General features: G+C 71.3%; 100 protein-coding genes, 2 tRNA genes and 1 riboswitch (2 of these 103 only partly in view). Of the genes, 47 read left to right on the top strand and 55 right to left on the bottom strand.

Annotated elements, in window-relative coordinates:
• Nucleotides 1-439, bottom strand: partial view of a peptidoglycan recognition protein family protein gene (locus G9272_RS18770; RefSeq protein WP_253267853.1) — the 5' portion only. Its footprint begins 1,358 nt before the window's first position; the window shows 439 of its 1,797 coding nt (coding positions 1-439); the start codon lies at nt 437-439; its stop codon lies off the left edge, out of view.
• 139 nt (nt 440-578) lie between these two features.
• Here G9272_RS18770 and G9272_RS18775 point away from each other — a divergent pair, with 139 nt between their 5' ends.
• The 4 genes from G9272_RS18775 (at nt 579) to G9272_RS18790 (ending at nt 6,771) form a co-directional block, all read left to right on the top strand.
• Complete coding sequence (locus G9272_RS18775) at nt 579-1,337, top strand: TIGR03089 family protein (protein ID WP_171397652.1); 759 nt, start codon at nt 579-581, stop codon at nt 1,335-1,337.
• A gap of 455 nt (nt 1,338-1,792) precedes the next feature.
• Nucleotides 1,793-3,022: an LCP family protein gene (locus tag G9272_RS18780; protein ID WP_437184282.1), complete on the top strand. Its 1,230-nt coding sequence runs from the start codon at nt 1,793-1,795 to the stop codon at nt 3,020-3,022.
• A 242-nt stretch (nt 3,023-3,264) separates the two neighbouring features.
• Nucleotides 3,265-5,043, top strand: coding sequence for an LCP family protein (locus tag G9272_RS18785; protein ID WP_171397653.1), 1,779 nt, complete (start codon nt 3,265-3,267; stop codon nt 5,041-5,043).
• 81 nt (nt 5,044-5,124) lie between these two features.
• Nucleotides 5,125-6,771 (top strand): LCP family protein, encoded by a 1,647-nt coding sequence (locus tag G9272_RS18790; protein WP_437184283.1) that lies wholly within the window; start codon nt 5,125-5,127, stop codon nt 6,769-6,771.
• 85 nt (nt 6,772-6,856) lie between these two features.
• Here G9272_RS18790 and G9272_RS18795 read toward each other — a convergent pair whose 3' ends face one another.
• Nucleotides 6,857-7,900, bottom strand: a complete 1,044-nt coding sequence (locus tag G9272_RS18795; RefSeq protein ID WP_171397654.1) for a glycosyltransferase family 2 protein — start codon at nt 7,898-7,900, stop codon at nt 6,857-6,859.
• Nucleotides 7,901-8,032: 132 nt separating this feature from the next.
• On the opposite strand from G9272_RS18795, the gene G9272_RS18800 reads away from it, so the two are divergent.
• On the top strand, nt 8,033-9,493 hold the full coding sequence (locus G9272_RS18800) for an LCP family protein (RefSeq protein ID WP_437184284.1): 1,461 nt from the start codon (nt 8,033-8,035) through the stop codon (nt 9,491-9,493).
• Nucleotides 9,494-9,623: 130 nt separating this feature from the next.
• The gene (locus G9272_RS18805) at nt 9,624-9,986 is read left to right on the top strand and encodes a four-helix bundle copper-binding protein (protein WP_020128538.1); all 363 of its coding nucleotides are present in this window, start codon (nt 9,624-9,626) and stop codon (nt 9,984-9,986) included.
• A 79-nt stretch (nt 9,987-10,065) separates the two neighbouring features.
• Here G9272_RS18805 and G9272_RS18810 read toward each other — a convergent pair whose 3' ends face one another.
• Nucleotides 10,066-11,346, bottom strand: coding sequence for an LCP family protein (locus tag G9272_RS18810; protein ID WP_171397656.1), 1,281 nt, complete (start codon nt 11,344-11,346; stop codon nt 10,066-10,068).
• 120 nt (nt 11,347-11,466) lie between these two features.
• On the opposite strand from G9272_RS18810, the gene G9272_RS18815 reads away from it, so the two are divergent.
• Nucleotides 11,467-12,027, top strand: a complete 561-nt coding sequence (locus G9272_RS18815; RefSeq protein ID WP_171397657.1) for an acyl-CoA thioesterase — start codon at nt 11,467-11,469, stop codon at nt 12,025-12,027.
• 151 nt (nt 12,028-12,178) lie between these two features.
• On the opposite strand, the gene G9272_RS18820 is transcribed toward G9272_RS18815, so the two are convergent.
• On the bottom strand, nt 12,179-13,336 hold the full coding sequence (locus tag G9272_RS18820; RefSeq protein WP_301272137.1) for an acyl-CoA dehydrogenase family protein: 1,158 nt from the start codon (nt 13,334-13,336) through the stop codon (nt 12,179-12,181).
• A 200-nt stretch (nt 13,337-13,536) separates the two neighbouring features.
• Between G9272_RS18820 and G9272_RS18825 the strand changes: the two genes are divergently transcribed.
• A complete protein-coding gene (locus G9272_RS18825; RefSeq protein ID WP_171397659.1) occupies nt 13,537-14,880 on the top strand; it encodes a UDP-glucose dehydrogenase family protein in 1,344 nt (447 codons plus the stop codon).
• Between the two features lie 139 nt (nt 14,881-15,019).
• Here G9272_RS18825 and G9272_RS18830 read toward each other — a convergent pair whose 3' ends face one another.
• Nucleotides 15,020-15,547 carry a CGNR zinc finger domain-containing protein gene (locus tag G9272_RS18830; RefSeq protein WP_171397660.1) on the bottom strand — a complete coding sequence of 176 codons (528 nt, stop codon included), beginning with the start codon at nt 15,545-15,547 and terminating at the stop codon, nt 15,020-15,022.
• Nucleotides 15,548-15,640: 93 nt separating this feature from the next.
• Here G9272_RS18830 and G9272_RS18835 point away from each other — a divergent pair, with 93 nt between their 5' ends.
• Both G9272_RS18835 and G9272_RS18840 read left to right on the top strand, forming a co-directional pair.
• On the top strand, nt 15,641-16,000 hold the full coding sequence (locus G9272_RS18835; protein WP_171397661.1) for a VOC family protein: 360 nt from the start codon (nt 15,641-15,643) through the stop codon (nt 15,998-16,000).
• Between the two features lie 68 nt (nt 16,001-16,068).
• Complete coding sequence (locus G9272_RS18840) at nt 16,069-16,467, top strand: VOC family protein (RefSeq protein WP_171397662.1); 399 nt, start codon at nt 16,069-16,071, stop codon at nt 16,465-16,467.
• Nucleotides 16,468-16,484: 17 nt separating this feature from the next.
• Here the strand turns inward: G9272_RS18840 and G9272_RS18845 are convergent, their stop codons facing one another.
• Both G9272_RS18845 and G9272_RS18850 read right to left on the bottom strand, forming a co-directional pair.
• Nucleotides 16,485-17,654, bottom strand: coding sequence for a dipeptidase (locus G9272_RS18845; RefSeq protein ID WP_171397663.1), 1,170 nt, complete (start codon nt 17,652-17,654; stop codon nt 16,485-16,487).
• A gap of 96 nt (nt 17,655-17,750) precedes the next feature.
• Complete coding sequence (locus G9272_RS18850; protein WP_171397664.1) at nt 17,751-18,110, bottom strand: MerR family transcriptional regulator; 360 nt, start codon at nt 18,108-18,110, stop codon at nt 17,751-17,753.
• Nucleotides 18,111-18,172: 62 nt separating this feature from the next.
• On the opposite strand from G9272_RS18850, the gene G9272_RS18855 reads away from it, so the two are divergent.
• On the top strand, nt 18,173-19,312 hold the full coding sequence (locus G9272_RS18855; RefSeq protein ID WP_171397665.1) for an alkene reductase: 1,140 nt from the start codon (nt 18,173-18,175) through the stop codon (nt 19,310-19,312).
• Here G9272_RS18855 and G9272_RS18860 read toward each other — a convergent pair.
• The 3 genes from G9272_RS18860 to G9272_RS18870 are packed head-to-tail and all read right to left on the bottom strand — an operon-like array spanning nt 19,261 to nt 22,135.
• A complete protein-coding gene (locus tag G9272_RS18860) occupies nt 19,261-20,439 on the bottom strand; it encodes a dipeptidase (RefSeq protein WP_171397666.1) in 1,179 nt (392 codons plus the stop codon). The genes G9272_RS18855 and G9272_RS18860 overlap by 52 nt on opposite strands.
• A 5-nt stretch (nt 20,440-20,444) precedes the next feature.
• The gene (gene purE, locus G9272_RS18865) at nt 20,445-20,966 is read right to left on the bottom strand and encodes a 5-(carboxyamino)imidazole ribonucleotide mutase (RefSeq protein ID WP_171397667.1); all 522 of its coding nucleotides are present in this window, start codon (nt 20,964-20,966) and stop codon (nt 20,445-20,447) included.
• Nucleotides 20,963-22,135 (bottom strand): 5-(carboxyamino)imidazole ribonucleotide synthase, encoded by a 1,173-nt coding sequence (locus G9272_RS18870; RefSeq protein ID WP_171397668.1) that lies wholly within the window; start codon nt 22,133-22,135, stop codon nt 20,963-20,965. Before G9272_RS18870 ends, purE begins: the two co-directional genes overlap by 4 nt.
• A gap of 198 nt (nt 22,136-22,333) precedes the next feature.
• On the opposite strand from G9272_RS18870, the gene G9272_RS18875 reads away from it, so the two are divergent.
• A complete protein-coding gene (locus tag G9272_RS18875) occupies nt 22,334-22,849 on the top strand; it encodes a GtrA family protein (RefSeq protein ID WP_171397669.1) in 516 nt (171 codons plus the stop codon).
• A 51-nt stretch (nt 22,850-22,900) separates the two neighbouring features.
• Here G9272_RS18875 and G9272_RS18880 read toward each other — a convergent pair whose 3' ends face one another.
• Both G9272_RS18880 and G9272_RS18885 read right to left on the bottom strand, forming a co-directional pair.
• Nucleotides 22,901-24,175, bottom strand: coding sequence for a HAMP domain-containing histidine kinase (locus G9272_RS18880; RefSeq protein ID WP_171397670.1), 1,275 nt, complete (start codon nt 24,173-24,175; stop codon nt 22,901-22,903).
• 153 nt (nt 24,176-24,328) lie between these two features.
• Nucleotides 24,329-25,006, bottom strand: coding sequence for a response regulator transcription factor (locus tag G9272_RS18885; protein ID WP_020128522.1), 678 nt, complete (start codon nt 25,004-25,006; stop codon nt 24,329-24,331).
• A gap of 526 nt (nt 25,007-25,532) precedes the next feature.
• Here G9272_RS18885 and G9272_RS18890 point away from each other — a divergent pair.
• Entirely contained in the window at nt 25,533-27,038 is a 1,506-nt protein-coding gene (locus tag G9272_RS18890) for a peptide MFS transporter (RefSeq protein ID WP_171397671.1), read from the top strand.
• A gap of 82 nt (nt 27,039-27,120) precedes the next feature.
• Here G9272_RS18890 and G9272_RS18895 read toward each other — a convergent pair whose 3' ends face one another.
• From G9272_RS18895 to G9272_RS18920, 6 genes are all read right to left on the bottom strand, one after another.
• The gene (locus G9272_RS18895) at nt 27,121-28,392 is read right to left on the bottom strand and encodes a hypothetical protein (protein ID WP_171402059.1); all 1,272 of its coding nucleotides are present in this window, start codon (nt 28,390-28,392) and stop codon (nt 27,121-27,123) included.
• 68 nt (nt 28,393-28,460) lie between these two features.
• Complete coding sequence (locus G9272_RS18900) at nt 28,461-29,558, bottom strand: hypothetical protein (protein WP_171397672.1); 1,098 nt, start codon at nt 29,556-29,558, stop codon at nt 28,461-28,463.
• On the bottom strand, nt 29,555-30,385 hold the full coding sequence (locus G9272_RS18905; RefSeq protein WP_171397673.1) for a COG1470 family protein: 831 nt from the start codon (nt 30,383-30,385) through the stop codon (nt 29,555-29,557). Before G9272_RS18905 ends, G9272_RS18900 begins: the two co-directional genes overlap by 4 nt.
• Nucleotides 30,386-30,417: 32 nt before the next feature.
• Complete coding sequence (locus G9272_RS18910; protein ID WP_171397674.1) at nt 30,418-31,125, bottom strand: LPXTG cell wall anchor domain-containing protein; 708 nt, start codon at nt 31,123-31,125, stop codon at nt 30,418-30,420.
• A 787-nt stretch (nt 31,126-31,912) separates the two neighbouring features.
• Nucleotides 31,913-32,461 carry an ATP-binding protein gene (locus G9272_RS18915; RefSeq protein ID WP_171397675.1) on the bottom strand — a complete coding sequence of 183 codons (549 nt, stop codon included), beginning with the start codon at nt 32,459-32,461 and terminating at the stop codon, nt 31,913-31,915.
• 202 nt (nt 32,462-32,663) lie between these two features.
• The gene (locus G9272_RS18920; protein ID WP_171397676.1) at nt 32,664-33,059 is read right to left on the bottom strand and encodes an STAS domain-containing protein; all 396 of its coding nucleotides are present in this window, start codon (nt 33,057-33,059) and stop codon (nt 32,664-32,666) included.
• Between the two features lie 239 nt (nt 33,060-33,298).
• Here G9272_RS18920 and G9272_RS18925 point away from each other — a divergent pair, with 239 nt between their 5' ends.
• The 3 genes from G9272_RS18925 to G9272_RS18935 all read left to right on the top strand — a co-directional run bounded on the left by G9272_RS18925 (nt 33,299) and on the right by G9272_RS18935 (nt 37,188).
• Nucleotides 33,299-34,234 carry an RNA polymerase sigma factor SigF gene (locus tag G9272_RS18925; protein WP_171397677.1) on the top strand — a complete coding sequence of 312 codons (936 nt, stop codon included), beginning with the start codon at nt 33,299-33,301 and terminating at the stop codon, nt 34,232-34,234.
• 196 nt (nt 34,235-34,430) lie between these two features.
• On the top strand, nt 34,431-35,969 hold the full coding sequence (locus G9272_RS18930; protein ID WP_171397678.1) for an RICIN domain-containing protein: 1,539 nt from the start codon (nt 34,431-34,433) through the stop codon (nt 35,967-35,969).
• Between the two features lie 205 nt (nt 35,970-36,174).
• Nucleotides 36,175-37,188 (top strand): DMT family transporter, encoded by a 1,014-nt coding sequence (locus G9272_RS18935; RefSeq protein WP_171397679.1) that lies wholly within the window; start codon nt 36,175-36,177, stop codon nt 37,186-37,188.
• Here the strand turns inward: G9272_RS18935 and hutI are convergent.
• The 4 genes from hutI to hutU form a co-directional block, all read right to left on the bottom strand.
• Entirely contained in the window at nt 37,128-38,324 is a 1,197-nt protein-coding gene (hutI, locus tag G9272_RS18940) for an imidazolonepropionase (protein WP_171397680.1), read from the bottom strand. The genes G9272_RS18935 and hutI overlap by 61 nt on opposite strands.
• Nucleotides 38,325-38,362: 38 nt before the next feature.
• Nucleotides 38,363-39,712: a formimidoylglutamate deiminase gene (locus G9272_RS18945; RefSeq protein ID WP_171397681.1), complete on the bottom strand. Its 1,350-nt coding sequence runs from the start codon at nt 39,710-39,712 to the stop codon at nt 38,363-38,365.
• Nucleotides 39,709-40,911: an allantoate amidohydrolase gene (locus G9272_RS18950; protein ID WP_171402060.1), complete on the bottom strand. Its 1,203-nt coding sequence runs from the start codon at nt 40,909-40,911 to the stop codon at nt 39,709-39,711. The genes G9272_RS18945 and G9272_RS18950 overlap by 4 nt, the downstream gene beginning before the upstream one ends.
• A gap of 143 nt (nt 40,912-41,054) precedes the next feature.
• Nucleotides 41,055-42,719 carry a urocanate hydratase gene (hutU, locus tag G9272_RS18955; RefSeq protein WP_171397682.1) on the bottom strand — a complete coding sequence of 555 codons (1,665 nt, stop codon included), beginning with the start codon at nt 42,717-42,719 and terminating at the stop codon, nt 41,055-41,057.
• Nucleotides 42,720-43,138: 419 nt separating this feature from the next.
• On the opposite strand from hutU, the gene G9272_RS18960 reads away from it, so the two are divergent.
• Genes G9272_RS18960 through G9272_RS18975 form a run of 4 tightly spaced genes read left to right on the top strand, consistent with a single transcriptional unit; the run spans nt 43,139 to nt 45,476 of the window.
• Complete coding sequence (locus tag G9272_RS18960) at nt 43,139-43,594, top strand: hypothetical protein (RefSeq protein ID WP_171397683.1); 456 nt, start codon at nt 43,139-43,141, stop codon at nt 43,592-43,594.
• A complete protein-coding gene (locus G9272_RS18965) occupies nt 43,591-44,508 on the top strand; it encodes a transcriptional regulator (RefSeq protein ID WP_171397684.1) in 918 nt (305 codons plus the stop codon). Before G9272_RS18960 ends, G9272_RS18965 begins: the two co-directional genes overlap by 4 nt.
• A gap of 34 nt (nt 44,509-44,542) precedes the next feature.
• Entirely contained in the window at nt 44,543-45,079 is a 537-nt protein-coding gene (locus tag G9272_RS18970) for a roadblock/LC7 domain-containing protein (RefSeq protein WP_171397685.1), read from the top strand.
• 22 nt (nt 45,080-45,101) lie between these two features.
• Nucleotides 45,102-45,476 (top strand): hypothetical protein, encoded by a 375-nt coding sequence (locus G9272_RS18975; protein WP_020128504.1) that lies wholly within the window; start codon nt 45,102-45,104, stop codon nt 45,474-45,476.
• A 43-nt stretch (nt 45,477-45,519) separates the two neighbouring features.
• Here G9272_RS18975 and G9272_RS18980 read toward each other — a convergent pair whose 3' ends face one another.
• The 3 genes from G9272_RS18980 to G9272_RS18990 form a co-directional block, all read right to left on the bottom strand.
• On the bottom strand, nt 45,520-46,104 hold the full coding sequence (locus tag G9272_RS18980; protein ID WP_171397686.1) for a hypothetical protein: 585 nt from the start codon (nt 46,102-46,104) through the stop codon (nt 45,520-45,522).
• Nucleotides 46,105-46,215: 111 nt separating this feature from the next.
• Nucleotides 46,216-47,097 carry a MurR/RpiR family transcriptional regulator gene (locus G9272_RS18985; protein WP_171402061.1) on the bottom strand — a complete coding sequence of 294 codons (882 nt, stop codon included), beginning with the start codon at nt 47,095-47,097 and terminating at the stop codon, nt 46,216-46,218.
• A 41-nt stretch (nt 47,098-47,138) separates the two neighbouring features.
• Nucleotides 47,139-48,647 (bottom strand): aromatic amino acid ammonia-lyase, encoded by a 1,509-nt coding sequence (locus G9272_RS18990; protein WP_171397687.1) that lies wholly within the window; start codon nt 48,645-48,647, stop codon nt 47,139-47,141.
• Between the two features lie 142 nt (nt 48,648-48,789).
• Between G9272_RS18990 and G9272_RS18995 the strand changes: the two genes are divergently transcribed.
• The 5 genes from G9272_RS18995 (at nt 48,790) to G9272_RS19015 (ending at nt 52,640) form a co-directional block, all read left to right on the top strand.
• Nucleotides 48,790-49,842: an ABC transporter ATP-binding protein gene (locus G9272_RS18995; RefSeq protein ID WP_171397688.1), complete on the top strand. Its 1,053-nt coding sequence runs from the start codon at nt 48,790-48,792 to the stop codon at nt 49,840-49,842.
• Complete coding sequence (locus tag G9272_RS19000; RefSeq protein ID WP_171397689.1) at nt 49,839-50,480, top strand: ABC transporter permease; 642 nt, start codon at nt 49,839-49,841, stop codon at nt 50,478-50,480. The genes G9272_RS18995 and G9272_RS19000 overlap by 4 nt, the downstream gene beginning before the upstream one ends.
• Entirely contained in the window at nt 50,480-51,151 is a 672-nt protein-coding gene (locus G9272_RS19005; protein WP_171397690.1) for an ABC transporter permease, read from the top strand. The genes G9272_RS19000 and G9272_RS19005 overlap by 1 nt, the downstream gene beginning before the upstream one ends.
• Nucleotides 51,152-51,164: 13 nt before the next feature.
• Nucleotides 51,165-52,100, top strand: a complete 936-nt coding sequence (locus G9272_RS19010) for an ABC transporter substrate-binding protein (protein WP_171397691.1) — start codon at nt 51,165-51,167, stop codon at nt 52,098-52,100.
• Nucleotides 52,101-52,214: 114 nt separating this feature from the next.
• Nucleotides 52,215-52,640 carry a hypothetical protein gene (locus G9272_RS19015; RefSeq protein ID WP_171402062.1) on the top strand — a complete coding sequence of 142 codons (426 nt, stop codon included), beginning with the start codon at nt 52,215-52,217 and terminating at the stop codon, nt 52,638-52,640.
• Nucleotides 52,641-52,673: 33 nt separating this feature from the next.
• Here G9272_RS19015 and G9272_RS19020 read toward each other — a convergent pair whose 3' ends face one another.
• On the bottom strand, nt 52,674-53,477 hold the full coding sequence (locus G9272_RS19020) for an SDR family oxidoreductase (protein ID WP_171397692.1): 804 nt from the start codon (nt 53,475-53,477) through the stop codon (nt 52,674-52,676).
• Between the two features lie 146 nt (nt 53,478-53,623).
• Here G9272_RS19020 and G9272_RS19025 point away from each other — a divergent pair, with 146 nt between their 5' ends.
• Complete coding sequence (locus G9272_RS19025; protein WP_171397693.1) at nt 53,624-54,454, top strand: helix-turn-helix transcriptional regulator; 831 nt, start codon at nt 53,624-53,626, stop codon at nt 54,452-54,454.
• A gap of 418 nt (nt 54,455-54,872) precedes the next feature.
• On the opposite strand, the gene G9272_RS19030 is transcribed toward G9272_RS19025, so the two are convergent.
• A complete protein-coding gene (locus G9272_RS19030) occupies nt 54,873-56,261 on the bottom strand; it encodes a cystathionine beta-synthase (protein WP_171397694.1) in 1,389 nt (462 codons plus the stop codon).
• Nucleotides 56,262-56,422: 161 nt separating this feature from the next.
• Here G9272_RS19030 and G9272_RS19035 point away from each other — a divergent pair, with 161 nt between their 5' ends.
• From G9272_RS19035 to G9272_RS19045, 3 genes are all read left to right on the top strand, one after another.
• A complete protein-coding gene (locus tag G9272_RS19035) occupies nt 56,423-57,460 on the top strand; it encodes an SGNH/GDSL hydrolase family protein (RefSeq protein WP_171397695.1) in 1,038 nt (345 codons plus the stop codon).
• Nucleotides 57,461-57,682: 222 nt separating this feature from the next.
• The gene (locus G9272_RS19040; RefSeq protein WP_171397696.1) at nt 57,683-58,903 is read left to right on the top strand and encodes an acetyl-CoA C-acetyltransferase; all 1,221 of its coding nucleotides are present in this window, start codon (nt 57,683-57,685) and stop codon (nt 58,901-58,903) included.
• Nucleotides 58,904-59,200: 297 nt separating this feature from the next.
• Nucleotides 59,201-60,010: a hypothetical protein gene (locus G9272_RS19045; RefSeq protein ID WP_171397697.1), complete on the top strand. Its 810-nt coding sequence runs from the start codon at nt 59,201-59,203 to the stop codon at nt 60,008-60,010.
• A gap of 3 nt (nt 60,011-60,013) precedes the next feature.
• Here G9272_RS19045 and G9272_RS19050 read toward each other — a convergent pair whose 3' ends face one another.
• Nucleotides 60,014-60,295 (bottom strand): hypothetical protein, encoded by a 282-nt coding sequence (locus G9272_RS19050; protein WP_171402063.1) that lies wholly within the window; start codon nt 60,293-60,295, stop codon nt 60,014-60,016.
• 134 nt (nt 60,296-60,429) lie between these two features.
• On the opposite strand from G9272_RS19050, the gene G9272_RS19055 reads away from it, so the two are divergent.
• The gene (locus G9272_RS19055) at nt 60,430-60,657 is read left to right on the top strand and encodes a DUF4287 domain-containing protein (RefSeq protein ID WP_171397698.1); all 228 of its coding nucleotides are present in this window, start codon (nt 60,430-60,432) and stop codon (nt 60,655-60,657) included.
• 111 nt (nt 60,658-60,768) lie between these two features.
• Here the strand turns inward: G9272_RS19055 and G9272_RS19060 are convergent, their stop codons facing one another.
• The 3 genes from G9272_RS19060 to G9272_RS19070 form a co-directional block, all read right to left on the bottom strand.
• The gene (locus G9272_RS19060; RefSeq protein WP_171397699.1) at nt 60,769-61,662 is read right to left on the bottom strand and encodes a Bax inhibitor-1/YccA family protein; all 894 of its coding nucleotides are present in this window, start codon (nt 61,660-61,662) and stop codon (nt 60,769-60,771) included.
• A 252-nt stretch (nt 61,663-61,914) separates the two neighbouring features.
• The gene (locus G9272_RS19065) at nt 61,915-63,090 is read right to left on the bottom strand and encodes a 4-hydroxybenzoate 3-monooxygenase (RefSeq protein WP_171397700.1); all 1,176 of its coding nucleotides are present in this window, start codon (nt 63,088-63,090) and stop codon (nt 61,915-61,917) included.
• Nucleotides 63,091-63,257: 167 nt separating this feature from the next.
• A tRNA-Leu gene (locus G9272_RS19070) sits at nt 63,258-63,341 on the bottom strand.
• Between the two features lie 391 nt (nt 63,342-63,732).
• On the opposite strand from G9272_RS19070, the gene G9272_RS19075 reads away from it, so the two are divergent.
• Nucleotides 63,733-64,503 carry an ABC transporter ATP-binding protein gene (locus G9272_RS19075; protein WP_171397701.1) on the top strand — a complete coding sequence of 257 codons (771 nt, stop codon included), beginning with the start codon at nt 63,733-63,735 and terminating at the stop codon, nt 64,501-64,503.
• A gap of 51 nt (nt 64,504-64,554) precedes the next feature.
• The gene (locus G9272_RS19080; RefSeq protein WP_171397702.1) at nt 64,555-67,083 is read left to right on the top strand and encodes an ABC transporter permease; all 2,529 of its coding nucleotides are present in this window, start codon (nt 64,555-64,557) and stop codon (nt 67,081-67,083) included.
• 66 nt (nt 67,084-67,149) lie between these two features.
• Here the strand turns inward: G9272_RS19080 and G9272_RS19085 are convergent, their stop codons facing one another.
• The 13 genes from G9272_RS19085 to G9272_RS19145 all read right to left on the bottom strand — a co-directional run bounded on the left by G9272_RS19085 (nt 67,150) and on the right by G9272_RS19145 (nt 82,827).
• Nucleotides 67,150-68,439 carry an SAM-dependent methyltransferase gene (locus G9272_RS19085; RefSeq protein ID WP_171397703.1) on the bottom strand — a complete coding sequence of 430 codons (1,290 nt, stop codon included), beginning with the start codon at nt 68,437-68,439 and terminating at the stop codon, nt 67,150-67,152.
• Nucleotides 68,440-68,760: 321 nt separating this feature from the next.
• Nucleotides 68,761-70,155: an NAD(P)/FAD-dependent oxidoreductase gene (locus G9272_RS19090; protein WP_171397704.1), complete on the bottom strand. Its 1,395-nt coding sequence runs from the start codon at nt 70,153-70,155 to the stop codon at nt 68,761-68,763.
• Nucleotides 70,156-70,608: 453 nt separating this feature from the next.
• A complete protein-coding gene (locus G9272_RS19095) occupies nt 70,609-71,550 on the bottom strand; it encodes a Ppx/GppA phosphatase family protein (protein ID WP_171397705.1) in 942 nt (313 codons plus the stop codon).
• A complete protein-coding gene (locus tag G9272_RS19100) occupies nt 71,547-72,092 on the bottom strand; it encodes a DUF501 domain-containing protein (protein WP_171397706.1) in 546 nt (181 codons plus the stop codon). Before G9272_RS19100 ends, G9272_RS19095 begins: the two co-directional genes overlap by 4 nt.
• A 22-nt stretch (nt 72,093-72,114) precedes the next feature.
• Nucleotides 72,115-72,591, bottom strand: coding sequence for an FtsB family cell division protein (locus G9272_RS19105; protein ID WP_171397707.1), 477 nt, complete (start codon nt 72,589-72,591; stop codon nt 72,115-72,117).
• 160 nt (nt 72,592-72,751) lie between these two features.
• Nucleotides 72,752-74,038 carry a phosphopyruvate hydratase gene (eno, locus tag G9272_RS19110; RefSeq protein WP_171397708.1) on the bottom strand — a complete coding sequence of 429 codons (1,287 nt, stop codon included), beginning with the start codon at nt 74,036-74,038 and terminating at the stop codon, nt 72,752-72,754.
• 374 nt (nt 74,039-74,412) lie between these two features.
• Entirely contained in the window at nt 74,413-75,129 is a 717-nt protein-coding gene (locus G9272_RS19115; RefSeq protein WP_171397709.1) for a transglycosylase family protein, read from the bottom strand.
• A gap of 3 nt (nt 75,130-75,132) precedes the next feature.
• A riboswitch (cyclic di-AMP (ydaO/yuaA leader) is annotated at nt 75,133-75,318 on the bottom strand.
• Between the two features lie 205 nt (nt 75,319-75,523).
• Nucleotides 75,524-76,537, bottom strand: a complete 1,014-nt coding sequence (locus G9272_RS19120) for a transglycosylase family protein (protein ID WP_171397710.1) — start codon at nt 76,535-76,537, stop codon at nt 75,524-75,526.
• 205 nt (nt 76,538-76,742) lie between these two features.
• Nucleotides 76,743-78,038: a cytochrome P450 family protein gene (locus G9272_RS19125; protein WP_171397711.1), complete on the bottom strand. Its 1,296-nt coding sequence runs from the start codon at nt 78,036-78,038 to the stop codon at nt 76,743-76,745.
• Complete coding sequence (locus tag G9272_RS19130) at nt 78,035-79,708, bottom strand: hypothetical protein (protein WP_171397712.1); 1,674 nt, start codon at nt 79,706-79,708, stop codon at nt 78,035-78,037. Before G9272_RS19130 ends, G9272_RS19125 begins: the two co-directional genes overlap by 4 nt.
• A 367-nt stretch (nt 79,709-80,075) precedes the next feature.
• Nucleotides 80,076-81,071 carry a nucleoside triphosphate pyrophosphohydrolase gene (locus tag G9272_RS19135; RefSeq protein ID WP_171397713.1) on the bottom strand — a complete coding sequence of 332 codons (996 nt, stop codon included), beginning with the start codon at nt 81,069-81,071 and terminating at the stop codon, nt 80,076-80,078.
• 79 nt (nt 81,072-81,150) lie between these two features.
• Nucleotides 81,151-81,795: a SurA N-terminal domain-containing protein gene (locus G9272_RS19140; RefSeq protein ID WP_171397714.1), complete on the bottom strand. Its 645-nt coding sequence runs from the start codon at nt 81,793-81,795 to the stop codon at nt 81,151-81,153.
• Nucleotides 81,796-81,996: 201 nt separating this feature from the next.
• A complete protein-coding gene (locus tag G9272_RS19145; protein WP_171397715.1) occupies nt 81,997-82,827 on the bottom strand; it encodes a glycoside hydrolase domain-containing protein in 831 nt (276 codons plus the stop codon).
• A 265-nt stretch (nt 82,828-83,092) separates the two neighbouring features.
• Between G9272_RS19145 and G9272_RS19150 the strand changes: the two genes are divergently transcribed.
• Nucleotides 83,093-83,497, top strand: coding sequence for a hypothetical protein (locus G9272_RS19150; RefSeq protein ID WP_171397716.1), 405 nt, complete (start codon nt 83,093-83,095; stop codon nt 83,495-83,497).
• Between the two features lie 78 nt (nt 83,498-83,575).
• Here G9272_RS19150 and G9272_RS19155 read toward each other — a convergent pair whose 3' ends face one another.
• Both G9272_RS19155 and G9272_RS19160 read right to left on the bottom strand, forming a co-directional pair.
• Entirely contained in the window at nt 83,576-84,322 is a 747-nt protein-coding gene (locus tag G9272_RS19155; protein WP_171397717.1) for an N-acetyltransferase, read from the bottom strand.
• A gap of 173 nt (nt 84,323-84,495) precedes the next feature.
• Complete coding sequence (locus G9272_RS19160) at nt 84,496-85,242, bottom strand: HNH endonuclease family protein (protein ID WP_171397718.1); 747 nt, start codon at nt 85,240-85,242, stop codon at nt 84,496-84,498.
• A 189-nt stretch (nt 85,243-85,431) separates the two neighbouring features.
• On the opposite strand from G9272_RS19160, the gene G9272_RS19165 reads away from it, so the two are divergent.
• Complete coding sequence (locus G9272_RS19165) at nt 85,432-85,617, top strand: antitoxin (RefSeq protein WP_171397719.1); 186 nt, start codon at nt 85,432-85,434, stop codon at nt 85,615-85,617.
• Nucleotides 85,618-85,796: 179 nt separating this feature from the next.
• Here G9272_RS19165 and G9272_RS19170 read toward each other — a convergent pair whose 3' ends face one another.
• Nucleotides 85,797-86,711 carry an SCO6745 family protein gene (locus G9272_RS19170; RefSeq protein ID WP_171397720.1) on the bottom strand — a complete coding sequence of 305 codons (915 nt, stop codon included), beginning with the start codon at nt 86,709-86,711 and terminating at the stop codon, nt 85,797-85,799.
• A gap of 108 nt (nt 86,712-86,819) precedes the next feature.
• On the opposite strand from G9272_RS19170, the gene G9272_RS19175 reads away from it, so the two are divergent.
• Nucleotides 86,820-87,383, top strand: a complete 564-nt coding sequence (locus tag G9272_RS19175; RefSeq protein ID WP_171397721.1) for a TetR/AcrR family transcriptional regulator — start codon at nt 86,820-86,822, stop codon at nt 87,381-87,383.
• An 85-nt stretch (nt 87,384-87,468) separates the two neighbouring features.
• Here G9272_RS19175 and mfd read toward each other — a convergent pair whose 3' ends face one another.
• The 3 genes from mfd to G9272_RS19190 all read right to left on the bottom strand — a co-directional run bounded on the left by mfd (nt 87,469) and on the right by G9272_RS19190 (nt 94,759).
• A complete protein-coding gene (gene mfd / locus G9272_RS19180; protein WP_171397722.1) occupies nt 87,469-91,026 on the bottom strand; it encodes a transcription-repair coupling factor in 3,558 nt (1,185 codons plus the stop codon).
• A gap of 368 nt (nt 91,027-91,394) precedes the next feature.
• On the bottom strand, nt 91,395-93,974 hold the full coding sequence (locus G9272_RS19185) for an ABC transporter permease (protein WP_171397723.1): 2,580 nt from the start codon (nt 93,972-93,974) through the stop codon (nt 91,395-91,397).
• Nucleotides 93,971-94,759, bottom strand: coding sequence for an ABC transporter ATP-binding protein (locus G9272_RS19190; protein WP_171397724.1), 789 nt, complete (start codon nt 94,757-94,759; stop codon nt 93,971-93,973). The genes G9272_RS19185 and G9272_RS19190 overlap by 4 nt, the downstream gene beginning before the upstream one ends.
• A 424-nt stretch (nt 94,760-95,183) precedes the next feature.
• Here G9272_RS19190 and G9272_RS19195 point away from each other — a divergent pair, with 424 nt between their 5' ends.
• From G9272_RS19195 to G9272_RS19205, 3 genes are all read left to right on the top strand, one after another.
• Nucleotides 95,184-96,749 carry an MFS transporter gene (locus G9272_RS19195; RefSeq protein WP_171397725.1) on the top strand — a complete coding sequence of 522 codons (1,566 nt, stop codon included), beginning with the start codon at nt 95,184-95,186 and terminating at the stop codon, nt 96,747-96,749.
• Nucleotides 96,750-97,056: 307 nt separating this feature from the next.
• The gene (locus G9272_RS19200; protein ID WP_171397726.1) at nt 97,057-97,485 is read left to right on the top strand and encodes a DUF485 domain-containing protein; all 429 of its coding nucleotides are present in this window, start codon (nt 97,057-97,059) and stop codon (nt 97,483-97,485) included.
• Nucleotides 97,482-99,092, top strand: coding sequence for a sodium/solute symporter (locus G9272_RS19205; protein WP_171397727.1), 1,611 nt, complete (start codon nt 97,482-97,484; stop codon nt 99,090-99,092). Before G9272_RS19200 ends, G9272_RS19205 begins: the two co-directional genes overlap by 4 nt.
• Before the next feature lie 115 nt (nt 99,093-99,207).
• On the opposite strand, the gene G9272_RS19210 is transcribed toward G9272_RS19205, so the two are convergent.
• Nucleotides 99,208-99,798, bottom strand: coding sequence for a TetR/AcrR family transcriptional regulator (locus G9272_RS19210; protein WP_171397728.1), 591 nt, complete (start codon nt 99,796-99,798; stop codon nt 99,208-99,210).
• A 188-nt stretch (nt 99,799-99,986) separates the two neighbouring features.
• Between G9272_RS19210 and G9272_RS19215 the strand changes: the two genes are divergently transcribed.
• Together G9272_RS19215 and G9272_RS19220 are read left to right on the top strand one after the other, a co-directional pair.
• Nucleotides 99,987-101,006: an aldo/keto reductase gene (locus G9272_RS19215; RefSeq protein WP_171397729.1), complete on the top strand. Its 1,020-nt coding sequence runs from the start codon at nt 99,987-99,989 to the stop codon at nt 101,004-101,006.
• A gap of 43 nt (nt 101,007-101,049) precedes the next feature.
• Entirely contained in the window at nt 101,050-101,925 is an 876-nt protein-coding gene (locus tag G9272_RS19220) for an LLM class flavin-dependent oxidoreductase (protein ID WP_171397730.1), read from the top strand.
• Between the two features lie 103 nt (nt 101,926-102,028).
• Here the strand turns inward: G9272_RS19220 and G9272_RS19225 are convergent, their stop codons facing one another.
• Both G9272_RS19225 and G9272_RS19230 read right to left on the bottom strand, forming a co-directional pair.
• Nucleotides 102,029-102,913 (bottom strand): cellulose-binding protein, encoded by an 885-nt coding sequence (locus tag G9272_RS19225; protein ID WP_171397731.1) that lies wholly within the window; start codon nt 102,911-102,913, stop codon nt 102,029-102,031.
• A 245-nt stretch (nt 102,914-103,158) separates the two neighbouring features.
• Entirely contained in the window at nt 103,159-105,714 is a 2,556-nt protein-coding gene (locus G9272_RS19230) for an SUKH-4 family immunity protein (RefSeq protein ID WP_253268216.1), read from the bottom strand.
• A gap of 106 nt (nt 105,715-105,820) precedes the next feature.
• On the opposite strand from G9272_RS19230, the gene G9272_RS45320 reads away from it, so the two are divergent.
• Entirely contained in the window at nt 105,821-106,015 is a 195-nt protein-coding gene (locus G9272_RS45320) for a hypothetical protein (RefSeq protein WP_253267855.1), read from the top strand.
• Nucleotides 106,016-106,088: 73 nt separating this feature from the next.
• Here the strand turns inward: G9272_RS45320 and G9272_RS19235 are convergent, their stop codons facing one another.
• Nucleotides 106,089-107,087 (bottom strand): SMI1/KNR4 family protein, encoded by a 999-nt coding sequence (locus G9272_RS19235; RefSeq protein ID WP_171397732.1) that lies wholly within the window; start codon nt 107,085-107,087, stop codon nt 106,089-106,091.
• 307 nt (nt 107,088-107,394) lie between these two features.
• Here G9272_RS19235 and G9272_RS19240 point away from each other — a divergent pair, with 307 nt between their 5' ends.
• Nucleotides 107,395-107,982, top strand: a complete 588-nt coding sequence (locus tag G9272_RS19240) for a YwqJ-related putative deaminase (protein ID WP_171397733.1) — start codon at nt 107,395-107,397, stop codon at nt 107,980-107,982.
• A gap of 98 nt (nt 107,983-108,080) precedes the next feature.
• The gene (locus tag G9272_RS19245; protein WP_171397734.1) at nt 108,081-108,575 is read left to right on the top strand and encodes an SUKH-3 domain-containing protein; all 495 of its coding nucleotides are present in this window, start codon (nt 108,081-108,083) and stop codon (nt 108,573-108,575) included.
• 24 nt (nt 108,576-108,599) lie between these two features.
• Here the strand turns inward: G9272_RS19245 and G9272_RS19250 are convergent, their stop codons facing one another.
• Nucleotides 108,600-109,886 (bottom strand): sensor histidine kinase, encoded by a 1,287-nt coding sequence (locus G9272_RS19250; RefSeq protein WP_171397735.1) that lies wholly within the window; start codon nt 109,884-109,886, stop codon nt 108,600-108,602.
• Between the two features lie 330 nt (nt 109,887-110,216).
• On the opposite strand from G9272_RS19250, the gene G9272_RS19255 reads away from it, so the two are divergent.
• The 4 genes from G9272_RS19255 to G9272_RS19270 all read left to right on the top strand — a co-directional run.
• Nucleotides 110,217-110,288, top strand: a tRNA-Gln gene (locus G9272_RS19255).
• A 115-nt stretch (nt 110,289-110,403) separates the two neighbouring features.
• Nucleotides 110,404-111,852, top strand: coding sequence for a bifunctional UDP-N-acetylglucosamine diphosphorylase/glucosamine-1-phosphate N-acetyltransferase GlmU (gene glmU, locus G9272_RS19260; protein WP_171397736.1), 1,449 nt, complete (start codon nt 110,404-110,406; stop codon nt 111,850-111,852).
• 134 nt (nt 111,853-111,986) lie between these two features.
• Nucleotides 111,987-112,961, top strand: a complete 975-nt coding sequence (locus G9272_RS19265; protein ID WP_020128448.1) for a ribose-phosphate diphosphokinase — start codon at nt 111,987-111,989, stop codon at nt 112,959-112,961.
• 177 nt (nt 112,962-113,138) lie between these two features.
• Nucleotides 113,139-113,619 carry the 5' portion of a 50S ribosomal protein L25/general stress protein Ctc gene (locus G9272_RS19270; protein ID WP_054244131.1) on the top strand. 107 nt of this gene lie beyond the right edge of the window, so only the first 481 of its 588 coding nucleotides appear in the window; it begins with the start codon at nt 113,139-113,141; the stop codon falls past the right edge of the window.

Raw genomic sequence — 113,619 nt, forward strand, 5'->3', positions numbered from 1 at the left:
TGCCGGACGTACGGGTACGGACCTGGACGCGGCCGTGGAGTTCGGCGGCCGGGTCGTCCCAGACGACACCCAGGAGGGAGAACTGGCGTACGTCCCGGCGGGGCAGGCCCTGGTCGGTGCCGGCGCCGCCGAGGGCCCGGTCGCGGGCGAGAGCGGTGAGGGGCAGTGACTGGGTACTGCCCGGGAGGTCGGGAAGATCGGGAACATCGGGTAGGTCCGGCAGGTCGGGAAGAGCTGGGTGAGCTGGTGGGTGGGCTGGGTGGTCGGGGAGGGACGAGGTGACGGGGGTGTCGGGGCTCGTGGCCCTTTCCGTCCCGGTGGGCGCCGCCTCCGTGGCCGACGCCGGTCGCGCCGTCGCCGCGTTGGCGGGCGGCGTCAGCGGGAGGGCGAGTGCCGCCGCACAGGTGACACCGATCGAGGTAGCAAGCAATCCGCGCATGCCAACGATCCTGGACATATCCATACATTTCTGTCCATCGGGGAATTGACGGGCCGTCGGGCGCGTTCGGCCGAACCGGTGGCTCCGTGAGGGCCCGGCAACCGGTACGGCACCGAGGGCGGCGCGTACGCTTGCGCGGGTGACTGCCACCGATCGCACCCCGGCCGACCTGCTGCGTTCCGCGCTGGCCGCGGACCCCGCGCGCCCCTTGGTGACCTTCTACGACGACGCCACGGGCGAGCGGGTCGAATTGTCCGTGGCCACCTTCGCCAACTGGGTGGCCAAAACCGCCAACCTCCTCCAGGACGGACTGTCCGCCGAGCCCGGTGACCGGGTCGCGCTGCTGCTGCCCGCGCACTGGCAGACGGCGGTGTGGCTGCTGGCGTGTTCGTCGGTGGGCGTCGTCGCCGACGTGGCCGGGGATCCGGCGCGGGCGGACTTCGTCGTCGCCGGTCCCGGATCGTTCGAGGCGGGGCTGGCGTGCCGGGGCGAGCGGTACGCGCTGTCGCTGGCGCCGCTCGGGCGGCGGTTCGTGCCGGGCCCGCCGGAGGGGTACGACGACTATGCCGTGAACGTCCCGACCTTCGGGGATCGTTTCGTGCCGTACGTTCCCGTCGACCCCGAGGAGCCCGCGCTGATCGTGGCCGGGGCCGAGTACACCGGGGCCGAGGTCGTGGAGCGGGCGCGGGCGGAGGCGTCGGGGCTGGGGCTGACGGGGCCCGGCTCCCGGCTGCTGTCGGGGCTGGCGTACGACACGTGGGAGGGGCTCAGCGCCGGGCTGTACGCGCCGCTGGCGAGCGGGGGGTCCGTGGTGCTGTGCCGGAACCTGGCGGAGGCCGGCGAGGAGGCTGTGGCCAAGCGGGTCGAGAGTGAGCGGGTGACGGCGACTGCGCGGTAGCCCTCCGGGCGGGCGGGAGGGTCGGTGCCCGGCGTTCGTGTCGGCGTCGCTGGGGGCTGCCGCCCCCAGACCCCCGCTTCGGCCCTGAAGGGGCCTCGTCCTCAAACGCCGGACGGGCTGGATTTACGCACCCTTGCCCACAAGCCACCGCACGGGCCGCTCTACGTACCCCCGCCCACAGGGCGCCGGACGGGCTGGATTTACGCACCCCCGCCCCCAAGCCACCCCACCGGCCGGATTCCCGCACCCCCGCCCACAGGGCGCCGGACGGGCTGGATTTACGCACCCCCGCCCCCAAGCCACCCCACCGGCCGGATTCCCGCACCCCCAGCCGCCTCACCCGTTCGGCCCACCCCCGTCCCCCCTCGCGGCCTGCTTCGCGGCATCGTCGTAAGGGCAGCTCTACACGCTCGTACGGCCGAAGTGGGCCCGGAGGCGGGAGGGGTGGATCGGACGTGAGGGAAGCGGCGGGTTCCGGTGGGCCTCTCGGGCCGGGAGTGGGGGCGTCCGCCGACGGGCGGGGGCTCGTACGGCGGCGTCGGCGGCGGTGGGTGCGGTACGGGGTGGGGGCGGTGGGGGTGGTCGTCCTGGGGGTCGGGATCGCGGGGTGGGTCGCCTACGCGAAGCTGGACGGGAACATCACGCCCGACGACGCGGCCGCGGCCGAGCTCGCGCGGTATGCGAGGGAGCGGCCGACCTCGTTGGTGAAGGACGCGCAGAACATCCTGCTCATAGGGTCCGATTCACGGTCGGGGGACGGGAACCGGAAGTACGGGCGGGACTCCGGGACCGAGCGGTCGGACACGACGATCCTGCTGCATCTGGCGGCCGGTCGGCGCAGCGCCACCGCCGTCTCCGTCCCGCGCGATCTGATGGTGGACGTACCGGGCTGTCTGCGGCCGGACGGGAAGCGGACCGAACCGATCTTCGCGATGTTCAACTACGCGTTCCAGAGCGGGGGTTCGGCCTGCACGATCCGGACGGTGGAGAAGCTGACGGGCGTGCGGATCGATCATCACGTGGTCGTCGACTTCAGCGGGTTCAAGGACATGGTCGACGCCGTGGACGGCGTCGAGGTGTGTCTGAAGGAGCCGATCGACGACAAGGCCGCCAAGCTGCGGCTGCCCGCCGGGAAGGTCACCCTCGACGGGGAGCAGGCGCTCGGGTACGTGCGGGCCCGCAAGTCCCTCGGGAACGGCAGTGACACCGACCGGATGGACCGGCAGCAGCGGTTTCTCGGGGCGCTCGTCAACAAGGTGCAGAGCAATGACGTCCTGCTGAACCCGGTGAAGCTGTATCCGCTGCTGGACTCGGCCACGTCCTCGCTCACCACCGACCCGGATCTGGCGAGTCTGCGCGGACTGTACGAACTCGTGCGTGGCCTGCGGGACATTCCCACCGAACATGTGCAATTCCTGACCGTTCCACGGGAGTCGTACGTCTACAACGCCAATCGCGACCAACTAGTGGAGCCGGAGGCGGAGAAACTCTTCGAACGACTGCGGACGGACGCGCCGGTGGTGGTTTCTCAGGAAATTCCCACGAACTCCGCCCCCGCGGAGTCGGGCGACTACGGTCCGTTCGGATTCCGGGCGCCGGGACCTGCGGCTTCCGGGGCGGTTTCGCCCACTCCGCCCGCTCCCACGTTTCGCGGGAACACCGCCGCCGAGGACGGCTGCGGGTAAAGCGCTTGCCAAGCCGACCCCTTCCGACGAACACAAGTTCAAAGAAATAGGACGGATTGCCCACTTGTAGGGGCGTGGAATTTGTCACGGCCGTCGCTCGCCGCCGAACCGGGCGGATAGTGTGAGCGATCCGGTGCCCCCGGCCACGAGGTCCTTCCTGGGGTCGCGCACCGAGTGACCGAGACCCGAGCGCCTTGAGGGGGAAAGGCGCCGCGTGGCCCCGACGGAGGATTCAGACAACCGTGGACGCGCAAGGCCGTGGGCGGGCGGACAACATCGACCCCGCAGACCAGTGGGTGCTCAATCCGAACACCGGCGAATACGAACTGCGACTGACTCCTTCCGCACCGCAATCGTCGGTGCCCGGGCCTCGTAGATCCGACTCCGGCAAGACCGGCGGCGGAGGCGCGGCGCGCGGCCGTACGGCGGCGCCGGGCGGGGGTTCGGCGTCGTCGTCGCCCGAGGAGACGCCGGACCCGGAGGTGCCTTCGCCGCGCCGCCGCCGGGGCGCACCGCCGGAGGAACCGGCGGCGAACCGGCGTGGCCGCCGGCCGGTGAAGAAGAAGTCGAAGGCGAAGAAGATCCTGCTGTGGACCGGCGGGATCATGGCTTTCGTCCTGGTGGGTACGGCCGGTGCGGCCTATCTCTATCTCGAGCACCTCAACGACAACATCACGTCCGTCTCCGACGACGGCGCGAGCACCGGTGGCTTCAGCAAGGACAAGGCCATCAACCTGCTGGTGATCGGCACCGACAAGCGCACCGGTTCGGGCAACGAGGGCTACGGCGACTCCGGCAGCGTGGGTCACGCGGACACCACGATCCTGCTGCACGTCTCCAAGGACCGGACGAACGCGACCGCGCTCAGCATCCCGCGCGACCTGATCGTGGACGTCCCGGACTGCGAGACCAAGCAGGAGGACGGCTCCACCAAGGTCATCAAGGGCTCGGACGGCGTCCGCTTCAACACCAGCCTCGGGCAGGACGATCGCACGCCGAGCTGCACCGTGCGCACGGTCACCGAACTGACCGGGATCCAGGCGGACAATTTCATGGTGGCCGACTTCAACGCGGTCAAGACGCTGACCACGGCGGTCGGCGGCGTCGAGGTGTGCCTGGCGAAGGACATCGACGACGAGGACTCGCATCTGAAGCTGTCGAAGGGCACCCACACCATCGAGGGCGAGCAGGCACTGGCCTTCGTGCGCACCCGGCACTCCGTCGGCTTCGGCGGCGACCTGAGCCGGATCGAGCTCCAGCAGCAGTTCCTCAGCGCGCTGATGCGCAAGCTGAAGTCGAACGACACGCTCACCAGCCCGACCAAGATGATCAAGCTGGCGGAGGCGGGCACGAAGGCGCTGACCGTCGACTCCCAGCTGGACACCATCGACAAGCTGAAGGACCTGGGTCTGGAGCTGGGCAAGCTCAACGTGAAGAACCTGACCTTCACCACCGTGCCGGTGGTCGACAACCCGGCCGAGAAGGTCGCGGCCACGGTCGTCGTGAACGCCTCGACGGCGCCCACCGTCTTCCAGATGATCAAGGACGACGTCTCCTTCACCGAGGTGAAGGAGCAGGCGGCGGCGTCGAAGAACGCGGCTGCCGCGGCCGCGGCGGCCCGCCTCAAGGGCACCCAGTCCGCCGCCTCCGCGGTGCGGGTGCAGGTCATGAACGGCGGCGCTCCGGCCGGCAGCGCACAGGAAACTCTTAACTGGCTACAGAATGATGAGGGCGTGACGAAGTCCGAGAACGCGGGCAACGCGCCCGCGGAACTGAGCAAGACGACGCTCGAGTACGCGCCCGACCAGGCCGACCAGGCACGCAAGCTCGCCGCCATCATGGGGCTGCCCGGTACCGCTCTGAAGCCGGGCAAGAGCGTCGAGAACTCCCAGGGTCTGCCGACGATGACGCTGACGCTGGGCAAGGACTTCAAGGGCGCGGGCGTCTCGCTCACAGCTCCGACCACCGTGCCGGACACGGTCCAGAAGTCCACGGCGGACAAGGTCGAGTGCGCCAAGTAGGTAACCCTTCGGGCCCGTCGTGCGTCTGACTTGACGCGGGACGGGCCCGTGTCAGGCGCATGGCGGGGAGGGGCAGGGGAATTGGCGGGGAGCAGTGGGGTGCGGAGGGAGGTTCCCGCGGTCGAGGACACGGTGTCCCCGGCGGCGCGGGAACAACAGGACGAGACCGCGTCCGAGGGGGACGGCGGAGCGGGTGGCGGTGCGGGTGGCGGGCGCGGCGCGGGCCGGAACGCGGATCGCAGACGCCGACGTCGACGCGCGTTGCGCTGGTCGGCGACGGTGCTCGCGCTGGTCATACTCGGCGGCGCGGGGGCCGGATACCTCTACTACGAACACCTGAACGCGAACATCAAGAGCGACGACCTGAACATCGGTGACGCGAAGGACCGGGCGGCCAAGACGGAGGCCAACTCGGCCGGGCAGACGGCACTGAACATCCTGCTGATCGGTTCGGACGCCCGTGACACGGCGGAGAACCAGAAGCTCGGCGGCGCCAAGGACACCTTCGACGGTCCCCCGCTCGCGGACGTCCAGATGCTGCTGCACATATCGGCGGACCGCAGCAACATGTCGGTGGTGAGCATGCCGCGCGACACGCTGCTGGACATCCCCAAGTGCACGGACCCCGACGACGGGACCACCTACGGGGCGCTGACCGACGAGATGACGAACGTGTCGCTCGGTCGCGGCGGCCCGGGCTGCACGGTGGCCACCTGGGAGAAACTCACCGACATCCACATCGACCACTTCATGATGATCGACTTCTCCGGTGTGGTGTCGATGGCGGACGCGATCGGCGGCGTCCCGGTCTGCGTGGACGCCAATGTCTACTCGCACACCAGCACCGGCAAGGGCTCCGGTCTGAAGCTGGAGGAGGGCACGCACGCCGTCAAGGGCAAGCAGGCCCTCCAGTGGCTGCGTACCCGCTACGGCTTCGAGGACGACACCGACCTGGCCCGTGCCAAGGCGCAGCACATGTACATGAACTCGATGGTCCGCGAGCTGCGGGCGAACGCCAAGCTGACCAACCCCAACAAGCTGCGCAAGCTCGCCGAGGCGGCCACGAAGGCGATCACCGTCGACGACGGCCTCGACACCATCACGAAGATGTACGACCTGGCGGGCGAGCTGAAGAAGGTGCCCACCGAGCGCATCACGATGACGACGATGCCGAACCGCTACCAGGGCAGCCGGGTGGTGCCCACGGACGACGCCAAGCAGCTGTTCCGTCTGGTGCGCGAGGACATCGCCCTGGACGGCAAGGACGCCAAGAAGGCCACCGCCAGCCCGACGCCGACGGTCACCGACCCGGCCGCCGCGATCGGCGAGATCGCGGTGCAGGTGCACAACGGGACGTCCACGAGCGCGCTGGGGCCGGTCAGCGGGCGCGCCAAGGCGGTGACCCAGGTGCTGACGGGCAAGGGATTCACCGAGGCCGTCGCGGACACCTCGGCGGCCACGGCCGTGGGGGCCACGGTGGTCCGCTACCCGAGCGCCGACCTGGAGGGCGACGCCGAGGTGGTCGCCAAGGCCCTCGGCATCCCGACGGGTCAGGTGAAGAAGTCCACCGAGGTCTCCGGGGTCACGGTCGTCGTGGGCGCGGACTGGCGGTCGGGGACGGCGTACAAGGCGCCGGTGAAGGACGACACGACGCCCGACACGGCCGGGGCGATCAACGCGTCGGACACCAGTCAGTGCATGCACGTGGACCCGAACTACACCTGGTAGCCCGGGTCCTGTGGCGTCCTGAGGGCGCGCTCCGGAAGTGCTTCGTGAGCGCGCCCCTTCGGCTGCCGGTGAGGCGGTGCGGTGCTCAGTGCGCGTCGGTGAGGACGGCGGGGCGCCGCGAGGCGATGACCTTCCTGGCCAGCGCCTTGGGACTGGTCAGGAAGCCGAAGCCCCACGACATGTGCATGGTGGCGAGGGCCACGGGGATCTGGAGCCGTGCCTTCAGCGGCAGCCCCTTGCCGGCCGGCAGCGACCCGGCGACGATCGCCGCGAGGTAGCCGCCGGGGATCACGAAGCCCAGCGGGGTGAGTGCGGCGCCCACGACGATGCCGGCGGCTATCGCGCACACCGCGGTGGGCGGGGCGAGGTAGCGCAGGTTGATGGAGCCCTCGTGGTAGCGGGCGACGACGTGCCGCCAACGGCCGTAGTCCTTGTACTGCTTGGCGAGCGCCTTGACGCTGGGCCGCGGCCGGTACGACACCTTGAGCTCGGGCGAGAACCAGATGAGCCCGCCGGCCTCCCTGATCCGGAAGTTCAGCTCCCAGTCCTGGGCGCGGATGAACTCCTCGTTGTAGCCGCCCTGTTGCTCCAGCGCCGCGCGCCGGAAGACGCCGAGATACACGGTCTCGGCGGGGCCGGCCTGCCCTCCCGTGTGGAAGGCGGCGTTGCCGACCCCGATCTTCGAGGTCATGGCCGCGGCCACCGCGTGCTCCCAGTCGTTCTCGCCCTCGGCGTGCATGATCCCGCCGACGTTCTGCGCACCGGTCTCCTCCAGGAGCCGTACGGCGGTGGCGATGTAGTTCGGGGAGAGCATGCCGTGCCCGTCGACGCGGACGACGATCGGATGGCGGGAGGCCTTGATCGCGGCGTTGAGCGCGGCGGGCGTACGCCCTGAGGGGTTGGGGACGGTGTGCACGCGCTTGTTGCCGGAGGCTGTCTCGGCGACGAGCTCGGCCGCGATCTCTTCCGTACGGTCCGTGGACGGACCGATGGCGATCACGACCTCCATCTCGCCGGCGTACTCCTGCGCGAGGATCGCTTGGACGGCTCCGCGCAGATGCCGCTCCTCGTTGAGGACGGGCATGATGACGGACACTGCGGGGAGCTGCACGTCGGGCTTGGCGTTCATAGGGGGCTCACGTTACCGCGAACGGGGGACACGGCCCGCCCCGCCGGGTGCGCTGCGCCGGTCGGCAGATCGTATGGCCCTACCGTTCCAACGGCCACCACCGCCCACGGCCGCCGCCCGGAGGTGCCCCGTATGCCCCCCACACCGTCCCGGTCCCCGCGTCGCCCCCACCCGGCACGCCGTCCACCACGTCGTCCCGCCCGGCGCGGGCGCCCCCGCTGGGCCATGCGGGCGACGACCACGCTCTCGGTGGTGCTGCTCGCCGCCGCCGGGATCGGTCACTCGGTGGTCGCCGGCCTCGACGCGGAGATCACCCGGGTCGACCCCTTCAAGGACATGAAGAACCGTCCGCGGGCCGGCCACGGCATGAACGTCCTGCTGGTCGGCACCGACGGCCGCGACGACATCACGGAGGCGGAGCGCCGCCGCTACCGCCTGGGCGGGGCCCCCTGTCACTGCACCGACACGATCATGATCGTGCACATCTCGGACGACCGTGAGCGGGCCAGCGTCGTCAGTCTCCCGCGCGACTCCTACGCCGAGACGCCGCCGCACACCGACCAGGTCACCGGCAAGGAGCACAGCGGCCACCCGATCAGGATCAACTCGGCCTACGCGGAGGGCGGGCCGCAGCTCACCGTCCGCACGGTCGAGAACATGACCCACGTGAAGATCGACCACTACCTGGAGGTCGACTTCACCAGCTTCATGAAGACCGTGGACGTGCTGGGCGGCGTGAAGATCTGCACGGCGGAGCCCCTGAAGGACGCGTACACGGGCCTGGACCTGGCGCCGGGCGCGCACACGCTCAAGGGCGGCCAGGCCCTCCAGTACGTCCGCTCCCGGCACACGGACGCCTCGTCCGACCTGGGCAGGATGAAACACCAGCAGCGCTTCCTGGCGGCCCTGGTGGACCGGGCCACCTCCTCCGGGGTACTGCTGAACCCGCTGAGGTTCCGGGACGTGACGCGGGCGGTGCTCGGCTCGGTACGGGCCGACCGGGGCTTCGGCACGGACGAGCTCCTCGACCTCGGCCGGGCGATGCGCACCTTCTCCCCTTCCTCCTCCGAGTTCACGACGGTCCCCATCGGCCGGATGAACTACGTCGTGAAGGGCCTCGGCTCGACGCTGAAGTGGGACCCGGTGAAGGCGCAGCGCCTCTTCCGCGCCCTGCGCGAGGACGAGCCCCTCGCCACCGCGGGAGCCCGGCCGCGCGGCGACGGAACACGCGTGGACGTGGCCCCGCAGCAGATCCACGTCCAGGTCGAGAACGGCACCCGTACGGCGGGACTCGGCAAGCGGGTGGACGCGGCGCTGGCGGCGACGGGCTTCCGTACGACCCGGCAGCCGGTCAGCGCGGCCGACCCCTCGACCCGGCGCACGGTCGTCGCCTACGACCCCCGCTGGGACCGCTCCGCGAAGTCTCTCGCGACGGCCCTGCCGGGCAGCGAACTGCGGGCCGTGAAGGGCCTCGGGTCCACGCTGAAGGTCATCGCGGGGACCGACTTCCGCAAGGTCCGGAAGGTGCGGGCGGCCCAGGTGGAGCAGGGCGAGTCGGGAGTGGTGCGCGGGGACGAAGTGGGCTGTTCCTAGGCGGATGTGCGTTTCTGGTGCGAAACGTACGGAACGGAGCCGTCCGCCCGATGGCGCGGGGCACGTGGGAGGCGTACGACGGAAGGGCACGCACGGGGCCCGCCGGGCCCCCTCACCCCCAGGAGGAGCCATGACCCAGCCCGGAACCATGACCGCCATGAGCAAGGAGATGCAGGACTGCGTCGAGGCGTGCATGTCCTGCCACAGCATGTGCGAGGAGACCATGAGCTCCTGCATGCAGATGGGCGGCCAGGCCCAGATGCAGATCATGCGCGCGCTCATGGACTGTTCCGAGACGACCCGCATGTGCGCCGACATGATGATGCGGCGCTCGCCCATGTCGGCCGAGATGTGCGCCATGTGCGCCAAGGCGTGCGACATGTGCGCCGAGGCGTGTATGGCCATGCCGGACGATCCGCAGATGATGCGGTGTGCGGAGTCCTGTCGCCGCTGCGCCGAGATGTGCCGCACGATGGCGGGCGCCACCATGTGACCGTCGCCCGAACGCACTCAGGGGCACCCGGTGCGGGTGCCCCTGAGTGATATTCGCCCTGCGTCGCCCTGCGGCCGGCTCAGTTGCCCGAGACGGTGACCTTCTCGTCGTTCTTCAGCTGGCTGACCAGCGTCTTCACCTTCGCCTTGTCCCAGACGAGGTTGCCGCCGGTGGAACCGGAGATGGGCATGTTCATCGACTTGCCGTCGCCGCTGTTGACGCCCTTCATCGCGAAGAACATCGACCCCAGGTCGTACAGGCCCATGTCCTTGTCGACGATCAGGGTGTCCAGGCCCGCGCTCATGGTCGGGTAGAGCTTGAAGGGGTTGAGGACCGTGCCCGGGGTGGCCACCTGGTTGGCCAGGGCCGCGAGGAACTTCTGCTGGTTCTTCGTACGGTCCAGGTCGGAGCCCGCGAGCGCGTACCGGGTGCGGACGAACGCGAGGGCCTCCTCGCCGTTCAGGGTCTGCTTGCCCTTCTTGAAGTCGGCGCCCGACTTGGTGTCCTTGATGTCCTGCGGGATGTCGATCTCGACGCCGCCGACCGAGTCCACGATGTTCGCGAAGCCCGCGAAGCCGATCTCCACGTAGTGGTCGATGCGCAGACCGGTGTTGAACTCGACCGTGCGCACCAGCAGCTCCGGCCCGTCCTCGGCGTAGGCGGCGTTCAGCTTCACGTGCCGGCCGGTGCCCTTGTAGGTCTTGCCGGACTCGGAGCCGACGAACGTCGGGATCTCCACGTCGGAGTCGCGCGGGAGCGAGATCAGCGTGTCGCCGTTGGAGCCGGTGTGCAGGATCATCATCGAGTCCGTGCGCTTGCCCTCGGCGGACCCGGTGTGCAGTTCCTTCTTCTCCTCGGCGGACATGCCCTCACGGCTGTCGGATCCGACGATCAGGTAGTTCGTGCCCTCGCCCGCCTCGGGCCGGTCGATGACCTTCGACAGGTCGACCTCGCGGTTCAGCTTGCCGTCGGCCCAGAAGTAGGTGCCCACCGACGTCACGACCAGCACGGTCAGGACGGTGATCGCCGTCCACTTGATGCGGCGGCGCCAGTTCGGCGCGGGACGCGGGGCGCGGGTGCCGAGGCCCCCCGGACCGCCGGAGTCGCCGCCGCCCCCGTAGACCTCGCCCGAGCTGTAGCCGCTGTCGTAGCCGGTGTTCTGGGCGTTCGTGTAGTCGCCGTGTCCCTGGCCGTTGACGTACGACGGCTGCTGCGGGACGCCGGCGCCCTGCGGCGGCGCGGCCGGGCCGCGGCGGACCTGCCGCATGACACGCGGGCTCTCGGGCTGCGCGTTCGCGCTGCCGCCGCCGTACCGGTTGCCGCGGTCGCTGTCGGACCATCCCTCGGGCCAATCGTTCATGCGGACCAGTGTGCAGGGCAGTGCTGTGTGCCTTACAAGGGCCGTCGGAGAATCAGGGCCCCGCTGTTGCCAAGCTGACACAAAATCCCGGGTTGTCCCCGTCGGCATAAGGTGGAGGACATGACAGACCAGGTCACCGCGGCGGACTCGGGCAGCACCCCGGACATCCCGGGCAAGCCCACATCCGCCTCCCGCACCACCCTCAGCCACATCATGAGCCACAACGACACCAACCTGCTGGGCACGGTGCACGGCGGCGTGATCATGAAACTCGTGGACGACGCGGCGGGCGCGGTGGCCGGACGGCACTCCGGCGGGCCCGCCGTCACCGCGTCCATGGACGAGATGGCGTTCCTGGAGCCGGTCCGCGTCGGCGACCTCGTCCATGTGAAGGCGCAGGTCAACTGGACCGGCCGGACGTCGATGGAGGTGGGCGTCCGGGTCCTGGCCGAACGCTGGAACGAGTCCGCGCCGCCGACCCAGGTCGGCTCGGCCTATCTGGTCTTCGCCGCCGTCGACGCCGACGGCAAACCGCGTGTGGTCCCCCCGGTCCTCCCGGAGACGGAACGCGACAAGAGGCGGTACCAGGAGGCCCAGATCCGCCGCACCCACCGGCTGGCCCGGCGCCGGGCGATCAGGGAACTGCGCGAGCGCCGCGTCGCGGAGGGGCTCGAGGACTGAACAGACGCTTCACCCGACCGCCCCGGCATGATCAGCGTCACGGTGAGAAACCGCACGCCGACATCGTCTCCGTGTCTGTGGAGAAGGGCTGAAAGCAGCGAAGGGTGCCCGGTTCCCCCCGGGCACCCTTCGGCCGTCGGCTCGGAGACCGTTACGGCAGGTTCCTCGCCATCACGATGCGCTGGACCTGGTTCGTGCCCTCGTAGATCTGCGTGATCTTCGCGTCGCGCATCATCCGCTCCACCGGGTAGTCCCGGGTGTATCCGTAGCCGCCGAGGAGCTGGACCGCGTCCGTGGTGACCTCCATCGCCACGTCCGAGGCGAAGCACTTCGCGGCCGCGCCCTGGAAGGTGAGGTCGGCGTCCAGTCGCTCGGACTTGGCCGCCGCCGCGTACGTCAGCTGACGGGCGGCCTCGATCTTCATGGCCATGTCGGCGAGCATGAACTGGATGCCCTGGAAGTCGGCGATCGCCTTGCCGAACTGCTTGCGCTCCTGGACGTAGCCCTTGGCGTAGTCGAAGGCGCCCTGGGCGACGCCCAGCGCCTGCGCGGCGATCGTGATGCGGGTGTGGTCCAGGGTCTTCATCGCGGTCAGGAAGCCCGTGCCCTCCTCGCCGATCATGCGGTCGGCCGGGATACGGACGTTGTCGAAGTAGACCTCGCGGGTCGGGGAGCCCTTGATGCCCAGCTTCTTCTCCGGGGCGCCGAAGGAGACGCCCTCGTCCGACTTCTCCACCACGAAGGCGCTGATGCCCTTCGAGCGCTTCGTCGGGTCCGTCACGGCCATCACCGTGTAGTACTCGGAGACGCCCGCGTTGGTGATCCAGCGCTTCACGCCGTTCAGGATCCAGTGGTCGCCGTCGCGGACCGCCTTCGTCTTCATGCCGGCCGCGTCCGAGCCCGCGTCCGGCTCGGAGAGGGCGTACGAGAACATCGCGTCGCCCTTGGCGAGCGGCGTCAGGTACTTCTTCTTCAGGTCCTCGGAGCCCGAGAGGATCACCGGCAGGGAGCCGAGTTTGTTCACCGCGGGGATCAGCGAGGAGGACACACAGGCCCGCGCGACCTCCTCGATCACGATCACCGTGGCGAGGGCGTCCGCACCCGCGCCGCCGTACGACTCGGGGACGTGCACCGCGTGCAGGTCGCTCGCCACCAGCGCGTCCAGCGCCTCCTGCGGGAAGCGGGCCTCCTCGTCCACCGCGGCGGCGTACGGCGCGATCTTCGCCTCGGACAGCGAGCGGATGGCGTCGCGGAGCATGTCGTGCTCCTCTGACGGGCGGTACAGGTCGAAGTCAGCCGATCCGGCCAAGGTGTCTCACGCTCCAAAAACGCTACGGTCACCGACGCTAATTACCGTTAAGTAACTCAAATTTTAGGGGCCCTCCCACCCGAGTGATACGTGAGCTTGGCGACAGGGGGCGCCTTCTCCTGACAACTGCCCGGTGAAGGGAGCCGACACGCCCCGACTATGCTCGGGCGCGCAGCGACGACATCCCACCTGGAGCATTCATGGCCCTCAAGATCACCGTGATCGGCACCGGCTATCTCGGCGCCACGCACGCCGCGGCCATGGCCGAGCTGGGTTTCGAGGTGCTCGCTCTCGATGTCGTGCGCGAAAAGATCGAGATGCTGGAACGCGGCGAGACCCCCATGTACGAGCCGGGGCTCGAGGAACTGCTGCGCCGGCACGTCCCCGGGTTCGAGGGGTCCAGCGGGCGGCTGCGCTTCACCCAGGACTGGGCCGAGGTGGGGGCCTTCGGTGACGTGCACTTCGTGTGCGTCAACACCCCGCAGAAGCACGGTGAGTACGCGTGCGACATGTCGTACGTCGAGTCCGCCATAGGCTCCCTCGCGCCTCATCTGGCGCGGCCCGCGCTCGTCGTCGGCAAGTCCACCGTGCCGGTGGGTTCCGCCGACCGGCTGGCCCGGACGATCGCCGAGCTGGCGCCCGCCGGTGCGGACGCCGAGCTCGCCTGGAACCCCGAGTTCCTGCGCGAGGGGCTCGCGGTCCAGGACACCCTGCACCCGGACCGCATCGTCGTCGGCGTGCGCAGCGAGCGGGCCGAGGCGCTGCTGCGGCAGGTGTACGAGACGCCGATCGGCGAGGGGTCGCCGTTCGTCGTCACCGACTTCCCCACCGCCGAGCTGGTGAAGACCTCCGCGAACTCCTTCCTCGCCACCAAGATCTCCTTCATCAACGCCATGGCGGAGGTGTGCGAGGCCGCCGACGGCGATGTCGCCAAGCTGGCCGAGGCCATCGGCTACGACGACCGGATCGGGAAGAAGTTCCTGCGGGCGGGGATCGGGTTCGGCGGCGGCTGTCTGCCCAAGGACATCCGGGCGTTCATGGCCCGTGCCGGTGAGCTCGGGGCCGACCAGGCGCTGACCTTCCTGCGCGAGATCGACTCCATCAACATGCGTCAGCGCGGGCAGATGGTCGAGCTGGCACGGCAGGCGCTGGGCGGCGGGTCCTTCCTGGGCAAGCGGATCGCCGTGCTCGGCGCCACCTTCAAGCCCGACTCCGACGACGTACGGGACTCGCCCGCCCTGAATGTCGCCGGGCAGATCCATCTCCAGGGCGGTCAGGTCACGGTGTACGACCCGAAGGGCATGGCCAACGCCCGCCGGGTCTTTCCGACGCTCGGGTACGCGGACTCGGCCCTGGAGGCCGTCCGGGGCGCCGACGCCGTACTGCACCTCACCGAGTGGCAGGAGTTCCGCGAGCTCGACCCGGCGCAGCTCGGGGAGGTCGCGACGACCCGGCTGATCCTCGACGGACGCAACGCGCTCGACCCGGTCCTGTGGCGCAAGGCCGGATGGACCTACCGGGCGATGGGCCGCCCGACCGCGTAGGCGCGGGAACAAGCACGGGCACAGCCACACGCAAGGCGCAGGCCTACCCACAGAGCGACGCCGGTTCGGCCGAGGCTCAGTCGGCCGAACCGGCGTCTTGTTGCATTCTGCACCACCGGCCCGTGCTCCGGCCGGTGAACTACTTCGCCCGGTACCGGCGCATCTTCGCGCGCGCCCCGCACACCTGCATCGAGCACCACCGCCCCCGGCCCGCCGGACTGCGGTCGTAGTACGCCCAGTGGCAGGTGACGGCCTCGCAGGCCTTCAGCCGGGTCCAGGTGCCCGCGATCAGCGCATCCGCCACCGCGGCGGCCGTACGGGAGAGCAGCGAGGCCGCTCCGGCGGCGGCCAGGCGGGCGGAGCCGTCGTGCTCGTCGATCGTCACCAGCAGGGGCGCCGACGCCAGCAGCTCGCCCAGCGGGGTCACCTCGCGGTGCGGCGGATGGCCCGCGTGGGCCAGCAGGGCGGCGCGCAGGGACTCGCGCAGCTCACGGGCCCGCGCCAGCTCGCCGGCCGCGTCCCCGGCGCCGTCGGTGTTCTCCGGCAGCCCGAAGCGCGCCCGGCCCTCCGCGGTGTCCAGCGCGTCCGCGCCCGACTCGAGGTCCAGCGTGTTCACCAGGGACTCGACCAGGGCCAGGCTCCCGGGCGCCGCCGATCGGTCATTCATGCTTGCGACGTTACCGCCAATGCGGGAGCATGCAGTAACCGTTACTGGTTACCCGGCCTTAGAGGTAACCATCCCGGACCACTGGAGGAAGTCATGGCTCTCGCCAAGCTGGGCGTCGTCGTTCTGGACTGTCCCGACCCGGGCGCGCTGGCCGGTTTCTACGCCGAGGTGCTGGGCGGCACCGTCGAGGGCGAGGGGGACTGGGTCGACGTGAAGGTGCCCGGCGGTCGGTCGCTGGCCTTCCAGGCCGCCCCCGGGTTCGTACCGCCCGCGTGGCCCGCGCCCGACCACTCGCAGCAGTTCCATCTGGACCTGACCGTCGACGACCTGGACGCCGCCGAGCGGGGCGTGCTGGCGCTGGGCGCGAAGCCGCTGGACGCGGAGGACCACTCACGCGGCTGGCGTGTCTACGCGGATCCGGCTGGGCACCCGTTCTGCCTGTGCAGCTGCTGAAGCCCGCACAACTGTCGAAGCCGCACGCCCGTCGAAGCCCCGTACCGCGCTCGAGCCAGGAGGATTCCATGCCGCCCGTCGCCCGCTTCCGTTCCGTCGTCCTCGACTGTCCCGACCCGCGCGCGCTCGCCGACTTCTACGCGGCGGTCCTGGGCGGTACGCCCGAGGCCGAGGACGGCGAGGACGACTGGTTCGTCCTGCACGTCCCCGGCGGTCCCCGGATCGCGTTCCAACAGGTGGAGGGGTACACCCCGCCGGAGTGGCCGCGCGCCGACCGCAATCCGCAGCAGTTCCACCTCGATCTCGACGGCGGCGCCACCTGGGCGGAGATCGACGCGGCCCACGAGCGGGTGCTGGCGCTGGGCGCGCGGCCGCTGGATCTGGAGGACCGTGAGAAGAAGGACTTCCAGGTGTACGCCGATCCGGCGGGACATCCGTTCTGCCTGTGCCGGGTCGAGCACGCGTAGCGGCCCTGCCCTGCGGCCTATCTGTCCAGCTCCGCGATCCTCGCCGTCGACGGCTCCCTGCGGTCCTGGGCCGCTCGGGCCGTGAAGTCGGCGGTGCGCAGGACGCGCTGCACGTTGCCCCAGGTCAGCAGGGTGATGTCGGCCTCCGGCCAGCCCCGGCGGAGCAGCTCGGCGATCAGATGCGGATAGCCGGAGGCGTCGGCGAGGCCCTGCGGGTGGGCGGCGCCGGAGTCGTAGAGGCCGGACAGGCCGACGCAGGCCGGGCCGGCGATCGCGCGGACGTGGTCGAGGTGGTCGGCCACGTCCCGCAGGCCGGGGCCGGTCTGCTCGGCGGTCAGCGGCACCAGGCAGAGTCCCTTGGCCTCGCCCAGCCCGGCGAGCAGTTCGTCGGACAGGTTGGCGGGATGGGGGCGCAGCGCGGCGGCGGCGGAGCGGGTGCACAGGACCGGCGTCCTGGAGAGGGTGAGCACGCGGCCGACGGTGAGGTCGGAGGCGCCGGAGAGGTCGGCGAGCACGCCGAGCCGGTTCATCTCGCGCAGGACCTCCTCGCCGAACCGGGTCAGCCCCGCGTCGCCCGCCCAGGAGGTGCCGGCGAGGGTGAGGACGCGCAGCCCGAGGGAGTGCAGCACGCGCAGGACGCCCAGGGAGTCGTCGAGCGCGGCGGCCGCGGCCGGGCCCAGGACGATGGCGACGCGGCCGCAGTTGCGGGCGTCGATGACCTGCCCGGCGCTGCGGGCGAGCCGCAGCCCTTCGGGGTGGGCGGCGATCACCGACCGGACGAGGTCCAGCTGCTCCAGGGTGGCCCCGACGGCCCGGTCGGCGACGAGGCCCTCGGGCAGGTGCAGCGACCACAGCAGCGCGCCGACATTGCCGCGGCGCAGCCGGGGCACGTCCGTGTCGACGGCGCTCTCGCCGAGCTGGAGGTCGTAGCAGGGCAGGTGACGCAGGGCCGAGGGCAGTCCGCTGTAGCCGTCGGCGACGGGGTGCGTGGCGAGGAGGGCCCGGGCGCGCTCCAGCGGGGTGCTCTCGGGCTCCTGGGCGGCCTGGACTGCTTGGGCGGCCTCGGCGGCCTCGGCGGCTTCCTCGGCCGTGAGCGGCGCGTACGGGCTGAACGGGGCCGTCTGCGCCTCGTCGTCGAGCTCACCGACCTCGGGAAGGGTGTGCGGCTCGTCATGGAGGTCGGCCATGGCGGTCTCCGTACGTCGATCAGCAGTACGGTCACCGTCGCACGGCGGACGGCCGACTTCCTGGTGGACGAGGCGTTCGGGGGACGGACGCGCCGGTCAGGTGCCCTCAGCCACCTGGATCACGTCGTCCAGGGTGTCCCGGGACCGGACCAGATCCGCGATCGTACGGTCGATGCGGTCGCGTTCGGCGGTGAGGTCGGCCACCAGCCTGGGGGTGGCGACGGCGGAGGGGCCCCCGTCGGAGTCCCGCATGCACGGCAGCAGCTGGGCGATCTTGGTGCTGTGGAGCCCGGCCGCGAACAGCTCCTGGATGAGCACGACCCGGTCGACGGCCCGCTCCGGGTAGTCCCGGTGCCCGCCGGGGGTGCGGTCGGCGGTCAGCAGCCCCTGGGCCTCGTAGTAGCGCAGGGAGCGCTCGCTGACGTTCGTACGCCGCGCCAGTTCACCGATCCGCATGACTGCCCCCGGTCCCGGAAGGACTTGAACCTGACATCAGTGTCAACTTCTACGGTACCGCCATGACACCGACCAAGGACACCCCGTTCCGGCTGGGAGGGCTCGCTCTCCCCCACCGTCTCGTCATGGCTCCCCTGACCCGCAACCGCGCCGCCGCCGACGGCACGCCGGGCGACCTCATGGTCGAGTACTACGCCCAGCGTGCCTCCGCCGGCCTGATCATCGCCGAGGCCGCGACGCCCAACGCGGTCGGGCAGACGTATCCGAACATCACCGCGATCCACCGGCCCGAGCACGTGGCCGGATGGCGGCGGGTGACCGACGCCGTGCGGGACGCGGGCGGCCGGATGTTCCTCCAGCTCCAGCACGGCGGGCGGGTGAGTCATCCGGCGACCAGCGGGCTGACGCCCGTCGCCCCCTCCCCCGTCCCGTTGCCGGAGACGATCTTCACGCCGGAGGGTCACCGGCCTGCCGTCACGCCCCGGGAGATGAGCCCGGACGACATCGGCGCCACCGTCGCCGACTTCGCCGCGGCCGCCCGCAACGCGCTCGACGCCGGTTTCGAGGGCGTGGAGGTGCACGCCGCCAACGGCCATCTGCTGCACCAGTTCCTGGCCGGCAACACCAATCGCCGCACCGACGCCTACGGCGGCTCGGTCGCCGGGCGGATCCGGTTCACGGCGGAGGTGGTGGAGGCGGTCGCCGCGGAGATCGGCGCGGAGCGGGTGGGCGTACGGATCTCGCCCGGCGTCACCTTCAACGGCATCGAGGAGGGCGACGACGAGACGGCGGAGCTCTACCCGGCGCTCGTCGAGCGGCTGAAGGGCCTCGGGCTCGCGTATCTGCACGTGGTGTACGCCGACCCGGACGCGCCGCTGTTCCGCCGGATCCGGGCCGAGTGGCCGGGGACGCTCGTCGCCAACCCGGTGCTGCCGGAACTCACCACGGACGCCGTGTCCCGCGCGGTCGACCGGCTGCTCGCCGCCGGAGCCGAGCTGATCGCCCTGGGGCGACCGTTCCTGGCCAACCCCGACCTGGTCGACCGGCTGCGCCGGGGGGCGCCGCTGAACCCCCTGCGGGACCGGTACCTGATGTACGTGGGCGGGGCGGTCGGCTACACCGACTACCCCGCCCTGCCCGACGGGCCCGCTCAGCCGTCCAGCGACTCGATCGTCGCGTGGGACGGCGACCGGGTCGCCTGAAGGCCACGGGCCACGTCCTCCGCCGCACCGAGTACGCGTACCGCGTTCTGCCAGGTCAGCTTGGCGAGGTCCGGCCGGGACCAGCCGCGGTCGAGGAGCTCCGCGATCAGGTTGGGGTAGCCGGAGACGTCGTCGAGGCCGTCGGGGGTGAAGGCGGTGCCGTCGTAGTCGCCGCCGATGCCGAGGTGGTCGATGCCGGCGACCTCGCGCATGTGGTCGAGGTGGTCGGCGACCGTGGCGACGGTGGCGATCGGGCGGGGGTTCGTCTCCTCGAAGGCCCGGTGGACCTTCATCGCCTCGGCCGTGGTGGCGAGGTGGTGGAAACCGTTCGCGCGCATGTTGTCGTCGGCGGCGGCCGTCCAGTCGACCGCCGCCTGGAGGACGAACTTCGGCACGAAGGTCACCATCGCCATGCCGCCGTTGGCGGGGAGGCGTTCGAGGACGTCGTCCGGGATGTTGCGGGGGTGGTCGCACACCGCTCGCGCGGAGGAGTGCGAGAAGATCACCGGCGCGGTCGTCGCGTCGAGCGCGTCCCGCATCGTCGTCGCCGCCACGTGCGAGAGGTCGACCAGCATGCCCTCGCGGTTCATCTCGCGCACGACCTCGCGGCCGAAGGCGGACAGGCCGCCGGCCTTGGGTGCGTCGGTCGCGGAGTCCGCCCAGTCCACGTTGTCGTTGTGGGTGAGCGTCATGTAGCGCACGCCGAGCGCGTACAGGCCGCGCAGGGTGCCGAGCGAGTTGGCGATGGAGTGGCCGCCCTCCGCCCCCATGAGCGAGGCGATACGGCCCTCCGCGCGCGCCGTCTCCATGTCCGCGGCCGTCAGCGCGGCGCGCAGGTCCCGCGGGTGACGGGCGATGAGCCGCCGCACGCAGTCGATCTGCTCCAGCGTCGCCGGGACCGCGTCGGGCAGGTCCGCGCGCACGTACACCGACCAGTACTGCGCACCGACCCCGCCCTCGCGCAGCCGGGGGATGTCGGTGTGCAGGTGGGCGTGCTGGTCGCCGGCGATGTCGCGGGCGTCGAGGTCGTAGCGGACCTGCTCGCGCAGCGCCCAGGGCAGGTCGTTGTGGCCGTCGACGACGGGGAACTCGCGCAGGAGCTCGCGGGCCGCGTCCAGTGAGGTCATCTCCGTCACTTTCCGAAACCGAAGCCGTTCGAACCCTCGACCTTGGCGCGCAGCCGCTTGCCCTTCTCGGTGGCCTGGTCGTTCAGCTCCTGCTGGAAGTCCCGCATGCGGGCGAGCAGCTCCTCGTCGTGGGTGGCGAGGATGCGGGCGGCCAGCAGACCGGCGTTGCGGGCGCCAGCCACCGAGACCGTGGCGACCGGGACACCGGCCGGCATCTGCACGATCGACAGCAGGCTGTCCATGCCGTCCAGGTACTTCAGGGGCACGGGTACGCCGATCACCGGCAGCGGGGTCACGGAGGCGAGCATGCCGGGGAGGTGGGCGGCGCCGCCGGCGCCCGCGATGATCACCTTGAGTCCGCGCCCGTCCGCCTGCTCGCCGTACGCGACCATCTCGCGCGGCATGCGGTGCGCGGAGACGACGTCGACCTCGTACGCGATCTCGAACTCGTCGAGGGCCTGCGCGGCGGCCTCCATGACGGGCCAGTCGCTGTCCGACCCCATGACGATGCCTACAACAGGGCTCATTCGGTGATCGTGCCTCTCAGGTAACCGGCTGCGTGACGCGCGCGTTCGAGGACGTCGTCCAGGTCGTCGCCGTAGGTGTTGACGTGGCCGACCTTGCGGCCGGGCTTCACGTCCTTGCCGTACATGTGGATCTTCAGCTGGGGGTCGCGCGCCATGCAGTGCAGGTACGCCGAGTACATGTCCGGGTAGTCGCCGCCGAGGACGTTGACCATGACCGTCCACTTGGCGCGCGGACGCGGGTCGCCGAGGGGGAGATCGAGGACGGCGCGGACGTGGTTGGCGAACTGCGAGGTGATCGCGCCGTCCATCGACCAGTGGCCCGAGTTGTGCGGGCGCATCGCGAGTTCGTTGACCAGGACCCCGGGAGACCCGTCGGCGTGACGGATCTCGAAGAGTTCGACCGCGAGGTGGCCGACCACGTCCAGTTCCTTGGCGATCCGCAGGGCCATCTCCTCGGCCCGCAGCGCGAGGGAACCGTCCAGGCCGGGCGCGGGGGCGATCACCGTGTCGCAGACGCCGCCCACCTGCTGCGACTCGACGACCGGGTACGCGACGGCCTGGCCGTGCGGGGAGCGGACGACGTCGGCGGCGAGCTCGCGGACGTAGTCGACCTTCTCCTCCGCCAGGACGGGGACGCCGGCCCGGAAGGGGTCGGCCGCCTCCTCGACCGAGTCGACGACCCACACGCCCTTGCCGTCGTAGCCGCCTCGGACGGTCTTGAGGACCACCGGGAAGCCGTCGCCCTCGGCGCCTTCGGCCAGGCCCTCCGCGGCGAACGCGGCGACGTCCGCCGGGTCGGTCACGATCCTGTGCCGGGGGCACGGAACGCCGATCGCGTCGAGTCGCGCGCGCATCACCCCCTTGTCCTGGGCGTGCACCAGCGCGTCGGGGCCCGGGCGGACGGGGATGCCGTCCGCCTCCAGCGCCCTGAGGTGCTCGGTGGGTACGTGTTCGTGATCGAAGGTGATCACATCGCACCCGCGCGCGAACTCGCGGAGCGTGTCGAGATCGCGATAGTCGCCGATGACGACATCGCTCACGACCTGCGCCGCGGAATCCAGTGGGGTGTCACTGAGGAGCTTGAATCTGATGCCGAGCGGGATGCCCGCCTCGTGTGTCATACGAGCGAGCTGGCCCCCGCCGACCATGCCGACTACCGGGAACGTCACGACCCCAGGGTATCGGCCACGCCACCGCGGCCGAATTCCGTGCCTCTTACCGGGACCTTTCCCGTCTCATACCGACCGTTTCCCCGCTTCTTCCCCGCTGGTCACGGACCCGTGAGCCGGACCACAGGAAACCGACAAGAGTGGTGGTTAGCATGGCTGGGTTGACGAAACCGAACCCGGACGGGGGCCTGTACGACCATGGCGCATGGTTCCTCGGGGCTGAGGAGGGTCGTCCGCGAGCTCGCCAAGTTCGGGGCCGTGGGCGGCGCGGGGCTGCTGGTCAACCTCGGAGTCTTCAACCTTGTCCGGCATCTCACCGACCTCCAGGTGGTGCGGGCCAGTGTCATAGCGACGGTCGTGGCGATCGCCTTCAACTACGTGGGGTTCCGCTACTTCACCTACCGTGACCGCGACAAGAGCGGGCGGACGAAGGAAATGACGCTGTTCCTGCTGTTCAGCGCGGTGGGACTGGTGATCGAGAACGGCCTGCTGTTCGCGGCGACGTACGGGTTCGGCTGGGACAGCCCGATCCAGAGCAACGTGTTCAAGTTCGTCGGCATCGGGATCGCGACGCTGTTCCGGTTCTGGTCGTACCGGACGTGGGTGTTCCGGACGCTGCCGGCGAAGGAGGCCGTGGCCGGCGCCGAATCGTTCCTGACGGTGACCGAGCAGTCCCGGGGGCCCGAGCCGAGGGCCGGGCAGCGGGTCGGCTGACCGCCGCACCCCACCCACCGTCCTTCCCGGCCGCCCTACCGCCCGGCCGCCCTACCTGACCGTCGGCTCGCCGTCCTCAGCGGTCCGCTTCTGCGGGGGCGTGCTGGACAGGAACAGCCCGAAGATCGGGGGCTGGGCCTGGAGCATCTCCAGGCGGCCGCCGTCGGCCTCCGCCAGGTCGCGGGCCACCGCCAGACCGATGCCCGTGGAGTTGCGGCCGCTGATGGCCCGCTCGAAGATGCGGGCGCCCAGATCGGCGGGGACGCCGGGGCCCTCGTCGGTGACCTCGACCACGGACTGGTTGCCGGTGACACGGGTGCGCAGCGCCACCGTGCCGCCGCCGTGCATGAGGGAGTTCTCGATCAGGGCGGCCAGTACCTGGGCGACCGCGCCGGGCGTGCCCACCGCCCGCAGGTTGCGCTTGCCGGAGCTGACGATGGCCCGGCCCACGCCGCGGTAGGCGGGGCGCCACTCGGCGAGCTGCTGCTGGATGACCTCGTCGAGGTCGAAGGTGACCGCCGAGCCGGTGCGGGGGTCCCGGGCGTTGGTCAGGAGGCGTTCGACCACGTCCGTCAGGCGCTCCACCTGCGTCAGGGCGATCGTCGCCTCCTCCTTCACGGTGTCCGGGTCGTCGGTGAGGGTGATCTCCTCCAGGCGCATGGAGAGGGCCGTCAGCGGCGTGCGCAGCTGGTGGGAGGCGTCCGCCGCGAGACGGCGCTCGGCGGTCAGCATGCGGGCGATGCGCTCGGCGGAGGCGTCGAGGACGTCGGCGACCCGGTCGAGCTCGGGGACGGCGTACCGCTTGTGCCGGGGCCGCGGGTCGCCCGAGCCCAGCCGCTCCGCCGTCTCCGCGAGGTCGGTCAGGGGGGAGGCGAGTCGGTTGGCCTGGCGGATGGCCAGCAGCACCGCCGCGATGACCGCGAGCAGCGCCACCAGGCCGATGATCAGCAGCGTGCGGCCGACCTCCCGGGTGACCGTGGAGCGCGGCTCCTGGACCAGGACGGTCTCGCCCTCCTCGCCCCGGGCCGTCGCCTTGATCACATCGCCCTGGGGCTTGGTGCCGACCTGGATGACCGTCCGGCCGGGGATCCGGATCTCGGCGTAGCGGTCCTGCGTGACCTGGTCGCGCAGTATCTCGGCGGTGACGTTCTCCGAGCCCACCAGCCGGCTGTCCACGATGCTGGCCAGCCGCAGCGCCTCGGAGTCCACCCGTTCCTGGGCGCTGTTGCTGATCGTGCGGGTCTCGACGATGACGAGGGACACCCCGAAAACGGCGATGACGACGAGCACGACGGCAAGCGTGGACTGAATGAGACGGCGACGCACGGAGCCCTCCGGACGGTGACTTCACAAGACCGGTGCGGGCAACCGACTCAGGGGCGCGGGGAACTGCGCGAGAAGCCCCCACGGCCCGCACCCGACGACGCGACGCGCGTCATCGGCCAACCCCCGCGGCTGAGGGTGCCCCCTCGGGGGAGCTCAGCTCTTCTCGAAGCGGAACCCGACGCCCCGCACCGTGGCGATGTAACGGGGATTCGCCGCGTCGTCGCCGAGCTTCTTGCGCAGCCAGGAGATGTGCATGTCGAGGGTCTTGGTCGACGACCACCAGGTCGTGTCCCAGACCTCGCGCATCAGCTGGTCGCGGGTGACGACCCGGCCCGCGTCCCGGACGAGGACCCGCAGCAGGTCGAACTCCTTGGCCGTGAGCTGGAGTTCCTCCTCGCCCATCCAGGCGCGGTGCGACTCGACGTCGATGCGGACGCCGTGCGTGGCGGGCGGCTGCTGGGGCTCGGACGCGCCGCGCCGCAGCAGGGCCCGGACCCGGGCCAGCAGCTCGGCCAGCCGGAAGGGCTTGGTGACGTAGTCGTCGGCGCCGGCGTCCAGACCGACGACGGTGTCCACCTCGTCGGCGCGCGCGGTCAGGATGAGGATCGGGATGGCGTGGCCCTCCGAGCGCAGTCGGCGGGCCACCTCCAGACCGTCCATGCCGGGCAGCCCGAGGTCGAGCACGACCAGGTCGACGCCGCCCTGCATTCCGGCGTCGAGCGCGGTGGGGCCGTCCTCACGCACCTCGACCTCGTAACCTTCCCGGCGCAGGGCGCGGGCCAGCGGCTCCGAGATGGACGCGTCGTCCTCGGCGAGCAGTACACGGGTCATGAGCTGATGGTAGTCCGCGCCGGGCGGCGGCCGAAGTGTGATCGCCCAGCTGTTTCTTACTCACGGACATGCCGGACACTCGACGTGCCGAGCGGCCGGCCGTCCCCCCGTCGATCTTGGTACGGACCTACGGTCGGGGGATGGCATCCTGGTGCAGACCTTCAAAACCTCGCCCACGGTTCCTTGATCACCTGTGATCCGTGTCTCAAGTCCTTCCATATCAGGCGTTGTGCTGCCGTATGGTGAAGTAACGCCTGTAGCACGCATGGACCTTCGGCGGTCGGCTCGACGTCGAGGGTCTCCTTTGTGTGCGGGCCGGTCCCCGCCGGCCTCCAAAGGAATGACCTGTGGCCGGGCCCCCGACTCGAGGGGCGTGGATCCCGGTGGTCGCCGTCCACCGCTCCGAGACCCGGAGCGGACTCCCCCGGGGCGTGGGGGTGGACGCCGCGGTCCGCCGGTGCCGGCCGCCCCCCACCGGGCGCGCAAGGCTCCACTGCGGCGCGCGTCCCGAGCAGCAAGGAACGACATGGCGTCCAGCCTGACGAAGGACTCGGTCCGCCCGGGCACACCCGGCTCCGGGAAGACCTTCTTCGGCCACCCCCGCGGACTGGCCACTCTCTTCATGACCGAGATGTGGGAGCGTTTCTCCTACTACGGCATGAAGGCCCTGCTCCCGCTGTACCTCGTGGCTCCGACGGGCCTGCACCTCGACAACGCGACCGCGATCACCATCGCTTCGGTGTACGTGTCCCTGGTGTACCTGCTCGCCCTCCCCGGCGGCTGGTTCGCGGACCGCGTCCTCGGCCCCCGCAAGACGGTCGCCCTCGCCGGCCTGATCATCATGCTGGGCCACCTGACTCTCGCGGTGCCCGTGGCCGGCGTCTTCTACGTCGGCCTCGCCCTCGTGGCGCTCGGCTCGGGGCTGCTGAAGGCCAACATCTCCACGATGGTCGGCCACCTCTACGACGGCCCGAACGACCCCCGCCGCGACGGTGGCTTCACCGTCTTCTACGTCGGTATCAACACCGGCGCCTTCGCCGCGCCGCTGATCATCGGCACCGTCGGCGAGAAGGTCAACTGGCACCTCGGCTTCGCGCTGGCCGCGCTCGGCATGGCGCTGGGCCTGGCCCAGTTCCTGCTCGGCACCCGCCACCTGAGCTCGCGCAGCGACATCGTGCCGACCCCGATGTCCGCCGCCGAGAAGACGTCCACCCTGCGCAAGGGCCTGTTCTGGCTGGCCGCCGCCGCGGTCTTCTACGGCGCCGTCGGCCTCTCCGGCCACTTCACGCTCAACTGGGCCATGATCCCGCTCACCGTCATCGGGCTGATCGTCCCGATCTGGGTCATCGCCCGCATAAGGCGGGACAAGGCGCTGGACTCCACCGAGCAGTCGCGGGTGTCGGCGTACGTCTGGTTCTTCGTTGCCGCCGCCGTGTTCTGGATGATCTACGACCAGGGTGCCACCACGCTGTCGATCTTCGCCGACTCCTCGGCCGACAACAGCGTGTTCGGCTGGGAGTTCCCGGTCTCCTGGTACCAGTCGGTCAATCCGGTCATGATCATGGCAGCGGCCCCGGTCTTCGCCTGGCTGTGGCTGTGGCTGAACCGGCGCGGCAAGGAGCCGAGCACGGTCGTGAAGTTCGCCTCCGGTCTCGTCCTGGTCGGCGCGTCGTTCTTCGTCTTCCTCATCCCGCTGTCGATCGCCGACGGCGGCCACAAGGCCGCGGCGCTGTGGATCGTCGCGATCTACTTCATCCAGACGATCGGTGAGCTGACCCTCTCCCCGGTCGGCCTGTCGGTCACCACGAAGATGGCTCCCGCGAAGTACGCCTCGCAGATGATGGGTGTCTGGTTCCTCGCGGTCACCGCGGGCGACTCGTTCACCGCCCTGCTCTCCAACCCGGCTGTCGGCGGGGTCAACCTGGACAAGATGGGCTTCGTGGCGTTGGAAGCCGTCCTCGCCGTGCTCGCCGGCGTCGCGGTGTGGATGTACCGCGGCAAGGTCAAGCGACTGATGGGCGACGTCCACTGACGTCCGCTCCCGCGCTTGCCGGAGGGCCGCCGTACCCGCGTGGGTACGGCGGCCCTCCGTCGTTTTCTCGTCCTTGCGCCGCTCAGCTCGCCCTTCTCCTGGGCATGAACGTGAACACCGCGCCGCCCAGCAGGATCGCCGTACCCGCGACCAGGCCCAGGGCCTTCAGGGTGCCGTGGTCGCCGGAGCCCGTCTCCGCGAGGCCGCCACCGCTCGACGTGGACCCGCCCGAGGACGACGAGGAGCCGCTGCCGCCGGACGCGCCGCTCGCCTGTTCCGCGGTGTTCAGCGTGAGGGAGACGGCCGTGCTGTCCGGAGTGCAGGTGGTGGTCGTGCCCATGGCCTCGATCGTGAGGGCGCCCGGGGAGAGCGTGGACTCACCGGTCGCGCCGGGCTTGTAGACGCCCGTGAGGTCCGGGATCTCGATCGGGTCGTTCTGCGGGATCGGCGCGGAGTTCAGCGGGCCCTCCACCTTCACCGAGCCCTCGTCCGCGCCGCCCAGCACGATCTGCATGGTCGGCTTCACCTTGCCGGCCGGGATGTCGATCGGGCTGTCCATGACCGACTTCTTGAACTGCACGGTGAGGTCGTAACTCCCGCCGTTCTTCGTGGCGTTGATCTGGATCGGCGAGGTCGCCTTCTTCTCGCCGATCGGCGACTGGCAGGTGTAGGGGATGTCGACGACCTTGCCGGTGAAGTCGGTCCGGCCGCTGTCACCGCCGGACTCGGACGCCGACGGGGAGGTACTGGGCGTGCCGGACGCGCTCGACGAGGGTGACTGGCTCTGGCTCTGCGAGGGGTCGGGGGACGTACTCGGCGAGGCCGACCCCGAACCCGAGCCCGAACTCCCCTCCCCCGCCGTCACGGTGATGGTCGCCGCCGGCTGGACGGCCTCCGTCGGCGCGCACTTGGTGTCCGTGGACAACGCGTTGACGACGTACGCGTCCGGGGTCAGCGTCACCTGTCCGGCCGCCGTCAGCTTCAGCGTGCCCTTCATGTCGGACAGCGTCATCGCGCCGCCCTTGGGGATCGCCGGGTTCTCGCGCGGCCCCTGCATCGCGATGTCGGCGGTCTGCGCGCCGGCCGCCTTGAGGGTGCCGGACGGCTGGACCGAGTTCGCGGGCAGGTCGATGATGTCGGGGTTCTTCGACGCGGCCTGGGTGAACTTCCAGACGACGTCGACGGTGTCGCCGACCTTCGCCGTCGCCGGTGCGGTGATCTCGACCTTGGTGGTGCCGTTGACGTCGGGCAGACCGATGCCCGAGGGCGGAACGCACTTGGTGGCGTAGGCCACCTCGGCGGCCTGGGCCTGCCCGGCGCTCACGCCCAGCAGGACGGCCGCCCCGGTGAACAGGACGGCGGCGCCCGCCGCTGCCGCTCGTTTCCGCGCGGGCGCACGGTCAGGTGATACGGCTCTCTCACTCACGTGGATCCCTTCCTGCCGGGAGTCGTGGGAGTCGTGGGACTCGTCGGATGGTCTTCGTGCGGTGCGGAGAGCCGGCCCGCCGGGCCCGGACCGGTGTCCGGGGTGAACCACGGCAGGTTCGCGTTCGGGGTGGGGGGCGCGGGCCTCGGGGGCGCGATCGCCGTCCTGCGCCTGCGTCCGTGCCCGGGGGCGGGCGAGGGCCGTCGGGTGGCATGGCGCGGGCGTACCCGGTCCACCACCGCCATCCCGATGCGGAAGACCGCCGCCGGCACCACCAGGCAGAGCAGGATCCAGAACAGGGTCACGCCCCAGGGGCGGCCCACCCCCCACGGCTGTTCGGCGAGGACCTTCCCGCCGTACTTCAGGGAGACGGTGTAGTCGCCGTGGGCGCCGGCGGTGAGTTCGACGGGCAGTTCGACGCGGGCCTTCTCGCCGGGGCCGAGCGTGCCGTGCCACTGCCGCTCGTCCCACTGCGGGGCGAACACCCCGTGGGCGGTGCCGACCTGGAAGACAGGGTTCTCGACGGCCGCGGTGCCCACGTTGCCGACGGTGAAGGCCAGGGTGCGGGAGGGCGGCGCCCCGAACCAGGTCAACAGGGAGCCGGAGCCGTCGAGCCGGGTGTCGGTGAGCACGGACAGGCGGCCGCCGGCCGTGTTCGCGGGAAGCGGTTCGACCGGGTGCCCGGCCACCTGGAACACCGCGTCGGCCTGCGCCTTCGCTCCGGTCGCGGTGACCACGTGCACCACGCAGGGGCACGGCACCGGCGGCTCGGTCACCGGCAGCGCCCGGCTGAAGTGGCCGTCGGCGTCGGTGGTGACGGCGCGCCCGTCGGCGTTGGCACAGGAGTTGGTGCCGCCGATCACGCCCCGGGCCGGTGTCGCCTGCCCGCAGACCAGCAGCATCAGCAGCGTGCGCGACCGCCAGCCGGTGCCGCTGACGGTGATCGAACCACCCGTCCCCGCCTGCGAGGTGGAGAGCGTGACGGCCGGTTTGCCCTCCGCGGCGGCGGCCGGGCCGGCCGAGGGCAGCGAGAGCGGGAGCAGCATCAGCAGCAGGGCCGGCACCAGCGCCGTGATCCGGGGTTTGCCTCTCATGTCAGTGCTCCCCTCGCCGCGGCCCGGGTCGTGGCCGTTCGGCATGAGCGTCGCCGTACGGCCACGGCGGCCGCCGCGACCGACAGCGCGCCGGCCGCCGTGCCCGCCGCCGCGCCCCACGGCACGAACCGCGCCGACGCCCGCCCGGTGGCCCGCGCCGCCCCCGGCGCGGTCACCGTCAAGCGGACGGTGACGGCGTCCAGGGCCGGGCGGTCGGGCCACGGTTCGTCGAGCGTGAGGCGCCGGCCCGGGGGCAGCCGGACGGGCAGGGTGCGCGGGGCGCGGTCCAGGACGGCGCCGAGGACACCGTCCGCGTGTACGGCGAGCCGCGGGACGAGGGCCGTGGTGCCGCGGTTGACCAGCTCGTACGTGATCCGGTCGCCGCGCACGGCCACATTTTCGACGGTCAGCGCGCCCAGCTCCGGGCCGCCGACCCGGATCAGCAGCCGGACGGCGGACTCCCGGCCGGTGGAGTCCCGTACGAGGAGTTCGCCCGCGCGGTCGCCGGGCGGCGCGGCCGCCGGGACCGTCACCGTGAAGGGCACCTCGGCGCGGGTGCGGGCGGGGATGCCGAGGGCCCGTTCGGCGAAGGCGACCCGGAGCCCGTCGCCGGTGGCGCGCAGCCGTACGGTGAGCGGCTGCGTGCCCCGGTTGGTCACGGAGAGCGTGTCCTGGAGCACCGCCCCGGGCGTGCCCTCCGCGTAGAAGGACGGCCGTCCCCCACCGGAGGGCGCGACCGACCAGCCGCCGGGGGTGGCCGGGGTGGCCGCGAGCAGCAGCGGCAGCGACAGGGTCAGCAACAGGGCACGGGCGGCGACGTACGGCATCGGCGGCTCCAGCACTCGTACGAGGGGGACGGTCAGCGGTGGACGCGTGCCGTCCGGCTTCGCCGGGTCAGCCACAGGGTGCCGGCCGCGCCCGCGAGCAGGACCGTGCCGCCGAGGGTGCCGAGGGCGATGGCGGAGTCCTCGGGGCCGGTCTGCGGGAGGCCGCCGCCGGATCCGCCGTCACTCGTGGTGCCGCCGGAGCCGCCGCCGCTCGTGCCGCTCCCGCCGTCCGGCGCGGTGACGTCGAGGGTCAGGGAGGGCCCGGGCTTGTTGCTGGGCGTGCAGGTGGTGGTCGTGCCCATCGCCTTGATGGTGAGCACCCCGGCCGTGAAGGTGACCTTGCCGGTCTTCTTCGGGGTGTATGTGCCGCTCAGGTCGTTGATCTTGATGGGGGTGTTCTCGGGTATCGCGGCCTGGTTGGCGGGGCCGGTGACGTTCAGGGTGCCGCCGTCGGCGCCGCCCAGCTTGATCGTGGCGCTCGGATTCATGGCGCCCGCGCCGAGTTCGATGGGGCTGGAGGAGACGCCCTTCTGCCAGGACATGGTGATCTTGTAGCCGCTGCCGCTCTTGACGCCCTTGATGTCGATGGGCGATACGGCGCTCTTGACGCCGATGGGCGTATCGCAGGTGTAGTTGACGTTCACGACCTGGGCCACGGCCGCGGGGGCGGCCATCCACACCGCCGAGCCGGCCAGGGCCGCGGCAGTCGCGAGCGCGGCGGTTCGCTTCCGGTTCGACACGGTCCCGTCCCCTCACTCCCACCGCCCCGCCCTTACTGACGAGGCATCAGATTGAGCCGTCAAGGTACGCCCGGGGCGATGAGGAGGGAAGAGAACGTACGCGCCGGAGTTGTGGCGATCCGGCGCGCGGTTTCGGGGGGTATCGAGGACGTCCGGGACTCCACGACGCCGCGGCACCCCGGACACGACGACCGTCCCGTCCGGACGCCGACGCCGCATCGGAACGACCGATCCCGCTCACCGCGCCCTCCCCGGACCGGAACCGGGACCGGAACCTGGCCGGCGGGAAGCGGGACCGGGGCCCGGTCGGCCGGGCGTGGCCCCAGGGGCTCTGGTCGGCCGGAAGCCGGCCCCGGGGGGGCCGGTCGGCCGGGCACAGGCCCCGGGGGCTCTGGTCGACCGAAAGCCGGCCCCGGGGGGGCCGGTCGGCCGGGCACAGGCCCCGGGGGCTCTGGTCGACCGAAAGCCGGCCCCGGGGGGGGCCGGTCGGCCAGACGCAGGCCCGGGGGTCTGCTTGACCGAAAGCCGGCCCCGGGGGCCGGTCGGCCAGGCATAGACCCAGGGGCGCCGGTCGGCCGGAAATCGGCCCGGGAGGCCGGTCGGCCAGGCATAGGCCCCGGGGCGCCGGTCGGCCAGGCATAGGCCCCGGGGCGCCGGTCGGCCAGGCATAGGCCCCGGGGCGCCGGTCGGCGGGAAGAAGGCCCGGGAGACCGGTCGGCCGGAAGTCGGCCCCGGGGGTGGAAGGTTCAGTGGGCCCGGGGTGGAAGGTTCCCGGGCCCTGGGACGGTCAGGCCGGGGCGCCCAGTTCCGCCCAGACCGTCTTGCCCGCGACGTCCGGGGTCCGTACGACGCCCCAGTCCAGGCAGAGACGCTGGACGATGAACATGCCGTGGCCACCGGGGCGGCCCGCGCGGTGCGGGGTGCGGGGGGCCGGCTGGCCCGCGCCGCGGTCCGAGACCTCGACGCGGATCACCTTGTTGTCGCAGCTGAGGACCATCCCGTCCGGCCCCTCCGCGTGCAGGCACGCGTTGGTGACCAGCTCGGAGACGACGAGCAGCACGTCCTCCGCGGCGGCCCGTTGGTCGGCGGTGGCCGCGGGCAGCCAGGCCCACGCGTAGAGCGCCTGGCGGGCGAAGTCGCGGGCGAGCGGGACGACCCCACTGGCGCCGTCGAAGCTCAGCCGACGTACCTGGCGGCCGCCCGGCGACCCGGACGCCACGGTCGCCGCGCCCCCCTGGGACGCCTCGGCTCCCGGTGCGCCCCCGTCGGACGCCCCAGGAGCGCCGCTGGGCTCCGGGCCGCGGTCGCCCGGCGAACAAGGCCGGGTGGTGCTCATCAGCGCTTCACCTCACCGATTCCCCGATTCACCGGTTCACAATTCACAAGTCGGATCACTTCAGGTCTGTACGTAGGCGGACGGCGTTCGTGTCGGCATTGCCGCCGACATGTTCGGGTTCAGGATGTCTCCTGCCCGAGAGAACCGCCGGAACACCCCTCGTTCACGTCCGTTCGCACCCGTTTCCGGCGGACGGCGAAGCTCAGCCGCCCTCGTCGTGCTCGTCGTGCCCGTCGCTCAGGGCCGCGTCGACCGTGGCGTGCACGGTGAACACCGCGTCCGCGCCGGTGATCTCGAAGACCCGCGCCACCACGGGCAGCATGCCCGCCAGATGGACCCCGCCACCGGCCGCTTCCGCCTTCAGGCGGGCGCCGAGCAGCACGTTGAGCCCGGTGGAGTCGCAGAACTCCAAACGGGTGCAGTCCACCACAAGGCGACTGAGCCCCTTGGAGAGGCAGTCCTCGAGTGGCTCACGCAACAGATCGGCGGTGTGGTGATCCAACTCACCCGCCGGGGTCACCACGGCGCTGGAGCCCTCTTGCCGCACCTCGACCAGAAGCCGGCCAGACTGTGCGCTGCCGACCGTCCCGCGGTCCATGCCGTCTCTTCTCCTGGGGTCGTTGACTGCTTCCTGACGCCCTCGCACCCTACGCCTTCGACCCGCACCTCAACACCCGAACAATCACACACAAACGGACATACTCGGACAAAATGCACTTGCGGCGGGGCAAGTAAAGCGGGTAGGGCTAGTACAAGCACGTAACCGACACGGCCGGCTTTGGAGGCGCCGCACACCGCAGTGCGCTCACTGGCTTCGGCAGCCATACGCCGAGAACGATGGAGGACATCATGTCACCCCGGCTCGACGCACCGCCTACCCGCGGAGCGACGTCGACACCCCCTCCGGAACAAGAACATCTGGAACCCATCGCGCAGGACGCGGCACCGGACGTCGACCCCACCGACGTCCTCGCCGGACTTCCGGAGATCCCCCCGTACGACGAGGTCGGAGCCGTCGACGCACGGGCCCTGTCCAAGACCCTGTTCGCACGGCTCGAATCCCTCGAAGAGGGCACGTACGAGTACTCGTACGTCCGCAACACCCTCGTCGAACTGAACCTCGCCCTGGTCAAGTTCGCCGCCTCCCGGTTCCGCTCCCGCAGTGAGCCGATGGAGGACATCATCCAGGTCGGCACCATCGGCCTGATCAAGGCGATCGACCGCTTCGAGCTCTCTCGCGGCGTCGAGTTCCCGACCTTCGCGATGCCAACCATCATCGGCGAGATCAAGCGCTTCTTCCGCGACACGTCCTGGTCGGTGCGCGTCCCGCGCCGGCTCCAGGAGCTCCGGCTCGACCTGGCCAAGGCGGGCGACGAACTGGCCCAGAAGCTCGACCGGGCGCCCACCGTCGTGGAGCTGGCCGAGCGTCTCGGCATCTCCAACGAGGAGGTCGTCGAGGGCATGGCCGCGTCCAACGCGTACACGGCCTCGTCGCTGGACGCACAGCCGGAGGATGACGACTCGGAAGGCGCCCTCGCCGACCGCATCGGCTACGAGGACCACGGACTCGAAGGCATCGAGTACGTGGAGTCGCTGAAGCCGCTGATCGCGGAACTCCCGTCCCGCGACCGGCAGATACTCTCCCTCCGCTTCGTCGCCGGTCTGACCCAGTCGGAGATCGGCGAGGAACTCGGCATCTCGCAGATGCACGTGTCGCGGCTGCTGTCGCGGACCCTGGTGCGGCTGCGGAAGGGGCTGACGGTCGAGGAGTGACCCGTCCCGTCCGTGTCCGGGTGCTCTCCCGGGCACGGACGCCGGTGTCACCCCGGCCCCTCGCCTCCGGCCCCCTTTCGTTACCCCCGAAAACCTCCCCACGGCACCCCGTGGGCCACTAGGGTCACCTCCACCACAGACTGACCGGTACGTCAGCAACCGGGCGCGCTGCGCATCCGGCGAGGAGGCGACCCCCATGGCCCGTGCCGACGTGGACGGCGACGGTAACGGTGACGGTGACGGCGGCGACGTGAGCGCCGACGCTTCGGACGCGTACCTCACCGACCGGCTCCGCGCCGCCCCCGCCGCCGCGTACCCGGCGCTGCGCGCACTCCGCGCCCGCCACCACCCCGCCGTCCTGGCCTACGCCCGCCGCTGCACGACCGGCGAACCGGCGGCGCGGCGCCTCGCGGCCGAGGCGTTCACCCTCGCCGCCCGGGAGACGGCCCGCGGCAACGACCCCGGCGGGGCCTGGCGCCACCGACTCCTGCTGCTGTCCGGGCAGGTGGCCACCGACTGGGCCCTCGACGACCGGGCCGGCGGCCTGGACGCGGGACTGCTGCTCGTCCTCCACACGGCGGCCCCCGGCGGCCCGGTGCCGCCCCTGCTCGCCGCGTTCCGTTCCCTGCCCTCCCGCACACAGGGCCTCGTCTGGTACGGCGTCGTGGAACGCGAGCCCGCCGAACGGACGGCCACGCTGCTCGGCCTGACCCCCGAGGACGTCACGTACGGCACGGGCCCCTCCCTCCAGCTCCTGGCCCAGGCCTGCCTCCGGCACCGGCTCGCCGCCTCCGACGACCCGCGCTGCGGGGACTTCCGCCGGCTGATCGAGCAGTCCGTACGGCCGGACGCCCCGCGGCACAGCCCCGACCTCGAAGCCCACATGGCGCACTGCCCGCACTGCGCGACCGCCTACGAGGAGCAGTGCGCGCTGCGCGACGATCCTCGCGCGGCGCTGGCGGAGGGGCTGCTGGTGTGGGGCGGGTCGGCGTACGTGAGGGACGACCGGCAGCCGTCCGGCGGCCGGGGGCCGACGCCCGCGAGACGACCGTCGCGGCGGGTGGCGCTGGCCTCGGCCGCGTTGGGGGTGGCTGTGGTGCCGTTGGCGGTGGCTCTGCTGCTGACCTCGGGGGACTCGGGGGACTCGCAGGATTCGGCGGGAGCCGTCGTCACCGGGCCGTCGACGGTCCCGCCGGTGACCGTGACGGCGACGGTCGCCGCGCCGCCCGCCTCCTCACCTGCCGCCCCCTCGCCGTCCCCGACGCCGAGTTCGTCCCCCTCCCGCACCGGCGCCCCGCCGAAGCCGACGCCCACGCCGTCACCGACCCGCGCGCCCGGTGGGACGTTCGCCCAGGTCGTGAACGTGGCCAACGGGCTGTGCCTGGAGGTGGCGGGCGACTTCGACAACGGCACGGACGTGGTGACGGTCCCGTGTTCCGCCTCGCCCAGCCAGCGGTGGCGGGTGGACACGGCGCGCGGGGTGCTCCAGTCGTACGCCGACCAGGACTTCTGTCTGGACAGCAGGGGGTCCGTGGAGAAGGGCGTGGGGGTGTGGGAGTGCGCCTCGGTGGACGGCGATCACGGGGCGAACCTGCGGTTCACCGTGGACGGCGACGGGACCGTCCGCCCGGCGATCGCGATCCTGACGGCGCTGACGGCGGACGCGGGCGGCGGGGTGTCGCTGGAGCCGCTGGACGAGGCCGGGGACCAGCTGTGGCGGGCCGGGGCGGCCTGAACGCAGGACGCGGTGCCCGGCCTTCGAGTGTGTCCGGCGTCGGGTGTCGGGTTCGGGCGCCGTGTGTCGGGCGGCGGGTGTCGGGCGGCGGGTGTCCTCATGTTGAAAACCCCCTGGCCGGATTCCCGTCGGTGACTACTCTGGCTCAGCCCTCTGACCAGCAGAGCCGCTGGGCCAGCCACGTCATCTGCTCATGAGGAGCCCCATGCCCGACTCCCCTGCCTCCGCCGCCGCCCCACCCGCCTCGTCCGCCGGTCCCTCCGCGCTCGGGCGGCTCGCCGATCTTCCCGTTCTGCTCGTCGCCGTCGTCTGGGGCTCCAGTTACCTCGCCGCCAAGGGCGTCACCACGGCGGACACCGTGCCGGCCGTGCTGGTGCTGCGGTTCGCCGTGGTGCTGCCGGTGCTGGTGATCGTGGGGTGGCGGCGGCTGCGCGCGCTGAGCGGGCCGCAGTGGCGCGGGGCCGGGGTGCTGGGGCTGATCCTGGCCGGGATCTTCCTGCTGGAGACCTACGGCGTGGTGCACACCTCCGCCACCAACGCCGGGCTGATCATCAGCCTGACCATGGTGTTCACGCCGCTCGCGGAGAGCCGGGTGCGCGGGGTGCGGCTGCCGGGGGCGTTCATGGCGGCCGCGGGGCTCTCGGTGCTCGGCGTGGCGCTGCTGACCCAGGGCGCCGGGTTCACCGCTCCGTCCGGGGGCGATCTGCTGATGCTGGGGGCCGCCGTCGCCCGTACCGTGCACGTGCTGGCCATGGCGCGCATGGACTCGGTGCGCGGCGCCGACGCCCTGTCGCTGACGACGGTCCAACTGGGCTCCGCGGTGGCCGTGTTCGCGGTGCTGGTGGCGCTGCCGGGGGCGGGCGCCTCGCCGTGGGCGGCCGCCGCGGACTTCGACGGCGGCGACTGGCTGGGGCTGGTCTACCTCTCCGTGTTCTGCACGCTGTTCGCGTTCTTCGTCCAGATGTGGGCCGTCCGCCGTACCTCGCCGTCCCGGGTCAGCCTGCTGCTGGGCACCGAGCCGGTGTGGGCGGCGGCGGTGGGCATCGCGCTGGCCGGGGACCGGCCGGGGTGGCTCGGCTTCGTGGGCGCGGTGCTCGTGCTCCTCGGCACCGCGTGGGGCCGGTCGGTGGCGGACCGGGACAAGGGGCCGGAGTCGGCTCAGACGACCCGTACGCCGCGCCGCCACACCCCCGAGACGAGCGGCACGCCGGGCCGGTAGGCCAGGTGGACGTGGCTCGGGGCGTCCAGCAGGGTCAGGTCGGCGTAGGCGCCGGGGGTCACGCGTCCCACGTCCGTGCGGCGCAGGGCCGCGGCGCCGCCCGCGGTCGCCGACCACACCGCCTCGTCCGGTGTCATCCGCATGTCCCGCACCGCGAGCGCGATGCAGAACGGCACGGACGAGGTGAAGGACGAGCCGGGGTTGCAGTCCGTGGAGAGGGCGACGGTGACGCCCGCGTCCAGCAGCCGGCGGGCGTTCGGCCACTCGGCGCGGGTGGAGAACTCGGCGCCGGGCAGCAGCGTGGCGACCGTGTCGCCGCTCGCGAGGGCGTCCACGTCCGCGTCCGTGAGGTGGGTGCAGTGGTCGGCGCTGGCCGCGTCCAGCTCGACCGCCAGCTGCACGCCGGGGCCGTAGGAGAGCTGGTTGGCGTGGATGCGGGGGTGCAGTCCCTTCGCCCTGCCCGCCGTGAGGATCGCGCGGGCCTGGTCGCCGTCGAAGGCGCCCTTCTCGCAGAAGACGTCGATCCAGCGGGCGTGCGGGGCGCAGGCGTCGAGCATCTCGCCGGTGACCAGGGCCACGTAACCGGCCGGGTCGTCGGCGTAGTCGGGAGAGACGATGTGCGCGCCGAGGTAGGTGACCTCGTCGGTGTGGGCGGCGGCGAGGCGCAGGGCGCGGGCCTCGTCGGCGACCGTCAGGCCGTAGCCCGACTTGGTCTCGAAGGTCGTGGTGCCCTGACGGAGGGCCTCGGAGAGGAAACGGGTGAGGTTCGCCTCCAGTTCCTCGTCGGTGGCCGCCCGGGTGGCCGCCACCGTCGTGCGGATGCCGCCCGCCGTGTAACCGCGGCCCGACATCCGGGCGTTGAACTCCTCGGTGCGGTCGCCCGCGAAGACCAGGTGGGAGTGGGAGTCGACGAAGCCCGGGAGGACCGCCCGGCCGCCGGCGTCGACCCGGTTGTCAGTGGCGGGTGCTTTGCTTGATTCACCGGTCCACACGACGCGGTCGCCCTCGATGACGACGGCCGCGTCCCGGACCAGACCGAGCGGGGAAGTGTCGCCGAGGGAGGGGTCGTTGGTGACCAGCGTGGCGATGTTGGTGATGACGGTGGTCGTGCCGGTCGTACCGGTGCTGCTGCTCATCGTCGTGTCCTCGTGGGGGCGGGAGCCGGTGGTGGTCGCTAGGCGTGCAGGGCTGCCACGGCCCGCGCGAGGGCCTGCGGCACGTCCGGTACGAGCGTGTGCGCCCCGTCGCGTACGACGTGACGCCCGGCCACGACCGTATGCCGTACGTCCGCCGCGGTCGCCGCGAATACGGCCGTCTCGGCGCCGAGCCTGGGCACCGGGCCCGCCGTCCTGACCGAGTCGAGCGCGATCGTCGTGAAGTCGGCGGCCGCGCCGGTCTCCAGGGTGCCCGCGTCCGGGTTGCCGAGGGCCGCGTGGCCGTCGGCGGAGGCGGCGCGCAGCAGGGCGGCCGCCGTCCAGTGACCCCGGGTGCGGGTGCGCAGCCGCTCGTTCAGCTCCATCGCGCGGGCCTCTTCGAGCAGGTCGATGACGGCGTGGCTGTCGGAGCCGAGGGAGAGCGGTGAGCCCGCGGCCTGGAGGGCGACGGCCGGGCCGATGCCGTCGGCGAGGTCCCGTTCGGTCGTCGGGCACATGCAGGTGCCGGTGGCGGAGCGACCGAGGAGGGCGATGTCCTCGTCGGTGAGGTGGGTGTTGTGGACGCCGGTGGTGCGCGGTCCGAGGACGCCGTGCTCGGCGAGGAGCTGGGTGGGCGTGCGGCCGTGGGCCGCGCGGCAGGCGTCGTTCTCGGCGGTCTGCTCGGACAGGTGCACATGCAGCGGTGCCCGGCGTTCCCCGGCCCAGCGCGCCACGGTCGCCAGTTGCCCGGCGGGCACGGCCCGTACGGAGTGGATCGCCGCCCCGATCCTCGCGTGATCCCGTTCCTTGAGAAGTGAACAGCGTTCGGCCCAGGCGTCCGCGTCGCCGTCGGAGAAGCGGAGCTGGTGGGCGTTGGGGGGCTGTCCGAAGCCGGCGGACAGATAGGCGGTGTCGAGGAGGGTGATCCGGACACCGGCTTCGGCGGCGGCCTCGATCAGGGCCTCGCCCATGGCGTTGGGGTCGGCGTAGGGGGTGCCGCCGGGGGCGTGGTGCAGGTAGTGGAACTCGCCGACGGCCGTGATGCCGGCCAGCGCCATCTCGGCGTACACGGCGCGGGCCAGCTGGTGATAGGTCTCCGGGGTGAGCCGGTCGGCGACCGAGTACATGACCTCGCGCCAGGTCCAGAAGGTGCCGGAGCCTACCTGGACGGTGCCGCGCAGGGCACGGTGGAAGGCGTGGCTGTGGGCGTTCGCCAGGCCGGGGAGGGTGAGGCCGCGCAGGATCTCGGCGCCGGGCGGCGGGGTGTCGACGCCCGTCCGGACGGCGGTGATGCGGCCGTCCGTCACCTCCAGGGCCACGCCCGGCTCGACGTTCGTGTCGAGCCAGGCGTGCTCCAGCCAGTACGTCCGTGTCCGCTGCGTGGGGGTCACCGGCAGGCCAGTCCTTCCAGTACGTCGGCGAGGGCGTGCACCCCGGCCACGCAGTCGTCCTCGGCGGCGAACTCGGCCGGGGAGTGCGAGACGCCCGTGGGGTTGCGCACGAACAGCATGGCGGTCGGGATGGTCCCGGAGAGGATTCCGGCGTCGTGTCCGGCGCCGGTGCCCAGGACGGGGACCTTGAGGTCCGTGTCGCTGCCGAGGATGCGGGCGAGTTCGTCGCGCAGGGCGTGGTCGAACTCGACGACGGGCGTGAACGACTCGCGGACGACGTCCAGGTCGATGCCGTGGCCCTCGGCGTACTCGCGGGCGGCCTTCTCCACACCGCCGACCACGGTGTCGAGGCTGGCCTGGTCGGCGGCGCGGGAGTCGAGCCAGCCGCGCACCAGGGAGGGGATGGCGTTGACGCCGTTCGGCTCGACGGAGATCTTGCCGAACGTGGCGACGGCGCCCGCGAGCCGGGCCTCGCGGCGGGCGGCCAGCACGGTCTCGGCGTACGGCAGCATCGGGTCGCGCCGGTCCACGAGGCGGGTGGTGCCCGCGTGGTTGGCCTCGCCCCGGAAGTCGAACCGCCAGCGTCCGTGCGGCCAGATGGCGCTGGCCAGGCCGACCTGGTCCCCGCTCAGGTCGAGGGCGCGCCCCTGCTCCACGTGCAGCTCCACGAAGGCGCCGATCCGGGCGAGCCGCTCCGGGTCCGCGCCGATGGCGTCGGGATCGTGTCCTGCGGCCTCCATGGCCTGCGGGAGGGTGATCCCGTCGCCGTCGGTGAGCCGGTGGGCCTGCTCCACGGTGAGCCGGCCCGCGGTGAGCCGGGAGCCGACACAGGCGAGTCCGAAGCGGGCGCCCTCCTCGTCGCCGAAGTTGACGAGAGCGAGCGGCCTGGTGAACGTGACGTCCCGCGCGCGGAGTTCGTCGAGGGCGGCGAAGGAGGAGACCACGCCCAGGGGTCCGTCGAAGGCGCCGCCGTCCGGCACCGAGTCGAGATGCGACCCGGTGACGACGGCGTCGCCGGCCGCCGGGTCCCCGAGCCATGCCCACTGGTTGCCGTTGCGGTCGACCTCGTACGTCAGGCCCCGTACCTCGGCCTGTTCCCTGAACCAGGCCCGGCAGTCGGTGTCGGCGGCGGTCCAGGCGTAGCGGCGGTAGCCGCCGGACTCGGAGTGCCGACCGATGGGCGCCAGCTCACGCCACATCTCCTGGAAGGACGCACGAGCCGCCACCGGCTGTGGGCAGTCGTTCCGCAGGGCGGAACGGGTGGGCACGGCCGAACCCGCGGTCGGCGACGAGGGCTCGGCCCCCGCCGGACCGTTGCCGCCCCGCTCGTCTCCCGGAAGGGTCACGCGTCGTCACCTTCGCGCATGGGCACCCGCACGCCCCGCTCGTCCGCGACCGACTCCGCGATGTCGTACCCGGCGTCCACGTGCCGGATGACGCCCATGCCGGGGTCGTTCGTGAGGACGCGGCGGATCTTCTCGCCGGCCAGCTTGGTGCCGTCGGCCACGGAGACCTGGCCGGCGTGGATGGAGCGGCCCATGCCGACGCCGCCGCCGTGGTGGATCGACACCCAGGACGCCCCGGACGCCACGTTGACCATGGCGTTCAGCAGGGGCCAGTCGGCGATCGCGTCGGAGCCGTCGAGCATCGCCTCGGTCTCGCGGTACGGGGAGGCCACGGAGCCGCAGTCGAGGTGGTCGCGGCCGATGGCCAGCGGGGCCGCCAGCTCGCCCGACGCCACCATGTCGTTGAAACGCTCGCCGGCCTTGTCGCGCTCGCCGTAGCCGAGCCAGCAGATACGGGCGGGCAGGCCCTGGAAGTGGACGCGCTCACCGGCCAGCTTGATCCAGCGGGCCAGCGACTCGTTCTCCGGGAAGAGCTCGAGCATCGCCCTGTCGGTCTTGGCGATGTCGGCCGGGTCGCCGGAGAGCGCCGCCCAGCGGAAGGGGCCCTTGCCCTCGCAGAACAGCGGGCGGATATAGGCGGGGACGAAGCCGGGGAAGGCGAACGCCCGGTCGTATCCAGCGAGTTGGGCCTCGCCGCGGATGGAGTTGCCGTAGTCGAAGACCTCGGCGCCGGCGTCCATGAAGCCGACCATCGCCTCGACGTGCTTCGCCATCGACTCGCGGGCCCGGGTGGTGAAACCGGCCGGGTCCTTCTCGGCGGCGTCGGCCATGTCCTCGAAGGCGATCCCGGTCGGCAGGTAGGCCAGCGGGTCGTGGGCGGAGGTCTGGTCGGTGACGATGTCGATGGGGGCGCCCATCGCGAGCAGCTGCGGGACGAGCTCGGCGGCGTTGCCGAGGACACCGATGGAGAGCGGCTTGCGCTGGTCACGGGCCTCGACGGCCAGCTGGAGCGCGTGGCCCAGGTTGTCGGCCCTGACGTCCAGGTAGCGGTGCTCGATGCGGCGCTCGATGGCGCGCGGGTCGCAGTCGATACAGATCGCCACGCCGTCGTTCATCGTGACGGCGAGCGGCTGGGCGCCGCCCATGCCGCCGAGGCCGGCGGTGAGGGTGATCGTGCCGGCGAGGGTGCCGGAGAACTTCTTCGCGGCGACGGCGGCGAAGGTCTCGTAGGTGCCCTGGAGGATGCCCTGGGTGCCGATGTAGATCCAGGAACCGGCGGTCATCTGGCCGTACATGGTCAGGCCCAGCTGCTCCAGCCGGCGGAACTCCTCCCAGTTGGCCCAGTCGCCGACGAGGTTGGAGTTGGCGATGAGGACGCGCGGGGCCCACTCGTGGGTCTGCATGACGCCGACCGGGCGGCCGGACTGCACGAGCATGGTCTCGTCCTGCTTGAGGGTCCTGAGCGTGCGGACCATCGCGTCGAAGGAGCGCCAGTCGCGGGCCGCCTTGCCCGTGCCGCCGTAGACGACGAGCTTGTCGGGGTGTTCGGCGACCTCGGGGTCGAGGTTGTTCTGGAGCATCCGCAGGGCGGCTTCCTGCTGCCATCCCAGGGCGCTCAGTTCCGTACCGCGTGGCGCTCGTACGGGGCGGGGTCCTGACATGGTCTGCCTCCTTGCGGATGGGTGATCCCGGCGGTTGTTGCTGTTGTTATTCACATCCTGACTTGATGAATAGAACTAGTCAATACATCGGGGCCACCACATCGGGGCCACAGCATCGGCGCCGCGGCATCGGCACCACGAAATGCCGAGGCAGCCGGCACAGGTGAGGGGCGCGCGTCTTCGCGCTCACCACCCCGCAGGGACATGCGCGCCGTTGACGTGCACCGGTGGGCCGGTGTTGAACGGTGGAGAAGGGGCGCATGGGGCGTCGATTCGGCCCGAAACGGGGTCAGTCGACCCACGTTAGCCGCCCCGCCGCATGTTCCGCTGGAAAATGCCAGAAGACTCACCCCTCGGTGCCTACGTTGCGTAGCTTCTTCATCACTCAGCCGAACCGAAGGCGGGAGGGGAGCCCAACGGTGCCCGGAATCGACGAGTGTCTACTGGAGGCCATGCGGCTGCCCGGTGCCCGGGGCGCCGCGCTGGTCGACTGGACGAGCGGGCTGGCCCTGGGCGCGGTCGGGGAGTTCCCCGGCGGCGACCACGAGGCGGCGGCCGCCGAGGCGGCCGAGGTGGCCCGGCTCACGGCGGAGCAGCGGACGTTCGCACCCGACGGCTACGGCCGTCACGACAGTCCTGACGGCCACGACGGCCACGACGGCCACGACGGCCAAGCAGGCGGGGGCGGGGTGGCCGATCCGCCGGTCGAGGACCTGATCATCAGCAACCGGGACAGCTACCACGTGCTCCGTTTCGTACCGACGTCCTTCGACAGCAGCGTGTTCCTGCACGTGTGGCTGGCCCGGCCGGACGGCAACCTCGCGCTGGCCCGGATCCGGCTGGGCGAGATGGCCGGACGGCTGGTGCTGGGGTGACCGCGGTGAGAACGACCCCGCAGGGGACGACCCCGCCGCCCCGGCTGCCCGTGCGGGAGAAGTCGGCGGCCCGGGAGCGCGGCAGCGGACTGTCGCCGATGCTGACTCGGCTCGCGGCCGAACGGGCGACCGGTGTCCTGGAGCGCGAGCGCGGCTCGCTCTACCTCGCCGAGGGCCGTGTGGTGCACGCCGAGAGCCCCCTCGCCCCGGGCCTCGACGTGCTCCTCCTGGCCCACGGCACCCTCGCTCCCGCCGTCTGGCAGGACGCGGTGGACCGGGCCGACGAGGAGTACGGCGTGGCCCGGCTGCTGCTCGACGCCGGCCGCGTCCCGCGCGGCGCGCTGGAGCTGTGCCACCTGGAGGCGGTCTATGACGCGGCGTACTTCGCGCTCACCCCCAGCAGCACTCCCGGCCGTTTCCGGTACGGCGCCGGGCACTGGCTGGGCACGCTCCGGCCGGTCCCGGTCGAAGCGGTCGAGCGCGAGACGCTGCGCCGGCGGGAGCTGCTGCACCGTCTGTGGCCGGACCCGTTGACCGACGGGGCGCCGCTGCGGCGGGCCGAGACCGTCGCGGCGCCCGCGCCGACCGCCCGGCAGAGCGCGGTGCTGGCCTCGGTGGACGGCGTGCGCACCGCGTCGGACATAGCCCGGGAGCTGGGCCGGCAGGCCTTCCACACCCTGGTGGACGTCCGGCGTCTGGCGGCGGCGGGCCTGCTGACCGCCCTCTTCCCGCCGCCCCGGCCGCACCGCCCGCCGCCGGCCGCGCTCCCGATCCGCCCCGGGCCGGCCGCAGATCCCGCCGTGAGTCCCGTCGCCCCCGACCCCGACCCGCCACCGGGCATCACCCTGCCCCGTGTCAACGACCCCGACATCACCTTGCTGAAGAGGCTCAGGGATGCGCTGGAGGCCCTTTGAACGGCAGCGACCGCGCGCCGAGAGGAGCGAGCTGATGGTGTCCGAGCCCGAGATACTCGACGAACTCCGGCGACTGCGGGCCCGGGTGCCCCAGCTGACCGGCGCCCTGACGGCCGGCGTGGACGGTCTCGTCCTCGCCCACGACACACCCGGTGTGGAGCCGGAGGTGGTGGCCGCGCTGACCGCCGCCGCCCTCGGCGTCGCGGTGCGGATGGCGGACACGACCGGCCAGGGCGACTTCCGCGAGCTGCTCGTGCGCGGGGTCTACGGCTATGTCGCGACCTACGCGGCCGGTGAGAGTGCCGTACTGACCCTGCTCGCGCAGGACCGCGTCAACGTCGGCCGGCTGCATCTGGAGGGCCGCCGGGCCGGGGCGCGCATCGGGGAGCTCGTCGACGCGTGGGAGGCGAAGGCGCGGGAGGCGAAGGCCGCCGCCACGACACCGGCCAGGGCTCCGGCGAAGACCCCCGCGAAGGCGCCCGTGCGGACGCCCGCCAAGCCACCCATCGTACGGACCAGATCGGCGCGCGGATCGGCGACCACCAACGCGCGCACCACCACGGAAAGTTGAGAAGGAACCGAGGAGCACAGTCATGGCCAACACCGAAACCACACTGAAAGAGTGTCTCGCCTCGATCGAGGGCGCGACCGGAGTGGCGCTCGTCGACTACACCAGCGGCATGGCGCTGGGCACGATGGGCGGCAGCAAGACCTTCGACCTGAACGTCGCCGCCGCCGGGAACACCGACGTGGTGCGCGCCAAGATGCGCACCATGGAGCACCTCGGGCTCAAGGGCCAGATCGAGGACATCCTGATCACGCTGAACGACCAGTACCACCTGATCCGGCTGATCAGCGGCCGCGGCGGCAACGGGCTCTTCATGTACTTGGTCCTGGACGCCAAGCGGGCCAACCTGGCGATGGCCCGCCACCAGTTGAAGAAGATCGAGGAGGACCTCGAGGTATAGCCGGAGCGGCTGGTCCGGCCGGACCGGCCGGACCGGTCCGTGGCTAGACCAGCGCCGCGGTGCGGCGGCGGGACCCGCCCGGGGCCGCGTCGCCGGCCGCGATGCCGGTGCTGCGGTACGCCTTGACGGCCTTGCCCGCCGGGCGTCCGCCGCGCCGGTCCAGCCAGTCGACGCGCACCCACAGCAGTGCCTCGTCGGCCCGCTCGCGCCGTCCGAGCCAGGCGGCCTTGAGCCGCAGTCCCGTCCCCCAGCCGGCGAGCAGCAGGCCGGCGGCCGCGGGCACCACGAAGGAGCTGCCGAGCGCGGCCACGAAGGCGAGCAGCAGCCACCAGCGGTGCCCGCGCCGCCAGGTGCGCACGGTCACCGCCCGGTCCTGGAGCACGTCGTGCTTGCCGGCCCGGGCGGCGCCGTGGCCGAGTCCGGTGATCCGCCTGCGGCCGCGCCACGCCACCACGGCGACGGCGACGATGAACAACGCGGCCCCTGCCAGCACCCCGATCCGCCGTCCGGTGAGGCCGGGCACCAGCACCCCGACCCCCGCCGCGAACACCCCGCACCACCACAACGGCGCGGCTCCGGCCCGTACGACGACGGCCACCCGAGCCAGCCCCTGCCCTCCGCGCGCCACGTCCGCCTCCTGGTCTCTCCGGCACAGTCTCGTGACCGTTCAGACTAGTGAGCGAACGTGAGACGAGTCTGAGAGAACGCCCCGAAAATCGTGCCCTCCGGAAGCGGCGGTCTACTCCACGAAGAGCCCCCGGGCCGCCGCCCGCGCGTCGAACTCCTCCAGCCGGGCCTGCGCGTCGGGCAGGTCGTCGCACATCGCCTCCAGCAGCACCCGCCCGAGCAGCATCGGCGCGCACGCCGTGTCGAAGGCGAGGCCGGTGCCGACGGCGGCCGGCAGCAGCAGGTCGGAGACCTTGGCGACCGGCGCGAACGCGGAGTCGGCGACGGTCACCACGCTCAGCCCCGCCTCCCGGGCGTAGGCGAGGGTGTCGACGACCTCGCGCGGATGCCGGGGCAGCGCGAAGCAGAGCAGGGCCGAGGCGCCTGCCCGGACGGCGGCGTCGATCCGGTCGTGGATCATCGTGCCGCCCTCGTTCAGCAGCCGTACGTCCGGATGGACCTTGGCGGCGAAGTAGGCGAACCCGTACGCCTGGGAGGCGGCGGCCCGCAGTCCGAGCACGGGAAGCGGGCGTGAGGCGGCCAGCAGCCGGCCCGCCCGCTGCACCGGCCGGGGATCGGCGAGCAGTTCGGCGAGGTGCTTCAGGTTCTCGATCTCGGCCTCGACGGCCTGCTGGTACTCGTTGTACGAGGCCGGTCCTGCCGTCTGTTCGGCGGGGGCGACCTCGCGCAGGTGCTTGCGCAGGGCGGGGTAGCCGTCGAAGCCGAGCGCGACCGCGAAGCGGGTCACCGACGGCTGGCTGACGCCCGCGAGTTCGGCCAGCTCCACGCTGGACAGGAACGGCACGTCGGCGGCGCGCCGCACCATGCTGTGCGCGATGCGCCGCTGGGTCGGTGTCAGCCGGTGCCCCTCGAAGAGCGCCTGTAGCCGAGCGGCGGGACTGTCCGGCACACCGGCACCCGGTACCCCCGGCGCCGATCCCCCCGCACCCGGCATCCCTGGACCCGGCAGTCCCTCACCGATCTCCGTCTCCGCGCTCATGCCCCGCTCCCCCTCCAGATGTCCGTGAACCGGTCCAGCAGTCCGGCCGCCGCCCGCACGTCGTCCGTGAGCGGCCGGTCGGCCTGTTCCGCGTCGAGCACCGCCTCGGCCAGCTCCAGCGCCCGGCCCGCCGGAAGTCCCGGTTCGGGCCGCAGCTCGCGCTGGCGCAGCGCCCGTACGGCGGCGACGAGTTCGCAGCCGACGACGAGACGGTACGCGGCACAGGCGCGCAGTGTCTGCCGGGCGGCGAGCGAGGCGAAGCTGGCCTGTTCCTCGACGCCCCGGGAGAGTACAGCGTGGCCGAGCGAGGCGGGCGCCGAGAAGGCCCGCAGGTCACCCAGGGCGGCCGCGGCGGCGTACTCGAGGATCATCACGCCGGAGGAGGCGGGCTCGGGGTCGGCGAGGAAGGGGCGCAGCCGGGTGTAGGCCGGTTCGTTCAGGGTCGACAGGCGGGAGGTGGACAGCCGGGCCACCTGGGTCAGCGCCAGCCTGAAGTGGTCCAGGGCGAGGGCGAGCTGGGCCTGGTAGAAGCCGCCGTGGTGGTAGGCGGTCATGTCCTCGGGGGAGATGAGCGGGTTCTCGGCGGCCGCGTTGATCTCGATGCCGACCACGTCCTCCAGGGCGTCGGCGGCGTCGTGCGCGGGGCCGTGGATCTGGGGCAGGCAGCGGAAGCCGTAGGGGTCCTGGATCCTGCCGAGGGGTGGCGTGGGCCGGTCCTGCGCGCCGATCAGCTCCCGCATCCGGCGGGCGACCTCGGTGGACCCGCGGTGCGGGCGGGCGGCGTGCACGGGGGCGGCGTACGCCTCGTGCGAGCCGTCCACGGCGAGCAGCGAGAGCGCGGCGACGACCTGGGTGGCCTCCAGGAGTCCGCGCAGTTCGTGCAGGGCGAGGGCGGACTGGCCGAGGGTGAGGGCGTTGCTGCTGATGAGCGCGAGCGCGTCGTTGTTGTCGAGCTGCTGCGGTTCGGGGATCCCGGTGCCGCGCCACGGATGCTCCCCCACCAGCGCGAGCCCGACCTGTGCCAGCGCCGCCAGGTCGCCGGTCCCCACCGAGCCGAACTCGTTGACGACCGGATACGCCCCGCTCTCCAGCGCCTCGCACAGGGCCGTGACGACGCCGGGCCTGAGGCCGGCGCCGCCGGCGAGCAGTTGGTTGGCGCGGACGGCGAGCATGGCCCGGACCTGCCGGGCGGGCAGTTCCTCGCCGATGGCGCCGGCGTGGCTGCGCAGCAGGCGCAGGCCGTGCTCGGCGGCCGCTTCGGTGGGCACGTCCTCGTTCCGGTTGGCGCCGACTCCGGTGGAGCGGCCGTAGACGCGACCGGTGGCGGCGATCCGGCGGGCGGCGTCCCAGGACTCGGTCATCCGCTTCGTCGCGTCGGTGCCGGGGACCGGGCGGGCGGCCCGGTCGGCGAGGCGGGCGACGTCCGCGACGCCGAGGGCGATCCCGTCGAGGACGACGAGAGCGGAGCCCGCCCCGGAAGGGGCGTCCATCATCCGAGACGACATAAGGCTACGAACTCCCATCAATCCGGACACTCGATCTTGCCTGCCGGTCATCCGTTACCTCGGATTAACACCGAACCGTTGACAAGCTATTCATCTACCGAGAACTCTGCATGACGTTATACAGCCGGGCAAGGGACAACTCATGATCCAGTTCGACGCGGTCCACAAGCGCTTCCCCAACGGCACGACGGCAGTCCACGATCTCTCCCTCCACATGCCGGAGGGCGGCGTGACCGTGCTGGTCGGTTCCTCCGGTTGCGGCAAGACGACCACCCTGCGGATGATCAACCGCATGGTCGACCCGACCTCCGGAACCATCGAGGTGGGCGGCAAGGACGTCACCCGCCAGGACGCGGCCGAGCTGCGCCGCTCCATCGGATACGTCATCCAGCAGTCGGGGCTCTTCCCGCACCGCACGGTGCTCGACAACATCGCCACCGTGCCGCTGCTGCTGGGCCACGGCCGCCGCAGGGCCCGCGCCCGCGCGGCCGAACTGCTGGAGACCGTCGGCCTGTCCGCCGACGCCGGGAAGCGCTACCCGCACCAGCTGTCCGGCGGCCAGCAGCAGCGCGTCGGGGTCGCCCGCGCGCTCGCCGCCGACCCGCCGGTGCTCCTCATGGACGAGCCCTTCGGCGCGGTCGACCCGGTGGTCCGCACCCAGCTCCAGGACGAACTGCTCAGGCTCCAGAAGGAGTTGAGCAAGACCATCGTCTTCGTCACGCACGACATCGACGAGGCAGTCCGGCTGGGCGACCAGATCGCCGTGTTCCGCACCGGCGGCCACCTGGTCCAGTGCGCCTCGCCCGCCGAGCTGCTCGCCCGCCCGGCCGACGACTTCGTGGCCGACTTCCTCGGCGCCGAGCGCGGGCTGAAGCTGCTCTCGCTGAAGACCCTCGCGGACGTCCCGCAGGGCCCGGCCCCCGAGGGCGGCGAATGGAGCCTCGTGCTCGACGAGGCCCGCAAGCCGCTGTGCTGGACGTCGAAGACCGCCGACGGAGCTGCCGGAACCGACGTACCCGTCCGGCCGCTCAAGGACTCCGACTCGCTGCTGTCGGCGCTCAACGAGTCGGTCGCCGCCCCCACCGGACTGGTCGCACGGGTGGACGCCGACGGCGTCCTGACCGGCGTGACGTCCCGCGACGACATCCACACCCACGCCGGCCGGGCCCACACCGAGGCACGGGTGGCCGCATGACCATCGACTGGTCCTGGATATCCGGGCACACCGACGACCTGACCACCCTCACGATCTCCCACCTCCAGGCCGCCCTGACCGCCGTCCTCCTCGGACTGCTGATCAGCCTCCCCCTCTCGGTGATCGCCCACCGGATCCGCCCCCTGCGCGGCTTCCTGCTCGGCCTCTCCAACGTGCTGTTCACGATCCCGTCGATCGCGATCTTCGTTCTGCTGCTGCCGGTCAGCGGCCTGACCCGCACCACCACCGTCATCGGCCTGACCGTCTACACCCTGGTCGTGCTGCTGCGGAACACGGTCGAGGGCCTCGACTCGGTGCCCGCGAAGACCAAGGAGGCGGCCAAGGCGATGGGCACGCGCCCCCTGCGCACGCTCCTCACCGTCGAGTTCCCGCTCGCGCTCCCCGTGATCATGGCGGGTGTCCGCATCGCCACGGTCATGTCGATCTCCCTGGTCTCCGTCGCCACCTACATCGGTGACGGCGGTCTCGGCCAGCTCTTCACCGACGGCTTCCAGCGCAACTTCCCGACGCCGGTGATCGCGGGAGTGGTCCTCACCATCCTGCTCGCGGTCGTCGCCGACGCGGCTCTGGTGGGCGTCCAGTACCTCCTCACCCCGTGGAAGAGGCGGCGAGCCTGATGTACGAACTGTTCAAGAACCTCGGCAGCTGGCTGACCAGCGGCGCCCAGTGGGCCGGCTCGGACGGCATCACGCACCGCCTCGCCGAACACCTCCAGTACTCGCTGCTGGCCACCCTCATCGCGGCCGCGATCGGCCTCCCGGTCGGCCTGCTGATCGGCCACACCGGCCGGGGCGCGTTCATCGCGATCAACCTGGCCTCCTTCGGCCGGGCGCTGCCGACCGTCGGCCTGGTCGTCCTCGTCTTCCTGGCCGGCGGACTGTCGATGCTGCCGGTCTACGTCGCGCTGGTCGCCCTCGCGGTCCCGTCGATCGTCACCAACACCTACGCCGGGATGACGGCCGTCGACCCGGACGTGAAGGACGCGGCCCGTGGCCAGGGCATGCGCGGCCACCAGGTCATGCTCCAGGTGGAGCTGCCGCTGGCCCTCCCGCTGATCATGACCGGCCTGCGCCTCGCGCTCATCCAGGTCGTCGCCACGGCCACGATCGCCGCGTACGTCTCCTTCGGCGGCCTCGGCCGCTACGTCTTCGACGGCCTCGCCCAGCGCGACCTCGTCCAGGTGCTCGGCGGCGCGGTCCTGGTCGCCGCCGTCGCCATCGTCCTGGACCTGGCGCTCTCCGGCCTCCAGCGCCTCCTCTTCCGACACCGCCCCGCACAGACCGCCTAGGGAAGTCAGCGAAATGAACCGACGCACGATCCTCGGCGGCCTGTTCGCGGCCGCGACCGTCCCCGCCCTGACCGCCTGCGCGAGCGGCATCACCTCCCTCGACAACGAGGGCACCACCTCCGCCGGCGGCGGCTCCAGCAAGGACGGGGTCACCATCGGCACCGCCAACTTCACCGAGAACCAGGTGCTGGGCTACCTCTACGCGGCCGTCCTGGAGGCGGCCGGCGTGAAGGTGAAGGTCCGCCCCAACCTCGGCACCCGCGAGATCCTCATCCCCGCGCTCAGGGGCGGCGACATCGACCTGCTCCCCGAGTACCAGGGCGCCCTGCTGCACTACCTCGACCCGAAGGCGACGGCCACGGAGGAGGGCGAGATGCAGAACGCCCTCGCCGTCGCCCTCCCGGTCGGCCTCCAGGTGCTGCCGTACGGCATGGCCGAGGACTCGGACGCCTTCGTCGTCACCAAGGAGACGGCGAAGAAGTACGGGCTGGTCTCCCTCGCCGACCTGAAGAAGCAGAACGGCAAGCTGGTGCTGGGCGCGGCGCCCGAGGTGAAGACCCGCCAGGTGGGCGCGGTGGGCCTCAAGGACGTCTACGGGGTGGAGTTCAAGGAGTTCAAGTCCCTGGACTCCTCCGGTCCGCTGGTCAAGGGCGCCCTGAAGAAGGGCGACGTCGACGTGGCGAACCTGTTCACCACCGACACCGACATCCAGGCCAACGACTGGGTGGTACTGACCGACCCCGAGAACCTGATCCCGGGCCAGCACATCGTCCCGCTCATCGCCGACCGCAAGGCCGACTCCACCGTCCGCAAGGCCCTCGCGAAGCTCGGCAACGTCCTCACCACCGCCCAGCTCACCGAGCTCAACCGCCAGGTGGACAAGGACAAGAAGGACCCGGAGGACGTGGCGAACGCGTACGCGAAGCAGCACGGGCTCACGAAGAAGTAGGCCCCGCTCTCCGCCGCCCTCCCGCGAACCCGACTCCGGACAGGGGGGCTATCCCCAGTGCGGCGGGCGTTCCCGCTGCCTAGCCTGGTCACCATGACGGGATGGGAGACCACCATGGAAGCGCGCGACACGGACCTGAAAAAGGAACTCGACGCCACCCTGGCGACCCGCAGGGAACTGGGCGAGGAATACGAGTCCGCGCTGGTGGACTCGTTCCTGGAGAAGGTCGACCAGCGCATCGACGGCGCGGTGGAGCGCCGGGTGCGGCGGCAGTTCGCGGAGCAGCAGATGGTGGCGGCCCGGGACGCCCGCTCGCCCAGGGCGACGGACTCGTGGGGCGAGCGCTTCGGCTTCGGCATCGTCTCGCTGGTGCTGGCGGTCCCGCTGTCCGCGATCGGCGCGGGCACCGCGCACCTGCCGGGCCTGATCGTCTCCTGGGTCGGCATCGTCGGCGTCAACGTGGTCCAGGCCGCCCGCGCCCACCCCGGCCTCTTCGGCACCCGTCGCCGCTCCTCGAAGGACGGCGACTGGGAGGAGTGACCCGGGCCGGGGACGGGGACCGGGGGCCGGGGTTCACGCCTGCCGGGTCGGCAGCACCATGATCTGCCGCAGGTTGACGTGCCGGGGACGGCTGGTCGCGTAGGCGACGACGTCGGCGATCTCGGCCGCGGACAGTCCGCCGATGGCGTCGAACATGCCGTCCAGCTGCCCGGCCAGTTCGTCGTTGTCGAGGTGCGTCGCCAGCTCGGTCTCCGTCAGCCCCGGCTCCACGTTGGTGACCCGCACGTCACGCGGCCCGAACTCGATGCGCAGGGCCTGGGAGAGATAGGTGACGGCCGCCTTGGTGGCGCCGTACACCCCGTAGTTCGGGAACGCGATGTGCGCGGCGATGGACGAGATGTTCACCAGGTCCGCGGGCCGTCCCTGGGCGGCGGCGCCCACCAGGTCCCCGGTGAAGGCGCGGATCACCCGCAGCACCCCGGTGACGTTGGTGTCGAGCATCCGCCGCCACTCGTCGATCCGGCCGTCGTCGACGGGGTTCGGCAGCATGACGCCGGCGTTGTTGACGACCAGGTCGACGTTTCCGTAGGCCTCGCGGATCCTGGCGGCCGCCGCGTCCACCGACGCGTCGTCGGTGACGTCGGCGACGACGGCCAGGGCCTCGCCCCCGTCGGCGCGGATCTTCTCGACGACCGACTCCAGCCGGTCCCCGCGCCGGGCCAGCAGCGCGACCCGGGCACCCGAGGCGGCGAGCAGCGCGGCGGTCGCCTCACCGATTCCGCTGGCGGCGCCGGTGACGACGGCGGTGCGACCGGCGAGGCTCGCGTACCCGTTCCCGTACTGGTTCCCGTACTCGTTCTGGTTCTCGTGCGACATCCGTTGCTCCCGGAAGGGCGGGCCGGGGCGGTTCCCCGGCGGCACGCACCACCCTCGCCGTCCGCGTCCGCGCTACCCAGGGATGCGCTTTTCCTGGGTCTGCCAGTACCAGGTTCGCGGCCCGCCGCTCCCCTACCATCGAACGCATGGACGGGGATCTTGGAGACTTTCTGCGCTCACGCCGCGCTCGCATCCAGCCGGAGGAGGTCGGACTGCCCTCGCACGGGCGCCGGCGGGTACCCGGTCTGCGTCGTGAGGAAGTGGCGCAGCTGGCCGGAGTGAGCGTCGACTACTACATCCGCCTGGAGCAGGGCAGGGGCCCGAGCGTCAGCGACGCGGTCCTGGACGCCGTGGGGCGCGTGCTGCGCCTGGACGACACGGAGCACGCCTATCTGCACGCCGTCGCCCGCCCCCGCAAGCCGGCCGGGCGACCGGCCGCGCCCCGCGTCCGCGCGGGCGTCCAGTCGCTGCTCGACAGCATGGAGCGCACCCCGGCCTTCGTGCTGGACCAGCGGATGGACGTGCTGGCGTGGAACACGCTCGCCGACGCGGTCTTCGGCTACGGCCGCACCGGGCCCGAGGGCCGCAACATCCCGCGGCACGTCTTCCTCGACCCGGGCTCCCAAGACTTCTACCCGGAGTGGTCCGCGGTGGCCGTCCAGTGCGTCGCACATCTGCGGGTGCTGGCGGGCCATCACCAGGACGACCGCCGGCTGACCGCGCTGGTCGGGGAACTCTCCCTGAAGAGCGACGACTTCCGCCGGCTGTGGGCCGATCATCCGGTCCGGGAGTGCGCGTACGGGGTGAAGCGGATCCAGCACCCGGTCGCGGGCCTGCTGACCTTCCCGTACGAGACGCTGGCGGTCTCGGCGGACCCGGACCAGTCCCTGCTGGTCTACACCCCGGAAGCGGGCTCCGAGACGGAGGAGCGGCTGCGGTTGCTGGGCAGCTGGCGGGCGACGCCGGTCCAGACGTAGTCCTGGCCCGGGTCCGGCGGACACGACTCAGGGCCTGTCCGGTGGACAGGCCCTGAGTGACAGAAGCTTGCGCGGGGACCGCCGCACCCCCGTTACCGGGGGGCGGGACGACGGCGGTCCCCGCGAGGGACGCGGGCCGGGTCAGGCCGGGCTTGCGCGTCCGTGGCGTCGGTGGAGGTCCGGGAGCCGCTCCGGAGGTCCGTGACGCCGTTTTGGTGTCGGTGGGGCGGGGAGCCGCTCCCGCCCTGCCGACACCCATAAATATGCCGGACGCGTGTTAACCGAGTGCTGCGCGGACGTGACACCCTCGTACCACTTCCGCGAAGTCCACCAGTTCGGTAGGCAAACGGAAGTTCAGCGCCCACAGGGGCCGTTCACCGGAGGTTTCCCGGAGGTTTCGGCCCCTGCCCCCCGGAAGTTACTTCCCGCCCTTGGCCAGGAAAGCCAGCAGGTCCTGACGGCTGACGACCCCGGTGGGCTTGCCCTCGACGAGGACGATCGCCGCGTCCGCGGTGCCGAGCACGGACATCAGGTCGCCGACCGGCTCACCGGAACCGACCTGCGGCAGCGGGGCGGACATGTGCTTCTCCAGCGGGTCGTCGAGGGAGGCCCGCTGGGTGAACAGGGCGTCCAGCAGCTCCCGCTCCACGACCGACCCGACGACCTCGGCGGCCATGACGTCCGGGTGACCGGCGCCCGGCTTCACGATCGGCATCTGCGAGACGCCGTACTCGCGCAGCACCTCGATGGCCTCACCGACGGTCTCGTCCGGGTGCATGTGGACGAGGGACGGGATGGCGCCGTGCACCTTGTCGTTGAGGACGTCGGCGACGCGGGCGCTGGGGCCCTCGTCCTCGAGGAAGCCGTAGTCCGCCATCCACTCGTCGTTGAAGATCTTCGAGAGGTATCCGCGGCCGCTGTCGGGCAGCAGGACGACCACGACGTCGTCCGGGCCGAGCCGCTCGGCGACGCGCAGGGCGGCCACGACGGCCATCCCGCAGGAGCCGCCGACCAGCAGCCCTTCTTCCTTCGCGAGCCGCCGGGTCATCTGGAAGGAGTCCTTGTCGGACACCGGGACGATCTCGTCGGCGACGGTCCGGTCGTAGGCGGTCGGCCAGAAGTCCTCACCGACGCCCTCGACGAGGTAGGGCCGCCCGGACCCACCGGAGTACACGGAGCCCTCGGGGTCGGCGCCGACGACCTGGACCCGGCCCTCGCTGGCGTCCTTCAGATAGCGCCCGGTCCCGGAGATGGTGCCACCGGTGCCGACGCCGGCGACGAAGTGGGTGATCCGCCCCTCCGTCTGCTCCCACAGCTCAGGGCCGGTGGAGTGGTAGTGGGAGAGCGGGTTGTTCGGGTTGGAGTACTGGTCCGGCTTCCACGCGCCCGGCGTCTCCCGCACCAGCCGGTCGGAGACGTTGTAGTAGGAGTCCGGGTGCTCGGGGTCCACGGCGGTGGGGCACACGACGACCTCGGCACCGTACGCCCGCAGCACGTTGATCTTGTCGGTGCTCACCTTGTCGGGGCACACGAAGATGCACTTGTACCCCTTCTGCTGCGCCACGATGGCCAGCCCGACCCCGGTGTTTCCGCTGGTCGGCTCGACGATCGTGCCGCCGGGCAGGAGCTCCCCGCTCTTCTCCGCCGCCTCGATCATGCGCAGGGCGATGCGGTCCTTCACGGAACCGCCCGGGTTGAAGTACTCCACCTTGGCCAGGACGGTCGCCTGGATGCCCTTGGTCACGCTGTTGAGCTTCACCAGCGGGGTGTTGCCGACGAGGCTGATCATCGAGTCGTGGAATTGCACCGTTGTCTCCGGTTGCTTGCAAAAACAGTGGTCGTAGTGGTTACGCCAGGGTACGGCCCGGGCGGCGGCCGGGTCGGCATGTTCACTCCTGGTTGAGATTGGGCGACGGTCCGTACGGGGCAAGGAGTGGGTGTACGGACACGAGGAGGTGGCGTCGAGGCATGACGAGCATGTCGAGGGCGAGAGTGGCCCGGCGCATCGCGGCCGGCGCGGCCTACGGCGGCGGCGGCATCGGACTGGCCGGGGCGGCGGCGGTAGGGCTGGTGCTGGCGGAGGTGCATCTGGCGCGGCGCCAGGTGAACAACGGGGCGCATCCCCACGTCCCCCAGGCGGACGGCCGCTACGGCCTCGCCTACGACGCACCCGGGCCCGGCAAGGAACCCCTGCGTCTGACGATGCTGGGCGACTCCACGGCGGCCGGCCAGGGCGTCCACCGCTCCGGGCAGACCCCGGGCGCACTGCTGGCCTCGGGCCTGGCGGCGGTCGCCGAGCGCCCCGTGGAGCTTCGCAACGTGGCGCTCCCGGGCGCGCAGTCCGACGATCTCGACCGGCAGGTCATGCTGGTCCTCGCGGACTCCGACCGGGTGCCCGACGTCTGCGTGATCATGATCGGCGCGAACGACGTGACCCATCGGATGCCGGCCACCCGCTCGGTCCGCCACCTGTCCTCGGCGGTACGACGGCTGCGCACGGCCGGCGCCGAGGTCGTCGTCGGCACCTGCCCCGACCTGGGCACGATCGAGCCGGTCCAGCAGCCGCTGCGCTGGCTGGCCCGCCGGGCCTCACGTCAGCTGGCGGCCGCCCAGACGATCGGCACCGTCGAGCAGGGCGGCCGCACGGTCTCCCTGGGCGACCTGCTGGGCCCCGAGTTCGAGGCCAACCCGCGCGAGTTGTTCGGCCCCGACCACTACCACCCCTCGGCGGAGGGGTACGCGACGGCGGCGATGGCGATACTCCCCACGGTCTGCGCGGCCCTCGGCCTCTGGCCGGCGGAGGAGGAGCGCCCGGACGTCTCCCGCCGCGAGGGTTTCCTGCCGGTGGCCCGGGCAGCGGCGGAAGCGGCCTCGGAGGCCGGCACGGAAGTCGCCGCGGCGATGCCGACCGGCCCACGGGGTCCCTGGGCCCTGCTGAAGCGCCGCAGGCGGCGGCGGGTCTCGGAAACAGAACCCGCGTCCCCTGCCAGCCCGTCCGGCGTTTGAGGACGAGGCCCCTCCAGGGCAGTCGGGGGTCTGGGGGCACGGCCCCCGGGTTCGGCACGCCACCCCACCCGCACGAATCCGCGTCCAACCGCCGGAGGCCCAAGCAAGCGCTTAGTAAATTGCGGTCAGGGTCACACCGTCACCCCCGTGACCCAGCCCATACGTACGGGTAACTTCCCAGACAGCCGTGCCCGTACGAACCCCCTCGCCAATGGAGCCGTGATGCCCGAAGCCGTCATCGTCTCGACCGCCCGCTCCCCCATCGGCCGCGCTTTCAAGGGCTCCCTGAAGGACCTGCGCCCGGACGACCTCACCGCCACGATCATCCAGGCGGCCCTCGCCAAGGTCCCCGAGCTGGACCCGAGGGACATCGACGACCTGATGCTCGGCTGCGGCCTGCCCGGCGGCGAGCAGGGCAACAACCTCGGCCGCATCGTGGCGGTGCAGATGGGGATGGACCACCTCCCCGGCTGCACGATCACCCGCTACTGTTCCTCGTCCCTCCAGACCAGCCGGATGGCCCTGCACGCCATCAAGGCCGGCGAGGGCGACGTCTTCATCTCGGCCGGCGTCGAGCTGGTCTCCCGGTTCGCCAAGGGCAACTCCGACAGCCTGCCCGACACGCGCAACCCGTTCTTCGCCGAGGCCGAGGCCCGCACCGCGGCCGTCGCCGCGCAGGAGGGCACCACCTGGCACGACCCGCGCGAGGACGGCCTCGTCCCGGACGCGTACATCGCGATGGGCCAGACCGCCGAGAACCTCGCCCGCCTCAAGGGCGTCACCCGTCAGGACATGGACGAGTTCGGCGTCCGCTCGCAGAACCTCGCCGAGGAAGCCATCAAGAACGGCTTCTGGGAGCGGGAGATCACCCCGGTGACGCTCCCCGACGGCACGGTCGTCAGCAAGGACGACGGCCCGCGGGCCGGCGTCACACTGGAGGGCGTCCAGGGCCTGAAGCCGGTCTTCCGCCCCGACGGCATGGTCACCGCCGCCAACTGCTGCCCGCTGAACGACGGTGCCGCCGCGGTCGTCGTCATGAGCGACACCAAGGCCCGCGAGCTCGGCCTCACCCCGCTCGCCCGCATCGTGTCGACCGGCGTCTCCGGCCTGTCCCCCGAGATCATGGGCCTGGGCCCGGTCGAGGCGAGCAACCAGGCCCTGCGCCGGGCCGGTCTCACCATCGACGACATCGACCTGGTCGAGATCAACGAGGCGTTCGCCGCCCAGGTGATCCCCTCCTACCGCGAGCTCGGCATCGACCTGGACAAGCTGAACGTCAACGGCGGCGCCATCGCCGTCGGCCACCCCTTCGGCATGACGGGCGCCCGCATCACCGGCACGCTCATCAACTCCCTCCAGTTCCACGACAAGCAGTTCGGTCTGGAGACGATGTGCGTCGGCGGCGGCCAGGGCATGGCGATGGTCATCGAGCGCCTGAGCTGAGCACCCGAACCGGGGTCCTCGACGGGGCCCCTGCGTAACCGTTTCAGCACCTGCCGTGACGGATCGGCCCGGAGTCCGGAAAGCCCCTGGATTCCGGGCCGTTTTGTGATCCAATCTCCCCCAGGATGTGACCTATCTCCCTCCCCGGAGGGATTTACGCAGCTCAGCGCCTTTCAGCACCAAACTCCAGGCCCAAACTCCTGCCCGTTTCGTGACGTTACGCACTGACAGCTGGATAGTCCGCCCTTCAAGCTGATGTAGGAAGTCGGGGGTCGACTTTGAACCGGGAGTACGTCAGTGAGCGCCATGCCGATCGCCTTGCTGGTCACCACGGCCGCCACGGGCGCCGTGGGCGTCGCCGTCCTGCGCACCCTCTTGCAGTTGCGCCGGCAGGTGGCCGCCCTGCACACCCAGCTCGCCAAGGACGCCAGGAACGCCGAGGAGACCGCCGCCGAACTGCGCGGCTTCGTCCCGGCCGCCCGCGGAACGGCCGACGCGGCCGAGATACGCGCCGCCGTCGCCGAGGCGCTCGCGGAGGAGCGGGAGCGGGAGCTGGCCGAGGCACGCGCCTTCTGGGCCGCCCAGGAGGCCCGTGACGCCTCCGACACGCCCACTCTGCTGGGACTCCCGGACAGCGAGCTGTTCCTGCCCCGTCAGGCCGACTTCGTGGGCCTGGAGCCCCTGGAGTCGGTGAGCGAGCCGGCCTCGGACGCCGACGAGTTCGCCGGGGACTCCGCCGAACTGGCCGCGGCCCGCCGCCGTCACCCGTCCCACCCCGACTTCGTACCGGTCCAGTCACCGGTCGTGAACGACCATGAGCGCACGGTGGCGACGCTCGAGGAACTGGCCGCGTCCCAGATCGAACTGACCGACGTCCGACCGGGTCCGCTCGGCACCCTCGACGTCTATGTCTTCGCCGACGGCACCACCCTGTGCATGACCCCGGGCCACCGCGAGACGGCGGAACGCCTCGCCGCGGCCCTCACCGCGGGCGAGACGCCGTTCCTGCTGGGCGGCTCGGGCATCTCGGGCGCGTACACCCTGACGTTCCAGTGCGGCGCGGAGAACGTCTACATCCTGGCCGACCGGGTCATAGCGAGCCTGTGAGGCTCACACACCCGCCCGCTTCTGCGCCTGCGCCACCAACTCCAGAGCTTCCTCGACCTGGCCCTCGTCCGTGAGCACGAGGGCCAAGTCGTGCGCCGCGACGGTGATTTGGTCGGCGGCGGCGAACATCCCGGCGTCCGGCATCTCGCGCGGCAGCGCTCCGGGCTCCTCGATGAGCTGCGCGCGCCGGACCAATTCCCTGGCGAGCGCCAGCGCCTCCGCGGCCGCGCCTCTCTGGAGCCGGCTCTGCGAAGCAGCGCGCAGACGGTCGGCGAAGTGGTCCACCGCACGGGTCAGGGACGTCGTATCAGCCACGCCGCGAGACTACGCGTCGCACCGGGACTGTTGCCAACGGGCGAACACTCAGGCACCGTGACCTGAAGGACCGGCTTACATCCCCTTTGCTACCGGAGGCGCCGATGTCCCATGTCCTCTCCGAGGAGACCCACCGCAACATACTGGCCCGCATCCCCCATTGCACCGGTCGTGAAGTCACCGACTGGCTGCGCACCGTCGACGAAGGCCCCGCTCTCCGCTTCGAGGAGAAGGTCAGCTGGCTGCGCGCCGAGCACAACCTCGCGTACGGCCACGCCAAGGCGATCATCCACGAGTACGACCTGAGGAGGGCCGCGCGCAAACTCCTCTAGCGCGCACGCGACACACCACCCTACGGACACGGAGAAGGGCCCCGGGATCGGAATCCCGGGGCCCTTCTCGCTGTCTGGGTGGCTCGCGCCCGGTCGCCCGGTCGCGGTCGCTCAGTCGCTGTTGAGGATCGAGAGGAGTCGCAGGAACTCCATGTAGATCCAGACCAGCGTCAGCGTGAGGCCGAAGGCGGCGAGCCAGGCCTCCTCGCGCGGGGCGCCGTACGCGATGCCGTCCTCGACCTGCTTGAAGTCGAGGGCGAGGAAGCAGGCGCCGAGCAGGATGCCGATGACACCGAACACGATGCCGAGCGGACCGCTGCGGAAGCCGAGGCCGTCGCCGCCGCCGAAGACGGTGAACAGCAGGTTCACGGCCATCAGCAGGACGAAGCCGAGCGCGGCGGCCATCACGAAGCCGTAGAAGCGGCGGTTGACGCGGATCCAGCCGGCCTTGTACGCCACGAGCACGCCGGCGAAGACCGCCATGGTGCCCATCACCGCCTGGGCGACGACGCCGTCCGCGATGTACGTGGAGACCGCGCTGGAGATCACGCCGAGGAAGACGCCCTCGAGGGCGGCGTACGACAGGATCAGCGCGGGAGCCGCGCGGCGCTTGAACGACTGGATCAGGGCCAGCACCATGGCGACCAGACCGGCGCCGATGGCGATGCCGTACGACTTGCCGATGTTGGCCTCGTCGACGGGCAGCAGCACCCAGGACAGCACCGCGGTGACGACCACGATGCCGAGCGTGGTCGCGGTGCGCGCGACGACGTCGTCCATGGTCATCCGGCCGGTGGCGGCCGGGGCCTGCGGCGGGGCGCCGTGCTGAAGGTCCTGCTGGGCGTAAGGGTTCTGCGCGTACGGGTTGCCGGCCTGCTGGGCGTAGGGGTTGCCCTGCTGCGTGCCGACTGCGGGTCCCCCGGCCTGCGGCGCGGCGTTGAAGCCCGCGTAGCCGTTGTCGCGGCTGAACCCCCGTCGCGAGAAGACCGGGTTTCTGCTCCTCATTGCACTCCTCCGTGGCCACACTGCGCGGCCTTGAGCTCAAGGGTAATGGGTAGGCAAAGGATTGACCCTAGTGCTTGGGGAGGATCTTTCCCGCTTGCTGCTGACCAACACGCTACGTGGCGTCGTGATTCCCGGCACAGGAGGGCCGTATTCATGACCAAGCCGCGACATGGCCGGTACCGCGCGGTGATCGGACGGGCCAGGACAGGCCCGGACGGGCCCGGACGGGCCCAGAGAGAGCCCGCTGTCCGATCACCCGAACGGGAACCCGGTGTACGCCTCGGCCAGGTCGGTCTCGGCGGCGCGGGAGGAGGCGATCCGCTCCAGCCGGGCCAGCTGGAGACGGTCCTCGAAGGGGGTGGCGTCGGGGGCGCGGTGCAGGAGGGTGGTCATGTCGTACGAGAACCGCTCGGCCTGCCACACTCGCCGCAGACAGGTCTCGGAGTAGGCGTCCAGGAGAGCGGTGGACCCCGTCTCCCCGCGGTGCGTCAGCGCCCGCGCGAAGGTCACGACGTCCCCGACGGCGAGGTTCAGCCCCTTCGCCCCGGTCGGCGGCACGATGTGGGCCGCGTCCCCGGCGAGGAAGAGCCGGCCGTGCCGCATGGGCTCGTGCACGTAGGAGCGCATGGGGGTGACCGACTTCTGGGTGATCGCCCCGCGCTCCAGTTTCCAGTCGTCGTCGGTCTCGAAGCGGCGCTCCAGCTCGTCCCAGATCTCCTCGTCCCCCCAGGCCTGCGCGTCCGTGCCCTCGGGCACCTGGAGGTAGAGCCGGGAGACGGACGGGGAGCGCATGGACAGCAGCGCGAAGCCGCGGTCGTGGCGGGCGTACACGAGCTCGTCGTGCGAGGGCGGCACGTCGGCGAGGATGCCGAGCCAGCCGAAGGGGTACGTCCGCTCGAAGACACGGGTCTGTGCGGCCGGGACCGCCTGCCGGGCGACGCCCCAGAAGCCGTCGCAGCCCACGACGTAGTCGCACTCGAGGACGTCCTCGACGCCCTGGTGGCGGAAGCGGACCCGCGGGTGCTCGGTGTCGGCGTCCTCGACGGCCAGCGCCTCCGCCTCGAACAGCAGCGGGCCGCCGTCCTCGAGCTGGAGGGCGATGAGGTCCTTGCACACCTCGGTCTGCGCGTAGACCATCACGGACCGGCCGCCGGTGAGGGCGGGGAAGTCGACGCGATGACGCTGCCTGGCGAACCGCAGCTCTATGCCGTCGTGGCGCAGCCCCGCGCGATCCATGCGCTCCCCCGCGCCGGCCGCGCGCAGCACGTCCACCGTGCCCTGCTCCAGGATCCCGGCGCGCTGGCGCTGCTCGACATAGGCCCGGTCGCGGCTCTCCAGCACGACGGAGTCGATACCGGCGTTGTGCAGCAGACGGGCGAGGAGGAGGCCGGCGGGGCCGGCGCCGACGATGCCGACGGTGGTGCGCATCGGGCGTTTCCCTTCACTGTTCGCACAGTGAAGTTTTCTTCACTGTCTCGGGACGTGAGTCTGCGCCCCTGTCCACCGGGTGTCAACGGTCGATACGCAGAGGGAGCCGGCCGCCACGGCGGTCAATGCCTCGATGGAGGATGCAGCGAACGCCGAGACGTCGGAAGTGCCCAGAGCCGGACTTGAACCGGCACGCCCGCGAAGGGGCAGCGAGGTTTAAGCTCGCCGTGTCTGCATTCCACCATCTGGGCAGGCCTGAGGGCTCCGTTTGAGCTTCCGACCCTATCGGGATCCGTCCCTCGAACAGCGGAACAGCGGACCGATGTTGTCTTATTTTATTGACGTCTGAGGGTGCATCAGCACCTGGAACTGGCCATCTGCACTTGCCAGTAGCCTCGCGCGCGGCAACCGCTTGCGTATGCGGAATGACGGAATTTCACCGTCCGAATGAGGTTGCTCCACCGGTTCTTGACGACCCGGCTCTCAGGGACGTGGGTCATCCCCAGGTATGACACGGCGGTCCACCGTCCGACCCGAGGCTGCCTTCGGAACCGGAACAGCGGGTGACTACACGGCCGTCGGCGGCCAGGACGATGGTTCACGTCCCCAAGACTTGCCGTCGTCCCGTCAGGAGCCACGCCCGTGACCACCAGCCCCCTCGCCGACCGGACCACCGCCGTGGCCGCACGCGCCACGGACCTGTCGAAGATCTACGGACAGGGCGAGACCCAGGTGGTCGCTCTGGACCGGGTCTCGGTCGACTTCCGGCAGGCCGAGTTCACCGCGATCATGGGGCCGTCCGGCTCCGGCAAGTCCACGCTGATGCACTGCGTGGCGGGCCTCGACAGCTTCTCCTCCGGCTCCGTGCGCATCGGCGACACCGAGCTCGGCGCGCTGAAGGACAAGCAGCTCACCAAGCTGCGCCGGGACAAGATCGGGTTCATCTTCCAGGCGTTCAACCTGCTGCCGACGCTGACGGCGATCGAGAACATCACGCTCCCGATGGACATCGCGGGCCGTAAGCCGGACAAGGAGTGGCTGGAAAAGGTCATCCGGATGGTGGGGCTCGCCGACCGGCTGGGCCACCGGCCCTCGCAGCTCTCCGGCGGTCAGCAGCAGCGCGTCGCCGTCGCCCGCGCCCTCGCCTCCCGGCCCGACATCATCTTCGGTGACGAGCCGACCGGAAACCTCGACTCGCGTTCGGGCGCCGAGGTGCTGGGCTTCCTGCGCAACTCGGTGCGGGAGCTGGGGCAGACGGTGGTGATGGTGACCCACGACCCGGTGGCGGCGGCCTACGCGGACCGGGTGATCTTCCTGGCGGACGGGCGGATCGTCGACGAGGTGTACGGCCCGACGGCCGACTCGGTGCTCGACCGGATGAAGCAGTTCGACGCCAAGGGCCGCACCAGCTGATCCCCCACCGGGACCGACCGCTCGCCGACGAGCAGGACTGAGAAGAACCCCATGTTCCGTACCGCCTTGCGCAACGTACTCGCGCACAAGGCCCGGCTCCTGATGACCGTGCTCGCCGTGATGCTCGGCGTGGCCTTCGTGTCGGGGACCCTGGTCTTCACCAACACCCTCTCCGACGCCCTCCAGAAGAGCTCCGCCAAGGGCTTCGACCAGGTCGACGTCGCCGTCACCGCCGAGGCCCAGGACGACGTCGGCGACCGTATCGTCAAGACGCCCGAGCTGACCCAGGCGCTGCTGGAGCAGAGCGCGAAGGTGCCGGGCGCCGCGTCCGCCATCGGCGTCGTCAACGGCTTCACCGCCATCGCCGACAAGGGCGGCAAGCTCATCGGCGGTGGCTTCCAGTCGCAGGGCGGCAACTACTGGGGCGACAAGGACGCCCGGTACCCGCTCGCCACCGGACACGCGCCGAGCGGCGCCGACGAGGTCGTCATCGACTCCAGGACGGCCGAGCGGGCCGGGTACAAGGTCGGCGACACCGTACGGATCTCCGTCGACGGCCCCGTCCTCACCCCGAAGATCACCGGCATCTTCACCACCGACGACGGCAATGTCGCGGCCGGCGGCAGCCTCGCCCTGTTCGACACGGCGACCGCGCAGACGCTCTTCGGCAAGACCGGCACCTACGACGAGATCGACGTGCAGGCCGCCGCCGGGACCTCGCAGAGCGCGCTGAAGTCCGCCCTGGACACCGCCCTGCCGAAGGACAAGGTCGAGACCGTCACCGGCAGGCAACTCGCCGCCGACCAGGCCGAGATGATCTCCGCCTCGATGAGCGGGATGAAGCAGGGGCTGCTGGTCTTCGCCGGGATCGCGCTGTTCGTCGGCACCTTCATCATCGCCAACACCTTCACCATGCTGGTCGCCCAGCGCACCAAGGAACTCGCGCTGATGCGGGCCGTCGGCGCCTCCCGCCGGCAGGTCACGCGGTCGGTGCTGATCGAGGCGTTCGTCGTCGGCACGATCGCCGGGGTGACCGGTCTGGTCGCCGGCATCGGCATCGGGGCCGGGCTGCGCTCGCTGCTCGGGACGCTGGGGGCGACCGTCCCCGACGGGCCGCTCGTCGTCTCGCCCGGCACGATCGCCGCCGCCCTCGTCGTCGGCGTCGTCATCACCATGCTGGCGGCCTGGCTGCCCGGCCGCCGGGCCGCGAAGATCCCGCCGGTCGCCGCGATGAGCAGCGTGCACGCCACCGCGAGCACCAAGTCCCTGGTGCTGCGCAACACGCTGGGCGCGCTGTTCTCGGCGGCGGGCGTCGCCGTGGTCCTGGCCGCGACGACGATGAGCGGCTCCGACGGCCAGGCCCCCATGGGTCTCGGCGCGGTCCTGCTCATCATCGGCGTCTTCATCCTGACCCCGCTGCTGTCCCGCCCGCTGATCGCGGCCGCCGCGCCCGTCCTGCGGATCTTCGGGGTGTCCGGCAAGCTGGCCCGGCAGAACTCGGTGCGCAACCCCCGCCGTACGGCGGCCACGGCCTCCGCGCTGATGATCGGTCTGACCCTGATCACCGGTATGACGGTGATGGCGGGCAGCCTCCAGAAGTCCATCGACAAGATGGCGTCCTCCGCGATCAGGGCCGACTACGTCGTGTCGATGGCGAACGGCAACGAGCTCTCCGCCGACATCGACGAGAAGCTGAAGGCCACCGACGGGGTCACCGCCACCAGCCCGATGCGCAACGCCCCCGGCCGGATCGACGGCACGACCGAGTACCTCACCGGCGTCACCGGCTCCACCATCGGCGCTCTGACCGACCTCAAGGTCGACGACGGCTCCTTCAAGGTGGGCGGCGGACAGGTCGTCGTCGACGACGCCACCGCCGAGTCCCACGGCTGGAAGGCCGGTTCGTCCTTCACGGTGAACTACGAGGACGGCAAGAAGCAGCAGCTGACGGTCTCCGGGGTCTACAAGGGCAACGAGCTGATCGAGGGCATCCTGCTCGACAACGCCGCCCTCACCCCGCATCTGGCGGACCCGACCGACATGCGGGTCATGGTCAAGACGTCCGGCGGCACCTCGGACGGCACGAAGGACCGGCTGGAGAAGGCCCTCGGCTCCAACCCGGCCATCAAGGTCCAGAGCAAGAAGGACCTCTCCGACGAGGTCGCGAAGATGTTCACGCTGATGCTGAACATGCTCTACGGGCTGCTCGCGATGGCCGTGATCGTCGCGGTCCTCGGCGTCATCAACACCCTCGCGATGTCGGTCTTCGAGCGGTCCCAGGAGATCGGCATGCTGCGGGCCATCGGCCTGGACCGGCGCTCGGTCAAGCGGATGGTCCGGCTGGAGTCCCTGGTGATCTCGCTCTTCGGCGGGGTGCTCGGCATCGGCCTGGGCGTGTTCTTCGGCTGGGCCGCCGGTGAGCTGCTCGGCACCAGCATGCCGACGTACGAACTGGTCGTGCCGTGGGCCCGGATGGCCGTCTTCCTGTCGCTGGCCGCCGGGGTGGGCATCCTGGCCGCGCTGTGGCCGGCCCGGCGGGCGTCGCGCCTGAACATGCTGGCCGCGATCAAGTCCGAGTAGGGCAAACCCGGTCGGGGCCCCGTCGCGCGATGCGGCGGGGCCCCTCGTGCGTCGGACGGCCGTCAGTCAGTTCCAGGTGCGGGCGCGCAGCGGCATCCCGGAGTCGCCCGATCCGGGGGTCCGGACGGCCAGGACCTGGTTGACGCCGATCTGGTTGCGTTCGAAGGCGACGGCGGAGGCGGCCATGTAGAGCCGCCAGACCCGGGCGCGACCGGGGCTGGTGAGGTGGACGGCCCGGTCCCAGTCGGCCTCCAGACGGGCCACCCAGCGGCGCAGGGTGAGGGCGTAGTGCTCGCGGATCGACTCGACGTCACGGACCTCGAAGCCCGCGCGTTCGAGCTGGCCCACCGTGGTGCCGACGGGGGCGAGTTCGCCGTCCGGGAAGACGTAGGCGTCGATGAACGAGTCCACGCCGTACGCCGACTCGTCGCGCTGCGGACGGCGGGCGATCTGGTGGTTGAGCAGTCGGCCGCCGGACCGGAGCAGCGCGAACAGGACCTGCGCGTACTCCAGGTACTTCTCGGAGCCGACGTGTTCCGCCATGCCGATGGAGGAGACCGCGTCGAACGGCCCGTCGGCGACGTCCCGGTAGTCCTGGACGCGGATCTCGACCTTGTCGGTGAGCCCGGCGTCGGCGACGCGCTTACGGGCGAACGCCGCCTGCTCCTGGGAGAGGGTGATCCCGACGACGGTCGCACCGTGCTCGCGGGCCGCGTGGATGGCGAGGGAGCCCCAGCCGCAGCCGACGTCCAGCAGCCGCGATCCGGGTCTCAGGTCCAGTTTGCGGCAGACGAGTTCGAGCTTGTCGTGCTGGGCGAGTTCGAGGGTGCTGTCCCCGGACTCCCAGTAGGCGCACGAGTAGACCATGGACGGGCCGAGGACCAGCGCGTAGAAGTCGTTGCCGACGTCGTAGTGGTGGCTGATGGCGCGTCGGTCGGTGCGGCGGGTGTGGAGGTGGCCGGTCCGGCGGATCTCTTCACCCGGCGGGGCGGGCGGCAGCGGCGGTCCGGCGAGTTTCAGCAGGCCGCGCACCGCCGAACGGAAGTCCGGGTCGCGCAGCGCCTGCCCGAGCGTACGGGCGTCCTCGCCGCGCTGCCAGATCAGGCCGGAGAGCAGATCGAGAGCGGTGTACAGGTCCCCCTCGATCCCCAGGTCACCGGCCACCCAGGCGCGGGCGAGGCCGAGCTCGCCGGGCTTGAAGAGGAGCCGCCGCAGGGCCCGGCGATTGCGTACGACCAGGATCGGCGCGGCGGGCGGACCCGCCTGCGAACCGTCCCAGGCACGCACGCGGACCGGGAAAGGGGCTCCCAGCAACTGCTCGACGAGGGCATGGAGCCGCGGCGCGGCGTCAGCCATGATGCACACCTCCGTGACGGGTGATCCCGCAATGTCCTGACACCACGTAAACACGGAAGAGCGCTCAGTCCAGTCCCGCGCGGCCGTCACGGCTCGGCAAAATACATGCACAGGGCACGTGTCGCCGGCGGCGCTCGGTTCGGGGGCGCCGGCGCGGGCTCCTGCTCAGGCTCGGCGAACGCCGAAGGGGCCGCCCGCACCACGGATGGCGGACGGCCCCTTCGGGGGTGTTTCAGTGACCGGCGGCCCGGGGGCCGGAGGTCGGGTGACCGAAGGTCAGATGACCGGAAGTCAGGTGACCAGAGGTCGGGTGACCGGAGGTCAGGAGGCCTTGGCCTTCTCGTTCTCGGTCTTCTCGGCGGCCGGCTTCGCGGCGACCGGCGCCGGCTTCGCGGCCTCGTAGAACTCCTCGCGCGGGGACTCCAGCGCACCCAGCGCCACGACCTCACGCTTGAGGAACATGCCGAGCGTCCAGTCGGCGAAGACGCGGATCTTACGGTTCCACGTCGGCATCGCCATGCCGTGGTAGCCGCGGTGCATGTACCAGGCGAGACGGCCCTTGAGCTTGATCTTCACCTTGCCCATGACGATCATCGCGACGCCCTTGTGGAGGCCGAGGCCCGCCACCGCACCCTTGTTGGAGTGCGAGTACTCCTTCTGCGGGAAGCCCCGCATACCGGAGATCACGTTGTCGCCGAGGACCTTGGCCTGCCGCAGCGCGTGCTGCGCGTTCGGCGGGCACCAGGCGTTCTCGACGCCGGCCTTGCGGGCGGCGACGTCCGGGACCTGGGCGTTGTCGCCGGCGGCCCAGATGTAGTCGGTGCCCTGGACCTGGAGGGTCGGGGCCGTGTCGACGTGACCGCGGGGGCCCAGCGGCAGGCCGTAGCGGGCCAGCACCGGGTTGGGCTTGACGCCCGCCGTCCACACGATGGTGTTGGAGTCGACCTCGAGGCCGTTCTTCAGCACCACGTGGCCGTCGACGCAGGAGTCCATGGAGGTGGAGAGGTAGATCTCCACACCGCGGCCCTCGAGGTGCTCCTTGCCGTACTGGCCCAGCTTGGGGCCGACCTCGGGAAGGATCTTGTCGGCGGCGTCGACGAGGATGAAGCGCATGTCCTCGCGGGACACCGTCTTGTAGTACTTGGCCGCGTCCCGGGCCAGATCCTCGACCTCACCGATGGTCTCCGCACCGGCGAAACCGCCGCCGATGAAGACGAAGGTGAGCGCCTTGCGGCGGATCTCCTCGTCGGTCGTGGAGTCGGCCTTGTCGAGCTGCTCGAGGACGTGGTTGCGCAGGCCGATGGCCTCCTCGACACCCTTCATACCGATGCCCTGTTCGGCGAGGCCGGGGATCGGGAAGGTGCGGGAGACCGCGCCGAGCGCGATCACCAGGTAGTCGAAGGGCAGCTCGTACGCCTCGCCGACCAGCGGGGCGATCGTGGCGACCTTGCGGTCCTGGTCGATGGTGGTGACCCGGCCGGTGAGGACCTCCGCCTTGGGCAGCACGCGTCGCAGCGGGACGACGACGTGGCGCGGGGAGATGTTGCCGGCGGCGGTTTCGGGGAGGAAGGGCTGGTAGGTCATGTACGACCGGGGGTCGACGACCGTGACGGTCGCCTCGCCGTAGCGCATCTTCTTCATGATGCGCCGAGCTGCGTACAGGCCTACGTACCCACCGCCTACTACGAGGATCCTGGGACGCTCCGTGGTGCTCATGCCATCGAGTATCCACCCGCTCGAGGGGGGTCGCTCGTGCGCCCCTTCACAAGCTTCCCGGGGGTGTGTGCTATCCTCCGCGGCCCGCGTGATCCAGGTCATGGCGCGGAGCGGGAACCAGCGTGTAGGGCATGGCGTTGTCAATGCCGCGTGAGCTGCCTCTCCGGGCCCGGAAGGGCTCCGTGAGGACCACCTGAGGCACCGTCCCCGGAGCTCCGCGATACGTCCGTGCGCGCCTCTTTTGAACACGTTCACAGGGGTGTTGGGCCCCCGGAAGGGTCAACGGAGACGCCTCCGTCCTCCGACAGGGCCGAATTCCTTGTGAAGAACTTCACGAACTTTCCCGAGGGGGTGCCTCCGGAACGCGTCCGAGGGGCCACGAAGGGCCCCTCGGGTCTGCTCATACGGGCATCCTGCCTGCTCAGCAGAGTGCAAGTAGCGGGTCGGCCGGGGTCACGCGATCGACCAGGCGATGCCGTCGAGGATGTCGTGCTCGCTCACGACGACCTCCTCCGCGCCGATCCGCTCCATGATCGCCACCAGGACGAGCGCGCCCGCCGCGATCACGTCCACCCGGCCCGGGTGCATCGCCGGATGCGCCGCGCGCTGTTCGTGAGTGGCCTGGAGAAGGTCGTCGCTGATGCTCCTGACCCGGTCGAGACCGATCCGCGCGTGGTGGATCTTCGTGGAGTCGTACGCCTCCAGTCCCAGGGCGATCGCCGCGACCGTCGTCACCGAGCCGGCCAGGCCGACCAGGGTGCGCGCCTCGCGCAGCGGGACCGTCCGCTCGGCGAGGTCGAGGGCGGCCTCGATGTCGGCGCGCATCGCCGCGATCTGCCCGGCGGTGGGCGGGTCGATGACCTTCCCGTCCACGACCAGGTGCCGCTCCGTCATCCGTACGCAGCCCACGTCGACGGAGCGCGCGGCGCGCACCCGGTCGTCGCCGACCACGAACTCGGTCGAGCCGCCGCCGATGTCCACCACCAGGAAGGGCTTGGCCAGATCGGCGCGCCCCTTCAGTTCCTTCGTGGCGCCGGTGAAGGAGAACTCGGCCTCCTGGTCGCCGGTGATGACCTCGGGCTCGACGCCGAGGATGTCCAGCACCCCGCGCACGAACTCGTCCCGGTTCTCCGCGTCCCGGGAGGCGGAGGTGGCGACGAAGCGCAGCCGCTGCGCGCCGTACTCCTTGATGGCGGCCGCGTACTCCCGACAGGCCGCGAAGGTCCGCTCCAGCGCCTCGGGGGCGAGCCGGCCGGTGCGGTCGACGCCCTGGCCGAGGCGGACGATCGTCATCCGGCGGTCCAGGTCGACCAGCTCGCCGGTCTCCGGGTCGGCGTCGGCGACGAGGAGGCGGATCGAGTTCGTACCGCAGTCGACGGCGGCGACCCGGGTCACCGGGCGGCCTCCTTCGCGTCGTCCTGCCGGCCCGGCGCCACGCACGTGCCCTTGCGCCACCACTCCGGGAGCATCTCCAGGGCCTCGTCGCCGAGGGGGTTCACGCCCGGGCCTGCGGCCAGGGAGTGCGCGACGAGCACGTGCAGGCACTTCACACGGTCCGGCATGCCGCCCGCGCTGGGGAAGTTCTTCAGCTCCTCGATCTCGTCCCGGCGCCGGATGTAGTCCTCGTGCGCGGCGCGGTAGGAGGCGGCCAGCTCCGGGTCGCTCTGGAGCCGCTCCGTCATCTCCTTCATCACGCCGTTCGCCTCGAGCGTGCCGATGGCCGAGTTGGCCTTCGGGCACGTCAGGTAGTACAGCGTCGGGAAGGGCGTGCCGTCGGGCAGGCGGGGGGCCGTCTCCACGACGTCCGGCTCGCCGCACGGGCAGCGGTGCGCGATCGCGCGCAGACCGCGCGGCGGCCGTCCGAGCTGCTGCTTGAAGGCCTCGACGTCCGCGTCGGTGGGCTCGGTGCGCGGGGTGGTCGGCGGGGGCGTTTGCATGCCTGTCTTTCTATCGGTCAGTTCACTGGTCGGAGGCGTCGGACTTGTCGACGCCGTCCCAGACGTTCGAGTACCAGGGGCGGTCGGTCGCGCCGAGGTCGGCGCGGGACTGCTTGGCCGCGTCCGGGTCGATCACCACGAACCCGGTCTCCCCCGGCAGCACGTAGTGCAGCCGCTGCCGGATCTGCTGCTCGGCGTAGGCGTCGTCCTGCCAGCGCGCCTTGAGGTCGCGCAGCTGCTCGACACGTTCGCTGGCCTGCTGCTTCTCGCGCTCCAGATCGGCGATCTCGGCGCGCTGGGAGACGTACTGGCGCATCGGGTAGGCCAGGGCCACGATCAGCGTGCACAGGACGAGCGCGAGGAGCGCGGCGCGGCCGGTGAGCCGGGAGCGGCGGGCCTGGCGCTTGGTCTGGGAGCGGTAGACCCGGGCCGCGGTCTGCTCGCCGAGCAGCTTGATCCTGGTCGCGGTGGAGAAACGGTCCCGGTCCTTCACGGCCACTGCTTCCCGCCTCCCGTCTCACACGTGCGTACGTCCCCGCACACGGTACGGGACCGGGTACGGGGACGTACGTACGACTGGCGGAGCCTTGACCCGGTTCGGGTCGGCGGCGTCAGCCCTTGCTGTGCCCGAGGTCCGCAGAGCGGACGTGCGGGAAGGTTCAGCCCTTGAAGCGCGGGAAGGCGCTGCGGCCGGCGTACACCGCGGCGTCGTCGAGGATCTCCTCGATGCGCAGCAGCTGGTTGTACTTGGCGACGCGGTCCGAGCGGGCCGGGGCACCGGTCTTGATCTGACCGCAGTTCACCGCGACGGCGAGGTCGGCGATGGTGACGTCCTCGGTCTCGCCGGAGCGGTGGGACATCATGCACTTGAAGCCGTTGCGCTGGGCCATCTCGACGGCGTCCAGGGTCTCGGTCAGCGAACCGATCTGGTTGACCTTGACGAGCAGGGCGTTGGCGGAGCCCTCCTCGATGCCGCGGGCCAGACGCTCGGGGTTGGTGACGAAGAGGTCGTCGCCGACGATCTGGACCTTGTCGCCCAGCTTGTCGGTGATGACCTTCCAGCCGGCCCAGTCGTCCTCGTACAGCGGGTCCTCGATGGAGACGAGCGGGTACGCGGAGACGAGCTCCTCGTAGTACTCGGTCATCTCGGCGGCCGAGCGGGACTTGCCCTCGAACTCGTACTTGCCGTCCTTGTAGAACTCGGACGCGGCGACGTCGAGCGCGAGCGCGATCTGCTCACCGGGGACGTAACCGGCCTGCTGGATGGCCTCGATGATGAGGTCGAGCGCGGCGCGGTTGGACTCCAGGTTCGGGGCGAAGCCGCCCTCGTCGCCGAGGCCGGTGGACAGGCCCTTGGTCTTCAGCACCTTCTTGAGGGTGTGGTAGACCTCAGCACCCCAGCGCAGGGCCTCGGAGAAGGACTCCGCGCCGATCGGGGCGATCATGAACTCCTGGATGTCCACGTTGGAGTCGGCGTGCGAGCCGCCGTTCAGGATGTTCATCATCGGCACCGGCAGCAGGTGCGCGTTGGGGCCGCCCAGGTAGCGGAACAGCGGCAGGTCGCTGGCCTCGGAGGCGGCGTGGGCGACGGCGAGCGAGACGCCGAGGATGGCGTTGGCGCCGAGCGAGCCCTTGTTGTCGGTGGCGTCCAGGTCGAACATGGCCTGGTCGATCAGGCGCTGCTCGGTGGCGTCGTAGCCGACGAGCTCCGGGCCGATCTGCTCGATGACGGCGAGGACGGCCTTCTCGACACCCTTGCCGAGGTAGCGGTTGGGGTCACCGTCGCGGAGCTCGATGGCCTCGAAGGCACCGGTGGAGGCGCCGGACGGAACGGCGGCACGACCCGTGCTGCCGTCGTCGAGGCCGACCTCGACCTCGACCGTGGGGTTGCCTCGGGAGTCCAGGATTTCCCGGGCTACGACGACGTCGATGGACGGCACGAGCATCTCCTTCTTGGGATGTGACGCTGGTTGTGCGGGGCCCAGGGGCCTTGATGAGCCCTTGCTGAGCCTTGCGACTAGAGCCTAACCGCCCCGGGGCCGTCGGCAGCCGACCGACCGTCCCGTGGACAGACAGACGGTACCTATTGTTTCCGCCCGGAACAAAGGGGGTGGCCGAGAAAAGCCGACAGGAAGTGACGAACGGGCAAAGAGAAACCCCGCTCCGGTGCGTACGGGGGAACACGCACCGGAGCGGGGAGCCCGTGGGGACGGGGGGACCCTCACGAGGTCTTCAGTGTGCCGACCTCGGATGTGAGGGCGCTGTGGCTTCTCTGGGGGCCAGGTGTCACTTCACGTGGGGTGTCACTTCAGGCACGGTGTCACTTCAGGTGCAGCTGCTGGCCCGGGTAGATGAGGTCGGCGTCGTCGACGATGTCCTTGTTCAGCTCGAACAGCTTCGCCCAGCCACCCTTGACCTTGTGCTTCTCGGCGATGGAGCTGAGGGTGTCGCCCTTGACGACCTTGTACTCGCCGTCGCCCTTCTTGACCTTCTTGCCGGTCGGGGTGGTGACCGTCTTGGAGGCGGCCGGGCGGTCGGTCGAGCGGGAGGCGCTCTGCTCCTCGGTCGAGCGGCTGCTGGTGCTGCCGCTGTTCGACGAGCCGGCGGAACCGGAGGAGCTGGACGAGCCGGAGCTCGAGGAGTCGGCGCTCGAGCCGTTGTAGGCGGCGCCCGACAGGCCGGTACCACAGACCGGCCAGGCACCCTTGCCCTGACCTGCGAGGACCTTCTCGCCGATGGCTATCTGCTGGGACTTGGAGGCCTGGTTGGCCTGCGAGGCGTAGGCCGTGCCGCCGTACGCGGCCCAGGTGGACGCGGAGAACTGGAGGCCGCCGTAGTAGCCGTTGCCGGTGTTGATGGACCAGTTGCCGCCGGACTCGCACTGGGCGACCGCGTCCCACTCGGAGGCGGTGGCGGCGGAGGCGTTGCCGGCCGCCATCAGCGGGGCGGCGATGGCGACGCCGGTGACGCCGGCGAGCGTGGCGACCCGGGTCGCCTTGGAGGGACGGCGGTGCTTGCCCTTACCGGAAAACAGCATGGTGGATCCCCTCACCGACGCCTGCGAGGTGAGCTGTCGGGTTCGGGCCGTGTGAGTTGCCCGGCCACTCCTCGTCCGCCGGAGCGCTGCTCCGTGGGAGGTGTGGCTTCACCCCTAGCCGTTCCGGTCAACCGACCGGCGCGGCACTTACCTTGGGTCCCCCGCTCCTGCCTACGGCGCTTGACGCGACGACTGTTCCCGGTTCGTCGCTGGCAGGATTCGGCGTTGCGACGGCCGGGGCTCGGGTTGCCGAGCGGCCTCGACCGTAGACACGCGATCGGGGGAATTTCAAAGACGATCAGGGCTTCTGAGACTCATCCCACACTTTCACCAAACCGGACATTCGGCGCGAAGCGTGACGTGAACTCCCGCTGTTTTTCTTGGGCTTTGCGCCCTATTCCACCCCTGTGTCGAGGGTCTGACCGGCGGCGATGTTGCTCGGGTCGACGCCGATGAGGTCCCTGTTCTCGTCGTAGAGGGCACGCCATCCACCGTCGAGACCAAGGGAGTCGGCGATGGACGCGAGAGAGTCGCCCTCCTGGACGACATAGGTGGCCGCGGCATGCCGACCGGCGGAGGCGGCGGTGGTGCCGTCCACGCCGGCGTCGGTCGCGCTCTTGGTCGCGGCCTCGTCGGCGGTGGCACCGCGGTGCTTGCCCGAGCCGAGGGAGCCGGTGTCGACAAGGCTCCAAGAACCTTCATCCTGGACGTATTTGTCCGAGTCGTCCGTCCCCGGGGTCGCCGTGGGCGAGCCGTCGCCCGTCGAGCCGTCACCCTGGCCGCCGGAACCGCCGGACGTTCCGGAGTCATCCGTGGCGGAGGAAGAGGACGAAGGGGAGGAAGCGGACGCCGAGGGAGAACTGGAGGAATCAGCGGACGAGTCGGACGAGTCGGTCGAGGAGTCGTCGCCGGTCGAGGAGCCCGAGGATCCGGACAACCCCCGGGACAGGTCGGACAATCCGGAAGACCCAGATGAGTCGGACGAGTCGGACGAGTCGTCCGCCACGCCGGTGTCCACGCTCAGCGCGCCGTTCTCCTGGGTGAGCCCGGAGGTCAGCCCGCAGGTGCCCCACGCGCCGATCCCCTCGGCCGCGAGCACCTTCTGCGCCACGGCGATCTGCTGGCTGCGGCTGGCCAGGTCGGGACTGGTCGCGTAGTCGAGGCCGCCGTGCGCCACCCAGTCCTTCTGGGTGAGGCTCAGACCGCCGTACTCGCCACCACCCTCGTCGGCGCTCCACGAGCCGCCGGTCTCGCACTGCGCCACCTTGTCCCACACCGTGCCGTCGGCCGCGCTCGCGCCGGAGGCGGCGAGCAGCGGGATGGCGATGGCGGAGCCCGTCACTCCGGCCGCGACAAGGAGGGCCGGGGCCTGGCGGGGGCGACGGTGACGACCGTTCCCGGAGAGCATGCGAGGGGCCTTTCTCTGGACAGCACTGACCGGCGCGGCGGGTGAAACCGAAGCGTCGCGCTGACGAGTGAACGTATCGGCAGACGATCACTTGTCACAAGTTAATGCCGCGCAGATCACGTGAAGATCACAGACTTGAGTGTTGGTCACCTTTGCTCCGCCGAACGGTCACACTCCGGCTGACATTCGGTCAGACACGGACCGGTTATGAGCCGGAATGCACCGGGGTGAACTCGACCGGCAGAGTCCGCAGTCCGCGCATGATGAGCCCACCCCGCCACCTCAACTCGGCCGGATCCGCGGCCAGTCGGAGGTCGGGCAGGCGGGTGAGCAGCGTGGCCAGCGCGGTCTGGCCCTCCAGCCGGGCCAGCGGGGCGCCCAGGCAGTAGTGGATGCCGTGGCCGTAGCCGAGGTGCTGGTTGTCGCGGCGGGACAGGTCGAGGGTGTCGGGGTCCGAGAAACGCGCCGGGTCACGGTCGGCGGCCGCCAGCACCACGAGCACGGGGTCGCCGGGCGCGATGCCCTGCCCTCCGATGCTCAGCGGCTCGGTCGCGAACCGCCAGGTGGCGAGTTCCACGGGGCCGTCGTAGCGCAGGAGTTCCTCGACGCCCGTCTCGAGGAGGCCGCGGTCGCCGTCGTCCTCGGTGAGCGACCGCTGGAGGCGTTCGCGCTGCTCGGGATGGGTGAGGAGGGCGTATGTGCCGTTGCCGATGAGATTGACGGTCGTCTCGAAGCCGGCGAACAGCAGGATGAAGGCCATGGCGGCGGCCTCGTTCTCGGTGAGGTGCTCGCCGTGGTCCGAGGCACGGATCAGACCGGAGATGAGGTCCTCACCGGGAGCCGGGTCGGCGGGGAGCTCCGCGCGCTTGCGGTGGATGAGCTCCAGCAGATAACCGCGCATCTTCTTCACCGACCGCGCGACACCGCCCCGCGGGCCCCCGCCGTGCCGGATCATCATCCCCGCCCAGTCGCGGAAGTCGTCCTGGTCCTCACGGGGGACGCCCAGGAGGTCGCAGATCGCGTAGATGGGGAGAGGGAAGGCGAAGTCGTGGATGAGGTCGGCCCGGCCCTCGGCGGCGAACCGGTCGATGAGCTGATCCGTCAGCTCCTGGACGCGGGGCGCGAACTCGGCGACCCGGCGGGGCGTGAAGGCCTTGCTGACGAGCCGTCGCAGCCGGGTGTGGTCCGGCGGGTCGATGTTGAGCAGATGCGTCATCAGCTCGGCCTTGCGCTCACCGGGGATGCCGGTCTTGCCCTTGGCGTGCGCCGGTTCGTCGTGGTGCGCCGGGTTCTTGGAGAGCCGCTGGTCGGCGAGGGCCTGTTTGGCGTCGGCGTACCGGGTGACCAGCCAGGCCTCGACACCACTGGGCAGGACGGTGCGGTGCACGGGCGCGTGCTCGCGCAGCCAGGCGTAGGCGGGGTAGGGGTCGGTCGCGAACTCCCAGGTGAAGAGTTCGGGAGCGGTGCGGTCCGGGTTGTCTGTGTCGGGCTGCTCGGTCACTCCCTGACCGTATCCGGGCGGGCTGCGCGTGCCTGGCGGAGGGCGGCGAGGACACGGGCGGCCACAGCCTCGCTGTCGCCTCCCTGGACAGCCACCGTCAGCCAGTGCTCGGCACGGCCGACGAGGAGGAGTCCGAGATCCAGCTGGGCGCCGACATGGCCGGCCTCCGCCGCCATCTCCAGATAGCGGATCGCTTCGGCGTACTCACCTTGCTCTGCGAGGTAGTTCGCCAGGAAGTGAGCCGAACGCCTGTTCCGGTTCGCGAGCTTTCCGTACCAGTGTCGCACCTCGGCGTCGTGCCCGGCCCAGACCGCGAACTCGCCGAGAATCCGCAGAGTCTGCTCGTCATCCGCATCACCCACCGCGCGCACGGCCATGCTGCCGACCGCCACCACCCCCATGGACTCGTCCGGGCTGTGTGCCCTCGCCACCTGGGCCATGACCCACCACAGGTGAGGATCCGGTGGCGGCAGATCCGGCGAGCGCAGCGCGTCCACGACCAGCGTCCCGCTCGCCCGCCAGGTTCCCTCCTCACCGGAGACCAGGAGGCCGCTGACGCCGAGCCGGGGCCTGGCCGCCCACTCCAGGTCATCCGCCGAGAAGGTCCCACTCGTCGTCGGCAGGTCCGCATAGGGGGCGAAGTCGGTGATCACGCTCTCCCACACCTCCAGGGGCAACGCCCGCGTGATCCCGCATCGGGCCGCATCGACGGCAACGCGCACCAACAGGTGTCCGCTCGGCCGACCGGACGGACGACCCGCCCGACGCCATTCCTCCCACAGCTCCGGGCCGAGGGCGAGGTACTGAGTGACTCCCAGGGTGTCCCGCAGGCTCATGGCGTCCACGAGCCGTGGATCTTCCGCCCACGCAAGAGTCCCGAGTTCCGTCTCGCTCCAGCGGCAGGTCAACTCGACGGTGCGCGCCCCGCTCAGAACACGGGCGGTCGGGTGGTCCCGGAAACGGTGAGTGTCGTACGCCTCGTCTCTCATCGTGGCGAGAACGAGCACTCCCTCATGGGTGAGCCGGGCCAGGATGCCTGCCGTCAGACCCTGTTCGCCGACGTGGCTCTCCAGGTCGTCGAGCCACACCACATGGGTACCGGTTGGATCGCGGTCTCGGAGAGCGGAGGGGAGCTCGCGCAGATCTGTTCCGGGAGGGGCGGTGTAGACGCGGGTGTCGTCGCCGGTGCCGCGGTTCAAGGCGACCCAGGCGGTCATGGTCTTGCCGGACAGCGGCTCACCCGTGACCACGACCAGCCCGCCCGAGATCAGAGCGTCCGCCAGCAGCTCGTCGAGTTCGCCGTCACAGTCGCGTGGCACATACGGCGGGAGAACGGGCCCGTCGCCGAAGCGGCGCGAGGAACGCACGCCATGGGCGAGCCCCCGCAGCTCGGCCAGCCGGGGCCAGCTGTCGGCGGGGGGCCCACCGGGTCCGGATCCGTAGTTGTTCTGCACCCCGATCACCGGGCCGTGGAAGCTGTTCTGTCTGAAGTCGATGTGGTCCTGGGTGGTGTGGCCGGCGCGGACCGTATCGGAGCCGCCCTTCACGTCGGGAGCGAGCACGTCAGCGGCCCAGCCGCGGGAAGCCGCGTTCTCGGCATCCGCCGGCTTCATGACCGGAAGGTACAGGTCGTAGCCACAGGCGCCGCAGTAGATGTCGAGGTGGTCCATGGGCTCGTCGCAAGCCGGACAGGTGACGACTCTGGGCGCGAACGTCCGGATGAGCCCCAGGAGTTCGTCACCACTCCCCGGATGGGACCGCGCAACGTCGAGAAACCGCTTCCGCCATACGCTTTGAGCAGCCACCCGGGACGTCTTCCCGCTACGAAGTCTTTGGCGGCTGCCACCCAGGACACGACCCATGTCCAACGCCGGGTTGTGGCGAAAGTACCTCCCGAAGGACCACACGGCATGTTCACCCCAGCCGTCCGAGCCCATCACGGCCACCAGAGCTTCGGCCGCCGCGGCCGCCAGCACGTCCAACTCCCGTTTCATACAAGCCCCCGCGCCCCCGCAATCAGCTCAGGAGACAACGGTACTAAGCTCTCAGCCCCTCGACACCCCGGATCGCGTCCCGGTACGCCCGGGCCGCCGCGCGCAGTGCCGCCTCCGGGTCGACGCCCTCCGATTCGGCTCGTGCCGCCAGGGCCAGCAGTTCGTAGCCGATGCCCTCGGCCGCCGGCAGCGGTACCTCCAGTCGTGCCGTGCGGGCCCGGGACACCAGCTTCGCCGCGAGGGCCAGGCCGGGCTGGTGGAGGGGGACGCCGTCGGTCACCGACTCCCGCCGCTTCTCCGCCGCCTTCGTGCGCAGCCAGTGCTCCTTCACCTCCTCCGGGGTGGTGGCCGTGGCGTCGCCGAAGACGTGGGGGTGGCGGTGGATGAGCTTGGCGACGATCGTGCCCGCGACGTCGTCGACGGAGAACGGGGACTCCTCGTCCTCCTCGGCGATGCGGGCGTGGAAGACGACCTGGAGCAGGACGTCGCCCAGCTCCTCGCGGAGTTCGTCGTGGTCGCCGTCCTCGATCGCCTCGACCAGTTCGTACGACTCCTCGACCGCGTACTTCGCCAGGCCCTTGTGGGTCTGCCGGGAGGACCACGGGCATTCGGCGCGGATCCGGTCCATGACCTGGACGAGATCGAGGAGCCGGGCGCCGGGGAGGTCGTAGGAGGCGGGGAGCAGTTCCAGATCGGGCATGGACACGCGGCCGGAGCCGGCCAGGCGGGCCAGGCCGTCGGTGAGGGCCGGTTCGCCCTCGCCGGTGGCCACGACCACGACCGTGCGGCCGTCGGCACACGCGGCGAGCAGTTCCTCGGCGGTCGGGGAGGTCTCCTCGACGGTGATGCCCGCGTCCCGCAGATAGGGCAGCTGCGGATGCGCGCCGTCCGCGCACAGCACCCGGTCCGCCGTGCGCAGGGCCTGCCAGGCGGGCCAGGACAGCAGGCCGGGGGCGACCCGGTGGCTGGTGGTGAGCAGGACGACGCGGCCGGGGGCGTCGGCCGTGGTGTGGGCAGCGGCGGAGCTGATGGCGTTCACACCCCGAACGTAACCCACGCCCGTCAGCGGCCCCGCGAGTTATCCACAGGGCGGATCGACCGGTCGTACGATCACATGGTCACGTCGTCTGCTGCGTCCCGGCCGCCGAGATCTCCCGTACCCAGGGCGTCTTCGCGTCGACGCGGGCGACCTTCTGCGCGTCCCAGTTCCCGTAGCGCGGGTTGAGGTCGACGTCGAGTGCCTTCGACGCCTTGGACAGCGCGTTCCAGAAAGCGGGCTGGCTGGTGTTCGTGCCGAGCTCGGTGGCGAGCTTCTGGGCCTCCAGCTGGAGGCGGAGGTTCTCGTCGAGGCGCTGCGGCGGAATGCCGTACTGCTGGAGCCACGCCGTCTCCAGACCCTGCGCGCCGCCCGCCTGCTGCTCCAGGCCGGCCCGCATCTCCTGGACCTCCCGGCGGCTGACGGTGATGCCCGCGTCCTCGGCGGCGCGGTGCAGCACCTTGTCGAGGACCATGCCGTGCAGGGTGTCGCGGGCGAGGGAGCCGGTCTGGGCGACGGCCTGCGCGTACTGGGCGTCGTCGGTGACCGCGGCCCGCTGGGCCGTGCGCACCTCGTTCACCCGGCTCTCCAGTTGCGCGACGGTGATCCGCTGGCCGCCGACGACGGCCGCCGCGCCGGGATGCGCGTCGTTCCCGCAGGCGGCGAGGAGAGGGGCCGCCACGATCGCGGCGGACAGCAGGAGCGCGGTGCGACGACGGCGGTGCAAGGGAAACCTCCCGAGGAGATTGTGCGACGGTGCACAAAGTCTTGCGGTGATCGATGGTAGGCAGTGGTGCGGCTGGGGCCAACCCATTCGACCAACGATTCACCAGGACTTCGGGCACCGCCGCGCCCGCTCGTCGCCCGCTCTTCGGTGCGAGGGCTCAGCCCCGCGCGCGCGGGGCACCCCTCACGAGGGCGATCCGGTTCAGCCGACGATGGCGACCGGGGCGTCCCACGCGTCGCGGTCCACGGTGATCGTGTAGCCGCCGCGGGTCTCCTTGCTGTTGACCATGTACTGGTGGCCGCGGCTGTGGTTGGTGTACTGGGTGGCGCCCCACGGCCAGTCGGTCGTCGTGGTGTCCTTCTTGTCCCACAGGGCGTACCAGAGGTTGCCCGGCAGGTCCGTCTTGTTCGTCGCGGTGGCGACGGCCTTGGCGCTGGAACTGCTGAAGCCGTAGTAGCCGGCCCGGTACGTCTTGGCGCGCAGCGTCTTGGTGAAGGAGCGCACATACGTCAACACGGCGTCGTTGCACGCCTTGTCGGTGATGTCGTAGGGCTCCATGTCGAGGTAGATCGGGCTGCCGGCCTTCATGCCGAGCGCCGAGGCCTTGGCGACCGCGTCCGCGCCGTCGGTCGCGCCGAGGGAGGCGGCCGTGGCGGCGGTGAGCTTCTCGGGGCTGGAGCCGGTCTGGCAGGACGGCTGGGCGCCCACGTAGATCGGGATCAGCTTCCAGCCGACCGTGTTGACCGACTTCACCCAGGAGGCGGTCAGGTTGGGCTGCGCGCAGCCGCGGTTCTTGCCGCCGACGTAGACGGCGGCGCCCCCGTAGTAGCCGTCGGTCTTCCAGGCCTTCATCACGGCCAGCGAGGGCGCGGTGCAGGCGTCGAAGGCTCGGCCGGTGTACGTCTTCTGGGCGGGCCAGGTGGTGGCCGCCATCGAGGTCTGCGCCGCTATCCCGGCCCCCGCGAGGACGGCCGCGCCGGCCACGCCCCACGTGATGTATCTGCGCTTTCTGGACTGCCGGTGCTCGGCCATCCCCACCCCATCGTTCGTTTTCGCGTACGGCGATGTCGCTGCGTACGGTCGTGTCTGGCTGAAATCCCCTGATTCGGTGCGACGATACGGCCTCGGCTCGACGTCCGGCACCCGAACGGAACGCACGGTAACCCGCGGCCTCTCACCGATCGGGAAACACCGGGCCCCCATAGGCACAAGATTCACTCATGTCACAGTAAAGAAGCGATGCCCTGAAGCGGCCTGTCCGTGTCCTACCCTTGCCCCAGGTGACTTGGGGGGCGACATGACAATGCCGACGACGGCGACCGGGGCGGGCGCGGAGAGACGGCTGACGGCCGGCTGGTTCCAGCGGCTCGCCTGGGTGGCCCTGGTCTGGGTCTCGCTGGGCTTCCTGGTCTGGGTGCCCTTCCTGTACGTGGCGACCCGCCGCGGCCTCTCCTCGGACTGGGTGGCCTTCGGCTCGTTCGCGCTGTACGAGTGCGTGATCCTGCCGTGGGCGGTGATCACGCCCGACGGCGACGGGGACGCCTTCTTCGGCGTCGCCATACTGGTGACCCTGCTGACGGCGACGGTGCTGCTGCTGTCCGCGGTGTTCGACAAGAAGATCCCGGCCGCCCAGCCGGCGTACGGGGCGGTCATGGCCCCTCAGGGCCAGCCGTATCAGCAGGGGTATCCGTACGGTCGGTAGCCGCTGCGCGCGAAGCACTTCGGGCCCGGCGCGGGGGAACGCTGTGGACACCGCCGGCAGCGACACCGCGCACCCGTCTCAAAGGCGGTGCCGCATCCACACGTTGGGCTCGACGTACACCGCGTAGTCCCGCTCCGGCTCGCACCGCACGGGGACCAGCGCGCCGGGCACTTCGATGTCGCCCTGCGTGTCGAAGGGCAGCCCGGTCCAGCGACGCCACTCCGCCAGCGACCCCGCCACCGTCATCGAGGCCGGCGCGACCCGCTCGATGCTCGCGCCCGCCCGGGCGTGCACCCGCAGCCACGGGTCGTACGGCAACCCGTCCTCCTCCCGCACCCGGTGCGCGTACTCCTCGATCGGGGTGTGCGGCTCGAGATGCTTGGCGTTCGGCCGGACCGGGGCCACGACCTCGGTGAAGCCCTTCGCCCGGGCACTGTCCCGCATCGCCGCGAGCATCCGCCCGGACAGCCCGAGGCCCTGCGCGTGCGGGGCGATGACGATCGAGATCGCGCTCACCGTGTCGGGCCGCGCCCCGCTCCGCTGATCGGCGAAGGCCCAGACGAGCACCTGGTCCCAGCCCCGGGCGGGCAGCCCGCCACGGCCGTCGGCGTGCAGGGCGAACGGCACGCTGTAGGCGTGGGCCACGACCTGCCCCCGCTCGTCCTGCGCGAACAGCACGTACTCCGGGAACTCGACGGGGATCCGGCCGTAGTGCGCGTTGCCCACCGGGTCCTGTGTCGCGAACCCCGGCCAGGTGTCGGGCATGTCCTGGACCGGGCCGAGCATCTCGGGCCGGTCGGCGAGGCTGGACACCTTCAGTTCCATACGGTCACGGTAGGCGAGGAGAGGAACAAGCGGGACTGGATTTCGGCGGCCCCGGTCGCGCCGGTCGCCTCGTGCGCCTCGGTCACCTCGGTCGCTTCGGGGACCTCGGCGACTTCGGCAGCGCCGTGGGACCGCCATGAGGCCGCCGCGGGCCCGCCGTTCCACCGGTCCGCTCACCCCGCGTGGAAACGCTCCGGTGCCTTCGTGGGGTTGCCCCCGGTGGGGAGTTTCTGGGCGGGGCAGGTCTCCAGGACCTTCTCCATCGCGGACTTCTCCGCCGCGGTGACCCACAGTTCGTACTTCTTCTTCACGGCGACCTGCGCCGCGACGTACGTGCACCGGTAGGCCTTGTTGGGCGGCAACCAGGTCGCCGTGTCGCCGTCCCCCTTGGAACGGTTGGTGCTCGCGTCGACGGCCAGGAGGTTGAGCGGATCGTTGGCGAGAGCTATCCGCTTGCCGGCGTCCCAGTACTTGGCGCCCTTCTGCCAGGCGTCGGACAGGGCGACGACATGGTCGATGTCGACCTTGCTGCTGCCACGCCGGTACGTCACGTCCTTGCCGGAGTACGGGTCCGACTCCAGCACGCCGTAGGACACCTTGCACACGCCGCCGGTGAACTTCACCTCCTCCAGATCGCGCTTGAGTATGTCGTCACGGGTGTCGCAGGAGTTCGAGTCCGTGTCCGCCCAGGCGGAGCCGAACTTCTCCCGGTCGTAGCCGGTCTTGGGTGCCCGCCCCTTCACGGCCAGCGACTCGGCCGCCGCGAGAGCCGCTCCGCCGCTCCCCGCTCCACCGCCCGCCGTCGCTCCCGCACCACCGGAACCGGAGTCCGAGCCGGTGACCTGCTCCTTGCATCCGGCCACCGAAACGGCACACATCAGCACGACGGCAACCGTCGCCCCGCCCCTCAGACGCCTCACGCGCCCCTCCCCTTGCCTGCCCGCTGCCACCCCGCACAGGGCGCTTTCCCCTGACGGGGACTGGCACACACGGTAGCGAGGGGGCGCTCGGGGGCAGTCGGGAGGTCCAGACCACAACCGACACAAGTGGGCATCTCGCACTTCTCGGGAATATCGTCGGTGGAGAGTCACCTCCGGAAGGAGCTCTGGATGGGCATCCTCGACAGGTTCAAGAGCAACAAGGCGGCACAGGACAAGGCCAAGAACATGTCCGACGCCGCGGAACAGAAGGCGAACGAGAAGACGGGCAACAAGTACGAGTCCCAGGTCGACTCCGGGCAGCGGAAGCTGCACGAGCGGCTCGGCATGGACGAGGAACGGCCCGACCAGCCCTAGCCCGCAGTCTCGACCCGGACCCGGCCGCAACGCTCGGCCGCAGCCCGGCCCGAAGACTCTTGGGGCCGAGCCACCGACATCACCCGGCACATGAGGCCGTCCGCGCAGAGCGAGCCCGCCGCGGGCGGCTTCGCCCCGCCCCTGCCCCTCACCCTCCTCTCCCGGATCGGCGGCGGCGCTCACACCCTCCCGATGCCGAGCGTCGACTCCGAGGGCAGCAGTCCGGATCCCAGCACCGCGACCCAGTAGTCGCCGAGGAGCGCGGCAAGACGTTCCGTGAATTCCGGGCCGAGGGCCTGCCAGGGGCCGAGTGCCAGCCGGTCGGTGTCCTCCTCGACGCGGCGCCGCAGATCACGGCCCGCTTCCGTCGCCGTACCGTCCGCCTCGAGCAGGCCTCTGGCCGTCAGCCGCTCACTCGCCGCCGCCCACTCCTCGCGGGTCCAGCCGCGGCTTTCGAAGCGCTCGACGGACGCGGCGCCTATCGCGGCGAAGGACACCAGCGCCTCGGTCGGGTCGAGGCCGGCGAGGAGCAGGGCGGCGAGGTGACCGTCACCGCGGTGCTCTCGCAGGACGGTCGCCGCCTTCCAGAGCTGGAGGTGGGGCTCACTCGGCCACTCCAGCGCGGCGTTGGCCGCGGCGAGCGGGCGCCCTGCCGTGACGGCCGCCTCGGCGGCGCGGCGGGCGAGAGCGGCGGCCTCGGCCAGCTCGGGGCTGTCCACCAGGTCACCGAACAGCTTGCGGTACAGCCGGTCGATGCCTCTCCGTCGCGCCGCCAGGACCGCTTCGGGGGTGGCCACCTTCCAGGCGTCCTCGACGTACCGGCGGACCATGCCGGGCTGGAAACTGTAGAAGGCGGAGGCCACCGCCTCGGCGCTCACCGGGCCCAACGGGGCGGCACGGAACGGGAAGTAGCTCCCCCAGCGGTCCTCGGTCGAGTAGCCGAGCGCGCCGGCCTCCTCGAAGACCTCGGGCGCGTAGTACACCACCGCGTGCAGCGGCTCCAGCAGGTGCCAGAGCCTGCGCGCCTGCGCCGACTCGACCTGTTCGCCCCGCTCGGCCTGTTCGGTTGACCGGTGCTCGTGATTCTCGGACATGACGTCTCCCCCTCGTCGCGTTCGGACATCGACCACAACTTGACACTGACAAGATTGCCTGGATCTCACGAACTTGTCAATGCCTAGATACCGCGTACGCTGCTGTCCATGAGCGACCGCCCCTACCACCACGGTGACCTGCGGCGCGCCATCCTGGCCGCCGCCCTCGACGTCATCGCCACCGACGGCCCCTCCGGGCTGAGCCTGCGCGACCTGGCCCGCCGCGCCGGCGTCTCCCACGCGGCGCCGGCCCACCACTTCCGTGACCGCACAGGTCTGTTGACGGCGATCGCGGCGGAGGGGCACGGGCTGCTGGCCACCGCGCTGGCGGAAGCGACGGACCTACGGGACGCGGGCGTGCGCTACGTCCGTTTCGCGCGCGAGCACCCGGCGCACTTCCAGGTGATGTTCTCGCCCGAGCTGCTGCGCGCCGACGACCTGGAGCTGACCACGGCCCGCGCCCTGTCCGCCACCGCCCTGACCGACGCCATCGCCATCACCGCACCCGCCGGGGACGGCACGGACACCCGGCTGGCCCGTATCGCCGTCTGGTCCCTGGCCCACGGCTTCGCCACCCTCCTCCTCGGCCACAACCTCGACGGCCTCCTGGGCGACGAGGACCCCGAGGAGGTACTCCGCGCGCTGCCGATGATGCTGTTCCCCTCGGCCTGAGCCCGGCGGGCCACCGGCGGACGGATCCGACCGACCGGTGGCCCGAGGACGGCCGTGCCCCACGAACGCGGCCTGCGACCGCGCCCTACGACCCCAGCACCGTCGCCAGCAGCTCGCCCACCCAGCCCAGCAGTTCGCGTCCGACCAGCGGCTTGCCGCCGACCTTCGCGGTCTTCGGACGGGGCACCAGGATCTGGTGCGCGGCCGGCTTGATGACGGTCCCGGGGTAGAGCCGCTTGAGGCGCAGCTCCTGGGACTCGCGCAACTCCACCGGCGCGAAGCGGATGTTGGTGCCCTGGAGCACGATCTCGCCGACGCCACACGCCCGGGCCAGCATCCGCAGCCCCGCCACCAACAGCAGGTTCTCCACCGGCTCCGGCAACTTGCCGTAGCGGTCGACGAGTTCCTCGCGGACCGCCTTGACGTCCGCCTCCGAGTTGGCGGAGGCGATGGCCCGGTAGGCCTGGAGACGCAGCCGCTCGCCGGGCGCGTAGTCGTGCGGGACGTGCGCGTCGACCGGCAGCTCGATCTTGACCTCGAGCGGCGGCTCCTCCTCGACCCCGCCGGACTCCAGCTGGCGCCGGTAGTCCGCGACGGCCTCGCCGACCATCCGGACGTACAGGTCGAAGCCGACGCCCGCGATGTGGCCGGACTGTTCGCCGCCGAGCAGGTTTCCGGCGCCCCGGATCTCCAGGTCCTTCATCGCCACGTACATGCCCGCGCCCATCTCGGTGTGCTGGGCGATCGTGGCGAGACGCTCGTGGGCGGTCTCCGTGAGGGGCTTCTCCGGGGGATAGAGGAAGTAGGCGTAGCCGCGTTCGCGCCCACGTCCGACCCGGCCGCGCAGCTGGTGCAGCTGGGACAGACCGAAGGTGTCTCCACGCTCCACGATCAGCGTGTTCGCGTTGGAGATGTCGATGCCGGACTCGACGATCGTCGTCGAGACGAGCACATCGAACTTCTTCTCCCAGAAGTCGACGACGACCTGCTCCAGCGCCGTCTCCGACATCTGGCCGTGGGCGGTGGCGATACGCGCCTCGGGCACGATCTCACGTAGTTTCGCCGCCGCGCGGTCGATCGACTCGACCCGGTTGTGGATGTAGAAGACCTGGCCCTCGCGCAGCAGTTCGCGGCGGATGGCGGCGCCGATCTGCTTCTGCTCGTAGGGGCCGACGAAGGTGAGCACCGGATGGCGCTCCTCCGGAGGCGTGGTGATCGTCGACATCTCGCGGATGCCCGTCACCGCCATCTCCAGGGTCCTGGGGATCGGGGTCGCCGACATCGTCAGGACATCCACGTTCGCGCGCAGCTTCTTCAGCTGCTCCTTGTGCTCGACGCCGAAACGCTGCTCCTCGTCGACGATGACCAGGCCGAGGTCCTTGAACTTCGTCTCGGAGGAGAACAGGCGGTGGGTGCCGATGACGATGTCCACCGCGCCCTCGTGCAGCCCCTCCAGGGTGGCCTTCGCCTCCGTGTCCGTCTGGAAGCGGGAGAGCGCCCTGACGTTCACCGGGAACTGCGCGTACCGCTCGCTGAACGTGCCGAAGTGCTGCTGCACGAGGAGGGTGGTGGGCACGAGAACGGCGACCTGCTTGCCGTCCTGGACGGCCTTGAAGGCGGCCCGGACGGCGATCTCCGTCTTGCCGTAGCCGACGTCGCCGCAGATCAGGCGGTCCATCGGGACCGTCTTCTCCATGTCGTCCTTGACTTCGGCGATGGTGGTGAGCTGGTCGGGCGTCTCCGCGTAGGGGAAGGCGTCCTCCAGTTCGCGCTGCCAGGGGGTGTCCGTGCCGAAGGCGTGACCGGGGGCCGCCATCCGCGCGCTGTACAGCTTGATCAGGTCGGCGGCGATCTCCTTGACCGCCTTCTTCGCGCGCGCCTTGGTCTTCGTCCAGTCGGCGCCGCCGAGCCGGTGCAGCGTGGGGGCCTCACCGCCGACGTACTTGGTGATCTGCTCCAGCTGGTCGGTCGGGATGTAGAGACGGTCGCCGGGCTGGCCGCGCTTGGCGGGCGCGTACTCCACGACCAGGTACTCGCGCGTGGCGCCCTGGACCGTGCGCTGCACCATCTCGATGTAGCGGCCCACACCGTGCTGTTCGTGGACGATGTAGTCGCCCGCCTCGAGGGTGAGCGGGTCGATGGTCTTCCGGCGGCGCGCGGGCATCCGGGCGCCGTCCTTGCCGGCCGCCTTCTGGCCGGTCAGGTCGGTCTCCGTGAGGACGGCGAGGCGGAGCGCCGGATCGACGAAGCCGTAGTCGATCGAGCCGCAGGAGACGTGCACCACGGACGGGGCGAGCTCTGCCAGGTCGGCGTCCAGGCGGGCCGCGACGCCCTCGCCGCCGAGCACCTCGACCGTGCGGGCCGCCGGGCCGTGCGCCTCGGTGACGAAGGCGACGCGCCAGCCGCCGGCCAGCCAGCCCTTGGTGTCGGCCAGCGCCTTCGCGGTGTCGCCCCGGTAGGTCTCGGGGGCGTGCATGCCGAGCTTCAGCGTGTCGGCGGACCCCGCCGCGTCAGCGGCATCTGTGAACGACTCGTCGGCCGCGAACGGCGACACCGACCACCACATCATGTCCAGCTCGCGCGCGTGGTCACGGACGTCCGCGATGGACCAGAGTGAGGCCGCGCCGACGTCGATGGGTGCCTCGCCGCCGCCGGCGGTGGCCGCCCAGGACGCCTGGAGGAACTCCTGGGACGTCGCCACGAGGTCGGTGGCACGCGTGCGTACCCGCTCCGGGTCGCAGACGACGGCCATCGCGCCCTTGGGCAGGACGTCGATCAGCAGCTCCATGTCGTCGACCAGCACCGGGGCCAGGGACTCCATGCCCTCGACCGCGATGCCCTCGGCGATCCTGCCGAGCAACTCGCCCAGCTCGGGATGCTCCTCGGCGAGGGCACGCGCACGCGTGCGCACGTCTTCCGTCAACAGGAGTTCACGGCACGGCGGGGCCCACAGGCCGTGTTCGGCGACTTCCAGGGAGCGCTGGTCGGCGACCTTGAAGTAGCGGATCTCCTCCACGTCGTCGCCCCAGAACTCGACGCGCAGGGGGTGTTCCTCCGTCGGCGGGAACACGTCCAGGATGCCGCCCCGTACGGCGAACTCGCCGCGCTTCTCGACGAGTTCCACGCGCGCGTAGGCGGCTGCGGCGAGGGCTTCGACGATCTCGTTCAGGTCGGCCGTCCGGCCGGTGCGCAGAGCCACGGGTTCCAGGTCGCCGAGGCCCTTGACCTGTGGCTGGAGCACCGAGCGGACCGGCGCCACGACGACCGAGACCGGGCCGGTCTCCGGGTCGTCGGGGCGCGGGTGGGCCAGGCGGCGCAGGATGGCGAGGCGGCGGCCGACGGTGTCGCTGCGCGGGCTGAGGCGCTCGTGCGGGAGCGTCTCCCAGGAGGGGTACTCCACCACGCCGTCCGGTGGGAGCAGCGAGCGCAGGGCGGCGGCCAGGTCCTCGGCCTCGCGGCCGGTGGCCGTCACCGCGAGGACCGTGCGGCCGGTCTCGCGGGCGAGGGCGGCGATGGCGAAGGGACGGGCCGCCGGGGGGCCGACCAGGTCGACGTGCATGCGGTTGCCGTCGGCGGCCGCGGGGATCGCTTCCGCGAGGGCGGTGTCCTTGACGACGGCGTCGAGCAGACCGTGCAGGCTCATGGAGGGCTGGGCTTTCCGTCCGAGGGGCCGGGGTGCGTCCGGGGGCGGGCGTACCGGGGTCCGGGGTGGGCAACGCGAAGGGCCCGACGCGTGTCACGGGCCGGGGGTGTCCAGCGTACGTCGGGGTGGGGGTGTTCGCCGGGGGCTGTGGATAACCACGGGGTCCGTGGGGGGCGGTGCCCCGGTGTTTCGCCCCCGCCGCCCCTTCCCGTTGCCGACCCTGGGGGCTGCCGCCCCCAGACCCCGCTCGGACCCCGCTTTCGGCCTGAACGGCCTCGTCCTCGAACGCCGGACGGGCTGAAAGCACGAATGAGCCCGGCATCGAGAAGACCCCCGTTCTTCTCGATGCCGGGCTGGTTCGGGTGGGGCTAGTCCGTCGCGATCGCGTTCAGGACGTTCATGCGGCCCGCGCGGAACGCCGGGATCAGTGCGGCGAACAGGCCCACGAAGGCGGAGCCGATGAACACGCCGATGATCGTCGGCCACGGGATCTCGAGGACGTCGAGGCCCTGGAGGGCGAGGAGCTGCTGGGCGGTGGCGCCCCAGCCCATGCCCAGGCCGAGGCCGAGGAGGGCACCGAAGAGGGCGATGACGACCGACTCCATGCGGATCATGCGGCGCAGCTGGCGGCGGGAGAGGCCGATCGCCCGCATCAGGCCGATCTCCCTCGTGCGCTCCACCACCGACAGGGCCAGGGTGTTCACCACGCCCAGGACCGCGACGATGATCGCGAGGGCGAGCAGGCCGTAGATCAGGTTCAGCAGCTGCCCGATCTGGTCCTTGAGCTCCTGCTTGTAGTCGGTCTGGTCGCGGACGGTGTACTGCGGGTAGTCGTGCAGCGCCGCCTTCAGGGACGTGTACGCGGCGTCCTGCTGCCCGTCCTTCGCCGTGGCGAAGACCAGGTCGTCGAGCGGCAGCTTGTCGGCCGGGACGTACTTCTTGAGGGTGGCGATGGAGGTGTACATCGCGCCCTGGTCGATGACGGCGTCACTGCTGGTGATCGCGCGGACCGTCAGCCGGGCCGTGGAACCGTTCTTGAAGGCCACGGAGATCTTGGAACCGAGCGTGATCCTGTGGTCCTTGGCGAACTTGTCGTGGACGGACATCGAGTCGGGACGGTAGGCGTCGGCGAGGTTGCCGGCGACGGTCTCGACGCGCAGGTCGGTCGCGTAGGTCGGGTCGGCCGCCGTGATCGCCGTCTTGTCGAGCGTCTTGCCGTCGGGTGTGGTGAAGTCGGCCTGGGTCCACTTGTACTCGGTGACCCGCTCCAGGCCCGGCGTCGACTTGACGGCCTGCACCGCCTGCGGGGTCATCAGCTGACCGCCGTCGCTCTGGATGATGAAGTCCGTGCCGACGCTCTTGTCGAGCTCCTCCGTGGCGGAGGCGACCATGGAGGAGCCGACGACCGACAGACAGGCGACCAGCGCGAGGCCGATCATCAGGGCCGCGCCCGTGGCGCCGGTGCGGCGCGGGTTGCGCAGCGCGTTGCGCTCCGCCATCCGTCCGACCGGTCCGAAGGCCCGCAGCACGATCGCGCCCAGCACCCGGACCACCGCGCCCGCCAGCAGCGGGCCGATCACCACGAAGCCGATCAGGCTCAGCACCACGCCCAGGCCCAGCCAGAGCGAGCCCTCTGCGGCCTTGTCGGCGGCGGAGGCGAGGTAGAGGCCGAAGCCGCCGGCGCCGGTGAGGAGCAGGCCGATGACGGCCCGTACGGCGCCCGCCTTGGCGTCGGCAGGGGCGCCGGCGTCGCGCAGCGCGGCCATCGGGGAGACCTTGCCGGCACGACGGGCCGGGAGGTAGGCCGCCAGCACCGTGACGACGATGCCGAGGACCATGCCGACCACCGGGGTCGTCCAGGCGACCGTCAGGTCGTCCGTGGACAGGTTCATGCCGGTCATGCCCATGAGCTTCATCAGGCCGACCGCGATGCCGACGCCCGCGCCGACGCCGAGGAGCGAGCCGACCACGCCGAGCAGCAGGGCCTCCGCGAGAACGGACCGGTTGACCTGCTTGCGGCTGGAGCCGATGGCCCGCATCAGGCCGATCTCACGGGTGCGCTGTGCGACCAGCATGGAGAAGGTGTTGATGATCAGGAAGATGCCGACGAGGAAGGCGATCCCGGCGAAGCCGAGCATCGCGTACTTCATCACGTCCAGGAAGCTTCCGACGCTGTCGCGGTTGGCGTCGGCGGTCTCCTTGGCGGTCTGCACCTTGTAGTCGGCGCCGATCTCGGCCGCCACGTTCTTCTTCAGCTGCGCGTCGCTCACGCCGGCCGCGGCGGTCACGTTGACGTTCGTGTAGACGTTCGACTCGCCGACCAGGGCCTCCTGGGCGGTCTTCGTGTCCAGGTAGAAGATCGCCGCGCCGGGGTTGGTGACCTGGAAGGCGGCGATGCCGGAGATCTTCGCGGTGTGCGTGCCGACCGCGGTGATCACGCCGATCTCGTCGCCGAGCTTCAGGTCGTGCTTGTCGGCGGTGTCCGCGTCCACCATCACCTGGTCGGAGCCCTTGGGCGCCGCACCGTCGGTGATCTCCATGGTGCGGGCGTCGTTGCCGTTCCAGTTGCCGACGATGGTGGGCGCGCCGCTGGTGGGCGACAGGCTGTCCTTGTCGGCGTCGACGACGGTCGCGGACGTCGAGAAGACGGTCCCCTCCGCCGACTTCACCCCGTCCGCCTTGCGGACCGCACCGAGCACGGAGGCCGGCATGACCGGCGGCTTCCCGTTGTCGGACGTCGTCTCACCGGTGTCCGAGGCGCCCTTGGCGCTCACCGTCACATCGGAGGAGGTGCTGGCGAAGAGTTTGTCGAAGGTGGTGTTCATCGTGTCGGTGAAGACGAGCGTCCCGCAGACGAACGCCACCGACAGCAGGACCGCCACGGCCGACAGGGCCATGCGCCCCTTGTGCGCGTAGAAGTTGCGCATCGAGGTCTTCATGACGGTCATGACGTACGCCCCCGCGCATCGAAGTCCTTCATCCGGTCCAGGACGGTCTCGGCGGTCGGCTTGAACATCTCGTCGACGATCCGGCCGTCCGCGAGGTACAGCACGCGGTCCGCGTACGAGGCCGCCACCGGGTCGTGCGTGACCATGACGATGGTCTGGCCCAGGTCGTCCACCGAGCGGCGCAGGAAGCCCAGGACCTCGGCTCCCGCGCGCGAGTCGAGGTTTCCGGTCGGCTCGTCGCCGAAGATGATCTCCGGGCGGGCGGCGAGGGCGCGGGCCACGGCGACGCGCTGCTGCTGACCGCCGGAGAGCTGGGTGGGCCGGTGCCTGAGGCGGTCGGCGAGCCCGACGGTCTCCACGACCTGGTTCAGCCACGCCTTGTCCGGCTTGCGGCCGGCGATGTCCATCGGCAGCGTGATGTTCTCTATCGCGTTGAGCGTGGGCAGCAGGTTGAACGCCTGGAAGATGAACCCGATCCGGTCCCGGCGCAGCTTGGTGAGCTTCTTGTCCTTGAGCCCGGTGATCTCGGTCTCGTCCAGGTAGATCTGCCCGGACGAGACGGTGTCGAGACCGGCGAGGCAGTGCATCAGCGTGGACTTGCCGGACCCCGAGGGGCCCATGATCGCGGTGAACTGACCGCGGGCGATGTCCACGTCGACGTGGTCCAGGGCGACGACACGGGTCTCACCGGACCCGTAAGCCTTGACGACCTGCCGCGCCCGCGCGGCTACGGCCGTACGCCCTCCAGTGCCCCCGTGCCTGGGAATGGTCACAGCCGAAGTCACGGTAAGTCTCCTATGTCGAATGTCAGAAGCGGATGAGCAGCGCATCGGACGATCAAGGGATGGTGCGAGGCGCTACGTCGAAGAGTCTGTCGGCGGAAGGGGGTCCCTCGCGCTGGTGCTCGGGCCCGTCTTTCCGGGGGGTTAACCCCACCCCCCGGAAGTGGTGCCGGCCGCCCCCCAGCGGCGTAAAGCCAGGTTAAGGACGGGACCCCGCCCCTCTCCTCCTCCGGCAGTACGAACCCTCCCCGAGCCGTAGTACGGAGGTACCCCTAGGGGCCGTCCACCGCGAGGTGGAGGGACCTTCGGGGTTGTCTCCACCCTCCGACCCAGTCAGGCTCCACCCTCCCGCGACGCGAGGGTCAAGTGGGAAGCTGACCCCGGCAGTTAGATGCAAGGGGCACGGGAGCTACGGGGAGGGCATCAGGTGGGGGACATCCAACCGGCGACACGCGAGGCCGCACGGCCGACCGCACCGCACCGACGGGGAGCGGTCGTCGCCGCCCTCATGCTCTCCATGGCGCTGGCCGCCCTCGACTCCACCGTGGTCTCCACGGCCGTCCCGCAGATCGTCGGCGACCTGGGCGGGTTCTCCGTCTTCTCCTGGCTGTTCTCCGGCTATCTGCTCGCCGTGACGGTCACCCTGCCCGTCTACGGCAAGCTGTCCGACACCTTCGGCCGCAAGCCGGTGCTGGTCGCCGGGGCGGCCCTCTTCCTGCTCGGCTCGCTGCTGTGCGCCCTGGCCTGGAACATGGGGGCGCTGATCGCGTTCCGCATCGTGCAGGGCCTGGGCGGCGGGGCGTTGCAGGGCACGGTGCAGACGCTCGCCGCCGACCTGTATCCGCTGAAGGAGCGGCCGAAGATCCAGTCGAAGCTGTCCACGGTGTGGGCGGTCTCGGCGGTCGCGGGGCCCGGTCTGGGCGGGGTCCTGGCCGCCTACGCGGACTGGCGCTGGATCTTCCTCGTCAACCTGCCCATCGGGGCGGTGGCGTTGTGGCTGATCGTCCGTCATCTGCACGAGCCGCAGCGGCAGTCGTCGCCGTCCGGACAGAACGCGCCTCCACGCGCGCGTGGCGGGTCGCGGGTACGCGCGACGCGTGGCGCCACGCGTGCACGCGCGCGTGTCGACTGGGCGGGCGCTCTGGCGGTGTTCGCGTGCGGCGGGGTGCTGCTGACCGCGCTGGTGCAGGGCGGGGTGGCGTGGCCGTGGCTGTCGGGGCCGTCACTCGCCCTGTTCGGCACCGGGCTGGCGCTGGCCGGGCTCGTCGTCGCCATCGAACGCCGGGCGGCGGAGCCGATCATCCCGGGCTGGGTGTGGCGCCGCCGCACCATCGCGGCGGTCAACCTCGCGCTGGGCGCGCTGGGTCTGCTGATGGTGGCCCCGACGGTGTTCCTGCCGACGTACGCCCAGTCGGTGCTGGGCCTGGAGCCGGTGACCGCCGGGTTCGTCCTCTCCGTCTGGACCCTGAGCTGGCCGCTCTCCGCCGCCCTCAGCCAGCACGTCTACCGGCGCATCGGCTTCCGTGACACGGCGCTGCTGGGCATCGGCGCGGCGACGCTGATCCTGTTCGCGTTCCCGTTCCTGCCGTATCCCGGCGAGGCCTGGCAGCCGGCCCTGCTGATGCTGCTGCTCGGCGCCGCGCTCGGCCTCTTCCAGCTCCCGCTCCTGGTCGGTGTGCAGTCGACGGTGGGCTGGTCGGAACGCGGCACCACGACCGCGTCCGTGCTGTTCTGCCGTCAGACCGGGCAGACGATCGGCGCGTCGGTGTTCGGCGCGGTCGCCAACGGGGTGCTGGCGGCCCGGCTGGGCGGCGCGGGCGATCTGGACTCCGTCACCCGCGCCCTCGCCTCCGACACGGCGCCCGAGGCCGTCCGGGACGCCGTCGCGAGCGCCGTGCACGCCGTCTATCTGGGCGCGGCCTGCGCGGCGGCACTCGCCTTCCTGGTGCTGCTGTGTGTGGCCCCACGACGGTTTCCCGTACTGACGGACTGACAGCCGGCGGACCGACGGGCCGGCGGACCGACGGACCGACCAGGTGACCCGCTGACGGGCCGCTCGCCCCACCACGCTCCTGTGAAGATGATCGCCACAAAGCCCACGGGAGTCACACAACTGTGGGGGTTAACGCGGGTAACACCCCAGGTCAGGCGGCATTTTGCGCAGTAAGCGCATACCGACCACTCAGTTTGGTGAAAACTCTTCGCAGCCGCCGTACTCCCGAGTAACGTGCGTCCCTCGCACCACCCCCCCACTCCCTGCGGTCCGCCGCCACGGACCCGAGCCACGCAAGGAGCACGGGATGTCACACGACCCGTCACGCCCCGGCCCGACCTACCCATGGCAGCCGCCACCCCAGCCGCCCGAGCCGCCCCGGCGCCGGCCGGCCGACCACGCCCCGCTGGGGCGCCACAGCGACCTGCGGGTCCTGCGCGGCGCCTACCGCCGCCAGCGGCGGGTGGCCACGCTCACCGCGCTCGGCTACTTCGTCGTCTTCCTGGTCCTGTCGGCGTTCGCGCCGTCCCTGATGACCGGCAGGGTCGCCGCCGGCCTTCCCGCGGGACTGCTGCTCGCCCTGCTCCAACTCCCGGTCACCTGCCTGGCTATCGCCCTGTACGAGCGGACCGCCCGCCGCCATGTGGACCCGCTCGCGGACCGCATCCGCAAACTCTCCGAGATCGACGCGAAGCGGGACGCGCGCGGAACCCGTACCAAGGAGGCCGGACGATGACGGAGTTCAGCGACGACGCGCAGACGATGTCCCTCGTCGCGTTCACCGCGATCGCCACGATCACGCTGCTGCTGTGCGTGATGACCGGCCCGGACCGCGACGACCTCGCCGAGTTCTACACCGGCTACCGCTCCCTCTCCCCGCTGCGCAACGGCCTGGCCATCGCGGGGGACTACATCTCGGCGGCCACCGTCCTGGGCACCGGCGGGGTGATCGCGCTGTGCGGCTACGACGGTGTCGTCCTCGCCCTCAGTACGGCCCTCTCCCTGATGCTGCTGATGTTCCTGCTGGCCGAACCGCTGCGCAACGCGGGCCGGTTCACCATGGGCGACGCGCTGGCCCGCCGTATGCCGGGGCGGGCGGTGCGCATCACGGCGTGCGCGGTGACGCTCGCCGCGCTGCTGCCGATGATGCTCGTGCAACTCGCCGGCACCGGCCAGCTCATCGCCTTCATCCTGGGGTTCTCCGGCGCCTCGGTGAAGACGGGCTGCGTCGTCTGCATGGGCGTGCTGATGATCAGCTACGCGGCGATCGGCGGTATGAAGGGCACCGCCCTCATCCAGATGCTGAAGATCGTGATGCTGCTCGGCTCCGGCACGGTCATCGCCGTGATCGTCCTGTACCGCTTCGACTGGAACCCGGGCACCCTCTTCGACGCGGCGGCCGAGGGCAGCGGGGTCGGCGACGCCTTCCTGCACTCGGGGCTGGAGTTCGCCGGCGGCCCCTTCCCCCGCGTCGACATGATCACCGCCCAGTTGTCGGTCGTCCTGGGCGGCGCCTGTCTGCCGCACATCACCATGCGCATGTACACCGCCTCCAGCGCCCGTCAGGTACGCCGGTCGATGTCCTGGGCGGTCTCCGGCGTCGCACTGTTCGTGCTGATCATGACGGTCGTCGGCTTCGGCGCGACGGCGATCGTCGGCCGCGCGGTCATCGCACAGGCGGACCCGCAGGGCAACACCGCCTACCTGCTGGGCTCCCGGGGCGCCTTCGGCAGCGAGGTGTCCACGGCCGAGACCCTGCTCTTCACGGCGGTCACGACGGCGATCTTCCTCACCGTGCTCGCCTCGGTCGCGGGCATGATCCTCGCCTGCGCCAACTCCCTCGCCCACGACGTCTTCGCGGCGCGCGACCCGCACATGTCGGCGCGCCGCGAGATGCTCCTGGCCCGGCTGTCCGCGCTGGCCGTCGGCGTCCCGACGATCCTGCTCGCCGCCCAGGTCCAGCACCGCAGCCTCCAGCCCCTGGTCACCCTCTCCTTCTGCCTGGGCGCCTCGGCGCTCGCCCCCGCCCTGGTCTACAGCCTCTTCTGGCGCCGCTACACCCGGACGGGCCTCCTCGCCACCCTCATCGGCGGCACCCTGTCCGTCCTGATCCTGATGCCGGGCACCAACCTGGTCTCGGGCTCGCCCGTCTCCGCCTTCCCCGAGGCCGACTTCAACTGGTTCCCCTTCACCACCACGGGCATCGTCACCGTCCCCCTCGGCTTCGCCTTCGGCTGGCTGGGCACGGTGGTCTCGGGCCGCCGCAAGGCGGAGGAGCAGCGCCGCCAGTACGAGGCGGTGGAGGGCTGGATCCTGGCGGGCGCGGGCCGCAGGGAGGGGTGAGCGCGGGCGGTACGGGCACCCCGCGCCGGCCGCCCGACGGCGGTTAGCGCGGGCAGCGCGGGCAGCGCGGGCAGCGCGGGCAGCGCGGGCGGTACGGTCAGCGCGGGCGTTACGGTCAGCGCGGCAGGCGCAGTCCCGCGACGAGGAGTTCGACCAGTCGGCGCGGGTCGTAGCGGGGATCGTTGTCCGCGCCGATGCACAGGTTGCCGACGCCGCGCATGACCTCGTAGGCCTGGAGGCCGGGCCTGATCTCACCGGAGGCGGCCGCGGCGTCGAGCAGGCGGCCGCACACGGGCACGAGGCGGTCGAGGAAGTACGCGTGCAGCGTCTCGAAGCCCACGTTGTCGGCCTGGAGCACGGCGGCGAGTCCGTGCTTGGTGACCAGGAAGTCGACGAAGAGGTCGATCCAGCGCCCCAGCGCGGCGTGCGGGGTCGGGCCTTCCGTCAGCAGCGCCGGACCGGCCTCGGCGCAGGCGTCCACCTGGTGCCGGTAGACGGCGATGATGAGGTCCGCCCGCGTCGGGAAGTGGCGGTAGATCGTGGCCGTCCCGACGCCGGCCCTGGCCGCGATGTCGCGCACCGGCGCTTCCACGCCCGCCGTGACGAAGATCGCGGCGGCCGCGTCGAGCAGGGTCTCCTTGTTGCGCCGGGCGTCCGCCCGTTGGGGCCGGGCCGTGTGCCCCGCTCCCCGGTCGCCGTCGTTCACCGCGCCGTCCTCTCCACTGCCTGCATGCTCTCTGCTCGCCGCTCACGGGGTTGCTAAACGGAACAGCGTTCCGTATGTTCAAACGGGACACGGTTCCGTTTGTTCATCATGCCAGAGCGGCGGGCCCGTGACCAAGCCACGCACGCGTGGCGACACGACGCCTCATCCTCGAAGAGGAGACAACGGTCATGCAGTACCGCACCTTGGGCCGCACCGGTGTGCAGGTCAGCTCCCTCGCGCTCGGCGCGATGAACTTCGGCCGGATCGGGCGCACCACCCAGGACGAGGCCACCGCCCTCGTCGACGCCGCCCTCGAGGCCGGGATCAACCTCATCGACACCGCCGACATGTACAGCGACGGCGAGTCGGAGGAGATGGTCGGCAAGGCCATCGCCGGCCGACGCGACGACATCGTGCTGGCCACGAAGGCCGGCATGCCCATGGGCGACGAGCGCAACCGGCGGGGCAGCTCGCGCCGCTGGCTCGTCACCGAGCTGGACGACAGCCTGCGCCGTCTCGGCGTCGACCACGTGGACCTCTACCAGATCCACCGATGGGACCCGAGCACCAGCGACGAGGAGACGCTCTCGGCGCTGACCGACCTCCAGCGCGCCGGAAAGATCCGCCACTTCGGTTCCTCGACCTTCCCGGCCTACCGCATCGTGCAGGCCCAGTGGGCCGCCCGCGAGCACCACCTGAGCCGCTACGTCACCGAGCAGCCCGGCTACTCGATCCTCCAGCGCGGCATCGAGACGCACGTCCTGCCCGTGACCGAGGAGTACGGGCTCGGCGTCCTGGTGTGGAGCCCGCTGGCCTCGGGCTGGCTCACCGGCGCGATCCGCGAGGGCCGGCCCGTCACCACCAGCCGCTCGACGTTCATGCCGCAACGCTTCGACACCGCCGCCCCCGCCAACCGGGCCCGGCTCGACGCCGTCGAGCAGCTGGCCGCGGTCGCCGACGAGGCCGGGCTGACCATGATCCAGCTCGCGCTCGGCTTCGTGACCGCGCATCCCGCCGTGACTAGCGCGCTCATCGGCCCCCGCACACCGGACCACCTGCGCGCACAGCTCGCCGCCGCGGACACCGTGCTCCCCGCCGATGTGCTCGACGCGATCGACGCCGTCGTCGCCCCGGGCACCGACCTCGCCGCACACGAGAAGTTCGACACCCCGCCCGCGCTGCTCGACCCGTCACTGCGGCGCCGCTGACCACGCGGGACGACCTCCCCTCACCGAAGGAAGCAACGACCACATGTCACCCACACCCCGGCCCAGTTTCGGGATCATGACCGCCCCCATGCAGGTCGACTACCACGACGTCTTACGGGTCTGGCGCGAGGCGGACGCGATCCCGGAGATCGAGCACGCCTGGCTGTTCGACCACCTCATGCCGATCGGCGGCGACCCCGACGGACCCACCCACGAAGGCTGGACACTGCTCTCGGCGCTCGCCGCCCGGACCCGACGGCTGCGGCTCGGCGTCATGGTGACCAGCAACCGCTTCCGGCCGCCCGCGATGCTGGCCAAGATCGCCACGACCGTCGACATCGTGTCCGGCGGACGGCTCGACTTCGGCATCGGCGTCGGCTCACGCCCCGACCACCCCCTGGCCCGGCGCGAGTACGCCGCGCACGGCCTGCCCTTCCACGACACCGCGCACGCCGTGGGGAGCCTCGCCGAAGCCTGCACGGTGATCCGGCGGCTGTGGACCGAGGAGAAGCCGTTCGACTTCGACGGCACCTACCACCAGCTCACCGGCGCGTTCGGCAACCCCAGGCCCGTCCAGCGCCCCCACCCGCCGATCCTCATCGGCGGCCGCTCGTCCGCGACCCTGCGCGTGGCCGCCGAACACGCCGACCTGTGGAACATCCCGGGCGGCGACCTCGACGACGTCGTCCGCCGCAGCGCACTCCTGGACCGCTACTGCGTCGAGATCGGCCGCGACCCCGCCTCGGTCACCCGCTCGATCCACCTGCCCGTCTCCTACGACCGGCCCGGCGCCACCCGGGACGCGGTCGGCGACGCGATCGGCGCCGGCTTCCGGCACATCGTCCTCGGACTGCCGACGCCCTACCCGGCCGACGCCGCACGGTGGGTCGCCGACGAGATCGTCAACCCGTCGTCGTAGACACCGTGCGGCCGACGAGTACGGTCGGGCCCCAGGTCCTGACCCCGTTAGGTCCCGACCCCCGTTAGGTCCCGACCCCGTCGGGTCCCGACCCCGTCGGGCCCTAGTCGACCGTGCGGCCGGTGAGTGCGCTCAGGCTGTTGCGTACGTGGTCCATGTGCGCCTGTACGTCGTCCCGGCGTTCGCCGTGCTCCCGCAGCACCCGCTCCGTCTCGCGGACGACGCGCTCCTCTCTGGCGCTCGCCTCGGTGAGAAGCTCGGCGGCACGCGCGTGTGCCTCCTCCTGACAGAGGCGGGCCGACTCCTCGGCCTCCGCGAACGCCTGCTCGGCCTCGGACAGCGCAGCCTCGGCGCGGGCCACCGACCGGGCGTGCCGTGCGTCGAGGGCCGCGGCCCGCTCGGCCTCCTCGCGCTCCGCCGCGGCCCACCGCTCGGCGTGCTCCTTCTCCTGCTCGGCGAGCATGCCGGCGGTGCGCTGCCGCACCTCGCGCAGGGCGGCCAGCGCCTCGCCTCGATACTCCTTGACCTCGCGCCGGGTGCCGATGCGGAGCTCGTCGGCCTCGGCGCGGGCCGCGAGCAACCGCTGGCGGGCGCGTTCCTCGGCTTCCGCGCGCAGCGCGTCCGCCTCCTCCTGCGCCGCGCGGCGCACATCGAGGGCGCACGTCTCGGTGTAGGCGACGTGCTCTCGCGCTTCGCTCCGCGCGTCGTCGCGGACCGCCGCCGCCTCTTCCAGCCCGAGCTGGAGAATGCGCCGTGCGCGCTCCCCGAGGGAGTCGTACGTCTGCGGCGCGAGCCGTGTCACCACCTCGCGCAACTGCTCGGCCTCCGCCTCCATCTCCCGGGCCAGCACCGTGAGCCGGGCGGCACGTTCCCACGCGGCATCCCGGTCGGCGCAGAGGGCGGCGGTGTACGCCTCGACCTGTTCCGGGCGGTAGCCGCGGCCGCGAACGGTCACGAACCCCGGCGGTGACACCGATGCGCTGCTCATCCTGAAACCCCTCGCCACCCGACGGACACGACATGATGATTTCGCGCATATCTTGATGGATCGGGCGCAAGTGTTCATAACGCGACACTCCGCGCACAGGTCACGGCCAACCCCGAACGCAAAGGGGCCGGACCCGATCATCCGACCGGGCCCGGCCCCTTCCGTCCTGCTCGTCCTCGTCCTCGTACTCGTACTCGTACTCGTACGAGGATCCGCGCGTCCTTACGAGGCGCGGCGACCGCTCGTCACAGCAGTCCGTCCCACATCTGTTCCAGCAGCACCGACCACCAGCTCTCGGGCGAACCGAGCGCCGCCGGGTCGAGCGAGGCCAACTGGGCCTGGAAATCGACGGTCCAGCGACCCGCCTGCTCCTGGTTCAGGCCGAACCGCAGCCGCCACATCCGCCCGAGCAGTGCCAGGCAGCGCGCGAACTCCGGCAGCCCGGTGTTCACGAACTGCGGCGGTACGGGCGCACCGCCCGGCCCCGCCTCCACCGGCACGGCGACGATGTTCGCCGTGCCGTACTGCACACAGATCGCCTTGCCGAAGTCACTGCCCATGACGAGGTACGAGCCCGCGTCCGGCGCCGGCTGCACGCCCCGTTCGGCCGCCAGCTCCGCCAGCGTCGGCACCGGCCGGCCCGGCTGGGCCTGCGCCCAGAAGAACGGCCCCATGTCCGCCGGCAGACCCGCCACCACCAGGGTGTGCGCCACGACCGGCGGCACGCCCTGCCGGGACACCGCGGCCTGCTCGAAGCGGAACACCGCCGGCCCGAACACCGCGGCCAGCTCCTGCCCGATCGCCTCCGGCGGAAGCGGCGGCGCGGCCTGCACCGGCGGCAACGGGGCACGAACGGGCGCCGGACGCGCCGGTCCGTCCGCCACCTGGTGCAACTCGCCCTGGTGCGCGAGCAACTGCTGCATGCCCTGCTGCCGGCTCGCGTGATCCGTACCGTACGGCGCGATGCTCGTGATCCGCGCCTGCGGCCACTGCTCCCGCATCATCCGCGCGCAGTAGGCGCCCGGCAGCTCGCACGACTCCAGCTCCGTGTGCAGCTCCAGCACCTGGTCCGGAGGCACGTTCATCGCCCGCAGCTCGTGGAAGATCTGCCACTCGGGGTGCGGGGTCCCCGGCGCCGAACGCCGGATCAGCTGCTGCTCCGAGCCGTCCTGCGCACGGAAGCGCAGCACGGCCTGATAACCCGGGCCGACCGTCGGCAGCCCCTGCTGCTGCGGATATCCGTACGCGGGCGGCTGCCCGGGCACCGGCCCGCCCGGCGGCATCGGGGGCTGGGGGCCGCCGGGAGCCATACCGGGAGCGGCCGGAGCCATGCCCGGGGCACCCGGGAAACCGGGGCCCCCGGGGGCCTGCGGCGGCGGCGCGCCGGGGCCACCCGCCTGGGGCCCGGCCAACATGGTCTGCGCATGGTGAACGACACCAGGCGCACCAGGGGCGCCCGGGAAACCAGGAGCACCCGGAGCCTGCGGTGCACCGGGGGCTCCCGGAGCGGCCTGCGCGCCGGGCATACCCGGAACACCCGGAGCGCCTGGAACACCAGGCGCGCCAGGCGCATGGGGTGCACCCGGGGCGCCGGGCGGCTGCGGCGCGCCCGGTCCCATCCGACCGGGGTCGGCAAGCATCGTCGCGGCATGGTGAACGCCGCCGGGAGGCGTACCCCCGGGCGGGTTCGGCCCGGCGGGCGCGCTCGGCGCACCGGGCACACCAGGCGCACCGGGAGGCTGTGGCGCACCCCCCGCACCCGGACCCCCCGGACCGGCCGGACCCGCAGACCCGTCCGGGCCCAGGGCCGACACAAGCTGCGTAGGCACATAGCCGCCCGCCGGGGTACCGGGCGCACCCGGGCCGGAAGGCGGAGGCGGAGGCGTGTTCCCCGGTCGCGCACCCGGCGTTCCCGGCGCACTCGGCGGAGGCGGCGGCTGCGCCCCTCCACCACGGTTGCGACGCGGAGGCGGCGCGGCCTTGCTGGTCGCGGCGTCCGCGATGTCACCGGCGTTCGGCGCGAGCGGCCGCGCGGGCGTACCCGGACCGGCCGGAGGCGGCGTACCCGGCCCACCCGCCGAAGACGAAGACGGGGACGAAGACGGAGCCCCCGGACCACCCGGACCACCCGGACCACCCGGCGCGCCCGCGCCCGGCCCCTGTGGGTAGCCGTACGACGAACCGGCCGGACCTGACGGCGGAGTCGGCGGGGTCGGAGGAGTCGGAGAGGCCGGTGTGTTCCCGGCCGCGTCCACGCGACCCGGCCCCACGCCACCCGCCCCCGGAGTGTCGAGCGCGGGCGCGACCGCAGTCCGCGGAAGCTGGCTGCCGCCCGAGATCAGCGCCGTCTTGGCGTCCGGCGCGGACGCCGGCGGCACCGCCTCGTCGTCGGAGCCGCTCAGCGGCGGCGCGAACACGGTCGCGGGCAGCGACACGGAACGGTCGTCACCGGCGTCGGCGTTGGTGTCCGTCCCCGCCCACGGCGTCGCCCCGACGGGAGCGGCAGGCGCCGACGGCCCACCGGGACCCGAACCCGTGGGCACACCCGCCTGTGTCTCGGGCAGCCCGCCCCCCGGCACCCCACCCTGGGTCCGGGGAAGCGAGGGATCACCGCCCCCGGGCGCCCCAGGCGCCCCGACCGGGGCAGCACCGGCCGAGCCGCCCGCACCCGAACCGGCACCAGACCCCGCACCCGCACCCGCATGCGAGGCAGCCCCCGGCGCCGAAGAAGCCGCGCCGTTCCCGGAACCAGCCCCGGTGCCGGCACCGGAGCCGGCCTCCCGCCGATCCGCGATCCCCAGCTTGTCCGCCGCCTCCTGGAGCCACTCCGGCGGCGACAACAGGAACGACGTCTGATTCAGATCCACCCGTGCCGCAGGCGCCGGCACCGCATCGGCGGGGGCGTCCGTGCGGCCGTACTCCTCCTCGTACCGGCGGATCACCTCGCCCACCGGCACCGAGGGCCACAACGTGGCCTCCCCGCTGTCCCGGGCGATCACCAGCCGCTGCGCGCCGCCGTCCGAACGCGGCCCCTCCGCGCGGTCCTCGGCCCACACCACGAACCCGAGCTCGAACTCCCGCACCCGCACCTCACGGTGCTGATACGCCGGCACATCCCCGTTGATCCACTGTTCGGCGCGCTCCTGCGCCTGCGCGAACGTCACCATCGTCCAGCTCACTCCCCCACCGAAGACACGGCCGCCGCCGGCACCGCACGCGCGAACCCGCCGTCCACCATCAGATTGGCCACCGTCTCCAACTCCGGCGGATTACCGGCCAGCCTCGACAGGAAGACGTCGAAGTCCTCACCGCACGGCAGCAACAGCCGCTCCATGCGCTCCGCGGGCGACCACGCCGGATCCACGTCCCGGACATCGTCGTACGCGCAGAACCACACCGAACCGGCCCGCTCGCCCCGCACCTTCACGGCGAGCAACCCGCCCTGCACGAACGCGACGCCCAGATAGTCCTTCGTCAGATGGTCACGCAGGCACTTGTTCACGTACACGAGGTCATTGACCGCTGCCTCGTCGCGCACCGTGAAGAACGGCTGGTCCACCAGCAGCCCCAGCTCCGCGTCCAGGGCGGCGCCCACCGGCGCACAACCGCCGGCCGCCTTCACGAACGACCGGTACGCCCCCGGCAGCCGATACCCCAGGTCCTCCTCGACGCCCTGGACCTGCTGCTCCGTCACCGCCACACCCGACTTCGGCAGCCCGAAGTGCGCCGGACGCGTCTCCTGAAGCGGCCGCGTCCCCCGCTTCGCGTGGTCCACCACCGCCGACGACACGCCGCCGTGATGCCGCAGCAGCGCCTTCACCTCGACCGGAACCAACTCCAGCCGCCGCGAACCGACGACGTGGTGCCACGTCCAGCCGTGCGGCGTCGCCACGCTCGACACCGTGTCCCACAGCTCGTGTCCCGACGCCGCCAGCACCGCGTTCGCCGACACGTAGTCCGTCAGCCGCAGCTCGTCCACGCCGAAGCCCTCCGGCGGTTCCGCGATCTCCGCGGCCGCCCGCGCATACGGCGAGAAGTCGGGGTAGCCCCGCTCGTCCATCCGCACGCCCCTCGGGTGCCGTGCCGCCCGGACCGGATCCGGGAAATGCACGACCTGCCCGGCATAGGCCGCGTTCGGCGGCGCGGCTTGCTGCCCGAGCCGACCTGTCGTCATGGCGGTTGCCCCCTGCGGCACTCTGTACGGCCCGCAGCGGCCGGTTCCGCTTCCGGATCCACCCACCACGCCCCGTATCGACTGTCTCCAACAATCTCCAACGCGCGTCAACCGCGCGCCGACGGTGCCGACAGCCTATGCGGTACGACGACAGCGGTCACCGGCCCTCCGCTTCCGTGACCTGCCGTCACCCCGCCGTGACAGCCCGCCCAAACCCGGGCGTGTCGAACCGCCCCAGCTTCCGCACCCGCCACGCCATTTGGCACTCTGTGACGTCCGGGGGGATGCACGGGAGGGGAAAACGATCATGAACGCGACACAGACGGGGTCTCACACCGGCAGGTCGGACGACCTGTACACCGGCAACACGGCCGCTCACGACGCCGGCCGGACCGGCGACCCGCGCACCGGCCCGTCCGGAGACCCCCGCATCGGCTGGTCCGCCACCGAGGCCCCGCACGCGCCCGTCCTGCGCCACCGCAGGGACGGCATACTCCCCACCGTCGCCGCCGCCCTCTCCGTCCGCGGCGCCACCCTCACCAGCACCGCCGCCCGCGCCGACCAGCCCCCGCCCCTGCACCCCCTCGTCCAGGACTTCCTGGACACCCTCACCAGCACGCAACGCGACCGCTTCACCGGACGCTGTGCCGAGGCGCTCCTCATCTCGCGGCACCTCACCGCCGCCGACGCCGCCCGCAGCAGACGCGCCGCCCGCCGCCCCATGACCAACGGCGAAGCGCGCAAAACCCTCAGACAGGCCAAACTCACCACCCGCCGCATCCGCGAGGACGGCGACCCTCTGCACGGCAGCTTCGCCGCTCCCTGCCGCGCCTGCACCGCGCTCAGCGCCCACTTCGGCGTCCGCATCGTCGACCCGTCGACCGCGGGCGACTGAACCGCACCCCTACCGCCACCCCCCGCGCAGGACGACACACAGGACGACACACCGGCCCCACCGGGCCACGCACCACCAGCTCGACGAACGAAGGGCCGATGCACCCCGACCGCACTTCCACCACACGCTTCCCCGTCCCCGTCGACGCCGCGCTGCGCGCCGCCGGCTGGCAACCCGGACGCTGGGACATCAAGCAGGCCGAGATCTGGGCCGACACCCTGCGCGAACACACCTCACCCGCAGGCCACCGGCACGCCGTCTTCCCCGCCGCCGTCGAGGCCTGGGCCGAATTCGGCGGCCTGACCATCGCCCCCACCGGCCCCGGCCGCCAGGTCGCGCCCACCACCGTCCACCTCGACCCCCTCCACGGCCTCCACCTCGCCCGCACGCTCGCCGACCTCGGCCGCGCCCTGGACACCGACGTCGCCCCGCTCGGCACCGAGACCGACACCCAGGGCATCCTCGCCATCGACGCCGAAGGCCGCGTCTACGCCCTCGACCACACCGGCGACTGGTACCTCGGCCCCGACATCGACCAAGCCCTCGGCGCCCTCGCCTCCGGCATCGAACCCGTCCGCCTCACGGCCGGCTGACCGGCCGACGCGGGCCCCCGAGGGCTACGACGCCGGTATCACCGCCGACACCCGGAAACCCCCCGCCTCCGTCGGCCCCGACACGAACACGCCGCCCAGCGCCACCACCCGCTCCTTCATCCCCACCAGCCCGTTGCCCCCCGAGGGGAACCCCGCCGACAACGCCGACACCTCCGGCGGCGGCCCGTTCTCCACCTGCATCGCGATCTCCCCCTCCCGATGCGCCAGGCGCACATGCGTCTTGGCGCCCGCCGCGTGCTTGTGGACGTTGGTCAGCGCCTCCTGCACCACCCGGTACGCCGTCTGCTCCACCTCCGCCGCATACGCCCGCACCTCCCCCTCCACAAGGAGCTCCACGACCATCCCGGCGGCCGCCGACTGCCCCACCAGCTCGTCGAGCTCGGACAGACACGGCCCCTCGCCCTCCTCCACCACCACCGCGGCGGCCACCCCCACCGCCACCACCGACACCGACGCCGAACGCTCCGTCGGACCACCGCTGCGCAGCACCCCGAGCATCTCCCGCAACTCGGTCAACGCCTGCCGCCCCATGTCACCCACGAGGGCCGCGTTCCGCACCGCCTTCTCGGGGTCCTTCCGCGCCACGGCCTGCAACGCCGCGGCATGGACGACCATCAGACTCACGCGATGCGCGACCACGTCGTGCATCTCCCGCGCGATCCGGGTCCGCTCCTCGCCACGCGCCCACTCCGCCCGCTCCTCCGCCCGCTCCGCGAGCAACTGCAACTCCCGCTCGAGGCTGTCCGCCCGCTCCCGCAGGCTCTCCATGAGCCGCCGCCGGGCGCCGACATACATCCCGAGCAGCAGCGGCGGGGCGGTGAGCCCCAGCGAGGTCGTGATGGCGGCGAACGGGATGAACCAGTCACCGATGGTCAGACGGCCCTGGTCCATGCTCTGCCGCACCCGCACGAACGTCACGATCAACGTCCCCACCAGCTGCATCCCCGCGAGCGAGGCGATGATCCGGCGGGGCAGCTCGGAGGCGGCGAGCGTGTACAGCCCCACGATGCCCATCAGGTAGCCCATCTGAGCCGGTGTGATCGCGATCGACACCAGCACCACCGCGATGGGCCACTTCCGCCGTACCACCAGGACCGACCCGGCGAGCAGTCCGAACACCACCCCCGCCGCCGACGGGATCCCGGCATCCCGCGCGAACGGGATCCCCTCCACCGCGCACTCCACGGCGGACACGAGCCCCAGGCTCCAGTCGAACGCCGCGCTCCGCCATCTGGTCCACCACCACGGCCCTCCCGGGGCCGCCGTGTCCTCTTCCCCCGTCGTGGTCATGTCTCCAGCCTACGGGCGCAACCCCTGGCTTTTCCGGCGACTTTCCCCGACCGGTCGACACCACACTCCGTAACCGAACAGCATCGAAACCCACCGGTATCCCTCGAACTGCCGAAGCGCACCTGTTCGAGGGCGGAACCGACGATTCCACCCTGGGTGACGCCGGGGCCCGCGGGCTCCGCCAACCTCGGCGAGGGGCACCACGGTTGCCCTCCGGCGACCGTGCTCCGGAGCACCGACCTACACCGTCGCATCGAGGGCTGATGGTGCGGCATAGTAGGAGGCGCCACCCGACGGCCTGACTGAATGTCCGGTTTCGGTCGTCATCATTCCCCCGTGGTGTAATTGGCAGCACCGTGGCTTTTGGTGCCATTTGTCCGGGTTCGAGTCCTGGCGGGGGAGCCGTACCGGGTTCGGGCCCTGACAGTGCTGTCAGGGCCCGCTCTCATGTCCCCAAAGAAACGCCCCGGTATCCTTCGGATGTCCCACCCCACTCCACAGCCGAAGGGCAACTTCCGTGAGCGCCATTCGCCCGGCAGCCGTCGTCGTTCTCGCAGCGGGTGAGGGCACCCGTATGAAGTCCGCCATACCGAAGGTCCTGCACGAGATCAGCGGCCGCTCCCTCGTGGGTCATGTGCTGGCCGCGGCCCGTGAGTTGGACCCCGAGAACCTGGTCGTCGTCGTCGGGCACGCACGGGAGAAGGTCACGGCGCATCTCGCCGAGGTCGACGCCAGTGTGCGCACCGCCGTCCAGGAGGAGCAGAACGGCACCGGACACGCCGTCCGGACGGGGCTCGAGCAGCTCGGTGGCGGCGTAGACGGCACGGTGGTCGTCGTCTGCGGCGACACCCCGCTGCTCACCGGCGCGACCCTCGCGGAGCTCGCCGCCACCCACCACGCGGACGGGAACGCCGTCACCGTCCTCACCGCCGAGGTGCCGGACGCGACCGGCTACGGGCGGATCGTCCGGGACGGCGCCTCCGGTACCGTCACAGCGATCGTCGAGCACAAGGACGCGAACGACGCGGTGCGCGCGATCCGTGAGATCAACTCCGGGGTCTTCGCGTTCGACGGGGCGCTGCTCGCCGACGCGCTGAAGAAGGTCCGCACGGACAACAGCCAGGGCGAGGAGTACCTGACCGACGTCCTCGGGATCCTCCGGGAGGCCGGTCACCGGGTCGGCGCGTCCGTCGCCGCCGATCACCGGGAGATCGCCGGCATCAACAACAGGGTGCAGCTCAGCGAGGCCCGCCGCATTCTCAACGACCGGCTGCTGACCGCCGCGATGCTGTCCGGCGTGACCGTCATCGACCCGGCGACGACCTGGATCGACGTCACCGTCACGTTCGAGCAGGACGCCGTCGTCCACCCCGGTACGCAGCTGCACGGCAGCACGCACCTCGGCGAGGGCGCCGAGGTCGGCCCCAACAGCCGGCTGAAGGACACCGAGGTCGGTGCGGGCGCCCGGGTCGACAACACCGTGTCCGACGGCGCCCGGATCGGTCCGGACGCGACCGTGGGGCCGTACGCGTACCTCCGTCCCGGCACCCGTCTCGGGGCGAAGGGCAAGATCGGCACGTACGTCGAGACCAAGAACGCCGCCATCGGCGAGGGGACGAAGGTTCCGCACCTCTCCTACGTCGGTGACGCGACGATCGGTGAGTACACCAACATCGGCGCGGCGAGCGTGTTCGTGAACTACGACGGACAGGACAAACACCACACCACCGTCGGGTCGCACTGCCGTACGGGTTCGGACAACATGTTTGTGGCTCCTGTCACGGTCGGGGACGGCTCGTACACCGCTGCCGGGTCCGTGATCACGAAGGACGTGCCGCCCGGCTCGCTGGCCGTGGCCCGTGGTCAGCAGCGGAATATCGAGGGTTGGGTGGCCCGTAAGCGCCCGGGCAGCGCGGCGGCGAAGGCGGCCGAGACGGCCTCCCGCCAGGCGGAAAGCGAAAGCTGACCGGAAACAGGCGCGTCGGACACGGCGTACCGTGATAAATGCACACCCGCACCCCACCAGCTGAGACGGCCCCGTCGCGCCCAGCGGCGAGGTCTCTCGACACCCAGCTGAGACACCTCTGAGGAGACAGTGCTGTGACCGGGATCAAGACGACCGGCGAGAAGAAGATGATGTTCTTCTCCGGCCGCGCCCACCCCGAGCTTGCCGAGGAGGTCGCCCACCAGCTGGGTGTCGGGGTCGTCCCGACGAAGGCCTTCGATTTCGCCAATGGTGAGATCTACGTCCGCTACCAGGAGTCGGCGCGAGGTGCGGACTGCTTCCTGATCCAGAGCCACACGGCTCCGATCAACAAGTGGATCATGGAGCAGCTGATCATGATCGACGCGCTGAAGCGCGCGTCGGCCCGCTCGATCACCGTCATCGTGCCGTTCTACGGCTATGCCCGGCAGGACAAGAAGCACCGCGGTCGTGAGCCGATCTCGGCCCGTCTGATCGCGGACATGATGAAGACGGCGGGCGCGCACCGGATCCTCACCGTGGACCTCCACACGGACCAGATCCAGGGCTTCTTCGACGGCCCGGTGGACCACCTCTTCGCGCTGCCGCTGCTCGCCGACTACGTGGGCAGCAAGGTGGACCGCGACAAGCTCACGGTCGTGTCCCCGGACGCCGGCCGGGTGCGGGTGGCGGACCGCTGGTGCGACCGTCTTGGCGCGCCGCTGGCGATCGTGCACAAGCGGCGCGACAAGGACGTGGCGAACCAGGTGACCGTCCACGAGGTCGTGGGCGAGGTCAAGGGCCGGGTCTGTGTGCTCGTCGACGACATGATCGACACGGGCGGCACGATCTGCGCCGCCGCGGACGCGCTGTTCGCGCACGGTGCGGAGGACGTCATCGTGACGGCGACGCACGGTGTGCTGTCGGGTCCGGCGGCCGACCGCCTGAAGAACTCGAAGGTCAGCGAGTTCATCTTCACCAACACCCTGCCGACGCCGGGTGAGCTCGAGGTGGACAAGATCACGGTGCTGTCGATCGCGCCGACGATCGCGAACGCGGTGCGCGAGGTGTTCGAGGACGGTTCGGTGACGAGCCTCTTCGACGAGCAGTGACGTTCCTCGTCTAGATCGATTTCCTGTACGGCCTTCCCGCCGCGTAAACTGCCACAGTTGCTCGGCGAGGGAGGCCGTACACGTGTGTGTACGGCGGTCCGTTATCGACGCGCTCTTCGTAGCAGGCCGATGGTTTGGCCGGGTGACCACCTTTCCCCAGATCTACGAGGAGTGAACATGGCCGAGGTCAAGCTCGCAGCCGAGACCCGCACCGAGTTCGGCAAGGGCGCCGCCCGCCGTATCCGCCGTGACAGCAAGGTTCCCGCCGTGGTCTACGGCCACGGTGCCGACCCCGTGCACATCACGCTGCCGGGCCACGAGCTCCAGCTCGCGCTGCGCACCCCGAACGTCCTGCTCAGCCTCGAGATCGACGGCAAGACCCAGCTGGCCATCCCGAAGGCCGTGCAGCGTGACGCGATCAAGGGCTTCCTGGACCACGTCGACCTGCTCCTCGTGAAGCGTGGCGAGAAGGTCAACGTCGAGGTCTACGTCCACACCGAGGGCGAGCTGGCCCCGGGTGCCTACCTGCTCGAGCACGTGCTGAGCACGCTGAACGTCGAGGCCGAGGCCACGCACATCCCCGAGTCGGTCACCGTCTCCATCGCGGGCCTCGAGGCCGGCGCCGCCATCCTCGCCAAGGACATCCCGCTGCCCAAGG

Source organism: Streptomyces asoensis (assembly GCF_013085465.1).
Lineage (GTDB): Bacteria > Actinomycetota > Actinomycetes > Streptomycetales > Streptomycetaceae > Streptomyces > Streptomyces cacaoi_A.

Excerpts from the sequence above, each read along its gene's own strand:
- G9272_RS18795 (WP_171397654.1), bottom strand. The coding sequence starts at position 7,900 with ATGAACGCCAAGCCCGACGTGCAGCTCCCCGCAGTGTCCGTCATCATG.
- G9272_RS18800 (WP_437184284.1), top strand. The coding sequence starts at position 8,033 with ATGCCCCCCACACCGTCCCGGTCCCCGCGTCGCCCCCACCCGGCACGC.
- G9272_RS18805 (WP_020128538.1), top strand. The coding sequence starts at position 9,624 with ATGACCCAGCCCGGAACCATGACCGCCATGAGCAAGGAGATGCAGGAC.
- G9272_RS18810 (WP_171397656.1), bottom strand. The coding sequence starts at position 11,346 with ATGAACGATTGGCCCGAGGGATGGTCCGACAGCGACCGCGGCAACCGG.
- G9272_RS18815 (WP_171397657.1), top strand. The coding sequence starts at position 11,467 with ATGACAGACCAGGTCACCGCGGCGGACTCGGGCAGCACCCCGGACATC.
- G9272_RS18825 (WP_171397659.1), top strand. The coding sequence starts at position 13,537 with ATGGCCCTCAAGATCACCGTGATCGGCACCGGCTATCTCGGCGCCACG.
- G9272_RS18830 (WP_171397660.1), bottom strand. The coding sequence starts at position 15,547 with ATGAATGACCGATCGGCGGCGCCCGGGAGCCTGGCCCTGGTCGAGTCC.
- G9272_RS18835 (WP_171397661.1), top strand. The coding sequence starts at position 15,641 with ATGGCTCTCGCCAAGCTGGGCGTCGTCGTTCTGGACTGTCCCGACCCG.
- G9272_RS18840 (WP_171397662.1), top strand. The coding sequence starts at position 16,069 with ATGCCGCCCGTCGCCCGCTTCCGTTCCGTCGTCCTCGACTGTCCCGAC.
- G9272_RS18845 (WP_171397663.1), bottom strand. The coding sequence starts at position 17,654 with ATGGCCGACCTCCATGACGAGCCGCACACCCTTCCCGAGGTCGGTGAG.
- G9272_RS18850 (WP_171397664.1), bottom strand. The coding sequence starts at position 18,110 with ATGCGGATCGGTGAACTGGCGCGGCGTACGAACGTCAGCGAGCGCTCC.
- G9272_RS18855 (WP_171397665.1), top strand. The coding sequence starts at position 18,173 with ATGACACCGACCAAGGACACCCCGTTCCGGCTGGGAGGGCTCGCTCTC.
- G9272_RS18860 (WP_171397666.1), bottom strand. The coding sequence starts at position 20,439 with ATGACCTCACTGGACGCGGCCCGCGAGCTCCTGCGCGAGTTCCCCGTC.
- purE (WP_171397667.1), bottom strand. The coding sequence starts at position 20,966 with ATGAGCCCTGTTGTAGGCATCGTCATGGGGTCGGACAGCGACTGGCCC.
- G9272_RS18875 (WP_171397669.1), top strand. The coding sequence starts at position 22,334 with ATGGCGCATGGTTCCTCGGGGCTGAGGAGGGTCGTCCGCGAGCTCGCC.
- G9272_RS18885 (WP_020128522.1), bottom strand. The coding sequence starts at position 25,006 with ATGACCCGTGTACTGCTCGCCGAGGACGACGCGTCCATCTCGGAGCCG.
- G9272_RS18890 (WP_171397671.1), top strand. The coding sequence starts at position 25,533 with ATGGCGTCCAGCCTGACGAAGGACTCGGTCCGCCCGGGCACACCCGGC.
- G9272_RS18900 (WP_171397672.1), bottom strand. The coding sequence starts at position 29,558 with ATGAGAGGCAAACCCCGGATCACGGCGCTGGTGCCGGCCCTGCTGCTG.
- G9272_RS18905 (WP_171397673.1), bottom strand. The coding sequence starts at position 30,385 with ATGCCGTACGTCGCCGCCCGTGCCCTGTTGCTGACCCTGTCGCTGCCG.
- G9272_RS18915 (WP_171397675.1), bottom strand. The coding sequence starts at position 32,461 with ATGAGCACCACCCGGCCTTGTTCGCCGGGCGACCGCGGCCCGGAGCCC.
- G9272_RS18920 (WP_171397676.1), bottom strand. The coding sequence starts at position 33,059 with ATGGACCGCGGGACGGTCGGCAGCGCACAGTCTGGCCGGCTTCTGGTC.
- G9272_RS18925 (WP_171397677.1), top strand. The coding sequence starts at position 33,299 with ATGGAGGACATCATGTCACCCCGGCTCGACGCACCGCCTACCCGCGGA.
- G9272_RS18930 (WP_171397678.1), top strand. The coding sequence starts at position 34,431 with ATGGCCCGTGCCGACGTGGACGGCGACGGTAACGGTGACGGTGACGGC.
- G9272_RS18935 (WP_171397679.1), top strand. The coding sequence starts at position 36,175 with ATGCCCGACTCCCCTGCCTCCGCCGCCGCCCCACCCGCCTCGTCCGCC.
- hutI (WP_171397680.1), bottom strand. The coding sequence starts at position 38,324 with ATGAGCAGCAGCACCGGTACGACCGGCACGACCACCGTCATCACCAAC.
- G9272_RS18950 (WP_171402060.1), bottom strand. The coding sequence starts at position 40,911 with ATGTGGCGTGAGCTGGCGCCCATCGGTCGGCACTCCGAGTCCGGCGGC.
- hutU (WP_171397682.1), bottom strand. The coding sequence starts at position 42,719 with ATGTCAGGACCCCGCCCCGTACGAGCGCCACGCGGTACGGAACTGAGC.
- G9272_RS18970 (WP_171397685.1), top strand. The coding sequence starts at position 44,543 with ATGGTGTCCGAGCCCGAGATACTCGACGAACTCCGGCGACTGCGGGCC.
- G9272_RS18975 (WP_020128504.1), top strand. The coding sequence starts at position 45,102 with ATGGCCAACACCGAAACCACACTGAAAGAGTGTCTCGCCTCGATCGAG.
- G9272_RS18985 (WP_171402061.1), bottom strand. The coding sequence starts at position 47,097 with ATGCCGGGTGCGGGGGGATCGGCGCCGGGGGTACCGGGTGCCGGTGTG.
- G9272_RS18990 (WP_171397687.1), bottom strand. The coding sequence starts at position 48,647 with ATGTCGTCTCGGATGATGGACGCCCCTTCCGGGGCGGGCTCCGCTCTC.
- G9272_RS18995 (WP_171397688.1), top strand. The coding sequence starts at position 48,790 with ATGATCCAGTTCGACGCGGTCCACAAGCGCTTCCCCAACGGCACGACG.
- G9272_RS19000 (WP_171397689.1), top strand. The coding sequence starts at position 49,839 with ATGACCATCGACTGGTCCTGGATATCCGGGCACACCGACGACCTGACC.
- G9272_RS19005 (WP_171397690.1), top strand. The coding sequence starts at position 50,480 with ATGTACGAACTGTTCAAGAACCTCGGCAGCTGGCTGACCAGCGGCGCC.
- G9272_RS19010 (WP_171397691.1), top strand. The coding sequence starts at position 51,165 with ATGAACCGACGCACGATCCTCGGCGGCCTGTTCGCGGCCGCGACCGTC.
- G9272_RS19015 (WP_171402062.1), top strand. The coding sequence starts at position 52,215 with ATGGAAGCGCGCGACACGGACCTGAAAAAGGAACTCGACGCCACCCTG.
- G9272_RS19020 (WP_171397692.1), bottom strand. The coding sequence starts at position 53,477 with ATGTCGCACGAGAACCAGAACGAGTACGGGAACCAGTACGGGAACGGG.
- G9272_RS19025 (WP_171397693.1), top strand. The coding sequence starts at position 53,624 with ATGGACGGGGATCTTGGAGACTTTCTGCGCTCACGCCGCGCTCGCATC.
- G9272_RS19035 (WP_171397695.1), top strand. The coding sequence starts at position 56,423 with ATGACGAGCATGTCGAGGGCGAGAGTGGCCCGGCGCATCGCGGCCGGC.
- G9272_RS19040 (WP_171397696.1), top strand. The coding sequence starts at position 57,683 with ATGCCCGAAGCCGTCATCGTCTCGACCGCCCGCTCCCCCATCGGCCGC.
- G9272_RS19055 (WP_171397698.1), top strand. The coding sequence starts at position 60,430 with ATGTCCCATGTCCTCTCCGAGGAGACCCACCGCAACATACTGGCCCGC.
- G9272_RS19060 (WP_171397699.1), bottom strand. The coding sequence starts at position 61,662 with ATGAGGAGCAGAAACCCGGTCTTCTCGCGACGGGGGTTCAGCCGCGAC.
- G9272_RS19065 (WP_171397700.1), bottom strand. The coding sequence starts at position 63,090 with ATGCGCACCACCGTCGGCATCGTCGGCGCCGGCCCCGCCGGCCTCCTC.
- G9272_RS19080 (WP_171397702.1), top strand. The coding sequence starts at position 64,555 with ATGTTCCGTACCGCCTTGCGCAACGTACTCGCGCACAAGGCCCGGCTC.
- G9272_RS19085 (WP_171397703.1), bottom strand. The coding sequence starts at position 68,439 with ATGGCTGACGCCGCGCCGCGGCTCCATGCCCTCGTCGAGCAGTTGCTG.
- G9272_RS19090 (WP_171397704.1), bottom strand. The coding sequence starts at position 70,155 with ATGAGCACCACGGAGCGTCCCAGGATCCTCGTAGTAGGCGGTGGGTAC.
- G9272_RS19100 (WP_171397706.1), bottom strand. The coding sequence starts at position 72,092 with ATGCAAACGCCCCCGCCGACCACCCCGCGCACCGAGCCCACCGACGCG.
- eno (WP_171397708.1), bottom strand. The coding sequence starts at position 74,038 with ATGCTCGTGCCGTCCATCGACGTCGTCGTAGCCCGGGAAATCCTGGAC.
- G9272_RS19115 (WP_171397709.1), bottom strand. The coding sequence starts at position 75,129 with ATGCTGTTTTCCGGTAAGGGCAAGCACCGCCGTCCCTCCAAGGCGACC.
- G9272_RS19120 (WP_171397710.1), bottom strand. The coding sequence starts at position 76,537 with ATGCTCTCCGGGAACGGTCGTCACCGTCGCCCCCGCCAGGCCCCGGCC.
- G9272_RS19130 (WP_171397712.1), bottom strand. The coding sequence starts at position 79,708 with ATGGACCACCTCGACATCTACTGCGGCGCCTGTGGCTACGACCTGTAC.
- G9272_RS19145 (WP_171397715.1), bottom strand. The coding sequence starts at position 82,827 with ATGGCCGAGCACCGGCAGTCCAGAAAGCGCAGATACATCACGTGGGGC.
- G9272_RS19150 (WP_171397716.1), top strand. The coding sequence starts at position 83,093 with ATGACAATGCCGACGACGGCGACCGGGGCGGGCGCGGAGAGACGGCTG.
- G9272_RS19155 (WP_171397717.1), bottom strand. The coding sequence starts at position 84,322 with ATGGAACTGAAGGTGTCCAGCCTCGCCGACCGGCCCGAGATGCTCGGC.
- G9272_RS19165 (WP_171397719.1), top strand. The coding sequence starts at position 85,432 with ATGGGCATCCTCGACAGGTTCAAGAGCAACAAGGCGGCACAGGACAAG.
- G9272_RS19170 (WP_171397720.1), bottom strand. The coding sequence starts at position 86,711 with ATGTCCGAGAATCACGAGCACCGGTCAACCGAACAGGCCGAGCGGGGC.
- G9272_RS19175 (WP_171397721.1), top strand. The coding sequence starts at position 86,820 with ATGAGCGACCGCCCCTACCACCACGGTGACCTGCGGCGCGCCATCCTG.
- mfd (WP_171397722.1), bottom strand. The coding sequence starts at position 91,026 with ATGAGCCTGCACGGTCTGCTCGACGCCGTCGTCAAGGACACCGCCCTC.
- G9272_RS19185 (WP_171397723.1), bottom strand. The coding sequence starts at position 93,974 with ATGACCGTCATGAAGACCTCGATGCGCAACTTCTACGCGCACAAGGGG.
- G9272_RS19200 (WP_171397726.1), top strand. The coding sequence starts at position 97,057 with ATGTCACACGACCCGTCACGCCCCGGCCCGACCTACCCATGGCAGCCG.
- G9272_RS19205 (WP_171397727.1), top strand. The coding sequence starts at position 97,482 with ATGACGGAGTTCAGCGACGACGCGCAGACGATGTCCCTCGTCGCGTTC.
- G9272_RS19215 (WP_171397729.1), top strand. The coding sequence starts at position 99,987 with ATGCAGTACCGCACCTTGGGCCGCACCGGTGTGCAGGTCAGCTCCCTC.
- G9272_RS19220 (WP_171397730.1), top strand. The coding sequence starts at position 101,050 with ATGTCACCCACACCCCGGCCCAGTTTCGGGATCATGACCGCCCCCATG.
- G9272_RS19225 (WP_171397731.1), bottom strand. The coding sequence starts at position 102,913 with ATGAGCAGCGCATCGGTGTCACCGCCGGGGTTCGTGACCGTTCGCGGC.
- G9272_RS19235 (WP_171397732.1), bottom strand. The coding sequence starts at position 107,087 with ATGACGACAGGTCGGCTCGGGCAGCAAGCCGCGCCGCCGAACGCGGCC.
- G9272_RS19240 (WP_171397733.1), top strand. The coding sequence starts at position 107,395 with ATGAACGCGACACAGACGGGGTCTCACACCGGCAGGTCGGACGACCTG.
- G9272_RS19245 (WP_171397734.1), top strand. The coding sequence starts at position 108,081 with ATGCACCCCGACCGCACTTCCACCACACGCTTCCCCGTCCCCGTCGAC.
- G9272_RS19250 (WP_171397735.1), bottom strand. The coding sequence starts at position 109,886 with ATGACCACGACGGGGGAAGAGGACACGGCGGCCCCGGGAGGGCCGTGG.